This window comes from Janthinobacterium sp. SUN176, assembly GCF_030587335.1.
Classification (GTDB): Bacteria; Pseudomonadota; Gammaproteobacteria; order Burkholderiales; family Burkholderiaceae_D; genus Janthinobacterium; species Janthinobacterium kumbetense.
In genome coordinates this window covers 965,825-1,081,167 of the sequence record NZ_JAPWIA010000001.1, presented here as the reverse complement: position 1 = coordinate 1,081,167, position 115,343 = coordinate 965,825, and the positions used below count along the sequence as shown (strand labels likewise).

The window sequence follows — 115,343 nt, the reverse complement described above, 5'->3', positions numbered from 1 at the left end:
ACCTGCCGCAACAATCCTGGACGGCCGGCATCAGCGCCTACACGACGGTATTCGCGCTGGGCCAGATCGTCGGCCCCATCGTTGTCGGCTGGATCGCCGACGGCCCGGCCGGCCTGGAACGGGGCTTGATCGCCTCGGCCATCGCCCTCTTCATCGGCGCGGCGCTGGCCGCACGGCAAAAGGCGCTGGCGGCGGGTGCGTAAGCGACTGTCTCGCACATGCATTGGCCCCGCTTATTGCGGTTTGGCATACTTTGCGACGCCGGTTACATCGAACAGTACACAACGCTGGTTTCCAACTACCCAGGCGTCGTGCCCTGGTGGCATATAGAAGACGTCACCCGGGCCATATTCCATTTCGGCGCCATCATTCATCCTTACCACCATCCGTCCCTCAAGGACCATGCCGGTATGAGCTGCCTGGCACGAATCGGTTCCTGCAATCGGTTTTACGTGCAGACTCCAACGCCAGCCAGGCTCAAATTCGCCGCGCCCCATGGTCTGTTCGCCAAGCGTAAAGACAGCCATCCGGCCGGCTCCGTCCTTGAATGGGCGGACTTCGTCCGGCTTATCCAAGGATTTCTTTTCTAACATCGCACTCATGACCCGCCCCTCCTTTGGAATTTCTGGAAGTATTAAATTTCCGAATTGGAATAACTGACACAATATAAAAATCACATCATTTTCCAATATAGTTTAATAATGGAAATTTACAAGCAGAGCACCTGCCGCACTTACCTCAAATGCGGAGACGGATCGTACAATTGAAACTTCCGGGCCAATGCTTCAACATCCATTTACACTGCAGGCATAGCCCACCTTCGCGGAAAGAAAACGATGAACACCGATGCACGAAAAATCCCGGCAACGATGGATGCGGAAACGCTGGAATTCATCCAGGGCCTGTTCGCCCTGGTGCGCGAAGGTGATACGCAGCAACTGGGCGCCATGGTGGCTCAGGGCGTGCCAGTGAACTTTCGCAATGAAAAAGGCGACAGCCTGATCATGCTGGCCAGCTACCATGGCCACCTGGAAACGTCGCGCCTGCTGCTCGCAGCGGGCGCCGACGCCAACGTCCCCAACGACCAGGGCCAGACGCCGCTGGCCGGCGTCGCCTACAAGGGTTACCTGGACATCGCCGAACTGCTGCTCCGGCACGGCGCCAAGGTGGAAGGCAGCAGTCCGGATGGCAAGACCCCCTTGATGATGGCCGCCATGTTCAACCGCCTAGCCATTCTCGACCTGCTGCTGCAACACGGCGCCCGCATCGATGCCGTGGACAGCCGGGGCATGACCGCCGCCTCGCTGGCCAAGAGCATGAATGCGCAGGAAACCCTGGGCCGCCTGGCCAGCTTGGGACAGACGGCATAGCCGACGCTGCCGAATGAGTGACTATTCCCATTTGATAGTCAATGAGATGGCTAAGCGCTTGATTTTTCAGTGTCTTCCAAACCATTCAGTTACCGATACCCTCAAAAATACCCTCACCAGCAAAATCCGCTATTGCCGGTTTGTCGCGACAACGCGTTCATCTCAGCACAGCAGCAATCAAAGCGCACGATAAATTTAAGGATACGCCGATCTTCAGCGCCGCGCTGTCACCCTGTCATTAACGCCATATCAAGCCCGCTATAGCGACAGAGACGAGGCAATGGGACGAGCTTATCTGTCTGCCGCTTTTACCCTGTCCCACACTACCGCCGCTTTTCACGTCTCAAGCAAGACAGTCAGTCGGGCCGTATCGGCAATTAATAAAGCGCAACTTGCCGCAAATAGAGATGACTAAAGCGGAGATCATGTACAAATGGCGGACCTGACCCTGGCCCTGTGTGCTTAAAAACCCCATAAATACATGACTTACAAGACAGTTTGAGGACATCTATACTTAACTTGGGTGGATTGGTATCTGATCCCACCCCTTGTACCGATTACGTTTCTAAATATCGCCTTCCCTAATTTTCAAAACAAAAGAATGTAGCAACTCATATTCATCATCCGTTTTTGCATAACGTTCCAAAGCAGGAATTAGGTAATACAACAACAATTCAATATTTTCTCCTTTAATAGGAAGCTTCTCCTCCATGACCTTTATAAAGACCTTAAATGACATAATAGACAAGAAAATATCATAAACTTTCCCATTAGCAAAAGGAATTTTTTTTAGATAATGTTTTGCCAAACGAATCTGATCCCCCCTGCGCCATGACAAATGCGGAATTATTTGCAAGGCCTTCCAATAATCAGGATTCTCCACAGAATAATTCAACAACAACCAATCTACCGCCTCGTCAGTTGGAATTTTTCTAAGATTGGCAATTTCATTTTTCACATCATTACCCATTTTTACCTTCCCCCTTTGGAGTTAAATACATTTTTTGGCAATCCAGCATTATCAATCAACGTAGCTGGAGGTTTATAATGACCAGATCTGTCTGTCCAGTTGCTAATTGCACCTCGATTAGGCCCCATATTATTAAAGAACCGAATGGATCCAGCAAAATTAACCTCACCTCCACCACTTAAACCAAGGTGCGTGGAGAAATCGGGATTGCTATTTGGCCTTGTCACTTTAATTTCACCATTCGGCAAAGTAACAAAATCATACGATCCAGATGGTGTTATTTTTTTACCTTCAGGACTTTTCAACCAATAACGTCCACTTTCGTCTTGCAATAAATTCCTCACAGGAAATTGAGCTACTACTGCATGATCTGGATATAAATTCAACAACGTCCCACGATCTGTTATGTTTTGCCCGCTTGAAATATCTATACTTGGCCGACTCTGCACCACCGATACTGGATGGGCCATTCCTCCATCTGAAATTCCTTTAGCACCAGCATAAGGCTCATCTCCCACTGGAACATGAGGTCGGACTCCAACGGTTGCAGGTTTCGTCTCTAATACAGCTTCGGCCTGAAATACCTCCCTGCCCTGCCCCGGCTTCGGGCCACGATTATTACTCGCAATAGCTTTTCCACCTGCGATTGGTGCAATGACATCAATAATTATTGTTTCCGCAATTGCTCTCTTATCCCCCTCTGCTGCTTTTGCATAACGTTCAAGTTGTGTAGCGACAGCGGCATATTCAGGGCGAGGATCATTAATCAATGCAATTAAAAAAGGTAATTTTACCTCACTCATTTCACGATAACTTGTGGCTTTTATTCTATATGTATCGGAAATATTCTTTCCAAATAATTCTGCCTTCGCATTTTTTTTCTCCTGCAAATATACGCTATCACGATACCCACCACCTAGCCTGTCGATTTCATCAACAGCCAAACGAAGCTCCGTTCTGAGTGCCTGACATTGGGCACTTGTATCTGACTTACAACTCTCCAGCTTCGCATCCCGCTCAGCACTGCTTGCTTGCAACTGCTTTTCTCTTTCTTTATCACAGCCACTCCCTTTCGGATCCTTGGAACATGCTTTTGATATGGCGCTAAGTTCGAGAATTTCTTTGTGTTTCAGATAATTATTCGCCACCTCATTTGCCGCGGTCGCCGCTCCCGTCGCCCCACCAGCAGCGGCGCCCACCGCAGCACCCGCCGCCAGCGTCAACGCATCACGCAGCGTTTCAGGCATATCAAGTTGCTTCAGCTCCTTAGCGATGCTATCAGTCGACAACGCCGCCGCGCCTGCGCCCAAAGCACCATTGGCGCCACCGGCAAGCCCGCCAATTGCCGTGTGCAAGGCAACACGCGCGAGTCCATCCTCTTTCCAATTCTCTGTTAACTCAACACTTTGACGCGTTAACTCTGCGCTTCTTTCAGGATCGGTTTCTCGAAGCTTATATGCTTCATCTGCCAATGCAGTCGCTTCTTTCAGCTTATCGGAAGCATAGGTCCCCAGCTTCTCTGCAGCAGCTGCCGCAAACGCCGCCGTCACCTCCATCGTCGCCTGCAGCGCTGCCTTGTCAAAATTATTGCCAATCTTACCGCTGGAATCCACTCCAGTCGTTACATCGCGGTTCAGATCGGAGATAGCTTCATCCGCTCCCTTGCCCGTCGCTGCACGCTGAGCCGCATCATCGGTGATGACCAGAGTGCCGCCACTGATGCCGCTACGCGTAGTACTACTAGCGTTCTCGCTGAGCGCGACAATGGCAGGCAGGCCTGCGGTGGTGCCGCCTTTACCGCCAACATTGGTCAAATTCTTATTCTCTTCGGTCTCCTTGCCCGCTACCGAAAAACCGCCCGAAACACCCACACTGCTACCCTTCGATATCGCATGGTTGGCAATGTCGCTATGCGTCAGGGTCGCGGTGATCAAACTGCTGTTCAGCTTGCCCGCCTCCGTGGCACTGATGACGGCTCCCTTCAAGTCCGTATTGCCGCCCACCTTGATCTGGAAGCCGCCGTTGCCTGCCCTGATGCCGCTTTGCTCCTGTACGCTGGCATAGTCGTTGTGCATGTTGCTCTGGCTATAGCTGCCGCTGAAGCTGGCACCAATGCCCACCGTACCGCTGGCGGAAATGCTCTGGCTCTTGCTGTCGAACTTGGCCAGGTCTTGCAAGCTTTCCAGGTTCAGATTGCCCTTGATGTCGGCAATCACCTGGTTGGCGCTGGCCACGGCGCCCTTGATGTTGGTATCGCCACCGCTACTGATCACCAGCTTGTCGCCCGCATTCACATGCGTATTGAGTTGCGTCGTGCCGTCACCGTCCTCATGCCCCTTGCTGCCGCTGACGCTGGCCGTGAAGCCGAACGAGGTGCCTTGTGTGCTCACGATCGCCTTCACGCCGACGGAAGCGCTGATACTTGAGCTCTTGCTGTGCTGGCTTTCCGTATCCTGCGCGGCCAGCAGATTGACGTTATTGTCGGCATGCAGGCGGATATCATTCTTCGCGTTCAGGTCGCTGCCCAGGATATTGATGTTGCTATCCTTGCCGCCGCCCAGGGCCGTGATGTTGATATTGTTGCCTGTCAACACGCTGCCGCTATGCGTGGTGCTAGCCGTATTTTGCGTCTGGATGCTTTCCGAATGGCCCGCCGTCAGGCTGATGCTGATGCTTGGACCGCCTTCCTTCATCATGTCCTTGGCAGCGTCCTTGGCGGCCATGGCCGCCGTGGCCGCCGCCATCGCTGTGACACGGCCATCCTTGGCCGTGCTGGCCGCCGTGCTCATGGTTTGCAGGGTCTGGATGGCGCTGATCACGCTGCCGCCCAGAGCCAGGGTCAAACCATCCTGCGTCGTCTTGACTTCAAACTTGCCCTTCTCATTGTCCTGGCCCGGCTTGATGGTGACGCTCTTGCCGATGATATCGAGATCGGTGGCGGCAAGAATATCGCTGCCGCCTATCGTCACGTTATTGCCGGCAACCATCGTCAATGCACCGCCTGTGGCGCCGATCGAACTGCGCGCCTCGCCGCTTTGCAAGGTGGCGTCCCGCTCCTGATCCACCGTCGTGGTCTTGGTGCCATAGCTGAAGCCAATGCCGCCACTGCTCATGAAACCGCTTTTCTTGGTACTCGTGTGATGCAGTTCGTATACCGTATTGGTGGCCGCATCGATCGTGATGTTGTTACCTGCGAGTAATCGCGTCGCATCGTCGCTCAAGATACTCGAACCCGTAACTTGCAGATCATGCCCGGCCTGCACCGTCACGCTGCTGCCGCCAAGCGAAGTGCCGATGGCCGTGGTGGTATCGACCACATCATGTTTGGTGGTGGTAGTCTTGTTCCAGAAACCCTTCTTCGTCGATTTGCTGGCAACATCGGTCACTTCGTTCTGGAAACCATTCACCAGGCTGATGTCATTGCCCGCCACCAATCCCAGCGCCCCGCCCGCCTGCACATCGGCCGCGCGCGCCGTCAGATCATGGCCCGCCTGCAAATTGACGTTGCCGGCACCCATGATCTGGCTGCCCACTTCGCCTGTCTTGCTTTCTTTGCGGTAATTGTCCGCGTTGCGCACTTGGTCGTGCGTCGAGGCGACGGTGACGGTATTGAGAGTCAGGTTATTACCTGCGACCAAGCTGGTCTGGCCATTTGCGCCCGCATTGGCGATGACGCCACCGGTCAGCGTCATATCACGGCCCGCCTGGGCGACCAGCGTATTGCCTTCACCCGTGCCGGTCACATACAGGCCCGCCACCTTGTCGACGACGGTGCTGGTCTCGCTGTTGCCTGCCCATTTAGAACTGGCGTTGCTGACAGTGGTCGTGACGATGTTGATGTCTCGTCCCGCGCTTGCAATGAGCTTGTCTGTCGCGATCACCTGGCCGCCAGTATTATTAATGTCATTGCCGGCCAGCATGACGATCTGCTTGCCGCCCAGCTCGCTGCCTTGGCTAGTGCCTTTGGTCGAGCTGTTGCCATACCAGCTTTGACGCGTTTCTGTATCCCGTGCCGTAGAAATGTCGATATTGCGTTCCGCAGACAGCTGCAGCGTTTCCGCTGCCTGGACATTTGCCGCTTTCAGCTGGATATTGTCACCGGCACTCAGGCGAATATCGCCGGCAGATGCAATCGTGCTGGCGGTTTCTTTGCTGGACGTATCGGTCATATGCCGCTTCCCAGGACCTGCCAACGTGAACTCACTACCGCTGTTCACTGTCGTGACGGCAATATCACGGCCAGCTGCGATGCCAATGCCGCCACCGGCATCCGTATTCACGACGGATGCACCCGCGATAGTCACGTCGCGCCCCGCAGATACCAGCAGATTGCCGCTGCCGGCCGTGCCATTGCCTGTGACATACAGGCCCGCCAGATTATCCAGGGTGGTACGACTGAAGCTGTTTTTGCCATCGCCGCCGCTGGACGTCAGCGTGGACGTCTTCACGTTGATATCCCTTCCCGCACTGACTTGCAGCTCGCTATTGGCAGAAATGGTGCCGCTGATGTTGTTCAGGTCATTCCTGGCATGGGCCGAAATGGCGTCGCCAGTAATGCGCCCGCCCAGGTTGTCGATATTTTCGGCATTCAGCTTGACGATCGTGCGTCCGGCGATCGTACCGCTATTGGTCAAATCGCCTTCGAGATTCAGATTGACTTCCTTGCCGGCCAACAATCCGCCCTGGCCATCGATATCGCCCTCACGCACGCGCACATACACTTGCGGCGCCAGCACTTTTTGCGTACTGCCGTCGGCCAGCACGACGTCCTGCTCCACCAGCCAGACGATATCGCTGGTCAGCCCCGCCATTTGCTCCGCTGTCAGCGCAATACCGGGACGAAGGTCCCATTGCTTGGCAAACGCGACACCTTGATCCATCAGTGCCTTGTACTGCTGTTCGTCACTGGTGTAATCGCCGACGAAACGCTGCCCTGTCAACTCTGCGACTTGCTCGCGCACCAGGCGCTGCTCATAAAAACCGTCGCCCAGGCGCTTTTGCGTCACGGAGGGATCGTTTTTTACCTGGTTGAGCAGATAGTCGGAACCCGTCCATTCGCGGTAGCTGGCAAAGCGGGGGTCGGTTTCCACCAGATAGCGGGACGATGGCGCAGAGCTCACCTTATACAGGCTGGCGTTCGGAATCTGCAGCGATGACCCCGTGGTCCGCACCACTTGGGCACGCGTGGATGGGTTGCCCAGTTTCACCTGGGTAATGCCATTCATGCGCACCTGCCCCACTCCACCGACGGCGCCAGCGTGTGCCGCACTGCCTGTCGAGGCTGCGATAGCCACGTCTTTCAGCGGATTCAATCCGGTTCCGGTGCTTGCTTGCGCGCCGTTGACACCGGCCAGCGCAGTCGGCGCCAGCGTTGCAATTTCGCCGGCCCGGCCAAGCTTGGCGGCATCGGCAATACCGCCCGGTCCGCCCTTGCCCTGCACTTGATCTGCCGCAATGCCGGCCCCGGCGACGGGACCAAGGCCTGTATGCGAGCTGGCGTGGCTGCCGGCAATGCCACTCAACTGGGCAGCATTCACCGCCCCAAGCTCTCCAGCTTGGCCAAGGACGCCACCATGGGCCGCGCCGCCCGGCCCCTTGCCGCTCGACACGGCCGTGACCGCCCCCACAGACGAGCGAGACAGCAAGGCCGCATCAACGCCTGCGCCATGCTGGCCGGCACCGCTGGCCGCAGCAACGTGAGCGCCGGATACCGTGTCAACGGCAACAGTACGGGCCGCATCACCCGTACGCGTGCTGCCCGTCGCACCATGAGCGCCCGACACCGTGGCGGCGCCCTGTGCGGCAACGCTACCTGCCGCGCCTGTCGACACGTGGTTCAGTGACGTCCCTGTATCTGCAGCGATGCCTGTCGCGCCATCAAGCTTGCTGCCTGGCGTGACGCCAACAGCCGCATCGGTGACGGGATTGCCAGCGCGGTCAGTCTTTTGGACAACACTGCCGCCATCGACACGATTAGTTCCTTGACCGCTGACATCGGCTTTCCGGATTTCTGTTGCCTCCGTAGAAAAAGCCGAAGTGCGCACATGCGTTTCCGCACCGCCTATGCGTTCCGCCGCACCACCAACGCCGTTTTTGACGGCACTGCCTGGTTTTGTGCCCTGGCCGCCGGTATTGGCATTTCCTTCATTGCGTGATGTGCTGGCAGAACTGGAGGGCTCAGTTACAGTCCGGTCTATGGGTGTATCAATTTTCGCCGTCACTGTTCTATGCTCAAATCCAATAACCGGTTTGAAAACTGTCATTTTTCCTTTCTCATGTACAGTTTTCTGCCCCTTCGTCGTCTTATTATTGAGAATCGCCCTATCCATATCCAAAGTACCACCTGCAATGATATGACTATTGTCATTCACAATGGCACTTGAGCTAATTTTCAAATTATTGCTTGCAATAATTCTCCCTGGATCAGAACTAACGACAACACTCTCATAGCTTGTGCGAGTCAGTTCACGCTTTGTGAAAACGGAATAGCCCCTGCCATCAGGTGCATTCATAAATAAGCTAGTATCCTTGGGGTCGTCTGGAAGAGCAAAAATATCCAAACCTAACGTGCCCTCTGTATACCAGATATCACTTCCTTTTCCTTGATACTCAGATATCGTCTCCGTCGTCATCCGCCCTTCCTCAAAAACCAGATGGTTATTGAGTACATTCACCTGACTCGCACCCAGGTTCAAGCTCCCCAGCGCCTCGATCGTCGCGCTGGCATTCGTCACCGTTCCCGCCCAGCCCGTGGCGATGCGGTTGCCGTCCAGGTAGCCACCGATGGCCATGTCACCGCCACTGAAGATCAGGCCGTGCTCGCGGTTGTTGAGTGTGGTGACGCCGATATCGAGCCGCTCGCGCGCCGCGATGGTGGCCGCCACGCCGCCTTCCACGTTATTGTTGACGGTGCCGCCTGCTATGCTCAGATGGTCGCCATAGATGCGGCCCGTGCCGACGTTGTTCAGCGTGCCCACGTTCAGTTGCGTGCTGATGCCGTCGATCACGCCCCGGTTGTTCAGCACGCCGCCGACGTTGACGCGCGTCGTGCCCGCATTGATGTCGCCCGTGCTGGCATTGTCGAAATTGGCCGCGCCCAGGGTCAGCATGCTGAGCGCCTGGATTTTCCCGGCATTGGCCAACTGCCCGCCGATGGTGATATCCGCATTGCCGTTGGCCATGATCTCGGCGCCTGCGTTCAGCGTAAAGTTGCCGGCCAGGTCCAGCGCCATATCCTTCTGCGACAGCACCTTGCCATCGCCGCTCAGGCTGCCCGCGCGGATATCGGTGCGCTGGCCGCCGATAATGGTGCCGCCCGAGTTGGTCACGGCCAGTCCCCGGCCAGGGCCCGTGTCCTGCAGCGCCAGCGTGCTGCCGGCGCTGAGCATGCCCAGGGTGTTGTTGATAATGCCTGCACTGTTGATCGCCAGGTTGCCATCGGCGCGCACCGCGCCCTGCACATTGCTGACATTGGCACTGTTCAGGGTCACATGGATGCCTTCGATGCCCTGGTTCGCGCCCAGGGTGCTGGCATTGTCGATCGCGCCGCCCGTCAGCGTGACGGCTGCGCCGGAGCGGATCAAGCCTTGCTGGTTATTAATACTGCCGCCACCCGCGTTCAGGCCGATATTGCCCAGCACCTGGATTTGCCCGCCCTGGTTTTGCAAGCCGCTCAGGGTCAGGTCCAGCGCCGACTTGCCGACGAGCTGGCCGCCACGGTTATCCAGCTGGCCCACGCTGCCCATGATGTTGCCGGCCACGCCCAGATAGCCGCCCGCATTGTTCCAGCTGCCCGTTTGCAGAGTCAATCCTGCGCCGCTGCTGATGCCGCCCGCGCTGCCCGGATGGCGCACGGCGTACGCGCCCGCATTGGTGTTGAGTAAAGCGTTGCCGTGCGTGTCGATGGTCATGGCGCCGCCCGATTGCAGCAAGCCGCCATCGTTGTCCAGGATGCCCGTCTGCAAGTTGACGGTGCCTGCGCCCACCAGGGTGCCCTGCGTATTGTTGAAGACCTGGCCATGCGTGTCGAGCGTGACGTTCGCGCCGGCAATGGTGCCTTGCCCGTTCCACAGGCCGCCATTGCGCAGGATGATATCGCCGCCCGCTTGCAGAGTGCCGCCATTGTTGACGGTGGCGCCCGTGGACGTGACCGCCAACAGGCCTTGTACCGAGGCCAGCTTACCCCCGGCGCTGTTGTCGACGCTAGCCGCGTTCACGGTCATATTGCCCGTGGCGGCCAGCAAGCCGCCCGCATTGTTCAATGCCTGCACCACATTTGCATTCAGCTGCCCGCCCGCCGTGGCGCTGCCGCCCTGGTTTAGCAGATTTCCGGCACCCAGCACGACATTGCCGCCGCCGGCGATGGCGCCGCCATGGCGGTTGTCGAGCACATTGCTTGCAGTCACCGTCAGGTTGGACGTGCCGGCCGCCTGCAGCTTGCCGCCCTGATTGTTGAGGGTCGGTGCAACAATCGTCGTGTTGCCGTTGCTGGCAATCGTGCCGCCGCGATTGTCCAGGCTGGTCGTCAATTGAATGCTGGTGTCGCCCTTGCCCAGCTGCGTCAGGTTGCCGCCCGCATTGTCCAGGGTCGTGCCCGTCACGCTCACTTGTTGCGCGATGGTACTGGCGTTGCGGTGGTCAATGGCGCCGGCCGTGACGACCAGGGCGCCATTGCCCGTGATCTGTCCGCGCAGGTCGTTCAACTGCGCGGCTTGCAGGCTCAAGGTACCGCTGCCCGCGTGTTCGATCTTGCCATCCGTATTCGTCAGCGTACCCGCTTTCAGGCCCAGGTTCGCGCTGTTGACGGCGATGCGCCCGCCCGTGTTGTCCAGCACGCCTGCTGGCGATGTCAAGTCGATGGCCGTATTGCCGGCACCCGTCTGTACGATGCTGCCTTGCTGGTTGTTCAGGTTGCCGGCTGTGACGGCAAGTTGGCCGGCGCTGATGTCGCCGCGCTGGTTGTTCCAGCTTGCCTGTCCAGATGTAATCGTCAAGGCGCCCGGCGTAGTGACCACGGCACCGCTGGTGCTGACATCACCGCTTGTCGCCGTCAGGCTGATATTGCCGGCGCTGCTGCGGCTGCCGCCGAGGTCGACACTGCCGCCGCGCAGGACGGCATTGCCTGCCGCCAACACTTGCCCATGCGCTCCCAATGCCTGTTGTGCCGTGACCTGCAAGTTGCCGCTCGTCTGCAGGCTGCCATCGGCTTTCACGCCCGCGCCGATCAGGCTGGCCGCGCCGCTGTTGACGCTGTTGGCACTGATCGTGTTGTTGCCCTGGGCCAGGATCACGCCGGCATTTTCCAGCGCGCCCGTCACGGTGAGCGTTTGTTCTGTGCCGGCAAACAGGCTGCCGCTGTTGCGCACGCTGCCCGCCGTCGTCGTCAGATTGCCGCTGGCAACGATACTGCCCTGTGCGTTGAGCAGCTCGTCCATCGTCAATTGCGCATTGCCGCCCGCCGCCTGCAGCTGACCCAGTGTATTGTCCACCTTGCCACCGGCCAACGTCAGGTCGCGCCCGGCAATGATCACGCCGCTAGTATTGTCCAGCTTGCCCGTCGCCACCACATTGACATCTTGCGCAGACGCAATACGGCCATGCTCATTGAGCAACTCGCCCGTTTCCACGCGCACATTGCCGTTCGCTTCAATCTTGCCGCCGCTATTGTCCAGGCGCGTGCTGGCCAGCACTGTTGCCGCGCTCGTGCCCAGCTGCGTGATCTGTCCCTGGCGATTGTCGAGGATGCCGGCGGAGACGTTCACCTGCTGCGCCAGCAGGCTGGCGTTGCGGTGATCGATGTAATTGGCCGCCACCTGCAACGCGCCATTGCCCGTCAGCTGGCCCCGCTGGCCGTACAGATTCGTTGCACGGATCTCCAGCACGCCCTTGCCGGCATGCTCGATCTTGCCGTCGATATTCGTCAAGTCGCCCCCCTGCAGGCGCAGGTTGGCGCTGTTGACGGCGATGCGCCCGCCCGTATTGTCCAGCTTGCCTGTTTCGATGAGCGTGTCGCCAGCACCCGTCTGTATCAAGGTGCCTTTGGCGTTGTCCAGGTTGGCAACGCGCAGGGCCAATTGCCCAGCGCTCAAGCTGCCGCCCTGGTTGACCAGTGCCTGCCCGTTGGCGGCATTCGCCGTGATGCTCAATAGACCATTCGTCGACACGACCGCCTTGCTGGTCGTCACATTGCCCGTCAAGGCAGTCAAACCGATATTCGTCGCGCTGGTCTGGCTGCCGCCCGCGTCGACCGATGCGCCCGTCAGCTGCAGCTGACCGGCCGCCATGTTCTGGCCGCCAGCTTGCATGGCACCACGGGCCGTCACGGTCAGGTCACCGGCCGCGGCAAAGCTGCCATCGGCGCGCATGCCGGCCGCCAATAACCCGTTGCCGCCCAGACTGCCCGCCGTGATTGTCGTACTGCCCAGGGCTGCCAGCGAGCCTGTATTGCTGAGCAAGCCGCCGATATCCAGAGTCTGGTTGCGCCCCGCATACAACACGCCAGCGTTAAGCACATCACCGACGACTTTGGCGGTGATATCCGTGGCCGCGCTGAGCGTGCCTTGCGCATTGCGCAGGCTGGCCGCATCCAGGCGCAAGGCGCCGGTCCCCGCCTGCAGCAAGCCGCGCGTATTGTCGATGGCGCCGCCCAAGTGCAAATCGGTCGCCGCCGCGATCACGCCATCGGTATTGACGAGCGCGCCAGTGCTGGCGATGTCGGCGGATGTGGCCGAGGTGATCTTGCCTTTGGTGTTGTCAAGGCTGCCGGTCTGCACCGACAAGGTGCCGTTGCCAGCGATTTCGCCATTTGCGTTGTCCAGTTGGCCGGTCACGGCCACTGTCATACCCCCCGCGCCCGTCTGCAGCAGATGGCCGCCCCGGTTGCTCAGGCTCTCGGCCTGCACGTTCAGGGACCGTCCCGTGGTAGTGGCGTTGGCGTGGTCGAACAAGCCTGCCTTCAGATCGACGGCGCCATTGCCGATGATGCTGCCGCCTGCGCCCTGCAAGGTGGCTGCCGTGATGGCCAAGGTGCCGCTGCCCGCATGCTCGATCTTGCCGCCCGCATTCGTCAAGCTGGCAGTGCCCAGGGTCAGATTCGCGCTATTGACGGCGATGCGACCGGCGCTGTTGTCCAGTTTGCCCGTCTGGATGACGGTATCGCCCGAGCCCGTCTGGATGACGCTGCCCTTGGTGTTGTCCAGGTTGCCCACATGCAAGTCGAGCTGGCCCGCCTGCAATGTGCCTTCCGCGTTGTGCAGGTTGGCGCTCGTTGTGATGTTGAGCGCGCCTGGCGTCATCACCACCGCCTTGTTCGTGCTGACATCGCCCTGGGTTGCCGTCAGGCCGATGTTGGCGGCGCTGGTCTGGCTGCCAGACAGATCCACATTGGCTCCGGTGAGATTGGCATTGCCCGCCGCCAGGTTCTGGCCATGCGCGGCCAGCGTTTGCGCGGTTTTGATGGTCAGGTCGCCAGCCGTGCCCAACTTGCCATCGGCCTGCATACCGGCGCCGATCAGGCTGCTTGCGCCGCTGTCGATAGTCTTTGCAGTGATGCTGTTGTTGCCTTGCGCCGCGATCACGCCCGTGTTGACAATGGCGCCGCTGGCGGTCAAGGTCTGGTTGCCGGCGGCGTACAGGCTGCCGGTGTTGTTCAGGCTCGCCAGGGTGGCGTTCAGGTTGGCGCCGGCAAACACGCTGCCCGCGTTGTTGTTCAGCTTGCCAACGCTCAAGGTCGCATCGCCCGCCACGGCCTGCAACTGGCCCTTGGTATTGTCGATATCGCCACCGGTCAATGCCAGATTGCGCCCCGCCGCCACCGTGCCTTCCGTGTTATCCAGGCTACCGATGTTCAACTTGGCATCCTGTGCCGCCACGATGTGGCCCTTGTTGTTCAACAACGTACCTGCTTTCACCAGAGCATCGCCATTGCCTTCGATATTGCCGCCCGTGTTGTCCAGCAAACCAGTCGCATTGACATTCATCAAACCTGTACCCGTTTGCGCCAGGCTGCCGGCACGGTTGTCCAGGCTGCCCGCGTTCACCGTCAGCTGATTGGCCACGGTGGTGGCATTGCGGTGGTCCAAGGTCGCAGCGGTGAGGTCCACTTTGCCGTTGCCCGTAATCTTGCCGAACTGGTTGTTGAACTGGCCCGCGTTGATAGCCAGCACGCCCACTCCCGCGTGCTCCAGCTTGCCATTGATGTTCGTCAATACCGTGGCGTTCAAAGCCAGGTTAGCGCTGTTGACGGCGATACGACCCGCCGTGTTGTCCAGCTTGGCCGTGGTGATAACGGTATCGCCCGTGCCCGTCTGCACGATCTCCCCGCTGGCGTTGTTCAGGTTGGCCACGCTCAGTTGCAACTGGCCGGCCACCAGCTGGCCCTGCGTATTTACCAGTGACTGCGCGTTATGCGCGTTGGCCGTGATGGCCAGCACGTTGCTGGCGGAAATCACCGCCTTGTTCGTCACGACATCGCCAGTATTTGCCGTGATGGCGATATTCGCTGCGCCCGTCTGGCTATCCGACAAATCGACCGATGTACCTTTCAACTGAGCGCTGCCCGCCGCCAGGTTCTGCCCGCTCGCTTGCAACACGCCATCGGCATGGATGGTCAAGTCGCCTGCCGTACCCAGGCTGCCGTCCGCTTTCACGCCGGCACCCAGCAAGCCGCTGCTGGTCACTTTGCCAGCGGTAATCGTCGTGTTATTCACGGAGGCAATCGACCCGCTATTGTTCAGCAAACCACCCACCGTCAGTTGCTGGTTGCGGCCCGCATACAGCAGGCCAGCGTTATTCAAATCACCACTCACTTTCGCCGTCAGGTCCATGCCAGCGCTGACCGTCCCCTGCTGGTTCAGCAAGGCCGCCACCTCAAGATGTAAATTGTCCGCCTGCAATACGCCGCGCGTGTTGTCCAGTGCAGTGCCGCCAACCTGCAGATTGGTGGTGGCGGCGATCACGCCATCCGTATTGTTCAGCACACCTTCGCTGATGACAGAAGCTGCTGCCGACGACGTGATGCGGCCCTTGTTGTTGTCCAGCACACCCGCCTGCACATTCAGCGTCCCCGTGCCCGCATGCTCGATCTTGCCATCCTGGTTCGTGAGCTTGACGGCATCGACATTCAAGTTCGTGCTGTTGACGGCGATGCGGCCTGCTGTGTTGTCCAGATTGCCGGTGACGATGGCCGTGTCACCCGTGCCCGTCTGCAAGATAGTGCCCTTGGCGTTGTCCAGATTGCCCACTTGCAGGTCGAGTTGGCCCGCCTGCAAGGTACCGTCCATGTTGTGCAAGGTGGCGCTCGTCGTGATGTTGAGCGCGCCTGGCGTCATCACCACCGCCTTGTTCGTGGCAACATCGCCCTGAGTGGCCGTCAGGCCGATGTTCGCCGCGCTGGTCTGGCTGCCGCCGATGTCGATGCTGGCGCCGGTCAGGGTCGCCTTGCCCGCCGCCAGGTTCTGGCCGTGTGCAGCCAACGTTTGCGCGGTGTTGATGGTCAAGTCACCAGCCGTACCCAGCTTGCCATCGGCCTGCATGCCGGCGCCGATGAGGCTGCTTGCGCTGCTGTCGAGGGTCTTTGCCGTGAGGCTGGTGTTGCCTTGTGCCGCGATCACGCCCGTGTTAATGATGGTGCCGCTGGCGGTCAAGGTCTGGTTACCAGCCGCATACAGGCTTCCGCTGTTATTCAAGGTATCGAGCGTAGCGCTGAGGTTACCGCCAGCGAACACGCTGCCTGTCGTATTATTCAAGGTCGCAACATTCAAGGTCGCATCGCCCGCCACGGCCTGTAACTGGCCCTTGGTATTGTCGATGTCAGCACCGCTCAATGCCAGGTTGCGGCCGGCAGCCACCGTACCATCCGTATTGTCCAGGCTACCCACTGCAAGCTCAGCATCCTGCGCCGCCACGATGCGGCCCTTGTTGTTCAGCAAGGTAGTGGCCTTTACCAGCGCATCGCCATTGCCTTCGATCTTGCCGCCCGTATTGTCCAACAAACCAGTCGCATTGACGTTCATCAAACCTGTACCCGTTTGCGCCAGGCTGCCGCTGCGGTTGTCCAGACTGCCCGCCGTCACCGTCAGCTGATTGGCCACGGTCATGGCATTGCGATGGTCCAAGGTCGCAGCGGTGAGATCCACTTTACCGTTGCCCGTGATCTTGCCGAACTGGTTGTTGAACTGGCCTGCGTTGATGGCCAGGATGCCCGCGCCCGCGTGCTCCAGCTTGCCATTGATGTTCGTCAATATCGTGGCGTTCAAAGCCAGGTTCGCGCTGTTGACAGCGATACGGCCGGCCGTGTTGTCCAGCTTGGCCGTGGTGATAACGGTATCGCCCGTGCCCGTCTGCACGATCTCCCCGCTGGCGTTGTTCAGGTTGGCCACGTTCAGCTGCAACTGTCCACCTACCAGCTGGCCCTGGGTATTCACCAGTGACTGGGCGTTATTTGCATTGGCCGTGATGGCCAGCACGCTACTGGCGGAAATCACCGCCTTGTTTGTCACTACATCGCCAGTATTTGCAGTGATGGCGATATTTGCTGCGCCAGTCTGGCTGCCCGACAAATCGGCCGATCCACCTTTCAACTGAGCGCTGCCCACCGCCAGGTTCTGCCCGGTCGCCTGCAAGACGCCATCGGCATGGATGGTCAGATCGCCTGCCGTGCCCAGGCTACCGTCCGCCTTGATGCCAGCGCCCAGCAAGCCGCTGCTGGTCACTTTGCCAGCGGAAATATGGGTGTTGTTGACGGAGGCGATCGACCCCGTGTTATTCAGCACGCCGCCCACCGTCCATTGCTGGTTACGGCCCGCGTACAGCAGGCCAGCGTTGTTCAGGTCACCGCTCACTTTCGCCGTCAAGTCCGTGCCGGCGCTGAGCGTGCCTTGCTGGTTCAGCAAGGTAGCGGCATCCAGACGTAAATTGTCCGCTTGCAATATGCCTCGGGTGTTATCCAGTGCAATACCGCCCACCTGCAAGTCGGCAGTCGCTGCCATCACGCCATCGGTATTGTTCAGTACACCTTTGCTGATGACAGAGGCTGCCGCTGCCGATGTGATGCGGCCCTTGTTGTTGTCCAGCACGCCCGCCTGCACATTCAGCGTCCCCGTGCCCGCATGCTCGATCTTGCCATCCTGGTTCGTGACCTTGGCGGCATCGATATTCAAGTTCGTGCTGTTGACGGCGATGCGGCCAGCCGTGTTGTCCAGATTGCCGGTCTGGATGACGGTGTTACCCGTACCCGTTTGCAGCAACGTCCCCTTGGCGTTGTCCAGGTTTGCCACATACAGGTCGAGCTGGGCCGCCTGCAAAGTACCGTCCGTGTTGTGCAAGGTGGCATTGCTCGTGACATTTAACGTTCCCGCAGTCGTCACCACCGCCTTGCTTGTACTGACGTCACCCGTTATTGCCGTCAAGCCGATGTTCGCCGCGCTGGCCTGACTGCCACTGATGTCGAGCGTGGCGCCTGTCAGATTGGCATTACCGGCCGCCAAAATCTGGCCGCGTGCATTCAGCGCTTGCGCGGTGTCGATCGTCAGGCCGCCAACCGTGCCCAGCTTGCCATCGGCCTGGATACCGGCGCCGATCAGGCTGCTCGCACTGCTGTCGAAGCTATTCGCCGTGATGCTGGTATCGCCCTGCGCCGCGATGACGCCCGTGTTGACGATGGCGCCTGTTGCGGTCAGGGATTGATTTCCGGCCGCATACAGGCTGCCCGTGTTGTTCAAGGTATCGAGCGTGGTGCTCAGATTGCCGCCGGCAAACACGTTGCCTGCCGCATTGTTCAAGTTCGCCACGGTCAAGGTGGCGTTGCCGGCCACGGCCTGCAACTGGCCCTTGGTATTGTCGATGTCAGCACCGCTCAATGCCAGGTTGCGCCCTGCGGCCACGATCCCTTCCGTATTGTCCAGACGATCTACATTCAACGTGGCATCCTGCGCCGCCACGAAGCGGCCCGTGCTGTTCAGCAAGGTTGCTGCCTTCACCAGCGCGTCGCCATTGCCCTCGATCTTGCCGCCCGTGTTGTCCAGCGAGCCGGCGGCATTGAGGCTCATCAAACCTGTACCCGTTTGCGCCAGGCTGCCGGCGCGGTTGTCCAGGCTGCCGGCGTTGACGGTCAGCTGATTGGCCACCGTCGTCGCATTGCGGTGGTCGAAGGCGGCGGCAGTGATGTCAAGCTTGCCATTGCCCGTGATCTTGCCGTACTGGTTGTTGAACTGGCCCGCGTTGATGGCCAGAATGCCGGCGCCTGCGTGCTCCAGCTTGCCATTGATGTTCGTCAATACCGTGGCGTTCAAAGCCAGGTTCGCGCTGTTGACGGCGATACGGCCGGCCGTGTTGTCCAACTTGCCTGTGGTGATGACGGTGTCGCCTGTGCCAGTCTGCACGATCTCGCCGCTGGCGTTGTTCACATTCGCCACGTTCAGCTGCAACTGCCCACCTACCAACTGGCCCTGGCTGTTCACCAAGGCTTGGCCATTGGCCGCATTGACGGTAATAGCCAGCAGATTGCTGGCGGAAATCACGGCCTTGTTCGTCAATACGTCGCCGCTGCGCGCGGTGATGGCGATGTTGCTTGCCCCCGTCTGGCTGCCCGACAAGTCCACATTGTCGCCCATCAGCACAGTACTACCCGCCGCCAGGTTCTGGCCGCTTGCTTGCAAAACACCATCCGCGTTGATGGTGAGATCGCCCGCCGTGCCCAGGCTACCGTCCGCTTTCAAACCGGCGCCGAGCAAGCCGCTGCTGGTGACCTTTGCAGCAGATATAGTGGTGCTACCAACGGAGGCGATGGAACCGCTGTTGTTCAGCACACCGCCTACCGTCAGTTGCTGGTTGCGGCCCGCGTACAGCAGACCGGTGTTGCTCAAGTCTGCGCTGAGGCGCGCCGTCAGGTCCGAACCGGCGCTGACCGTGCCTTGCTGGTTCAGCAAGGTCGCCGCGTCAAGATGTAAATTGTCCGCCTGCAATACGCCACGCGTGTTGTCGAACCCAATACCCGTCAACTGCAGCGCCTGCGTGGCCGCGATCACGCCATCCGTATTGTTCAGCGCCCCTTTGCTGACAATAGTCGCCGAGGCAGCGGACGTGATACGGCCCTTGCTGTTGTCCACCACAGCAGCCTGCACTTGCACGCCGCCATTGCCCGCGATGTTGCCGCGCGTATTGTTCAGGGTCTGCGCCACGTCCACGCGCATCTGTCCTGGCCCCGTCTGCTGCAGGGTACCGTCGCGGTTGTCCAGATTGTCGGCCTGCACGGTGACCTGCTGCCCGGACGTGACGGCATGACGGTGATCGATCGTTTCCGCCTGGATATCAACTAAACCATTGCCCGTCACCCTGCCCCGTTCGTCGTCGAAACGCACCGCGTCGATGCTCAGGCTGCCCGTGCCCGCGTGCTCGATGCTGCCGTCGCGATTAGTCACAGTTTCCGCAGTCAGCGCCAGCTTGGCGCTGTTGACGGCGATGCGTCCGCCCGTGTTGTCCAGGGTGCTGCCTGTTAATACCGTGTCGCCAGTGCCCGTCTGGATCAAGGTGCCGCCGCGGTTGTCGAGCGATCCCGTTGTGATATCCAACTGGCCCGCGCTCAGGGTGCCGCGCACGTTCGACAGCGCCTGGCCGCTGCCGTCCGCCGCCACGGACAGCAAGCCCGTGGTCGTCACCAGCGCGTTATCGGTGACGATATTGCCAGTACCGGCATGCAACTCGATGGCCGCGCCGCCCGTCTGGCTGCCGCTCAGGTCGATGGCGGCAGCATGCATGCTGGTCTTGCCGGCGGCCAGGTTCTGGCCGTGGGCCGCGATCGCTTGCGTGGCCGTCAGTTGCAACTGGCCGCTGCCGGCCAGACTGCCGTCGGCGCGGATGCCGGCGCCCAGCAAGCTGCCGGCGGTGCTGTCGATGCGGTTGGCGTCGATGCGGTTCTCGCCTTGCGCGGCAATGACGCCGCTGTTGCTGACGGCGCCGCTCACCTGCAGCGCCTGGCTACCGGCCGCATACAGGTTGCCGCTATTGAGCACTTCACTGGCCCGGGTGGCAAGGTTGCCACCGGCAAACACGCTGCCGGCCGTATTGTTCAGCTTTGCCACCGTCAAGGCCGCATCGCCCGCCACTGCCTGGATCTGGCCGCGCGTATTGTCGACGTCGCCGCTGTCGAGGCGCAATGTGCGCCCCGCCGCCAGGGTCGCCTCGGTATTGTCCAGCGCGCCTGTCGACAGCGCCACATCCGTGCCCGAGACGATACGGCCCTTCTGATTTTGTACATTGCCCGCCTGCACGCTCAAAGCGCCATTGCTTTCCAGCGCACCACCACGGTTATCCAACCCGCCGCGCACGTGCACACCGGTCGCGCCCTGGCCGCTCTGCGCCAGGCTGCCACCCCGGTTGTCCAGGGTAGCAGCGTCGATGCTGAGCTGCCCCGCCACCGTGCGCGCATCGCGGTGGTCGATGTGCTCGCCCGTCAGCGCCATGGCGCCATTGCTGAGGATGCTGCCGCGCTGCAAGTTGACTTGCGCTGCGCCGATCTCCAGCGCGCCCGTGCCCGCATGCTGGATTTGCCCATCCTGATTACTCAGGCTGGCAGCATGCAGACGCAAGGCCTGGCTATTCGTGGCGATGACGCCGCGCGTATTGTCCAGTGCACCCGGCAAGCGGATGGCCAGATCACTGTTGCCCAGTTGCATGATCTGGCCGCCCACGTTCGACAGGTCGTGCGCGTTCACGCCCAATTGCTGGCCCACCAGTTGCGCCGCATCGCTGCGCACGGTGTGCGCAGCGTCCAGTTGCAGGCGGTCGCGGGCAGTGACCTGCGCGCGGCTGGCATCGAGGTCGCCGGCGCTGGCGCCCAGGCTAACGTTCCCGCCAGAAACCTGCGCCCCAGCAAGGTCCAGCTGGCGCGCCGCCAGGCTGCTGTCGCCGCCAGCCACGGCCGTGCCATGCATGGCAATGGTGTCGCCAGCAGAAACGCTCAGCTTGCCGCTGGCGGCCAAGGTATTGTCCAGATTCAAACCAGCCGCCAGCACCGAGCCGGCAGTGGCATCGATGCGCGCCGCCGCCCCCGTGGCATGCACCTTGGCATTGCCCTGGGCCGCGATCACGCCGCTGTTGGCAATGTTGCCCTGCGCCTGCACCAGGCTGTCGCCACCCGCATACACGGTGCCGCTGTTGGCCACGTCGCCCGTCACGGCAATGCTCGTCTGGCTGCCGCTGCCGGCGGACTGGATATTGCCGCTATTGCTCAGCCAGCCATTCGATTGCAGCACCAGATTACCCGCCGTGGCCGCCAAGACGCCCGCATTGCGCACGCCCAGGCCCGCTTCCGTGCCGATCAGGGTGATCTTGCCCGCGTACATGCCGCCCAGTTGCGCCACGTCCAGCGCGTAGGCAGGTGCCGGCCCCACGCCAGCAATACCGCCCGCCACGCCATGCGCCGCATCGATCTGGTTCGCGCCCGTCACCACTTTCAATTCCTGCGCCCAGATGCCGCCATTGATCTGTGCGGCGCGCGCCAGGATGGCCGTGTAGTCGCTCAGCGACGTGTCCAGTCCACGCCCGTTGATGCTGACCACGCCGCGCTGCACCATGTAGCCATCCAGGTTGCCGCCGTTGAGGATCGGCGTGCCCGTCGTCAGCGTGACCCGGCTGGCATTGATGAAACCGCCGCCGTCGATGGCCACGCCGGCCGGGTTGGCGATGACGACCTCGGCCCGCTGCCCGGCCACCTCGACATAACCGCGCAGCTGGCTCGGGTTGGCCGAGTTGACTTCGTTCAATATCACACGCGCGCTGCCGCCGGCCAGCCATGGATTGCCTTGCACCCAGCCGCCCGTCTGCGTCTGCACGTTGCCGCGGCTGTTGTTGAGGATGGCGCCATTCGCCGTCACGTCGAACTGGCTGTAGGTATTGCGCGACACGCCCGCCGCGCTCGGCGTCTGGATGTTGACCTGTGTCACGCCGTTCGCGCTTTGCACCACGGTCGGACGCTGGCGGCCCGGCGCGTTCGGATCGGCCACGATCTGCCCCATGGCTGGCCCGGCGACAAAACTCACCATGCCCAGCGCGCCAAATATCGCCAAGGCCAGGGGCCGCAATTTGGCATTGACCCCGCCACCGCCATCGCCGTCAAGCACTCCATTCATCAAGCTGCCTTCGCCCTTGGTCGCCTTGCCTTGCGAGGAAGCGTTTTCGGCGACGACCATCAATTGGCCACGGCGTTTGTTGAAGATGATGCGGTACAGGTTCTTGTTCATGAAAGTCCTAATAGCGGCCAAATACAGGGAAAGGAAAACGTCTGGCGGATGGCTGCGTTTAGTGACTTAATTCTTTAAAACTACGTAACTACATTGCTAAATATCAATAACTGGCGTTCAGGCTGAAACCGGCCGTATGACTGGCCGTGCGGAAGAGTTCAGGTTTATGCACGGGCCAGCCGACAAAGGCGTCGTACTGCACGCCCAGCCATTGCCCCCGCAAGCCGACGAAGCCGCCCGTCAGGCGGCGCGCGATCAGCCATTCCGCGGACGGCCCGGATACCTCGCCATGATCGAGTCCCACATACGCTTGCTGGCCGCTGCTGCCCAGCGGCACGCCGACTTCGTTGCGCAGCAGCCAGCCCCGTTCGGCCGACAGGCTGCTTTCGCCGTCATAGCCGCGCACCGTGTAGCGCCCGCCGATGGCGAAGCGGTCTTGCGGCACCAGCGGCGTACGGTTGTGCTGCGTGCGCCAGCTGCCCGTGTAGTGCAGCGGCTGGCCAGCCAGCGTGAACGGCGCCGACACGGCCGCGTCGGCCAGCAGCAAGCGCATGCGCGAGGTACCCTCGCCAAACGCTTCCTCGGGTGCGGCCAGCGCCTCCATCGCGCCCGTGCCGCGCCGGTATTGCAGGTTCACGTCCAGGGTCGCCTGGCCCATGAATTCGCGGTGGCCGATGCCCAGTTCCCAGCCGGCCATGCGGCGGCGCTGCACTTCCACTTCCGTGTCGTCGATGAAGTTTTGCGCGGAACGCTGCCAGCCGCGCAGGGAAAGCGTCGTCTTGCGCGACGCATCCCGGTAGACCAGGCGGGACAGTTTCACTTCGCGATTCTGGCTGGCGCCGCTGTAGTTGTAGTCCTGGCTGATGCCGGCCACGGACTGGTGGTAATGGCTGTCGCTGACCGTGAAGGCCAGCAGCCAGTAGGCGTAGGGAATCGAATAGTGGGCAACCATGCCAGCCGTGCCGCGCGGGCCGTCGCGGTCACCGTCGACGTTCTGGTTCAGGCTCAGGTAAAACAGGTCGTTCAGGGTCAGCCAATGGTCATACGACAGGGTCACGCTGCCCTGCAGCTTGCCCGTCGAGCGCGAACCGCCATCGTCGAGGCCCAGCGCCAGGCGGAACGGCAAGCCCTGCTTCCACTGGATCTGCAGGTCGCTCTCGCCCGGCTTCGCATTGCCGCCCTCGGCCGGCATGATCTGGATATCGGCCTCGGCCGTCGGCACGCGCTTGAAGTTTTCCAGCGCCTGTTCCGTATCGCGCACATTGAGCAAGTCGCCAGGGCGCGCCGGCACGGCATTCCACCAGGTGGCGCGGGGATTCGTGCCGGGCGCAAAGCCGATCTGGCGGATGCGACCCGGTATCAAGGTCAAGGCCAGCGTACCCTTGCTCAAGTCCTGCGGTTCGGCCAGCACGCGCGTGGTGACGTAGCCGCGCGCGATGATGGCGTTCTGCAGCCGGCCCATCAGTACATTGATGGCCTGCGTGCCCAGGCAGCGCCCCAGCGCAGAGTCCGGCGCGCCCAGGTCGTCGCGCCCGGCGGCGGCCAGCGCCCACTGGAATTGCGCGGCGTCCTCGCCTCGCAACACCAGCTGGTCAATCGTAAAGCATGGCGATTCGCCCGCAGGCAGGCGGTTGGCGGACGCGGCGGCGGGCGTCTCGAGCAGGCGCACGTCGGGAGTGCGTTCCTGCTGCTGGCGCAGGAGGCGCTCACGTTCTTGCTGGCGGATAAGTTCTTGGCTGGCATCGTCGCGCTGGCTGGCGCCAGGCAGATTGGGAAGGGGCGGTGCAATTTCAGGACGGGTCTGCGCGGACACGGCGGTACACAAAGTACTGCTAAACAAAAATACACCGCACCATGGCGTCAAGCGCAGGTGCATATGTTGCCTTAGGTAATTATTTACGTAATGAAATTATAAATTAATTATTTCTATAGGGCAACTATATTTATTTCTTGAGAACTTTACCTCTTTGGTAACTACCTTTCAACTATCCAATTACCACTAGTAAGACAGGTGAGCAGGCGATGGTGCATCGACATGAGCCCATAAAAAAACCTGCCAAACAGGGCTTCAGCTAGCTCAGTCATTCCGATACACAAAGTTTCCAAAAAAAACTTACTCCAACTCGATGCTCAATGAGATAGCTAAAGTTCTGCATTTTTCAAACCAATAAACTGCTGCTACCCTCGCAAATACTCTCACCGGATATATCCATCCTGTCCGATTTGTCGCGGACTGGATGGCAGAGGCAAGCCCGTTCACTCATACCGATCACCATACCTTGCGCTTTTCACTGCGCGAGTAAAACAGTCAGTCGAACCGTATACACATTTGAGAAACTGATGCGTACCCTATGGGCTGAGATCGGGTAAGAATACCCCCGGCCTCCCCATCGCCTTGATCGGCAAGCTGCGCACCCTGCGCATGCAGCGGGACGTGGCCAAGGTCGTGTAAGATTTACGAAGCTGACCACGCTCCACTTCCGCCAGTCAGGCCATCCACCTTGCGACCATCCTGATGGGCCCATCGGCATGGGCTATCAACCGGCGACGTATCGCTGGCAGCAAGGATTGCTTAGGCCACGCGCAGGAGTCGGGCGGCACTGTCAGCGTCATGTTAAAACTCGCCGGGATTCTCCCTGGCTTCAACCAAGGTAACAATGCAAGATGATCAGCACCCAACATCAGCCATCCCTGAACGTCAGATCAGGGCCACCTACGACGAATCGACCATCCGTGTCTATCAGGCCTATTCGGATGTGATCGCAGATGACGCATTAACGAACGGCACATTTACTTCGCCCCCATTCAAAATGGAACGCATGACGTGGATTAAACCGTCTTTCTTATGGATGATGTATCGCGCCGGCTGGGGATTCAAAGATGCTGGTCAGCAACGCATACTGGCGATCGATATCAGTCGAGCGGGATTTGAATGGGCACTGGAGCACGGCTGCCTGAGCCACGCGGATACGTCCATGAGCAAGGACGAATGGTCGGCGAAAAAAGAGGCATCGCCCGTGCGCATCCAATGGGATCCAGAACGGGATCTGCTGTTGCGGCCGCAATCTCACAGAGCCATTCAGATCGGCCTCAGCAAAAAGGCGGTAGAACTTTACGTACATCAATGGATAACCAGGGTGGCGGATGTGACGCCGCTGGCCCATGCAATCCATGCGTTGCTCGCCCAAGAGAAATTTGAGGAAGCAAAGCACATGCTCCCGCAAGAAAAACCGTATTCGTCAGTATTTCATCCATCCTGAGCGCTGACATCCAGGACTTGAGAGCGAGGTCAAGCAAGGTAGCTCATGCAACGCAGGCCACCTCTTAGCAAGCTCAACTGCGTCCAGCTCCCTCCCCTGCGCGGAGCGGGGTCAGATCCGGCATCCGTACATGATCTCAACATTGACCATGCCGACCGGAAGAAATACGAAACAAGGGATGCCGCCATGCCGCTCCCGGGCGGTAAAATCATTGCTGTTGACCAAGCTGTGGCTGGCAGAACGCTCTTGCTCCTTTCATCACCGTGGAGACAGCTGCACCACAGCCGGTCATTCACGAACGCTATATATTGAAAGGCAATATGTATGTCTGGCAACACCCATGTTTCTGAGCGCCTCAAAAGCTGCCGCGAGAATCTTCGTATCTCACAAGTGCTGCTTGCCGAACTGGCGGGCATCAATCCCACGCAACTGTATCGCTATGAATCAGGCAAAGCCAAACTGCTTATGGACGCGGCAGAGAAGATTGCCGCTGCCCTCGACGTCAGCACCGCCTGGTTAATGCATGGGACGTTACCCATCGCCAGAGGGACGCAAATCGACCCGCCAGTACCGGCCGGAGGGGCGCTGATCCTGCATTTTCTGGAACTTCCCCCCATGCTTGCCTCCGCCGTGAAGCGCCTGTCCATGCAAAATGGCTGCACCGTAGAAATAGCGCTGCTGGACCTCGCGCATCAAGGCCTCGAAGCCATCCCCAAAAAAACCTTGGATTGCGCCGAGTCCGCAAGCAAGAGCGAGAAATAACCGGATCACTACCTTGCTGAGAAGTCGCGGTAGATGGAGTAGTGCAGCTCACGGGGAAATACGCGCAGCGTGATCCATGCGCTGACCTGTAAAGTCAAAAACTGCCTGATGACTGGCTGGATTCATTGACCTGGGATCGCGGTGGAGACGTCAATGCACGCATTTCCTTGGCGCGACGGATCAACCGCACGCACATCAAAAAAATGGCCGTTGAGAATTCTTTTTGAATTATCAACGGCCATATATTTTTCACTTTAAAATCAAACAGTTAAAGCGAGCTCATCACTCCCATTCGATGGTCGCCGGCGGCTTGCCCGAAATATCGTAGACGACGCGGTTGATGCCGCGCACTTCATTGATGATGCGGTTGGAGACCTTGCCCAGCAAGCTGTGCGGCAGGTGCGCCCAGTGGGCCGTCATGAAGTCTTGCGTTTGCACGGCGCGCAGGGCCACCACGTATTCGTAGGTACGGCCATCGCCCATCACGCCCACCGATTTGACGGGCAGGAAGACGGCAAACGCCTGGCTGGTCGCTTCGTACCAGTTCGCTGGCAGCGCGTCCGGGTCGACGGCCTGGCCAGCGACGAACTCGTACGGCGTATTGCGCAGCTCTTCGATGAAGATGGCATCGGCGCGGCGCAGCAGATCGGCATAGTCTTTCTTGACTTCGCCGAGGATGCGCACGCCCAGGCCCGGGCCCGGGAATGGGTGGCGGTAGACCATGTCATGCGGCAAGCCGAGCGCGACGCCCAGTTTGCGCACTTCATCCTTGAACAGTTCGCGCAGCGGCTCGAGCAGCTTGAGCTTCATGGTGTCCGGCAAGCCGCCCACGTTGTGGTGGCTCTTGATGGTCTGGCCTTTCTTGCCCTTGCCGGCCGATTCGATCACGTCCGGGTAAATCGTGCCTTGCGCCAGCCATTTGGCGTTGACCAGCTTGCCCGATTCGACCTGGAAGACTTCGACGAATTCGCGGCCGATGATCTTGCGCTTTTGCTCGGGATCGGTAACGCCGGCCAAATGGCCCATGAACTGATCTTCCGCATCGACGCGGATGACTTTCACGCCCAGGTTCTTGGCGAACATGTCCATCACCATCTTGCCTTCGTCCAGACGCAACAGGCCGTGGTCGACGAAGACGCAGGTCAGCTGGTCGCCGATGGCGCGGTGGATCAGGGCAGCCGCGACGGACGAATCGACGCCGCCGGACAGGCCCAGGATGACGTCGTCGCTACCGACTTGCGCGCGGATTTTTTCCACCGCTTCGCTGATGTAGTCGGGCATGTTCCAGTCCGACTTGCAGCCGCAGATTTCATGCACGAAGCGGCCGATCATGGCCTTGCCCTGCACCGTGTGCGTCACTTCCGGGTGGAATTGCACGCCGTAGAACTGGCGCTCTTCGTCGGCCATGGCGGCGATCGGGCAGCTCGGAGTGTTGCCCATCAGCTTGAAACCTGGCGGCATTTCCAGCACCTTGTCGCCGTGGCTCATCCACACTTTCAGCATGCCGTGGCCTTCGTCGGTGACGAAGTCGGCAATGCCGTTGAGCAACTTGGTATGGCTGCGGGCGCGCACTTCGGCGTAACCGAATTCGCGCACCAGGCCATTTTCTACCTTGCCGCCCAGCTGGGCCGCCATGGTTTGCATACCGTAGCAGATGCCCAGCACGGGCACGCCCAGCTCGAACACGGCTTGCGGTGCGCGCGGCGAATCGCCGTCCAGCGTGGAATTGTGGCTGCCCGACAGGATCACGCCGGCGGCGCCATAGTTGCGCACGAATTCATCGCTGACGTCATACGGGAAGACTTCGGAAAACACGCCGGAATCGCGCACGCGGCGGGCGATCAACTGGGTGACTTGGGAACCGAAATCGAGAATGAGGATTTTAGAGTGCATGGTCGGAGCTTTATTCAGGGTCAATTGCAAAACCGGCGCACTGGGCGCCGGTCTGGACTTTCGCTACCACAATAGCGTAGCTGGAAAACTGTTCAGGGCAAGGCGCAGTGCCGAAGACAGTACGAACAGTACGGCGAGGCACTGGAACGCAGCCATGGACAGTTTCTCCAGTACGCTTACTCGGAGCGGTAGTTAGGCGCTTCTTTCGTGATCTGCACATCATGGACATGCGACTCGCGCATGCCGGCCGAGGTGATTTCCACGAATTCCGCTTTTTCGCGCAGTTCGTCGATGGTGGCGCAACCGCAGTAACCCATCGATTGACGCACGCCGCCCACCAGTTGGAAGATGATCGCCAGCACGCTGCCCTTGTAGGCCACGCGACCTTCGATACCTTCAGGCACGAACTTGTCGGCCTTCATGGTGGCGTCCTGGAAATAACGGTCAGCCGAACCATCGGACATCGCGCCCAGCGAACCCATGCCGCGGTACGATTTGTAGCTGCGGCCCTGGTACAGGATCACTTCGCCCGGTGCTTCTTCCGTACCAGCAAACATGGACCCCATCATGACGGTCGAAGCGCCAGCGGCCAGCGCTTTCGAGATATCGCCCGAGAAACGGATACCGCCGTCGGCGATACATGGCACGCCCGTGCCTTCCAGCGCTTCGGCCACGTTCGAGATGGCCGTGATTTGCGGCACGCCCACACCGGCGACGATACGCGTGGTGCAGATCGAGCCAGGACCGATGCCGACCTTGACCGCATCGGCGCCGTATTCGACCAGCGCCTTGGCGGCGGCGGCGGTAGCGATATTGCCGCCAATCACTTCGACTTGCGGATACTTGGTCTTGATCCAGCGTACGCGGTCGAGGATGCCCTGCGAGTGGCCGTGGGCCGTATCGACCACCAGCACATCGACGCCGGCAGCGACCAGCAGGTCGATGCGTTCTTCATCCTTGGCGCCCACGCCGACGGCAGCGCCGACCAGCAGCTTGCCCTGGCTGTCTTTCGACGCGAACGGGTGGGAAGTCGACTTCTGGATATCCTTGACGGTGATCAGACCGCGCAGTTCGAATGCGTCGTTGACGACCAGCACGCGCTCCAGGCGGTGCTTGTTCATCAGGCGCTTGGCTTCGGCCGTATCGGCGTCTTCCTTGACGACCACGAGTTTTTCGCGCGGGGTCATCTTGGCGGAAGCTTCCGCGTCGAGTTCCTGCTCAAAGCGCAAATCGCGGTTGGTGATGATGCCGACGACTTCCTTGCCTTTGACAACAGGGAAACCGCTGATGCCGTATTGTTCCGTCAGGGCGATTACGTCGCGGATTTTCATTTCCGGCGGAATCGTGATCGGGTCGCGCAGCACGCCGGCTTCGAAACGCTTCACGCGGGCCACTTCACGTGCCTGGTCTTTCGGATTCAAATTCTTGTGAATGATGCCGATGCCGCCTTCCTGGGCCATCGCGATCGCGAGGCGGGCTTCCGTCACCGTATCCATGGCTGCGGACAGCAAGGGAATATTCAGGGTGATATTGCGGGTCAGGCGAGTTTTGAGGGACGTATCGGCGGGCAGAACGTTGGAGTAGGCTGGGACGAGCAGCACGTCATCGAATGTGAGTGCTTTTTGAAGTAGACGCATAGCATTTCCTATTGGCGCAAAAGCAGATTATACAGAAAAAAGCGCCCTCCGTCCTTGCAGCATAGAAAAGATATTTGGAAATAGCAAAAAAATGTCCCGCCAGGGCCAGCCGCCAGCCGCAGCCCTGCCCTCTCCCAGACCCGTCAGGTCTTGGCGGGCTTGCCGCTGGCACGCCGGCGGCGCGCTTCTTTCGGGTCCGCCTGCAGCGGACGGTACACCTCGATCCGGTCATGTTCGCGCAAAACGGTGTCCAACGGCTTCTTCTTGCCATAGATGCCGACCATATTCACGACCAGGTCGATGCCGGGGACTTCCTGCAGCAAGCCGCTCTGCTCCACCGCCTGCCCGATGGTGGCGCCTGCAGCCACCGTCAATGAGCGCAGAAAGCTGCTATCGGGCAAGGCGTAGCAGACTTGCACCTGGATGCTCACTTCAGCCATACACCGTCTCCGCGCGCTTGCAGAAGGAATCGACCATGCTGTTGGCGATCATGCCGAAGACGGGGCCGATGATCTGCTCGAGCACGCGGCTGGAAAACTCGTAGTGCAGGTCCAGTTCGATCTTGCACGCATCTTCGCGCAGGGCCTTGAAGGTCCACACGCCGTCGAGGGTCTTGAAAGGACCGTCCACCAGCTTCATCTTGATGGAGCTCGGCGGCACGTTCTCGTTGGACGTGGTGAAGCTTTGGCGCACGCCGTGGTAATGTATGCCCACGCTGGCGACGACCGTGTTCTCGCCCCGCTCGCGAATCTCGACCGCACCGCACCAGGGCAGGAATTTGGGATAATCCTCCACCGCCGCCACCAGCGCGAACATTTGTTCGGCGCTATAGCCGAGAAAAACTGATTTATGTACTACTGCCATTGAAGAACCATTTGCTATGATGTTGGATACATTTGATTTTATCGCGCTTGCGCGAGACAGTAGTTTAACCGACCCGCGCACATTTACCATCTCATGACCATAGCAGACAACAGAAAAGCCTTCCACGACTACTTTATCGAGGATCGCTACGAAGCCGGCATCGTGCTGGAAGGCTGGGAAGTCAAAGCCATCCGCGACGCCCGCGTACAAATCAAGGAAGCCTACGTTGTCGTCCGCGGCGATGAACTCTTCCTGTTCGGCGCGCATATCAGCGCCCTGCCGACCGCCTCTACCCACATCCACCCGGAAGCCGTACGCACGCGCAAGCTGCTGCTGCACCGCACGGAAATGGATAAACTGATCGGCAAGGTGGAACGCTCCGGCTATACGCTGGTGCCGCTCAACCTGCACTACAAGGGCGGCCGCGTCAAATGCGAAATCGGCCTGGCAAAAGGCAAGAAACAGCACGACAAGCGGGCAGCGGAACGCGACCGCGACGGCGCGCGCGAAGTGCAGGCGGCAATGAAGTCGCACCGCCGCTGATCCGGCACCACGCGCAGCGATCTGCGCCAATACCACCAAGCCCGGCTATATGCCGGGTTTTATTTTGCCGGTACCTGCGGCAAACGGAAATGCACAGCGCAATGGGATGAAAACAGGAAAAGGAAGAAATACTGCGGGAATAAGACAGATATTATCGAAAATACCATGGAGATAAGCGAATGAATCAGCTTTGCCTGCCTGGCCAAAGACGATTAATCAGGAAAGTTCCGGATGCTTGCATGCTGCCTTGTACTACACCTGTACTACTCCACAGGACAAGCATCCGAATGAACGGTTTGTTAAACCTTCAGGATCAAACCTTCAGCAGATCGCGCGACTTGCCCGAATCGGTCCACTCTTTGACCCATTTCGGTTGACGGCCACGGCCAGTCCATTGCTGCGTCGCATCATCCGGATTGCGATAGCGTACTGCGACCGTGCCGGTTTTAGCGCGGATACCGGTACCAACCAGATCTTTTACGGAAACGCCAACGCTCTGGGCGATTGCCAGGATTTGTTCACGCGCTTTGGACAGATCGTCCTGTTCGCGTTTCTTCATTTGCTTCTTGATGTCGTCCTGCAAGGTGCGCAGTTCGGACAGGGATAAGCTGGACAGATCCATGATATTTCCTTGTGTGAGTTGAAAAATATAACTGAACAGTTAAATTCTATCCAATTGTAACGCGACTGAGGTGATTTTTCTTGAGATTTGATTGTTTTTTACAATTCTCTTACCAAAAACCCGACTTCCCCGACCTTCAGATGATGTAAGTCTTCAATCCAGGGAGCGGACATCGCGCCGGACCGACTGTCTGCGCCGACTTCCCTTCCTTGTGCGATCGCGATTCAATGCAGCACCATCGACAGTATTTATTTTGCAGCACTTTCTACCTCATTGCAATTTATAGTAATCATAAATTGCAATTCAAAATATACATGGGAGCAATACTATCGCCAATGATGCATCGGCTCCCAAACACTACCCAAGTATCCGCCGCGGATATCGGTTGAATCATCGCAATGCATGAGCAGCAGATTCTACTTCAATCAAAAAGATAAGCGTCGCACGGCAGCATATAATCCCGAAAGTGCGCATAGCATAGCATAAAGAAAATATTTTCAACATTGCCATTTAGAACGCAGATACTCGAGCCTTGTTGCCAGCATATATTCCAGCAGCGCAAATGAAAACTGCCCGCGATATGGCGGGCAGTTTTGACGACTAACTTGCTACGAGTTTGCTATTCACCAGGCAATCAGGGAATCGCCACGCCGCTTTTCGGCTTTTGCGTTTTCACCACCTGCATCGCCGTGGCGATCAAACCGCTCATATCGCCCAGATTGGCCGGCACGATAATCGAGTTATTTGTTTTCGCCAATTGCGCGAACGCGCCCACATACTGCTCGGCCACTTTCAGGTTGACGGCATCTTCGCCGCCCGGCTCGCGGATGGCGGCGCCCACCTGGCGCAGCGCCTCGGCACTGGCTTGCGCCAGCGCGACGATGGCCGTGGCCTGGCCTTCGGCACGGTTGATCGACGCCTGCTTTTCGCCTTCCGAGCGGGCAATCGCCGCTTCGCGCTCGCCGCTGGCGATATTGATCTGCTCCTGCTTGCGCCCTTCCGAGGCGGCAATCAGCGCGCGCTTTTCGCGTTCAGCCGTAATCTGCGCCTGCATCGCATGCAGGATTTCCTTGGGCGGCGTCAAATCCTTGATTTCATAGCGCAATACCTTGACGCCCCAATTCGCCGCCGATTCATCGATGGCATTCACGATGGCCGTATTGATATGGTCGCGTTCTTCAAATGTCTTGTCGAGTTCCATTTTACCGATCACCGAACGCAAGGTCGTTTGCGCCAGTTGCGTAATGGCGGCGATATAATTCGACGAGCCATACGAAGCACGCATGGCGTCGGTAATCTGGAAATACAGAATGCCATCGACCTGCAATTGCGTATTGTCGCGCGTAATACATACCTGCGGCGGCACGTCGAGCGGAATTTCCTTGAGCACGTGCTTGTAGGCGATACGGTCGACAAAAGGCACGACGATATTCAAGCCAGGGCCCAATACCGCATGGAACTTGCCCAGGCGCTCCACCACCCAGGCATGCTGCTGCGGTACCACATTGACCGTCTTGAAGACAAATACCAATGCCAGCAATAACAAGATCAACGACATGCTTCCGATGCTTACTTCCATAATCTACTCTCCAGGTTATCCAACAATCAAACGGCTGCCACGCACGGCGCGTATGGTGTAATGGCCGGCTTGCGTATCGCTGCCGGGAATCAGTTCCACATCCCACAAGGCGCCACGGTACATGACGCGCGCCGCGCCATCGACCCAATGCGCGACCGCCACGCTTTGGCCGATATCGAGATTGACATTCGGATCCTGCGCCGCATCGCGCCGCGCCGCCTTGCCAAAACGGCTGCGCCGCAATAACAGGGTGGCCGCCACGCCGACAATGGCGGCCGTCAGGGCTTGCCAGCCGCCATTGCCGCCCGCCAGCGCCACCAGTCCTCCGGCACTGATACCGATGGCGATCATCAGCAAATAAAACGTGCCCGTAAACAGCTCCAGGATCAATACCGCGCCAGCCGCCACAAACCAGCCTACCCATTCAGCCATGATGCCTCCATCTTTGCGAATCCGAAAATAAAAAACCCCGCAGCCTATATAAGCGACGGGGTTTAATGCGTATTACTGCCTGATATTATTCTTGCCAAACACCTATATACAAGCAGTCTAACGCAATTCCTGATGGCGTCAATAGGCAGGGGCGAATTAGCGCCGCAGGCCCGGCAATTACTCTTCCAGCAGGCTGCGCAGCATCCACGCCGTCTTTTCATGCAAATCGAGGCGCTGCGTGATCAGGTCGGCCGTCGGCTGGTCATTGGCTTTTTCCAGCAGCGGGAACAGGCGGCGCGCCGTGCGCGCGGTCGCTTCCTGTGCCGATACCAGGTGGCTGACCATGTCCAGCGCTGGCGGCACACCGTCGATTTCCTTGATCGAGGCCAGCTTGACGAATTCCTTGTAGGTGCCGGGCGCAGGATAGCCGAGGGCACGGATGCGCTCGGCGATCAGGTCCAGCGCAGCCCACTGTTCCGTGTATTGCGTCATGAACATCAGGTGCAGGGTGTTGAACATCGGCCCCTTGACGTTCCAGTGAAAATTATGGGTCATCAGGTACAAGGTGTAGCTGTCGGCCAGCAGGCCGGACAGGCCTTCCGCAATCTTCGCGCGGTCCGCCTCGGAAATGCCGATGTCGATCTTTGCCACTTTGCTCGGTTTCTTGCTTGCCATGAGAACTCCCGTTTCAATGTATTGGTGGAATCATTTTAGCTGATCTGGCGCAATGCCATCGAATACAGGCGTGCGCCGCATGGCAGGCATAAAAAAACCCGCTGCCGGGTGAGCGGCAGCGGGTTTTCAGAGGGCGGACAAGACGCTTACGCTTTCAGCGCAGCGAGCTTTTGCCAGGTGTCGATCACCGAGTCCGGGTTCAGCGACATCGATTCGATGCCCTGCTCCATCAGCCAGACGGCGAAGTCCGGATGGTCGGAAGGACCCTGGCCGCAAATGCCGATGTACTTGCCGCGTGCCAGGCAAGCCTTGATGGCCAGGGCCAGCAGGGCTTTCACGGCAGGATCGCGCTCGTCGAAGTCGGCGGCCAGCAATTCCATGCCGGAATCGCGGTCCAGGCCCAGGGTCAACTGGGTCAGGTCGTTCGAACCGATCGAGAAGCCGTCGAAATGGTCGAGGAACTGGTCGGCCAGGATGGCGTTCGACGGCACTTCGCACATCATGATGACGCGCAAGTCGTTCTCGCCGCGCTTCAAGCCATTCTTCGCCAGCAAGTCGATGACTTTCTCGGCCTGGCCCAGGGTGCGCACGAAGGGCACCATGATTTCCACGTTCGTCAGGCCCATGTCGTTGCGCACGCGCTTCATCGCTTCGCATTCCATGTTGAACGCTTCGGAGAAGTCGGCCGACAGGTAGCGCGCCGCGCCGCGGAAGCCCAGCATCGGGTTTTCCTCGTCCGGCTCGTAGCGCGAACCGCCGATCAGCTTCTTGTACTCGTTCGACTTGAAGTCGGACAGGCGCACGATGACTTTTTTCGGCCAGAACGCGGCGGCGATGGTGGCGATGCCTTCGGCCAGCTTGTCGATATAGAACGCTTTTGGCGAAGCATGGCCGCGCGCCACCGATTCCACGGCCTTTTTCAGGTCGGCATCGATGTTCGGGTATTCCAGGATCGCGCGCGGGTGCACACCAATATTGTTATTGATGATGAATTCCAGGCGCGCCAGGCCCACGCCCGCATTCGGCACGGACTGGAAGTCGAACGCCAGCTGCGGATTGCCCACGTTGAGCATGATCTTGGTGTCGAGCTTCGGCAATTCGCCGCGTGACACTTCCGACACTTCCGTTTCCAGCAAGCCATCGTAGATCTTGCCTTCGTCGCCTTCTGAGCACACCACGGTGACAAAGGTGCCGTCTTTCAGCACGTCGGTGGCGTTGCCGCAGCCGACCACGGCAGGCACGCCCAGCTCACGCGCGATAATTGCCGCGTGGCAAGTACGGCCGCCACGGTTGGTGACGATGGCCGAAGCGCGCTTCATGACCGGTTCCCAGTTCGGGTCCGTCATGTCGGCAACGAGCACGTCGCCTGGCTGCACGCGTTCCATGTCGGCCGGGTCGTGGATCACGCGCACGGGGCCGGCGCCGATCTTCTGGCCAATGGCGCGGCCGGAGGTCAGCACGGTGCCGGTGCTTTTCAGCTTGAAGCGCTCTTGCACGTCGGTCGCCTTTTGCTGCGACTTGACGGTTTCAGGACGCGCCTGCAGGATGTACAGCTTGCCGTCGCGGCCATCCTTGCCCCACTCGATGTCCATCGGACGGCCGTAGTGGTTTTCGATGATGACGGCGTATTTGGCCAGTTCCACCACTTCGCTGTCGTTCAGCGAGTAGCGGTTGCGCATTTCGACGGGCACATCGACGGTTTTCACGGAACGGCCGGCTTTCGCTTCATTCGTGAATTCCATCTTCAGCAGTTTCGAGCCGATATTGCGGCGGATCACAGGCGACTTGCCTTTTTCCAGCATCGGCTTGTGCACATAGAATTCGTCGGGATTGACGGCGCCCTGCACCACGGTTTCGCCCAGGCCATAGCTGGAAGTGACGAAGACCACGTCCTTGAAGCCCGATTCAGTGTCGATGGTAAACATCACGCCGGCCGCGCCCAGGTCGGAGCGTACCATGCGCTGCACGCCGGCCGACAGGGCCACTTCAGCGTGCGTAAAGCCCTTGTGCACGCGGTACGAGATGGCGCGATCGTTGTACAGCGACGCGAACACCTGCTTCATGGCCTCAAGCACGTTGTCGATGCCGACCACGTTCAGGAAGGTTTCTTGCTGACCAGCAAAAGACGCGTCCGGCAAGTCTTCCGCCGTGGCCGAGGAACGCACGGCAAACGACATTTCGGTATCGGAATCGGCCACCAGCTTGGCGTAGAACTGGTCGATTTCGGCGGCCAGGCGGGGCTGGAATGGCGTTTCCACGATCCATTGACGGATCTCGGCGCCGGCTTGCGCCAGCGAGCGCACGTCATCGATGTTCAGCCCTTCGAGGCGCTGAGCGATGCGTTCGGCCAGCGGCAAGCCGCCGTTGGCGCTATATGACAGGAAATCGCGGAATGCCTGCGCCGTGGTGGCAAAGCCACCGGGCACGCGCACGCCGGCTTCCGCCAGTTGGCTGATCATTTCGCCCAGGGAGGCGTTCTTGCCGCCGACGGATTCGACATCCGTCATGCGCAAATGCTCGAACGAGGCAACATACACCGCGTCCTTGTCTTCCTGCTGTTGCGATACTGCGTTGGTCATAATGACACCCTTACTGATGATAGAAATCTTTACGCGCGGCGCACAGACAGTCTTCTTGTTATTCTTGGCGTCGTGCAGCACAATCATACCGTTGCAGCCATTTTACCTTGTGCGGCGCAAATTGACGACGCACAATCTTGATCCGAAAACCCATGACACAAGAACCACGCCCTCCTCTGCCCTCCGCGGCCCGTACCGTCTTCTTCGTTTCCGACGGCACCGGCATCACCGCCGAGACGTTCGGCCACTCGGTGCTGACGCAGTTCGATCTGCGCTTCCGCCAGATCCGCCTGCCCTTCATCGATACCATGGACAAGGCCTACGAGGCGGCGCGCAAGATCAACGAAGCCTTCGCCACCGATGGGCAGCGCCCGATCATTTTCTCGACCCTGGTGAAGAACGACCTGTCGGCCGTGATCCGCAAGTCCAGCGGCATGCACATGGACCTGATCCAGACCTTTGTCGCCCCGCTGGAGCAGGAACTTGGCGTGATGTCGACCCATACCATCGGGCGTTCGCACAACATCGTCGACAGCGAGGAATACAAGAACCGCATCGAGGCGATCAACTATTCGCTGGCGCACGACGATGGCCAGTCGCACAAGAACCTGTCCTCGGCCGATGTCATTCTGGTGGGTGTTTCGCGCTCTGGCAAGACCCCGACCAGCCTGTACCTGGCCATGCAGTACGGCATCAAGGCGGCCAATTATCCGCTCATTCCCGACGATTTCGAGCGCGACAAGCTGCCATCGGCCTTACTGGAATTTAAGAATAAAATTTTCGGATTGAGCATTACGCCCGAACGTTTGTCGGAAATACGCAACGAAAGACGCGCTGGAAGCAAGTATGCGGCCATCGAAAACTGCCGTTACGAGGTCAACGAGGCGGAAAAAATGATGAAACGCGAGGGTATCCGCTGGCTGTCGTCGACCACCAAGTCGATCGAAGAGATCTCCACGACGATCCTGCAAGAGATTAAGCCGAACCGCCGCGAATACTGAGAACACCTGAGCAAACCTGCTGCGCGTCGGTTTTGTCAGGTGTCCGTTTCTCTGGATAGTGCCGTCAGCGCCGCCACCAGCCGGTCCAGTTCACCGGTGGTGGTGGTGATAGCCACCGTGGCGCGCACGACGTCGGTATCCCCGATATTGCGTTCCACCGTGAAGATGCCAAAGCGCTGTAGCAAGGCTTGCTGCAACTGGCGCGCGCTCATGCCGTCGACGGCAAACGCCACCAGTGCCGTGCCCCGTTTCGCATCGAGCGGCGACAACATGCGCACGCCGGGCAGCTGCGCGGCACGGCTGACCCAGTAATTGCGCAGCCAGGCCAGGCGCTCCATCTTGACCGGCGTGCCGCCCAGGCGCGCATGGAAATCCAATGCGGCAGGCGCGGCCAGGATGGCGCCGATCGGCGGCATGCCCATGTGCAGGCGGCTGCGGATATCATCCAACGGATAATCCTCGTCGCCAAAATGCGGCTCGATCTTGTGCAGCTGCGATGCGCGGATATACACGACACCCAGTCCCGCCGGCGCTCCCAGCCATTTGTGCAGATTGAAACCGGCGAAATCGATGCCCAGGGCCTGCACGTCCACGTCGACCTGCCCCAGCGCATGGGCGCTGTCGAGCAGCACGTCGATGCCGTGTTCGCGCGCCAGCGCCATGATCTCCCGCACCGGCAGTTGCTGGCCGTTGGCCGGTGTCACCTGCGACAGCAGCAGCAATTTGGGCTTGACGGCCTGGCGCATGGCTTGCGCGTAACTGGCGACGATCTCGTCATCGCTGATGGGCAAGCGCAATGTGACTTGCGTGCTGGTGACGCCACGGCGCTGCGCCAGCCAGCGCATGGCCGTGCGCATGGCCGGATAGTCGAGATTACTCCACAGCACTGTATCGCCGGGCGCCAGGCCTTGGTATTGCGTGATCAGCACCTGCATGGACTCGGTGCCGCTGCGGGTCAGCAGGATTTCGTGCGGTTCCGCATGGATCAGTTCAGCGACACGCCGGCGCAGGATATCCACATGCGTGCGCGTGAACTCGCCGCGCACGAAAGGACTCAGTTGCTCGTTGGTGTAGCGCACGGCCTGCTCGAAGGCCGCTTGCACGGGCGCGGCCATGGCGCCGAAATAGCCGTGTTCGAGATTGACGATGGCGTCCGGCGGCGCAGGATAAAACGCGGCCACCTGGCGCCACCAGGCTTCGTCCCGGGCCGCATCGTCGGCAAGCAGGGGGAAGGACATGGCTACCCTGTTCAGGCCTGGCCCTGGCGCAGCTGCTCGAAGAAGCAGACGGCGGCGCAGGCGGCCACGTTCAGCGATTCGATCTGGCCCAGGTGGGGAATGACCACCTGGTGCGTGGCCATCGACAATAAATCGTCGGCGACGCCCTGCCCTTCATGGCCGAAGAGCCAGGCGACGGGTTGGCGCAGGTCGACGTCGTACAATCGCTGCGTGGCATAGCCGCTGGTGGCGAGCGTCGCCACCTTGGCACCGGAAACGAGCGCTGCCAGGTCGACGTTTTCAAAGATGTCGAGCACGAAGTGTGCGCCCATCGCCGCGCGCAGCACCTTCGGCGACCAGCAGAAGGCCGTGCCGGCGCTGCAATACACCTGCGTGATGCCGGCGGCCGCCGCGCTGCGCAGGATGGAACCCACGTTGCCCGGATCTTGCAGGTTATCGAGCAGCACGGCCGACACGCTCAGCGGCTGCGTGACGGCCCGTTCCGGCGTCTCGATGAGGAACATCACGCCCACGCCGTGCTCGACCTGGCTCACGGCGTGATACAGCGCGTCGGGCAAGCCCAGCACGTGCGCGCGCTGGCTTTCCAACTGGCCGACGATGTCCGCCACTTCCGGGTTCTGCAAGGCGCTTTCGCTGACGATGCACTGCTCCGGCATGCCGCGCAGCTGCAGGTAGGACTGGCACAGGTGTACACCGTCGAGCAGGGTGCGGCCCGACTTGCGGCGCGCCTGCGAACTGCCCGCCAGTTTCAGCAAATCCTTGTATTGCGCATTGTCGCGCGAAGTAATCGTCTTCATGCCACCACCTCCTGTCCGCCAAACAGGGCGATCACGTTGCGCACGGGCGCGAACGAACGGCGGTGCACGGGCGAGGCGCCGTGCAGGTGCAGGCGCTCCAGGTGCAATTTCGTGCCATAGCCCTTGTGCTGGTCGAAGCAGTATTCGGGATAGGCCGCATGCAGGTGCACCAGCGCCGCGTCGCGCGCCGTCTTGGCCAGGATGGAGGCGGCGGAAATCGAATCGACCTTGTCGTCGCCGCCGATGATGGCCATGCCGCGTATCGGCATCACGGGGCAGCGGTTGCCGTCGATCAAGGCCAGGGTCGGCACGGTGGCCAACGCCTCGACGGCGCGGCGCATGGCCAGCATCGACGCCTGCAAAATGTTCAGGCGGTCGATTTCCTCTTCCGACGCTTCGGCGATGGCCCAGGCGAGGGCCTTGGCCTTGATCTGCGGCGCCAGCAGGTCGCGTTTGGCTTCGGTGAGCCTTTTCGAATCGCGCAAGCCGTCGATGGGCTGGTTCGGGTCGAGGATCACGGCGGCGGCGAACACGGGGCCGGCCAGCGGACCGCGCCCTGCCTCGTCGACGCCGCAGATGATTTCATCGAGCGAGAATGGCAAGTCGTCAAACAGGCCGGGATAGATATTTTTCACGTTGAATCTTTGGTTGGGTACTGCGATTGAAGCGGTGATCGGGAGTTACTTGCGGTTGGCGGCGATGACTTGCATGACGGCGTTGGCGCTTTCGCGCGCGCTGTCGCGCAGCAGGCTGTGGTGCATGTCCGTGAAGCGCTGCACCAGGCGCAGGCGGCCTGGAACGTCGCTCAGCTGCTGCCACATGGCCTCGGCCAGCGCTTCCGGGCTGGCCGCGTTTTGCAGCAGCTCGGGCACCAGGTAATCGCGCGCCAGGATGTTGGGCAAACCGATCCACGGCTGGTAGCCCATGTGGCGCATGATTTCCCACGAGGCGCGCATCATCTTGTAGGCGATGACCATGGGTTTCTTGTACAGCGCCACTTCCAGCGAGGCCGTGCCCGACGCCACCAGCACCGCATCGGCGGCGCAGATGGCCGTGTGCGAGCCGCCATCCGTCAGCAGTATCTCGACGTCCTGCAGGCCCGCTTCGCGGATCAGCTGCAAAAAGTACTGGCGCTGTTTTTCGCCGGCCATGGGCGCGACGAAACGCAAGGAGCGGTCGCGCGCCAGCAGCAGCTTGCAGGCGGCCACGAACGCCACCGTATTGTATTTGAGCTCGCCCATGCGGCTCCCCGGCATCAGGGTCACGACGTTCGCGGCTTCCGGCAAGCCCAGGGTGCGGCGCGCGGCCGCTTCGTCGGGCTGCAACGGGATCATTTCGGCCAGCGGATGGCCGACATAGGTGACGGGCACGCCCGCCTTGCGGTAGATCTCTTCCTCGAACGGGAAGATCACCAGCATGTGCGAGACGGCCTTGATGATTTTCTTGATGCGCCCACCGCGCCAGGCCCATATCTGCGGCCCGATGTAGTGCACGGTGGGGATGCCGCCTTCCTTGAGCTGCTGTTCCAGCCCCAGGTTGAAGCCGGGATAGTCGGCGCCGATGAAGACGGCGGGACGCTCGGCCAGCAACTGGTCGCGCAGCGCGTTCTGGATGCCCTTGATTTCGCGGTAGCGGGGAATGATTTCGAACAGGCCCCGTACCGTCAGCTTGTCGAGCGGCCAGTCGGAAATAAAGCCCTGCCTGGCCATGTGCTCGCCGCCGATACCGTGGAAGCGCGTGCCGGGCAGCTGCGGCACGAGGCCGGACAGCAGCCGGCTGGCCAGCAGGTCGCCCGACACCTCGCCGGCGACGATGGCGACGTTGGCGACGCCGAGGCCGCTGGCCTGGTCAGCGGACGATGCCACGCGAGGCCACGCCAAGGAATTCGCGCATGGCGCGAATGTGTTGCGCCACCTCGGGCGACGACGCCGCTTCTTCTTCGAACAGGGCTGCCTTCGATTCTTCCAGGGTCAGTCCCGAGCGGTAAATGAGTTTGTACGCGGTGCGGATGCCGTTGATCTGCTCGCGCGTAAAGCCGCGGCGTTTCAAGCCCTCGATATTGACGCCATGCGCCTGCGCCGGATTGCCGTTCAACAACACAAAAGGTGGCACGTCCTGCGTCAGGCTGGTGCTCATGCCGACGAAGGCGTGCGCGCCGATCTTGCAGAACTGGTGCACGTTGGCGAAGCCGCTCATGATGACCCAGTCGCCGATCTCCACGTGGCCCGCCAGCTGGGCGTTGTTCGAAAAGATGGTGTTGTTGCCCACCAGGCAATCGTGCGCCAGGTGCACGTATGCCGAAATCCAGTTGTCGTTGCCCAGGCGCGTCACGCCGCCGCCCTGCACGGTACCCGTGTTGAAGGTGCAGAATTCGCGGATGGTGTTGCGGTCGCCGATTTCCAGGCGCGTCGCCTCGCCTGCCCATTTTTTATCCTGCGGCTGCGCGCCGATGGAAGAAAACTGGAACAGGTGGTTGTCGCTGCCGATCGTCGTATGGCCGTCGATGACCACGTGCGGGCCGACCTTGGTGCCGGCGCCGATGCGCACGTGCGGACCGATAATGGTGTACGGACCCACCTCGACCGAGCTGTCGAGCTCGGCCTTCGGATCGATCACTGCCGTGGAGTGGATGGCCGCCATATCACTGCCCCGCTGGCTGGCTCGCAGACTGGCTCGCATCCTGCGCGCTGCGGATGGTGCACATCAGTTCCGCTTCCAGCGCCACTTTGCCGTCGACGGAGCCGACTGCCTTGTATTTCCAGATGCCGCGCGAGACGCGCAGGATTTCCACATCCATCTTCAGCTGGTCGCCCGGTTCGACAGGACGCTTGAAGCGCGCATTGTCGATGCCGACGAAGTAGACCACCGAATTTTCATCCGGTTTCACACCCATCGACAGGAACGACAGCAAGGCCGCCGTTTGCGCCAGCGCTTCGATCATCAGCACGCCGGGCATGACCGGCTTGTGCGGGAAATGGCCCTGGAAGAACTCTTCGTTGACCGTCACGTTCTTGATGGCGGTGATGGTTTTGTTCGCTTCCCAGTCCAGCACGCGGTCAACCAGCAGCAGCGGATAGCGGTGCGGCAGCAGCGATTTGATGGCCAGGATGTCGAGGGTCTTTTTTTCAGTAGTCATTTTTCGTCTTGCGTGGTCAGTGTTTTAATTGTTTTTTCAAGCGCGCGGATCTTCTCGCGCATGCTTGACAGGTTGCGCACGATGGCGGCGCTCTTTTCCCAGTCGGCGTTCTTGGCCAGCGGATAAAAACCCGTGTACTGCCCCGGCTCCGCGATCGAACGCGAGACCATGCTGCCCGAGCCCACGTGGACGCGGTCGGCAATGGTCAGGTGGCCCAGCACCATGGCGGCGCCGCCAAAGGTGCAGTACTTGCCGATGATGGCGCTGCCGGCCACGCCGACGCAGCCGGCCATGGCCGTGTGCGCGCCGATGCGGCAGTTGTGGCCGATCTGGATCTGGTTATCGAGCTTGACGCCATCTTCGATGATGGTGTCGGCCAGTGCGCCGCGGTCGATGGTGGTGTTGGCGCCGATATCGACATCGTCACCGATCACCACCCTGCCCGTCTGCGGAATCTTGATATACACGCCGCCTTCGTTGGCGAAGCCGAATCCGTCGGTGCCGATCACGGCACCCGAATGGATGATGCCGCGCTGGCCGATCACGCAGCGCGCATGGAAGGTCACGTTGGCCAGCAGCTGCGTGCCCGCGCCGATAACGGCGTCGCGCCCCACCACGCAGCCAGGCCCGATGACGCAGCCGGCACCGATCACGGCACCCGCTTCGATCACCGCATGCGCGCCGACGGAGGCGCTGGCGTCAACCTGCGCGCTGGCGTCGACAAAGGCGCCCGGGTGGATGCCGACCGGGGCCTTGATTTCGTGCAAGGCGGCGAAATACTGCGCCGCACGCGCGAAATACACATAGGGATTCGGTGTGACGATGCGCGCGCCCGCGTACTCGTCGCCGATCAGCGCGTCGTCGGCCGGCGTGAGGATCAGCGCCGCAGCGCCGCTCTGGGCCGCCTGTGCGCGGAATTTGGTATTGCTGAGAAAGCTGATGTGCGAAGCGCCGGCGTCGGCCAGCGGTGCGATGCCTGAGACTTCCAGGTTCGGATCGCCCGCCAATTGCCCGCCGAAGCGTTCGACCAATTCTCCTAGTCGAGTGCCCATCTGATTACCTTTATAAATACGCCTGCCAGTGCACGCAGAGCATGCACTGGCAGGCTTGAAACCGTTTCGATTACTTGTCCAGCGCCTTCAAGACCTTGTCGGTGATGTCGATGCGCGGGCTGGCCCACAGGGCTTCCTGCAGCACGATGTCATATCCTTCGATATGCGCCATCTGCTGGATGATGGTGTTGGCTTTTTCCGCGATGGCGCTGCGCTCTTCGTTCGTGCGCTGGCTCAGGTCTTCGCGGAACTCACGCTGGCGGCGCTGCAGCTCCTTGTCCAGCTCGAAAAACTCGCGCTGGCGCTTGGCGCGCTCCGCCTCGCTCAGGGTCGGCATGTCCTTTTCCAGGGCTTCGTTGGCGACCTTGAAGCGGGCCGCCAGTTCCTGCACGGCTTTTTCACGCGAGCGGAACTCTTCGGCCAGCTTGGCGCTGGCCAGCTTGGCCAGCCTCGATTCGTTATAAATACGTTCGCTGCTGATCCAGGCGATCTTCGACTCCTGAGCCTGCGCCTGCACCGGCAACAGCGAACTCCAGCACAATGCAATCATGGCAAGGGACTTGGGCAGGGTGGCGGATGCGGTGTTCATGATACTCCATGGTCAAAAAGTAAAAGCTGTCGCCCCGTTTCAGATGGCCGGTTAGAAACCGGTGCCCATCTGGAACTGGAAGCGCTCCAGGCGGTCCGTCGGCTTGGCGTTCAGCGGCTTGGCATAGCTCAGCTTGAGCGGGCCCACCGGTGAAATCCAGCTGATGCCCAAGCCAGCAGAATAGCGCAATTGCGAAATCCGCATTTTTTCGCCTTCCTGGTAGACCTGGCCGCCGTCAAGGAAACCGAACCAGCGCAGGCTGCGGTCATTGCCCGAACCGGGGAATGGCATTTGCAGTTCCGCGTTACCGATCAAGCGCGAAGCGCCACCCAGGGCATCGTTGGTGCTCGGTTCAACCGCGCCCAGCGAGGAACTCAGATAGCCGCGCACCGAACCGATGCCGCCGCCGTAGAAGTTCTTGAAGACCGGATACACGTGCTTGCCGATACCGTGGCCGTAATCGATCTCGCCCTTCAGCGCCAGGGTGACCTTGCTGAACAGCGGACGGAAGTACTGGTGCTCATAGATGGCACGGAAGTACTTCTGGTCGCCGATCAGGTCAGCCTCCAGGTTGACGCGCTGGTAGCGGCCGATCGATGGCGTCAGGGCGCTGTCGCGGCTGTCGCGCTGCCATGCCGCCGTCAGCGGGATGGAATTGGTGGTGGCCGAACCGATACCGTCGGACGGGCCGCCATTGTCCACCACGTACTGCTTGAAGCGGATCGGGCTGGTGACGTCGGTCTCGATGCGCGAGCGCTCGCCGCCGATACCGAAGAAGACGGTGTCGACTTCCGAGAACGGCACGCCGAAACTGACGCGGCCACCGGTTTGCTTGATCTTGTAGCTGCCGATGTTCAGCGCTGGCGGTTCCGTCGTCCGCAGGTAGACTTCAAAGCTGCGCGAAATGCCGTCGTCCGTGAAGTACGGATTGGTTTGCGAAAACGCAATCGTGCGGCTGTAGTGGCTGGTATTGAGTTCAATGCCGACCGTGTTGCCGCTACCGGCAAAGTTGGCCTGCGAAATCGACGCCGACAGGGTGAATTTCTCCGATTGCGAGAAAGCGCCGCCGATCAGGAAGTTACCCGTTGGTTTTTCCACCACCGTCACGTTGACGTCGACCTGGTCGGTCGTGCCCTGCGCTTCCGGCGTGTCGATGGTCACGTCCTTGAAGTAGCCCAGACGGTCGACACGGTCGCGCGACAGCTTGATCTTGTTGCTGTCATACCAGGACGATTCGAACTGGCGGAATTCGCGGCGGATGACTTCATCGCGCGTGGTGGTATTGCCGGCGATATTCATGTGGCGCACGTAGACGCGCTTGCCCGGATCGATGAAGAAGGTGAAACCGACTTCATGCTTTTCACGGTTGATTTCCGGATTGGCGTTGACGTTGGCAAACGCGTAGCCGAACGTGGCCAGGCGGTCCTGGATGCGCTTGTTCGTCGCCGTCAGGCGCGCGCCCGAATAGATTTCGCCTTCGCGCATCAGGTTCAGGGCTTTCAGCTCTTCTTCGCGACCGAACATCTCGCCTTCGAACTTGGTGCCGGCGATCTTGTATTTTTCACCTTCGGTGATATTGATCGTCAGGTAAATGTCTTTTTTATCGGGCGTGATCGACACTTGCGTCGAGTCGACCTGCATCTCGATATAGCCGCGGTCCAGGTAGTAGGACTTGAGCGACTCGATGTCGCCCGTCAGCTTGGTTTTCGAATATTGATCGGCCTTGGTGTACCAGCTGAACCAGCCGCCCGTGTTCAGGGCCAGCTGCTCGCGCAGTTCCTTGTCGGTGAAGGCCTTGTTGCCGACGATGTTGATCTGCTTGATGCGGGCCACGTCGCCCTCGTCGACGGCGAACACCACGTTGACGCGGTTGCGCTCGATCGGCGTGACGGTGGTGGTGATCTTCACGCCGTACAGGCCATGCGACAGGTACTGGCGCTTGAGTTCCTGTTCCGCGCGGTCAACGGATGCCTTGTCGAAAATCTTGGCTTCGCCCACGCCGATTTCCTTCAATGCCTTGACCAGCACATCCTTTTCAAATTCCTTGGTACCCGTAAATGCCACGGAAGCGATGGCCGGACGTTCCTCGACCAGCACCACCAGCACGTCGCCCTCGGCTTCCAGGCGCACATCCTTGAACATGCCCGTCGCATACAGGGCCTTGATGGCGGCAACGCTCTTCTCGTCGGAGAACGTTTCGCCGACCCGCACCGGCAGGTAGGCAAAGACGGTGCCCGCTTCGGTACGCTGGATCCCTTCGACCCGGATGTCCTTGACAGTAAATGGCTGGACGGCCAGCGCGTGGCCGGAACAGATGGCCATGACGGCGGCGCCGATCAGGCTGCGACGAAAGGAAGGCAAGGCAAAACGAGCAGAATGTAATTTCATTGGGGTTATTCAATGGTAAATCAATGGACAACATACACAAAAGATTGCTTGTGCGACTCACGCAATGGCATCAACCACCGCCCTAATTCAGCAATCGCAACACGTCATTAAAGACGGCAAGCACCATCAAGGTCAGCAACAAACCGATCCCCAGGCGCTGGGCAATCTCGCCTACGCGCTCCGGCAAGGGGCGTCCGGTCAAAACTTCCAGCGAATAATACAGCAAATGCCCGCCATCCAGAACAGGAATGGGTAGCAAATTCATCACGCCCAGACTGATACTGATGAAGGCAATGAAGCTCAGGTAGCTTACCAGGCCGATGCGCGCCGTCTGGCCCGCGTAATCGGCGATGGTAATGGGACCCGTCACATTCTTCAGCGAGACCTGGCCGGTGATCATTTTGCCCAGCATTTTCAGGCTCATGACACTGGTATCCCAGACCTTGGCGGACGCCTTGCCCACGGCAGAGAACGGTCCAGAGGCCACGGTGATCATATCCGGCACCTGTCCCAGCTTTGCCTGTATCTTACCAACTGTTACAGCTCCCTCTGCCCCGGCGCCCGGCACGGCGTCCGGCGTAATGGACAGGGTCAGGTCCTGGCCCTGGCGCAAGAGCTGTAATTGCAAGGTCCGGCCCGGCGCCTGGCTCAGGGTGGCGATGACGGCCGCCACATCGTGCACGGGCTGTTCGTCGATGGCCAGGATCTGGTCGTTTTTCTGCAGGCCGGCGCGCGCGGCGGCGCCATCGGGCATGATTTCCATCAAGGTGGGCGCGGAACGGGCCAGGGTCAGGCCCAGCTTGCCCAGCACGTCGCCTTCCAGGTCCGCTTCCGTCAGGCTGGCTGTCGGCAAGGTCGCTTCCTGCTGGCCACGGTCGGGACGGCGCACTTCGATGCGCGCCGGCTGCTTGTCGAGGGTGGCCTGGATCAGTTCCCAGCGCAGCTCGGACCAGCTGGCCACGGCCTTGCCATTCACCGCTTCGACCGTATCGCCGCTGCGCAAGCCGGCCGCATAGGCGGCGGTCTGCTCGGCCACGGGACCGAGCTTGCTCGACGGCTCTTCGATACCATGCATGAACAGGCCCGCGTACAGCACAATGGCGACGAGGAAATTGGCCAGCGGGCCGGCGGCCACGATGGCGATGCGGCGCCACACGCTCTGGCGCGTGAATTCGCGGCGCAATTCGTTTTCCGGCAAGTCGCTGAGGTCTTGCGCGCGGCTGTCGAGCATGCTGACATAGCCGCCCAGCGGCAGCGCGGAAATCGCCCACTCCGTCTGGTCTTTGCCAAACTTGCGCGAATACACCACTTTTCCCATGCCGATCGAGAAACGCAGCACTTTTACGCCGCACCAGCGCGCCACCAGGTAGTGGCCCAGCTCGTGCAGGGTGATCAGCGAGCCCAGCGCGACGATGAACGCCAGCAAGGTAGTAATCAAGGTCATGCGGCCAGCCTGTGGGCGATGTACGCGTGCGCGGCCGCTCTGGCGAGGCGGTCCTGCTCCATCACGGCCTCGATGCTCGAAGCGGCGCCGTGCGGCACCGTCTCGATCACGTGCGCGATGACGCGGTCGATCTGGCGGAAGCCGATCTGTTCATCGAGGAAGGCTTGCACCGCCACTTCATTGGCCGCGTTCAGCAAGGCCGGCGCCGTGCCGCCCGCGCGCAGGGCGTCGAAGGCCAGCGCCAGGCAGGGGAAGCGGCGGAAATCGGGACGTTCGAACTGCAAGGTGGCCACTTGCGCCAGGTCAAGCTGCGCCACGCCAGAGTTGATACGCTGTGGATACGCCAGCGCATGCGCGATCGGCGTGCGCATGTCCGGATTGCCCAGCTGGGCCAGCACGGAACCGTCGATGTACGAGACCATCGAATGGATCACGCTTTGCGGGTGGATCAGCACTTCGATCTGCTCCGCCGGCGCGCCGAACAGCCAGTGCGCCTCGATCACTTCCAGGCCCTTGTTCATCATGGTGGCCGAATCGACGGAAATCTTGCGCCCCATGGCCCAGGTCGGATGCTTGCAAGCCTGGTCCGGCGTGACCGTGTCGAGCGTTTCGACGTCGCGCGTGAGGAAGGGGCCGCCCGACGCCGTCAGCACGATTTTCGCCACGCCCGCAGCGCCCGGCGCGCGGCCATGGGCATGGGCATGCGGCATGCATTGGAAGATGGCGTTATGTTCGCTGTCGATCGGCAACAGTACGGCGCCGTTGTCATGCACGGCATCGATGAACAGCTGGCCGGACATGACCAGCGCTTCCTTGTTGGCCAGCAATACTTTCTTGCCAGCACGGGCCGCCGCCAGGGTCGGCGCCAGGCCGGCCGCGCCGACGATGGCCGCCATCACGCCCGTCACTTGCGGCGCGCTGGCGATGGCGCACAGGGCCTCCACGCCATACTCGACTTGCGTATCGACGCCCTGCCCGCGCAGCAAACGCGTCAGCTCAAGGGCGGCGTCAGCCGTGCCGACGACGGCGCGCTGGGGACGGAATTGCAGGCACTGGGCGGCCAGTTCGGCGACACGGCTGTGCGCGCTCAACGCGTACACGCTGTATTGCTCCGGGTGACGCGCGAGCACGTCCAGGGTGGACACGCCGATCGAACCGGTCGCGCCTAGGATGGTGATGTATTGCATGAGTTTCCTTAAAGCCAGCTGGCCACGAGGGCGGCAAATGGCAGGACCGGGATCAACGCGTCGATACGGTCGAGTACACCGCCATGGCCGGGCAGCAGGTTGCTGCTGTCCTTGATGCCGGCGCGGCGCTTCAATTGGGATTCGAACAGGTCGCCGACGATGCTGGCGGCGACGATCAGCAGCAGCACCAGCAAGGCCACCAGCCAGCCGCGGCGCAATTGCAGCTGCACGGCAAAGGTGTCTTGCAAGACCGGCAGTGCTGGCGCGGCGAAAATCGTGATGGCGGCGATGACGAGCACGGCGATGCCGCCGCCGATGGCGCCTTCCCAGGATTTACCTGGGGAAATACTTGGCGCCAGCTTGCGCTTGCCGAAAGCCTTGCCCGAGAAATAGGCGCCGATATCGGCGATCCACACGAGGGCCATCACGGACAGCAGGTACAAGGGGCTATGCAGGAACAAGGCGATGATGGCGACGAAGCAGCCGACGATGGTCACCGGATACACCAGACTGAGCAAGGTATTGCCCAGGCCTTCGGTGGGCGGCAAGCCCGTCGCCAGCGAAGGCACGAAGCGGATCAGCCAGATGGCCACGCACAGGGCGAACCAGAAATTGAGCTGCACCATGCCGTTGCCGCCAAAAAACGTATAAGCGAAGGCGGCAGTCCAGATGGCGGCAATCAGGAGCGCCTGGCGATTTTTGAAAATGCGGAAGCTTTCCCAGATGGCGGCGCCGAAGAACGCCGTGGCGATCACGGCGAAGGCGGGGAAGTAATTCAGATACAGAACCGGCAGCAAGACCGCCAACAAGACCAGGGCGGTGATTATCCGTGTTTTCAGCATCAGTTTGTCTTTTCAGTTAATTGCGCGCTGGTACGGCCAAAGCGCCGTTCGCGCTGCTGGTAAGACGCGATTGCCGCGTCGAGGCACTCGTCATTGAAGTCGGGCCAGAAAGTCTCGGTGAAAAACAACTCAGTGTACGCCAGTTGCCACAGGAGGAAATTGGAAATGCGCTGCTCGCCGCCCGTGCGGATGAACAGGTCGGGCTCGGGCGCGTAAGCCATGGCCAGGTGCGGCGCCAGTTGCTCTTCCGTGTAGGCGTGCCCGGCGCTCTGGCCGTTGGCTGCCGCCTCGGCCGTCATTTTGTTGACTGCCTGCATGATATCCCAGCGGCCGCCGTAATTGGCGCAGATGGACACCGTCAGGCGCGTGTTGTTCGCCGTCTTGCGTTCCGCATTGGCGATCAGGGTTTGCAACTGCTCATTGAAGCGCGACAGGTCGCCCACGACCTTCAGGCGGATATCATTGGCGTGCATCTTGACCACTTCGCGTTCCAGCATGGTAACGAACAGGCGCATCAGCATCGACACCTCTTCTTCCGGGCGGCGCCAGTTTTCCGAACTGAAGGCAAACAGGGTCAGGTACTCGACACCGCGATCGAGGCAAGTCTCGACGATGCCGCGCACGGCGTCGGCGCCCTTGACGTGGCCAGCCACGCGGGGCAGGAAGCGCTTGGTTGCCCAGCGGCCATTGCCATCCATAATGATTGCCACATGGCGCGGCACCGTGCCCACCTCAGGTACTGCCGTTGTCGAACTCGAATAGATCATGAAAACACGAATACCAAAAATAAAAGATAGCTATTATGCGCCAAATAGCACTGCCCGGAAAAGCCATGCTTTTCCGGGCAGCGTCAAAAGAACTGAAAACTAGACCGTCAGCACTTCTTTTTCTTTGTCGACCACCATCTTGTCGATGTCGGCAATAAACTTGTCCGTCAGCTTCTGCACTTCTTCCGACGAGCGGCGCTCATCGTCCTCGGAGCAGGCTTTTTCCTTGACCAGTTTCTTCAGCGACTCGTTCGCATCGCGGCGAATGTTACGCACGGCAATCTTCGCGTCTTCCGCTTCGCTCTTGACCAGCTTGACCATTTCCTTGCGGCGCTCTTCCGTCAGCGGCGGCGTCGGAACGCGGATCAGGTCGCCCTGTGCCGACGGGTTCAGGCCCAGGTCGGCGTCGCGGATGGCTTTTTCGATGGTGTTGGCCATCTTCTTTTCGTACGGCTGCACACCGATGGTGCGCGCGTCGATCAGGGTCACGTTGGCAACCTGGGTCAGCGCCGTCGGCGAACCGTAGTAATCGACCATCACGTGGTCCAGGATACCCGTATGGGCGCGGCCGGTACGCACTTTGGCCAGGTCGGCCCGCAGTGTTTCCAGCGACTTCGTCATGCGTTCCTGGGTGTTCTTTTTAACGTCAGCTAAGGACATGCTGCTCTCCAATCTTGATAACAATGAATATTCTACTTTGCCGGATTCAGCAAACAAACCCGCGCAGTCGGGAGTGCCGAAAACCGTTCAGGGCGAGGCGCAGCGCCGAAGACAGTACTTAATGTACGGCGAGGCGCTGCAACGCAGCCATGAGCGGTTTCTCGGCGCTCCGCTTTCCTTATACGTGAACCAGCGTGCCTTCATCTTCACCCATGATGACGCGCATCAGCGCGCCCGGCTTGGTGATCGAAAACACCTTGATTGGCAGTTTCTGGTCGCGGCACAGGGCGAATGCGGTGGCATCCATCACTTGCAGGTGCTTGGCGATGGCGTCGTCGAACGTAATCGTGTGGAACAGGGTGGCGTTCGGATCCTTCTTCGGATCGGCCGTGTAGACGCCGTCGACCTTGGTGGCCTTCAGGACGATCTCGGCGCTGATCTCGGAACCGCGCAGGGCGGCTGCCGTGTCGGTGGTGAAGAACGGATTGCCGGTACCGGCGGCGAAGACGACCACTTTACCTTCTTCCAGGTATTGCAGGGCTTTCGGGCGGACGTACGGCTCGACCACTTGTTCGATGCCGATGGCCGACATGACGCGCGCGGTGATGCCCACGTGGCGCATGGCATCGGCCAGGGCCAGTGCATTCATCACCGTGGCAAGCATGCCCATATAGTCGGCGGTGGCGCGGTCCATGCCTTGCGCACCAGGCGCGACGCCGCGGAAGATATTGCCGCCGCCAATCACGATTGCCAGTTCCACACCCAACTTTGCCACCTCGGCCACATCGGCCACCATGCGCTCGATCGTGGCGCGGTTGATGCCGTAGGGATCATCACCCATCAGGGCTTCGCCGGACAACTTGAGGAGGACGCGCTTGTAGGCTGGTTTTGACATGAGCTGGGGCTCCATAAATGAGGTTATTCGAGTATGACATGGCACAGCGCCTTGCAGCGCCGGATAGGCGGGAGGAAGCTGCCCATGCCGCCGCCCGGCACGACAGGTGCGGGCGGGCCAAAAAAACGGGCCTCTCGGCCCGCTTTACTTACGCTCCCTGGGAGGCAGCCATCTGTGCTGCGACTTCTGCTGCGAAGTCGTCTTGCTTCTTCTCGATGCCCTCGCCCACTACGTACATGGCGAAACCTTTGACGCTGGTGTTAGCCGCCTTCAGCATTTGCTCAACCGACAGCTTGTCGTTTTTCACGAAAGCTTGGTTCAGCAGGGAAACTTCTTTCAAGAACTTCTGTACGGAACCTTCCAGGCGCTTGGCCAGGATTTCCGGCGATTGCGCTGGCTTGCCTTCGGCGGCCGCTTTGGCTGCGTCTTCTTCGGCTTTCAGTTGTGCAACCGAACGCTCTTTTTCGATCAGTTCCGCAGGAACTTCGTTCGACGACAGCGACACTGGCTTCATGGCAGCGATGTGCATGGCCACGTCTTTGCCGACTTGCTCATCGGCGCCGTCGAATTCGACGATCACGCCAATACGCGAACCGTGCAGGTACGAAGCCAGCTTGGCGCTGGTTTCGAAACGCTGGAAGCGGCGGATGGTCATGTTTTCGCCGATTTTGCCGATCAGGGCAGCGCGCACGTCTTCCAGGGTCTTGCCATCGAGTGGCAGGGCCAGCAGAGCAGCGACGTCAGCCGGGTTGTGTTCCGCTACCAGACGGGCAGCGTTGTTGGCCAGTGCCAGGAAATCGTCGTTTTTCGCAACGAAGTCGGTTTCCGAGTTCACTTCGACCAGGGCGCCTACGCCATTGGCGATGTAAGTTGCCACGACGCCTTCAGCGGTGATGCGTGCCGATGCTTTCGATGCCTTGCCGCCCAGTTTGACGCGCAGGATCTCTTCCGCACGCGCCATGTCGCCTTCGGCTTCGGTCAGTGCTTTTTTGCATTCCATCATTGGTGCGTCGGTTTTGCCGCGCAATTCGCCTACCATCGCTGCTGTAATCGCTGCCATGTGTTTCTCCTGATTCGGTGAGTCGATAGTCGCGGCCGGGCATGCATGCCTCGCCAGCGGTCACTATCGTTTTTTTGTTAAAAAAAAGGGGGAGCTGCTGCCACCCCTTTTCCCTTACTGCTGTGCTTACAAACGGCTATCCTGCGATAGCCTGGCCATTAAGCCTGTTCGTTTACTTCGACGAATTCGTCGCCAGCGGCTGCTTTAACCATTTCAACAACTTCGTTACCGGCAGCTGCACGGCCTTCGATGATTGCATCAGCAACACCGCGAGCGTACAACATGATGGCTTTCGAGGAGTCATCGTTACCTGGGATCACGAAGTTCACGCCTTCTGGGGAGTGGTTGGTATCGACAACGCCGATGACCGGGATACCCAGTTTAGCTGCTTCGGTGATCGCACCTTTGTGGTAGCCGACGTCGACGACGAAGATTGCGTCAGGAATGCCGCCCATGTCCTTGATGCCGCCGATCGATTTTTGCAGCTTGATCATTTCGCGGGAGAACATCAGCGCTTCTTTTTTCGACAGCTTCTCGATCGAACCGTCTTCGATCATCACTTCCATGTCTTTCAGACGCTTGATCGAGGTTTTGATCGTTTTGAAGTTGGTCAGCATGCCGCCCAACCAACGTTGATCAACGAAAGGCACGCCAGCGCGTTGTGCTTCAGCAGCGATGATTTCGCGAGCTTGACGCTTGGTGCCGACCATCAGGATGGTGCCACGGTTTGCAGCCAGTTGACGCACGTGCTTCATTGCGTCCTGGTACATCGCCATGGTTTTTTCCAGGTTGATGATGTGGATCTTGTTGCGATGGCCGAAGATGAACGGTGCCATTTTTGGATTCCAAAAACGGGTTTGGTGACCAAAGTGGACACCGGCTTCCAGCATTTCGCGCATTGTTACGGACATTATTAACTCCAGGGTTGGGTCTGGAATCCGATCAGTCACCATACAGGCACCCTTGTCGACCGGATTCGCGTGTTTATATAAATTAAAGACACTGTTTTACTACATTGCTTAAAAGAGAATTCAAGCAACCCGGGATTCTACACCGAAATGCCCATTTCATCAAGCCCACGGCGCAAATCGCGCGCGCAGCGACGGCAAGCGTTGCACCACGCTGGTGCAACGCGTATCCGCCATGGCCATTCCCGCAAAAAACGCCTGCCCGCCCTAGGATGGAGGCGGCGGATACAGGGCGCCTCGTTTATAATTTCGACATATTTGCAGACTTTTCCTCCTACGCTGAGATTCGTCTGTGCTTTTCACCCGAACAACTTGCAGATTGCGAATTACATCATGTCCACCATCCGTATCAATACCGCCGCCGACATCGAAGGCATGCGCGTTGCCGGCAAACTCGGCGCCGAAGTGCTCGACTACATCACTCCCTTCGTCAAGGTCGGCGTCACGACCGGCGAACTGGACCGCCTGTGCCACGAATACATGGTCAACGTGCAAGGCACCATCCCTGCCCCGCTGAACTATTGCCCGCCCGGCTACACGCCCTACCCGAAAGCCATCTGCACCTCCGTCAACGACGTCATCTGCCACGGCATCCCCGGCGACAAGGTCTTGAAAAGCGGCGACTCCGTCAACCTCGACATCACCGTCATCAAGGATGGCTACCACGGCGACAACAGCCGCATGTTCCTCGTCGGCACGCCCACCATCCTGGCCAAGCGCCTGTCGGAAATCACCTATGAATGCATGTGGCTGGGCATAGCCCAGATCAAGCCGGGCGCCCACCTGGGCGATATCGGCCACGCCATCCAGCAGCACGCGGAAAAGGCCGGCTACAGCGTGGTGCGCGAATTCTGCGGCCACGGCATCGGCAAGGTCTTCCATGAAGAACCGCAAGTGTTGCATTACGGCAAACCAGGCACCCTGGAACGCCTGGAAGCGGGCATGATCTTCACCGTCGAACCGATGATCAACTCGGGCCGCCGCGAAATCCGCGAAATGAACGATGGCTGGACCATCAAAACCAAGGACCGCAGCCTGTCGGCGCAATGGGAACACACGGTGCTGGTGACGGAAACGGGCTATGAAGTGCTGACCGTCTCGCCCGGCATGCCGCCGCCACCGACCTTGATCCTGAACAAAGCCTGATTCTCCACCCCACGCACCGCCACCCAGGGCCCAGATGAAAAAGCAAGTTCGGGAACAGCTGAAACAGCAACTGAAAGCCGACCGCCAGGTCGTCATTGCGGCCTTCCAGGCCGACGGCAAGCCTGAAAAACTACTGCGCAGCCTGCGCCACAGCGTCGACGGCGTGCTGGCGCGCGCCTGGCAGGAAGCGGGCTTGCCACCAGGCACTTCCCTGGTGGGCGTGGGCGGCTATGGCCGCGGCGAACTGTTTCCGTATTCCGACGTCGACCTGCTGATCCTGCTGCAACAACCGCCCGATGGGGCCACGCAGGAAAAGCTCGAGGAACTGGTGCAACTGCTGTGGGACCTGGGCCTGGAAATCGGCCACAGCATCCGCACGGTCGATGAATGCCTGGTCGAATCGAAGGCCGACATCACCGTGCAAACGAGCTTGCTCGAAGCGCGCCTCGTGTGCGGCAACGCGGACTTGTTCGCGCAATTGCAGCAACGCTATGACGCGGCCATGGACCCGCAGGCGTTTTTCCAGGCGAAAACGGCGGAAATGCGCCAGCGCCATGCCAAATATGAAGACACGGCCTTCAGCCTAGAGCCGAATTGCAAGGAAAGCCCGGGCGGCTTGCGCGACTTGCAAGTCATCCTGTGGGTAGCCAAGGCGGCCGGCCTGGCAAACTCGTGGCGCACCCTGGCCACAGGCGGCCTGATCACCCTGACGGAAGCGCGCCAGCTGATGGAAAAGGAGCGCGCCTTCAAGGATATCCGCGTGCGCCTGCACCTGCATGCGGGGCGGCGCGAAGACCGCCTCGTGTTCGACGTGCAGACGGCGATCGCCGAATCGCTGGGCTTGCAGGCGACTGGCAGCGGGCCGCACATGCGCCGCGCCAGCGAATTCCTCATGCAGCGCTACTACTGGGCCGCCAAGACGGTGACCCAGCTCAACACGATTTTGCTGCAAAACATCGAAGCGCGATTGTTTCCACAAGACAATGTGGCCGTGCCCATCAACGCACGCTTCAATGAAGTCAACAGCCTGATCGACATCAGCGCCGACGATACGTTCGAGCAATACCCATCGGCCATGCTGGAAGTCTTTGTGCTGATGACGGAACGCCCGGCCCTGAAGGGCATGACCTCGCGCGCCACGCGGGCCCTGTGGCACGCGCGCTTCAAGATCGACGCCGCCTTCCGCCAGGACCCCGTCAACCGCGCCCTCTTCCTGCGCATCATGCAAGCGCCGGTCGGTATCATCCATGCGCTGCGGCGCATGAACGAAATGAGCATCCTGGGGCGCTACCTGCCGAATTTCCGCCGCATCGTGGGCCAGATGCAGCACGACCTGTTCCACGTGTACACGGTCGACCAGCACATTTTGATGGTAGTGCGCAACATGCGCCGCTTCACCATGAGCGAACACGCGCACGAATACCCGTTCTGCAGCCAGCTGATGGCCGATTTCTCGCAATCGTGGCTGCTGTACGTGGCGGCCCTGTTCCACGACATCGCCAAGGGCCGCGGCGGCGACCATTCGAAGCTGGGCGTGGCCGACGCCACCCAGTTCTGCCAGGAGCACGGCCTGTCGGAAGAAGACACGGAACTGGTGGCTTTCTTGGTGGAAAATCACCTGACCATGTCGCAAGTGGCGCAAAAGCAGGATTTGTCCGATCCCGACGTCATCGCCGCCTTTGCAAAGGTGGTCAAGGACGAGCGCCACCTGACGGGCCTGTACCTGCTGACGGTGGCCGACATCCGCGGCACCAGCCCGAAAGTGTGGAATGCCTGGAAGGGCAAGCTGCTGGAAGACCTGTACAAGATCACCTTGCGCGTGCTGGGCGGCGAGCCGCACACGGCCGACCGCGAGCTGAAAAACCGCCAGCAGGAAGCGCTGGCCACCCTGCGCCTGTACGGCTTGCCGCCGGACGCCCATCTGAAACTGTGGCAGCAGCTGGACGTGGCGTATTTCCTGCGCCACGACGCGTCCGACATCGCCTGGCAAACGCGCTCGCTGTATGACAAGCTCGACAGCAAGTTGCCGGTGGTAAAATGCCGGCTGGCGCCCATCGGCGAAGGCTTGCAGGTGGCCGTGTACATTCCCGACCAGCCCGACCTGTTCGCGCGCATCTGCAGCTATTTCGACCGCAAGAACTTCAGCATTCTCGACGCGAAGATCCACACGACCAAGAATGGCTATGCGCTCGACACGTTCCTTGTCACGGAGCAAAATTTCGCCAAGAGCTACCGCGACATCATCAGCCTGATCGAGCATGAGCTGGGCGAGCTGCTGCAGTCGCAAACGCCGCTGCCGCCGCCGGGCAAGGGACGGCTGTCGCGCCTGTCGCGCACCTTCCCCTTCCAGCCGACCGTGGATTTGCGGCCCGATGAAAAGGGCCAATACTATTTGCTGTCGGTGGCGGCCAACGACCGCACGGGGCTGCTGTATGCGATCGCCAACGTGCTGACCAAGTACCGCATCAACTTGCACACGGCCAAGATCATGACCCTGGGCGAGCGGGTCGAAGACGTTTTCCTCGTCGACGGTCCCGCGCTCAACAATGCCCGCAACCAGATATTGCTGGAAACCGATTTACTCGATGCGCTGAAAGTGTAGACTTTCCGCGCAGCGCCTACCTTACTGAAACTGAAACAACATGACCGAAGAATTATTACGCTTGTCCAAACGCATGTCCGAACTGGGCCTGTGCTCCCGCCGTGAAGCCGATGAATGGATCGCACGCGGCTGGGTCCGTGTGGATGGCAAGGTGGTGTCCGAGCTGGGCAGCAAGGTCTACCCCAGCCAGCGGGTCACCGTGGAACGCCAGGCGGCGGCCGAGCAATCGAAGCGGGTCACCGTGCTGATCAACAAACCCGTCGGCTATGTCAGCGGCCAGGCCGAAGACGGCTACACGCCAGCCGTGGCCCTGATCAAGGCGGAAAACCGCTGGGCGGAAGACCGCAGCCCGGAACAATTCCACCCCACCCAGCTGCGCAGCCTGGTGGCGGCCGGCCGCCTGGACATCGATTCCGTCGGCTTGCTCGTCCTGACGCAGGACGGCCGCGTGGCCAAGCAGCTGATCGGCCACGATACCGATATCGACAAGGAATACCTGGTGCGCGTGAGCTACACCAAGGGCGGCACCCTGCCCGACAGCGAACTGAAAAAGCTCAACCACGGCCTGTGGCTCGACGGCAAGCCGCTGCTGCCGGCCAAGGTGCGCTGGCAAAATGAAGATCAGCTGAGCTTTACCTTGCGCGAAGGCAAGAAACGCCAGATCCGCCGCATGTGCGAAGCCGTCGGCCTGAAAGTGCTGGGCTTGAAACGCGTGCGCATCGGCAAGGTCAAGCTGGGCGACTTGCCGACGGGCCAATGGCGTTACCTGAGCGCGGACGAACAGTTTTAAGCGACGGCATCAAGGTGGCATGCCGCGGGGCATGCCAAGCCATATAAGCAACAGGAATATAGTGATATAAAAACAATTATTGTGATTTACTTAGTAAATATTGCTTTAAACCTATACACTATTCCCCATCAGAACAAAAGAGATACGCTGTCGTGAACGATCCCATCCCCAATCCCCTGCGCAAAGGCGCGCCCAGCCTGGCTGACGTGGCCGAGCCGATGGCGCCAGGCACCAAGCCGCACCATATGAGCGATCCGTGGGATATCGGCGAAACCCTGTGCAGCCTGGCAGACAACGGCGACGCCATTTCCATCTACCCGGCGGGCGGCGAAGACGTCATCATGGCGCGCATCCTGTCCGTCGACGACGACTTGCCGCAATTCGTGCTGGAGCTGAATGAAGGCGCCACCCTGCCCGAAGGCGGCGCCACGTTTGTGTCGTGGGTGCAAAGCGCCAAGTTGCAATTTACCATCAATGGCGAATGGGAAGCGTATCCCGAGCGGCCGAACGTGTACCTGACGAACTTCCCCAGCCATTGCCTGGTGCTGGAACGGCGCGAATCGGCACGCCTGGAAACGCCGCTGGGCGTGTACTACCTGGCCGCCTTCGTGCTCGAGGGCCGTCCGTATGAATTGCAGCTGTATGATTTCTCGGCCGGCGGCATCGGCATGCGCGCCCATCCGCGCGACACGGTAGGCCTGTACGTGGGGCGCAAGCTGTCGCGCGTGCGCCTGGAGCTGGGACCGAACAAGGTCATGATCGCCGACCTGGAAATCCGCCTGTCGCGCACCTTCCGCTCCTTCCTGCTGGGCGAGCAGGTGCAGATCGGCTGCCGCTTCCTGAACCTGACGGAAGCCATGGAGGATGAATTGAAAGTGCTGCTCGATAATCTGGGCAGCAGCCGCAAGGTGCGCTAGTTTCGCTTCACGCATGAAAAATGGCCGCCCAGCTCATGCTGCGCGGCCATTTTTTGTTTAACAGCCAAAGTCACGAGGCGCCTGAAAAACGTTCAGGGCAAGACGCATTGCCGAAGACAGTACGAATAGTACGGCGAGGCAATGCAACGCCGCCATCGGCGTTTTCTCAGCCGCCGATCAGTCGTCGTCGTTTGGATCTAAATCCGGGAACATGACTTCCGTATAACCGAATTGCGTAAAATCAACGATACGCATCGGATACAAAATGCCGTGCAAGTGGTCCACTTCATGCTGCACCACGCGCGCATGGAAACCGTCGCAGTCGCGGCTGATGGGCTGGCCGAACTGGTCCACGCCTTCGTAGTGCAGCTCGCTCCAGCGCGGCACGCTGCCGCGCAGGCCGGGCACGGACAGGCAGCCCTCGAAACCCTCTTCCTTGCGTTCCGACAAAGGCGTCAGCACAGGGTTGATCAGCACGGTTTCCGGCACTTGCGGCGCATCGGGGTAGCGCAAGTTCTGCTTGAAGCCGTAGATCACCAGCTGCAGGTTGACGCCGATCTGCGGCGCCGCCAGGCCCGCGCCATTGGCCGCATGCATGGTGTCGAACATGTCGGCGATCAAGGCATGCAGTTCGGGCGTATCGAATTCACGCACGGGCTCGGCCATGCGCAGCAGGCGCGGATCGCCCATCTTGAGGATGTCACGTACCGTCATTTTGTTTCCAGTGTCGCTTGCAGTTGTTGCAGATAACTACGGAAGGCGGCGCCCGTTTCCGGATGTTTCATACCCATCGCCGTCGTTGCCTTCAGGTAACCAAGCTTGGAGCCGCAATCATAACGCTGCCCCTGGTAGCGGTAAGCCAGCACGCGCTCTTCGCGCATCAGGGCGGCGATGCCGTCCGTCAACTGGATTTCGCCGCCGGCGCCCGTGCCGATATTTTCCAGATGGTTAAAGATACGGCTGGTCAGCACATAACGGCCCACCACGGCCAGGGTTGACGGCGCCTCTTCGGGCGCGGGCTTTTCCACGATGGCCGAGACCAGCTCCAGGTCGGGCTGATAATTCTTTGCCGACACAATACCGTACTGCTTGGTTTCCGCGCGCGGCACGTCCTGCACGGCCAGCAGCGAGCAATTTTCATACTGGAAGACATCGGTCATCTGCGCCAGCACGGGGCGCACGCCCTCTTGCACATCCATAAAATCGTCGGCCAGCAAGACGGCAAACGGCTCGTCGCCGATCACGGGACGGGCGCACAGCACGGCATGCCCCAGGCCCAGCGGCGCGGACTGGCGGATGTAAATGCAATTGATATGCTTGGGAATGACGTTTTGCACCATGTCGAGCAACTGGCGCTTGCCGGCCGCTTCCAGCTCCGATTCCAGCTCGTAAGCCGTATCGAAATGGTCTTCGATGGCGCGCTTGTTGCGTCCCGTGATGAAGATCATTTCCGTGATACCGGCCGCCACCGCTTCTTCCACCGCGTACTGGATCAATGGTTTATCGACGATGGGCAACATTTCCTTCGGTTGTGCCTTGGTCGCTGGCAAGAAGCGGCTGCCCAGGCCGGCGACGGGAAAGACTGCTTTTCTGATTTTTTTCATGGGTCTTCTGTAATATTTTAAGAATTAATCCTGCGCGAGCAAGGCCAGCAAACCAGCCTCGTCGAGGATGGCCACGCCCAGTTCCTGGGCCTTGGCCAGCTTGCTGCCGGCGTCCGAGCCGGCCACGACATATCCTGTCTTCTTCGAAACAGAACCGCTGACCTTGCCACCGGCCGCTTCGATCAGTTCCGCCGCCTCGTCGCGGCTCATGTTGGGCAAGGTGCCCGTCAGGACGAAAGTCTTGCCGTCCAGCTTGCCGCCAGCGGCTGGCATTTCAGGCAATTGTGACAGTAATTCATGGCGCAGGGCGTCCAGTTGACCAAGCAGCTTGACATTGCCCTCATCGGCCAGCCACTGCGCCAGCGACTCGGCCACGGCGGCAGGCAAGCCTGCATGGAAGCTGGCGCCTTGCGCGGCCAGGCTGGCCAGGGTCACGCCCCGCTCCACCAGTTGCTTGCTGCGCGGCTCCGTCAGCTTCGGGATGCCGATGGCGGCCAGCAAGGTGGTTTGTTCGAGCTGCGTGCGCAGCTTGGCGCTGGGCGCATGTTCACCCTGCGGCGCGACGCCCGCGTCCAGCAACGCCTGCAACGCCTGCTGGTTCTTTTCTTCGGCAAAGAAATCGGCAATCGACTCGGCGACCGTGCCGCCGATGTCGGGCAGCACGCGCAGCAAGGCTGCTGGCGCTTGCCGCACATACGCCAGGCTGCCGAGCCACTCGGCCAGGGTCTTGGCCGTCGATTCGCCCACGTGGCGGATGCCCAGCGCGAACAGGAAACGCTCAAGCGGCGGGCGCTTGCTCGCTTCTATACCGGCCAGCAAGTTTTCCGCCCACTTGGTGGGAATCTTGCCTTGTTGCACTGTTTCTGGCGTCGAACCGTCGCGCTCGTCGGCGCGCACTTTCATTTCCAGCAATTTATCCAGGGTCAGGCTGTACAAGTCGGCCAGGCCATGCACGTATTCCAGTTCGACCAGGGTATCGATATAACGTTCGCCCAGGCCTTCGATATCCATCATGCGCCGGCCCGCGAAATGACGGAACGCTTCCTTGCGCTGCGCCGAGCAGAACAGACCGCCCGAGCAGCGGGCAATCGCCTCGCCCTCTTCGCGCACCACGTGCGAGCCGCACACGGGGCACGTTTCCCGCATCTTGAACGGCGGCGGCGCCGGTTCCGGCCGTTTTTCCAGCACCACGGACAGCACTTCCGGAATCACGTCGCCCGCGCGGCGCACGACGACCGTATCGCCCACGCGCACATCCTTGCGCCGCACTTCATCTTCATTGTGCAAGGTGGCGTTGGTGACCGTCACGCCGCCCACGGACACGGGCGCCAGGCGCGCCACGGGCGTCATGGCGCCAGTGCGGCCCACCTGGATATCGATATCCAGCACCTGCGTCAGCGCCTCTTCGGCGGGAAACTTGTGCGCCAGCGCAAAACGCGGCGCGCGCGAGACAAAGCCCAGCTCCTGCTGGTCTTCCGTCGCGTTCACCTTGTAGACGACGCCGTCGATTTCATACGGCAAGGCGGGACGGCGCGCGCCGATGTCCGCGTAGTAATCGAGCAAGCCTTGCGCGCCCTGCACCACACGGCGCTCCTTCGATACGGGAATGCCCAGGGTGTCGTACCAGTCCAGCAAGGCAGAATGCGACGCCGGCATGGCGGCGCCATCGAGGGCGCCGATGCCATACGCATAGAAACGCAGCTTGCGCTGGGCCGTGATGCGCGAATCGAGCTGGCGCAGGCTGCCGGCCGCCGCATTGCGGGGGTTGGCGAATTCCTTCTGCCCCGCTTCGCGCTGGCGTTCGTTCAGGCGGGCAAAATCGGCCTTGAACATCATGACTTCGCCACGCACGTCGAGCACGGCAGGAATCCGGTCGCCATGCAGGCGCAGCGGGATGCCGGAAATGGTGCGGATATTCGCCGTCACGTCCTCGCCCGTGGCGCCATCGCCGCGCGTGGCCGCCTGCACGAACAGGCCGTTTTCATAGCGCAGGTTGATGGCCAGGCCGTCGAATTTCACTTCGGCAGCGTAATCGACTTCGGCACCGTCAAGGTCCAGGCCTTCGCGCACGCGGCGGTCGAAGTTGACGATATCGTCATCGGTGAAACCATTGTTCAACGACAACATCGGCACTGTGTGCGTGACTTGCTCGAATTGCGGCAAGGGCGCCGCGCCCACGCGCAAGGTGGGCGAATCGGGCGTGCGCAAGTCGGGATGGGCCGCTTCCAGCGCCTGCAGTTCGACGAACAGCTTGTCGTACTCGGCGTCGGGGATGGTGGGATTGTCGAGCACGTGGTAGGCGTGCAGATGCCGATTGAGTTCGGCCGTGAGTGCCAGGACGCGCTGAGCGGCATTCCGCTGGGCGGCGTCCTGGTTGATCGGATCAGTCATTGTTGCGGGATTCTTCAGCTAAATAAACGCAGGGCGCGGGTGGAACCGGCCGGAATGTCGGCCGCGTCCATTTCCTGGTAAAACTCTTGCACCTGGCCCGCGATCTCGGCCAGCGCCGCATCGGACAAGGCCTGGTTGTAATCGTCGACGATGGTGGCGTCCAGGCGGCCCACCAGTGCCTTGGCGCAAGCGACCATGGCGCCGAAGCCGTCGCGCGCGGGCGCCACGCATGGCACGTCCAGCAGCAGGGTCAGGCGCGGCGTCGTTTCCTCGGCCAGGGTGACATTCGTCGACAGCGAGAACAGATAGCCGCCTTCGCCGTCGGGCATGACGAAACGGCCGTCCGGACGCACGTCGAAGCCCTGCTTTTCCAGCGCGAACAGCAAGGTGGAAATGGCCCATGGCGCGCCATTCGTGTGCAGGTTGACGCCCAGCTGGGCATCGTGACCGGCCACGAAGCGGTGCAGATTGCGCGCTTCGGCCATCACTTCCATCATGTCCGGCACTTCCGGCTCGGCGCCGATCTCGTCGGCCACGCCGCGCAGGCGCGTGACCAGTTCCGAGTATTCCAGTTCATTCAGGGCCGTGCTGCGGCTGGCCAGCTGCACGCCGCCCTGCATCTTGGTGTAGACACCGCCATGCGTGATCGGTTCCCAGTCGCCATTCACGTGCAAACCGATGAAGTGGACGGGCTTGTTGCCCACCAGGCGCAGGGTTTGCAGCACGGGCAGGATCTTGTCGCCGCGCACGGGCGCTTCCAGCGACAAAGGCAGCAGGCAATCGATCAGCGGGTCGACCAGGCTGGTCGCCTGTTCGCTGGCGGCGCTGACTTCCGGCTGCGCCGGCGCGGCTGGAACGGCTGGTGCAGGGTCGGCATCGGCCAGCGACGGTTCCGCATGCACGGGCGCGTCCGGCACCACGGCCGCCGGCGGCGCACCGAACGACGGTTCGGCCTTGGCGACGGGCGCCGCGTCGAAGCGCGGTTCCTGGCGCAGCACGGGTTCCTGGGCTTCCACGGCAGGGGCGTCGCCCTCGCGCATCAGCACGTCGTCGTGGTCGGTGGAAAAGGCCCGTTCCACGCTTTTCTTGGCCTTGTATTCCTGCCATTTGTTGTACGAGAAAACACCGACGATAAAGACGCCGCCGGCGCCGAACAAGGTAATTTGAAGGTCTGTCATGCTGCTTGTGCCTCGGTTGCAAAATTTGCGGCGGACTCCATGTCCACCGCCACGATGCGCGATACGCCCTGCTCCTGCATCGTCACACCGATCAATTGATGGGCCATTTCCATCGCAATCTTGTTATGCGAAATGAAAAGGAATTGGGTCTGGTCGGACATGCGCTTGACCATGCGGCAGAAGCGTTCCGTGTTCGAATCGTCCAGCGGTGCATCGACTTCGTCGAGCAGGCAGAACGGCGCCGGATTCAGGCGGAACATGGAAAACACCAATGCGGTCGCGGTCAGCGCCTTCTCTCCACCGGACAACAGGTGGATGGTGGCATTTTTCTTGCCGGGAGGCTGCGCCATGACTTGTACACCGGAATCGAGAATCTCGTCGCCCGTCATGGTCAGCTTGGCCTGGCCGCCGCCGAACAGAATCGGGAACAGCTCGGAAAAGTGGTGGTTGACCTTGTCGAACGTGTCTTGCAGCAAGTCGCGCGTTTCCTTGTCGATCTTGTGGATCGCGTCTTCCAGCGTGTTGATCGCTTCCGTCAGGTCGGCATTCTGGGCGTCGAGGAAATTCTTGCGCTCGGAGGCCTGCGCCAGTTCGTCCAGCGCGGCCAGGTTGACGGCGCCCAGGCCCGTGATGGCATTCGTCAGGCGCGTGACTTCGCCCTGCAGATACGATGGGCGCATGTCCGGGTGCAATTTTTCCGTCAGGACGGCTTCGTCGGCGCCTGATTCCAGCAATTGCTGGGCAAATTGCTCCTGGTTCAGGCGCGCGGCCTGTTCCTTGAGCTGCATTTCCATGATCTTGTCGCGTTGCGGCTGCAAGCTGCGCTCCGATTGCGTGCGCGCATCTTCGGACAGGCGCAGCTGCTGCGTAATCTGATCGAGTTCATGGCGCGCATCCGCCAGCGCCCGCTCTTGCGTCGTGCGGCGCTCGAGCAGATCCTGCAAGCCGTCGGCGGCCGCGCCGCTTTCCAGGTTGGCCAGCTCCTGCTGGCCCGCTTCCAGGCTTTCCGACACCTGCTGGGCCTGCGTACTGGCCGTGGCGATGTTGCGGCGCAATTCCTCGATCTTCGCGCGGTGGGCTTTTTCCGCGTATTCCGTATCCTTGGCGGCGCGTTCCAGGTCGCGCAAGGCTTCGCGCGCCTCGGCCAGGCGCTGCTCCTTCTGCAGGAAGTCCGTATGGCCGTCTTCGTGTGCTTCCTGCAAGTTGCCCAGTTCCATGTCCAGCTGTTCGAATTTCTCTTCCGATTCCAGCTTGGTCTGCATCTGCTCCGCTTCCTGCGCGGCGATCTCGGCCAGGTCGGCACCGATCTGCGTGCTGCGCTGGTTGAAGCGCGCTTCCACTTCCGACAGTTTCACCACGTCCAGTTGCAGAGTATGCACGGAAGACGTCAGTTGCTGTATGCGCAAGCGCAAGTCGGACAGATTGCGCGTCAGGGTGGCAACGGCCGCATCGGCCCGCACGGAACGGGCGCGCGCCTCTTCGGCCAGCAATTGCTGGGCACGCAACTGCTTGCCGATATTGTCGATTTCCTGCTGGCGGCCCAGCATGCCTTCCTGCTCCGAATCGGCCGCATAGAAGCGCACGCTGGTGGCCGTCACGACGTGACCGGCGCGCGTGACGAAATAGCCGCCCGGCGGCAATTTACTGCGTTCGGCCAGGGCTTCGGCCGCGTCTTCCACGGCATAGGCGTTGTACAGCCAATCCTGCAGCAAGCCGCGCAAGCCCGGATCGTTGAGTTTCAACAAGTTCAGGAACGGTTTCAGGCCGGCGATTTCCGGCAGCGGCAGGGGCGCCACCGTGGATGGCGCGTACAGGGCCAGCTTGGCCGGCGGCGCGTCGGCAAAGAAAGCCTTGGCCCAGTCGATATTCGACAGTTGCAAGGCCGATGTGCGCTCGCGCAAGATCGATTCCATGGCCGCTTCCCAGCCCGCTTCGATCTGCAGCTTTTGCCACAGACGCGGCAAGGTGTCGAGCTCGTGCTTTTTCAGCCAGGGCTGGACCTTGCCCTGCGTCTGCACCCGTTCCTGCAATTGTTTCAAAGCGGAAAGACGCGCTTCCAGCTGGGCATTCGCCGCCGTCTCGGCATTGACTTGCGCCTGCGCCTCGGCCCGTTCCTGCTCCAGCTTGGGCTGCTGCTCCAGCGCCTCTTCCAGGTAGAAACCCTGCTCTTCCAGGGTTTGCTGCTTTTCTTCCAATTGGAGCTTCAGGTTTTCCAGGTGGCTGCTGTCGGGCAGACTGAGGCTGTTCTTTTCCTGCTGCAGGCGCTCGCGGCGGCTCAAGAGGCTGGCCAGGATGTTCGAGGCGTTGCGCTGGTGCGCCGATTCCAGTTCCAGCTGCTGCTGGGCCTGCATGATGCGGGCGCGCGATTCCGTGCTCTTGTTTTGCGCGGCGCGCCAGGCGGCGTCCAGCTCGGGCAATTGCTCGCCCTTCTGTTCCGCCATCATTTGCGACTGTTCCACCTTCGCAGCCAGCTCTTCGAGGTGGAATTCCGCCTCCTCGATCTGTTCCTGGTATTCGCCGCCCTGGCTCGTCCACTGGTCGCGCTGGGCCGTCAGGGTGGCCAGCTGCGCCTGCAGGCGGGCGCGCGATTCGATGACGAACTTGATCTGCGCTTCCAGGCTGCCGATTTCCGCATTCGTCTGGTACAGATGGCCTTGCGCCGTATGCAGGCGGTCGCCCACGGCAAAGTGCGCCTGGCGCATCTGCTCGAGGGTCAGTTCCACGTTGCGCAGCTTGGCCGTCTGCTCTTCCAGGTCCGTCTGCGCCTGTTCCACTTCGCGGAAATAGCGCGTCTGCTCGTTTTGCGCCTCGTTCTTGCGCAGCAGCCACAACAGCTTCTGCTTTTCTTCCTGGTCCGCCTGCAAGGCGTGGAAACGGGTGGCGACAGCGGCCTGCGCTTCCAGCTTTTCCAGGTTGGCATTGAGTTCGCGCAAGATGTCTTCCACGCGCAACAGGTTTTCGCGCGTGTCCTGCAAGCGGTTTTCCGTCTCGCGGCGGCGTTCCTTGTATTTCGACACGCCGGCAGCTTCTTCGAGGAAGACGCGCAATTCTTCCGGGCGCGATTCGATGATGCGCGAAATCATGCCCTGGCCGATGATGGCGTAGGCGCGCGGGCCGAGACCGGTGCCAAGGAAAATATCCTGGATGTCGCGCCGGCGCACGGGCTGGCCATTGATGTAATAGGTGGAGGTGCCGTCGCGCGTCAGGGTGCGCTTAACGGCGATCTCGGCGTACTGGCCCCACTGGCCGGACGCCTTGCCATCGTTATTGTCGAACACCAGTTCCACGGAAGCGCGCCCGGCCGGTTTGCGGTGGGTGGAGCCATTGAAAATGACGTCCTGCATCGATTCGCCGCGCAATTCCGACGCTTTCGATTCGCCCAGCACCCAGCGCACGGCGTCGATGATGTTCGACTTGCCGCAGCCATTCGGCCCGACCACGCCCACGAGCTGGCCTGGCACCTGGAAATTGGTGGGATCGACGAAAGACTTAAATCCCGACAACTTGATGGAAGAGAGACGCACGTGTTTTAGAGTTCCTGGCCTATGCTGGCGGTTATATTTGGGTGAACCCGGTTCATATTCAGTTCATGGCCACCTTGGCCACCCTTGCGGCAACAGTCCGGCCACTCACCGCAGGGAGTGGTTCATCATACCATTTCCTGATGCTTTTCTGGCCAAAAAACCGCAGCGCCAGGCGCCGGCGTGCCCCGCCTTACGGGGCTGGGCGGCCATCCTGCGCCAGTTTCCAGTCTTCGCGGGAAAAAACACGCTCATGACCGGACAGCGCCAGGGCCAGTTTTTGCAGCCATTGCTCGGTCGGCATGGGCTCCGCCTTGAAGCTGAGCCCCACCATCAGCACGAGGCTGGCCAGGGCCAGCGCATGGCTGACGGCGATATTCACGGCGCCGCGGGCGCTCCACATGAAGCCCAGGGCCAGCGCCAGGCCCAGCACGCAGCCGCTGACGGCTTCCGACACGCTGTGCGCATGCACGACCACGCGCGAAATGGCCACCAGCACGGCAAAGGCCACGCCGACGAGCACGCCGGCGTGGCGCCAGCGCGGCGCAGCCCGCTGCAGCAGCACATACATCAGCACGGGAAACACGGCGCCGGCGCGCATGGCATGGCCGCTGAAGCCCGTAAAATCGAGCGCACTGCTGCCCACGCCCCAGCTCATGAAAGCCAGCTTCGACAGCACCACGAGGGCCAGGCCGCCGCCGTACCACAGGCTCCAGCTGAGCACCAGGCGCCATTGGCGCGAGACGAGCAGCCACAGGGCGATCGCCACGCCAGCCGGCCCCATCACGGACATATCGGCCGCAAAAGAAATCCCATTCCACCAAGTCATCGCGCCTGCACTTATTTCATGATCAGCTTGCACTATGCCACGACTCTGCCCTGTTCCGCGCGGCTTTTGCTGTGCTGCAGCGAAGAATTACATTCGATTACAAACTTTCCACGCTGAAACCATCTGCCCCGCATGGCGCGGCAGGCGTCAGATATTCGTCAGGCGCTTGCCCTTGGGCGGCGCAAAGTCGCGGATCGATTCGATCATGCCCACTTCCAGCGCCTGGTCGGCCGTCAGGTGCAGGTCGGAATACGCGTGCACCTGCCACTGCTCTTCCGTCAGGCTGACGTGGCCGCGCAGGATGCGCTCGGTACGCATGTCGTCGGCGCGCAAGCCCTCGACGATAATGCTGAGCGCGTCGGGGCGGGAACCGGGCGAGGCTGTCGCATGCGACTTGTGCACCATGAAGCGGGCCGTGTCGCTGGCATGGCGGTGCCGCCCCGCCAGGAACAGGGTGACGGCGATGGAGGCCACGGCGCCCCCGTTATAGGTGATGATGTCGAGCGGCAACTTGCTGAGGAAGTTGTACAGACAGATGCCGTCGCTGACATAGCCGCCGTTCGACTGGATCAGGATGTGCGCGGTGGTGAGCTTGTCTTCCGTGATGTCGGCCGCGGCGTTGAAGACGCGCCGCACCATATCGCTGTTGACGTCGCCCGAGAGGGTAAAGTAACCGTGCTGCTCGGTGTTGTTTTGCGTCTCGCTTTGTGTAGTGTTCATGGCAGGCACCCGCAAGAAAGCCAGAATTTCATCATAGCGCATTCCCGCGCGGCCGGGCGTCCTTTTGCGGCGTCTCCAGCCCCCTGACAGCCCCGCAAACCGGGGCTTCTGCTGCAATTTGACAATGTCTTTTCAGATTGACAGAAACACCCTGCTGGCATATATTCCTCCCACTTGATCGGGAGAGGGCAAACCAGCGTTGCCGCCGAAGGGGCACTACCCAAAAACTCTCAGGCAAAAGGACCGATCAGGCGGACTGCAGCTGTTGCTTTGGCGACACGTTTCAGCTCAACTCTGGAGAGCGGCCGCGGCTATTGCCGGCGGCCCACCGAAGGGGCGCACGGGGCAAGCCCCCGTAATCTCTCAGGTACAAAGGACAGGGGGGTCAGTGATCACGCTGGAAAGCCGTGTTTGGCTATTCTATGTTTTGTTAACTCCCCTTTTACCTTCGTCCCGAGGAATCCATGACGCTCAAAGCGACCCCACTCAATAACGCCCACCGTGCCCTCGGCGCCCGCATGGTCGATTTCGGCGGCTGGGACATGCCCGTCAACTACGGCTCGCAAATCGAAGAACACAACGCCGTGCGCGGCGATGCCGGCATGTTCGACGTGTCCCATATGTGCGTGGTCGATATCGAAGGTCCGAACGTGCGCGCCTTTTTGCGCGGCTTGCTGGCCAACAACGTTGACAAGCTGCAAGTGTCGGGCAAGGCGCTGTACTCGTGCATGCTCAATGCCGAAGGCACCGTCATCGATGACCTGATCGTCTACTTCTTCAACGAAAATTGGTTCCGCCTGGTCGTCAACGCGGGCACGGCTGAAAAAGACGTGGCGTGGATGCAGCAGCAAAACACCAACACCAACAGCGGCCTGACGATCACCGAGCGCCGCAATGCCAACAATCCGATGGCCCTGGTCGCCGTGCAAGGCCCGAACGCGCGCGCCAAGGTGTGGCAAGTGCTGCCGGAAACGCAAGCCGCGTCCGAAGCCATCAAGCCGTTCAATGTCGTCATCGTCAAGGACACGGCCTTCGGCGAAGTCATGCTGGCGCGCACCGGCTACACGGGCGAAGACGGCTTTGAAATCGGCGTGGCCGCGACCCAGGTGGAAGCGCTGTGGAACGCCCTGGCGGCGGCCGGCGTCAAGCCTGCCGGCCTGGGCGCGCGCGACACCCTGCGCCTGGAAGCGGGCATGAATCTGTACGGCCAGGACATGGATGAAACCGTCAACCCGCTCGACGCGGGCCTGGCGTGGACCATCGACCTCGTCAGCGAACGCGATTTCATCGGCAAGGCGGCCCTGCTGGCCAAGGGCCAGAACGCGCAATTCGTGGGCCTGATCCTGCGCGAAAAAGGCGGCGTGCTGCGCGCCCACCAGAAAGTCATCATCGCCGGCAGCGAAGCCACGGGCGAAATCACCAGCGGCACCTTCAGCCCGACGATGCAGGAAGCGATCGCGCTGGCGCGCGTGCCGAACGGCGTCGCCGTGGGCGACACCGTGCACGTGGAAATCCGCGGCAAGCAGCTGGCCGCTTCCGTCGTCAAGCTGCCTTTCGTGCGTAACGGTAAAATCCTGGCTGCGTAAGGTTTTATAGAGCCGCCCGCAAGACCGTACAACCATAATCAATAACGAACACTTACCATCTGGAGCCACACATGAACATTCCTGCAGACCTGAAGTACACCGCTTCCCACGAATGGGTACGCCTTGAAGGCGACGGCACGATCACCGTCGGCATCACCGAGTACGCGCAGGACGCCCTGGGCGACATCGTCTTCGTCGAACTGCCAACCGTGGGCAACACCTACGGCGCCGGCGACGACGCCGCCGTGGTGGAATCGGTCAAGGCAGCGAGCGACATCTACGCGCCGATCGCCGGCGAAGTCGTGGCCGTCAACGACGACGTGGTCAACTCGCCCGAGTCGATCAACGCCGACGCCTACGCCAACTGGCTGTTCAAGATCAAGCCAGCCGACGTGTCGGCCCTGGACGGCTTGCTCGACGCTGCCGCCTATGGCGCCACCACCGGCGCGTAATCGCGTTTGACTCACGGGCCGCAATCGCGGCCCGTTTGCATTTTTTCTGCGCTGCGCCCGCGCGCCGCATCCCGGTTTTTCAGTCTTTTTTGGCCTCTATATCATGACCCGCACCAGCCTGACCCAACTCGAAGCACGCGATGCCTTCATCGCCCGCCACATCGGCCCTTCCCACACCGAACAAGCAGCCATGCTGGCGACCCTCGGCTATCCATCGCGCGCCGCGCTGATCGATGCCCTGGTACCGGCCAACATCCGCAACAAGGGCGCCCTGCCCCTGGGCGCCTATTCGCAGCCGATGCCGGAACAGGAAGCCCTGTCGCGCCTGAAAGCCATCGCCGGCAAGAACCAGGTACTCAAATCCCTGATCGGCCAAGGCTACTACAACACGTTCACGCCCGGTGTCGTTTTGCGCAACATCTTTGAAAATCCGGCCTGGTATACGGCGTACACGCCTTACCAGCCTGAGATTTCGCAAGGCCGCCTGGAAGCGATCCTGAATTTCCAGCAAGTGATCACGGACCTCACCGGCATGGGCATCTCGAACGCCTCGATGCTGGACGAAGGCACGGCCGCCGCCGAAGCGATGACCCTGATCCAGCGCGTGGGCAAGTCGAAGTCGAACGTGCTGTATGTCGCCAATGACGTGCTGCCGCAAACCCTGGAAGTGGTGCAGACGCGCGCCCAGCCGATCGGCATCGAAGTGCGCACGTTCGATCCGGCTGAAATCGAATCGCTGGACGCCTGCTTCGGCGTGCTGCTGCAATACCCTGGCGTGAACGGCGTCGTGCGCGACTACCGCGCCGGCGTGGAAAAACTGCACGCGAACGGCGCCATGGTCATCGTCGCGGCCGACCTGCTGGCCCTGACCATGCTCACGCCTCCGGGCGAATGGGGCGCCGACGTCGTCGTCGGCAACAGCCAGCGCTTCGGCGTGCCGCTCGGCTTCGGCGGCCCGCACGCGGGCTATCTGTCCACGCGCGATGAATTCAAGCGCAATATGTCGGGCCGCCTGGTGGGCGTGACCGTCGATGCGCAAGGCAACAAGGCGTACCGCCTGGCCCTGCAAACGCGCGAACAGCATATCCGCCGCGAAAAAGCGACCTCCAACATCTGCACGGCGCAAGTGCTGCTGGCCGTGATGGCCTCGATGTACGCCGTCTACCACGGCCCGGCCGGCCTGCTGCAGATCGCCCGCCGCGTGCACCGCTTTACGGGCGTGCTGGCGGCCAACCTGAAGACCCTGGGCTATGGCGTCGTCAATGCGAGCTACTTCGACACCCTGACCATCAACGTCGCCGATGCGGCGCAGCTGCACGCGACGGCCATGCACCACGGCGTCAACCTGCGCAAGATCGACAATACCCACGTGGGCGTGTCGCTCGATGAAACCACCACGCGCGACGATATCGCGCTGCTGTGGAAAGTGTTCGCGCACGGCCTGGCCAACGCGCCTGCCGCCCCGGACCTGGACAGCGTGGAAGCAAATGTGACCAGCGCGCTGCCGGCGCAACTGGCGCGCGAGAGTGCCTACCTGACCCACCCCGTCTTCAACAGCTACCATTCGGAACACGAGATGCTGCGCTACCTGCGCAGCCTGGCCGACAAGGACCTGGCGCTGGACCGCACCATGATCCCGCTCGGTTCGTGCACCATGAAACTGAACGCGACGAGCGAAATGATCCCCGTCACCTGGCCGGAATTTTCGAACATCCACCCGTTCGCGCCGGATGCGCAAACGGTCGGCTACCGCGAGATGATTTCGCAGCTGGAAGAGATGCTGTGCGCCTTGACGGGCTACGCGGCCGTGTCGCTGCAGCCGAACGCCGGCTCGCAGGGCGAATACGCGGGTCTGCTGGTGATCAAGGCCTACCATGAATCGCGCGGCGAAGGCCATCGCAACATCTGCCTGATCCCGTCGTCGGCGCATGGCACCAACCCCGCCTCGGCCAACATGGTCGGCATGCAGGTGGTCGTCACCAGCTGCGACGCCAACGGCAACGTGGACCTGGCCGACCTGAAGGCGAAGGCGGAAAAGCACAGCGCCAACCTGGCTTGCGTGATGGTCACCTACCCGTCCACCCACGGCGTGTTTGAAGAAGGCATCCAGGAACTGTGCGAAATCATCCATGCGCACGGCGGCCAGGTCTACATCGACGGCGCCAACATGAACGCGCTGGTCGGCGTGGCTGCTCCCGGCTCGTTTGGCGGCGACGTGTCGCACCTGAACCTGCATAAAACCTTCTGCATCCCGCACGGCGGCGGCGGACCAGGCGTCGGCCCGATCGGCGTGGGCGCCCACCTGGCGAAATTCCTGCCGAACCAGCGTTCCTCGGGCTACCAGCGCGATGCTGCCGGCATCGGCGCCGTCAGCGCCGCGCCATTCGGCTCGGCCAGCATCCTGCCGATTTCGTGGATGTACATCGCCATGATGGGCGCGGAAGGCTTGACGGCCGCCACCGAGACGGCGATCCTGGCGGCGAACTACATCGCGCGCCGCCTGGCGCCGCACTACCCCGTGCTGTACTCGGGCCACGACGGTCTGGTCGCGCACGAGTGCATCCTGGACCTGCGCCCGATCACGGACGCCACCGGCATCAGCAACGAAGACGTGGCCAAGCGTTTGATGGACTTCGGCTTCCATGCGCCGACCATGAGCTTCCCCGTGCCGGGCACCCTGATGATCGAGCCGACGGAAAGCGAATCGAAAGTGGAGATCGACCGCTTCATCGACGCCATGATCGCCATCCGCGCGGAAATCGCCAAGGTCGCCAGCGGTGAATTCGACCACGACGACAACCCGCTGAAAAATGCGCCGCACACGGCACAGGTATTGATGTCGGACAACTGGGAACGCAAGTACAGCCGCGAAATCGCCGCCTACCCCGTCGCTTCCCTGCGCCAGCGCAAATACTGGCCGCCGGTCGGCCGCGCCGACAACGTGTACGGCGACCGCAACCTGTTCTGCGGTTGCGCACCCATCAGCTCCTACGAAGAGGAATAACGCCAGACCAAACCTACTGCGCGTCGCGCTTTGCGGCCGGCGATGCTCACCGTACTGAAGTACGGTTGCGCTTCTCGACCACAAATCGCTGACGCTCGCTACGGTTTTGTCAGGCGTCGATACTCAGTAATCAGGAATTAAAATCCCGGCGAAAACCGGGAACATTAAACCAGAACGGCAGGCCGCAAGGTCTGCCGTTTTTTTTATGCGCCGCGTTACAGCGCCAGCAAGGCCGCGCCCGGCAATCCCAGGGCGGTGCCCAGCATCGTCAGCAGCACGACATCGCGCCGCTCGCAGCGGGCGCGGTGCGAACTCCAGGCGGCGAACAGCAAGGCCACGGCCACGCCGCTGAGCGAAATACCCACTTCCGTCATGTCCGCTCTCCCCGCAGATGCGGCGCAGCCGCCATTGTTACGTTCATCATCGTCGTCATCCTTTGCCTTTATTGAGTTAACTACCTATCGGTAGGTAGTCAGTGTACAATAAAAAAGACGGCAGTGTCCATGCCGTGTTTTTTGACGATACAAAGGAAGCGCAATGCAGCAGCAAACCCCTCTCCCCGCCGCCAGTCTCGGGCTGGCGGCTTCTCTGGCCCTGGTGGCCGTGCTCGGCCCGGCCGGCATCGACATGTATCTGGCTTCGATGCCCGCCATGGCGCGCGAGCTGCACACCTCATATGCGAACGTGCAGCTGAGCCTGACGGTTTTCCTGCTCGCCCTGGGCGGCGGGCAATTGCTGTGCGGGCCGCTCACCGACATGCTGGGCCGGCGCCGTCCGCTGCTGGCCGGCATCGCCGTGTACATTCTTGCCGCCGTGTGGGCGTCGCAGGCGGATCAATTGAGCACCCTGCTGCTGGCGCGCTTGCTGCAAGGCATGGGCGCCGCGCTGACCCTGGTCGTGGTGATGAGCATGGTGCGCGACGTGGCCGATGGCGTCAAAGCGGCGCAGCTGTTTGCCCTCTTGATGACCATCGTCGGCCTGGCGCCCGTGCTGGCGCCCGCCGTGGGCGGCTTGCTCGACGCCCACTACGGCTGGCGCGCCGTGATGCTGGCCCTGGCCGCGCTGGGTGTCTTGACCTTGCTCAATAGCGCGCTGTTCCTGCCCGAAACCCTGCCAGCGGCCCGGCGCGTCGCGCCGCGCGGCATGCACCGCACGTATGCGCGCATCGCGCTGGACCGCGCCTTCCTGCTGCCCGCGCTGGCCCTGTCGGCCACTTTCTTTTTCCTGTTTGCCTATATCGGCGGCGCATCGCTCGTGTACCAGCGCGATTTCGGCCTGTCCGCCGGTAGCTTCGGCCTCGTGTTCGGCGCCACGGGCGTGGCCGTGCTGCTCGGTGCCATGGCCAGCGGCCGCCTGGTGGAAAAGCACGGCGTGGCGCGCCTTTGCGTGGCGGGCAGCGTGGCCATGCTGGGCGGCGCGGGGCTGGCCCTGCTCGGCGCCTGGGCGGGCGCGGGCATCGCCGCTGTCGTGCCGGGCATGTTCGTGGCCCTGTTTGGCCTGGGCATCGCGGAAGCGGCGCTGATGGCCATGGCCATGGGGTCGCAGCAGCGCGCGCTCGGTTCCACGGCCGCCCTGCTGGGCGCCATCCAGATGACCTTGTCGTCGCTGGCCACGCCGCTGGCGGCCAGCCTGTCCGAATGGGGGCCGCTGCCGTGGCTGCTGTTCTTGACCGTGGCCGGCCTGCTGGTATCATGGCTGACCCTGGCCACTGCGCGCGTCCATCCGGTCCATGCCAGCAGCCTGGGAGCGCACTGACGCCTCACCCCATATCACCCCCATGATGAAAAAACGCTCGGCCTCGGCCGATAATATCTGCGCCGTCGCCGTCGTCCACTTTTCGGAACACGGCTACGACGCTTCGTCCCTCAGCGACATCGCCGCGCAGGCGGGCATGCGCAAGGCTTCGCTGTATTCGCACTTCGCCGGCAAGGACGCCCTCTTCCTCGACGTGTTTGCCGACGCCCTGGCCGAAGAGCAAGCCTTCATGGACAGCTGCTTCGCCGACGAAGCGGCGCTGGCGGCGCCCGGCGGCCGGCAAGCCGGCGCCCTGTACTGCGACCGCATGGCGCAGCGCTATGCGGACTCGGCCCATTTGCGCTTTCTGCTGCGCACGGCGTATTTGCCGCCCGCGCCCCTGCGCGTGGAAGTGGGCACGGGCTACGAAGCCTTGCTGGCGCAGCTGCAGCGGTATTACGTGCAGAGCCTGGCCAGTCTCGCGCCCACGTTATCGCCGCAGCGCATCGACCTGTATGCGCAAGCCTACCTGGGCATCGTCGACAGCCTGCACGTGGAACTGATCTACGCGGGCGGCGCCGCGCTGCAGCAGCGCCACGCGGCGCTGTGGCAGATATTGTCCGATTCGCTGGCGATGGCCACGCAACATGGCTGAGCATGCGGCCTGCCACAGTCACATTACACTTTGGAAACCTAAGATTTCTTCAGTTGACACTCTTGCAGCATGTGCATAAGATGCCCCCATTATTCATTTACGGAGTCCCACGTGGGTACTTGTTCTAGTGACAGTAGCCGATCTTGTATCGGCGATTGCCTCGGCAACTAAACAGCAAGCAACGCGGAATTCCGTTTCCTCCGTGCCTTGCTGAGCAAGGTGCGGTGTCTCGCGCGGCCAGTACGGCCGCACGCCTCTCCCCCCTCTTTCCGATCGCGACCGGCTACTGACCCGGATTGCCCGCCAGCACTATCGTGCTTTGGCGGCACGCAAGTCTTGCCTGCGGCTGCGCCGCCCGTCAACACCTCGTCGTGAAAGGAAGAGCAATGAATCTCTTCACCCGCTTATTCGAATCGTTCCTGCGCAAGCGCCATACGGCAGGCAACTTCCGCCGCCGCGCCATGCCGCTGGAAAACAGCACGGCCCGCCCCGTGCCCGACCACCTGGCGCGCCAGTTGCTGGCTGCCGCCCATGAAGACCTCGATAGCGCCTTGAACCGCCTGCACACGCGCCTGGAAGGCTTGCGCGATGCCGAAGCGCAAGTGATCGGTGCGCAAACGGGTCCGAACGAGGTCGAGCATGAAAAGCCGCTGGCCTGGTACCAGCACCTGTGGCTGTGCTACAAGAATCCGTTCAACCTGCTGCTCACCGTGCTGGCCATCGTTTCCTACCTGACGGAAGACCCGAAGGCAACCATCGTCATCGGCACCATGGTGATCTTGTCGACCCTGCTGCGTTTCGTGCAGGAAGGCCGCTCGAACCGGGCCGCCGAGCGCCTGAAAGCCATGGTCAGCAATACCGCCACCGTGCTGCGCAATGGCCAGCAAGTCGAGCTGCCGATCCGCCAGCTGGTGCAGGGCGACCTCATCGTGCTGTCGGCAGGCGACATGATCCCCGCCGATTGCCGCCTGCTGTCCGCGAAAGACCTGTTCGTCAGCCAGGCTGCCATGACGGGCGAATCCTTGCCGGTGGAAAAGATGGCCGAGCTGGCCGACGCCCATGGCAAAGATCCCATGGAACTGGCCAATCTGCTGTTCATGGGTACGAACGTGATCTCGGGCGCCGCCACGGCGCTGGTATTGGCTACGGGCAACCGCACCTATTTCGGCACCATCGCCACGCGCGTGACGGCCACCGAACGCACGCCCACGGCGTTCGAAGCGGGCGTGAACAGCGTCAGCTGGCTCTTGATCCGCTTCGCCCTCGTGATGGCGCCGCTCGTCTTCCTGATCAACGGCTGGACCAAGGGCGACTGGATGGAAGCGTTCCTGTTCGCCCTGTCCGTGGCCGTCGGCCTGACGCCGGAAATGCTGCCCATGATCGTCACCAGCACCCTGGCCAAGGGCGCCGTGAAACTGTCGAAAAAGAAAGTCGTCGTCAAGCGCCTGGACGCCATCCAGAACTTCGGCGCCATGGACGTGTTGTGCACGGACAAGACGGGTACCTTGACGCAGGACAAGATCGTGCTCGAGCGCCATACCGACGTGTTCGGCCAGCAATCCGATGAAGTGCTGCAATTCGCCTATTTGAACAGCCACTACCAGACGGGCCTCAAAAACCTGCTGGACCGCGCCGTGCTCGACCACGTGGAATTGCAGACGGAAATGCAGCTGGCGCGCGACTATGTCAAAGTCGATGAAATCCCCTTCGATTTCGTGCGCCGCCGCATGTCCGTCGTCGTTTCCGAAAAGAATGATCACCATGAACTGATCTGCAAGGGCGCCGTCGAGGAAATCCTCGCCGCCTGCAGCCACCTGCGCCTGGGCGGCGTGAATATCCCCCTCGATGCGGCCCTGCTGGCCAAGGTGCTGGAAACCACGCATGGCCTGAATGCGGAAGGTTTGCGCGTGGTGGCCGTGGCCGTCAAGGAAGTGCCGCCCCATAAAACCGTGTACGGCGTGGCCGATGAAACGGCGCTCACGCTGATCGGTTATGTCGCTTTCCTCGATCCGCCGAAGGAATCGACGGCGCCCGCCCTGCGCGCGCTGGCGGAACACGGCGTCACCGTGAAAGTATTGACGGGCGACAACCACCTCGTGACGGCGAAGATTTGCCGCGAAGTGGGCCTGGCCGTGCATGGCGTGCTGCAAGGTCCGCAACTGGACGACATGGATGACGCCACCCTGGCCAGGGCAGCCGAAGAGAATACCGTGTTTGCCAAGCTCAGCCCGCTGCACAAGGAGCGCCTCGTGCGCGCCCTGCGCGGCAATGGCCACATCGTCGGCTTCATGGGCGACGGCATCAACGACGCGCCCGCCCTGCGCGCGGCCGACATCGGCATTTCCGTCGATTCCGCCGTCGATATCGCCAAGGAAGCGGCCGATATCATCCTGCTGGAAAAGAGCCTGATGGTGCTGGAAGAAGGCGTGCTGGAAGGCCGCCGCACCTTCAGCAACATGCTGAAATATATCCGCATGACGGCCAGCTCGAACTTCGGCAATGTGTTTTCCGTGCTGGTGGCCAGCGCCTTCCTGCCGTTCCTGCCCATGCTGCCGCTGCACTTGCTGGTGCAAAACCTGCTGTATGACGTGTCGCAGATCGCCATTCCCTTCGACAATGTCGACGCCGAGCTGATCCAGCAGCCGCTGAGCTGGAACCCGCGCGACATCGGCCGCTTCATGGTGTTTTTCGGCCCCATCAGCTCGATCTTCGACATCAGCACGTTTATCCTGATGTGGCATGTGTTTGGCGCGAATACCCCGGAACAGCAAACCCTGTTCCAGTCCGGCTGGTTCGTCGTGGGGCTGTTGACGCAAACCCTGATCGTGCACCTGATCCGCACGCCCAAGCTGCCCTTCATCGACAGTATCGCTTCCGTGCCCCTGCTGGTGGCCACGACCCTGATCATGGCCGTGGGCGTATTCCTGCCGATGGGACCGCTGGCGACCTACTTCAAGCTGCAAGCCTTGCCATTGGGCTACTTCCCCTGGCTGCTGGGCATCCTCATCTGCTACACCCTGCTGACGACGTTCATGAAACGCGTGTACCTGCGCAAATTCGGCTGGCAATAGTATGATGGGCCGCTCTTACCCCTACACAAGGCACGCATGAGCGGCTCCCCCTCACCTTCATCCCTATCCAAACGCACGCAGGCCCTGCTGCTGTCGGGCCTCGTGTTTCCCGGCAGCGGGCATTTCTTATTAAAACGCAAGGCGCGCGGCTGCCTGTTCCTCGTGCCCGCCCTCGTCGCGCTGGTGCTCGTATTACGCCAGATCATGGCACGATTGGATCAAGTTATGGCACAGATCGACAGCGGCGCCCTGCCCCTCGACGTGCAGCTGATCGTGGAAAAAGTCGATGCGCTGTCGGCCCATGACGGCCCCGCCATGACGGTGGCCGTGGGTGTGCTGGTGGCGTGCTGGATCGGCAGCCTCGTCGATACCATGCTATTGAAGCCGTAAGATCGCTGGCGTCAGACGGCATCGCCCTTGACGCGGCGCGGCTTCGGTCCGCGCACGGCGGCGATGCGCGCTTCGCTGCGCACCTGCACGCGGCCGCTGAACCAGCCCTGCAAATCCTCGCCAAAGCCGGCCGGCGCCGCACTGCCCACGCCTTGGGCCAGGTCGGCCAGGGTCGTCCTGGCCAGCTCGGCGCGCATACTTTTCTCGGCGCGCAGCATCAAGGCATGGATGCCGCACACGCCGCTGGTCATCCAGCCGGGCGGCTCGCCTTCGTACAGGGTGCAGCGGCTGCGGATCTGCTGGCAATCGAACAGCGGTTTCGGCCCCTCGATGGCGTCCACCACGTCGAGTACGCTGATCTCGGCAGCCGGACGCGCCAGCTGGTAGCCGCCGCGTATGCCTTCCGACGCCGTCACGATGCCCGCCTTTTCCAGCTTGGGGAAGATTTTTGCCAGGAAAGAGACGGAAATGCCCTGCAATTCCGCCAGGTCGCGGCTGCTGGCAGGCTCGGCAAGCGGCTGCGCCAGATACAGCAGGCAATGCAAGCCATACTCGGTGCCGCTTCCATAATGTGCCATGATGCCATTCCTCCGTTGCAAAACGGGGACTGTAGCACTCCCCGTTTGCAGCCGCAAGACTACAGCGCCAGCTCGAACGCGGGATCGGCGGCCGCCAGCGCCGCCGCGCTGTCGGCGGGCGGATAAATCACGCGGCCATTGATGGCCACCTTCAATGCCTTGCCTTCGCTGCCCGTCATCCACACCTTGCGCTCCCAGCCCTGCGTGACGACCGCGCCCCACGCCCCCAGGTCCAGGCACGTCACATAATACGGCTGGCGGTAGGGCCGCGTGGCCAGGCCCAGCAGGTCGGCCACGGCATTATCGCCCGAGGAACGTCCAAGGAACATGGCGTGCTGGCAACTCATCAGCGTGTGATTGCCAGCGTCGTCCGTGGCCGCGACGGCCGCGTCGCCCGTGGCAAAGACCTTGCCCGCGCCAGGCACGCGCAAGTCGTTCGCCACCCGCAGGCGGCCCGCCGCATCCTTGTCGCCGGGAATCTGCGCCGTCAGCGCGCTGGCCCGCACGCCCGCCGTCCACACCACGGTGGCCGCCTCGATGCGCTCGCCATCGGCCGTCGTCAAGCCGTCCCCGTCGATGGCGGCGACGGCCGAACCGAGCCGGCATTCCACGCCCAGCTCCGCCAGCGCCTGCTCGATCACGGGACGCGGTCCCGGTCCCAGGTCGGGGCCGATGTCGGGCGCCCGCTCGACGATGATCACCTTGATATCGGCATCTTCGCCCAGGATGGCGCGCAAGCGGGCCGGCAGTTCGGCCGCCAGCTCGATGCCCGTGAAACCGCCACCGGCCACGATGACCGTATTGCGCGCGGCCGATGCGGGCCGGGCAGCCAGACCATGCAGGTGCGCATCGAGCGCCACCGCGTCGTCGCGCTGGTCGGTGCTGAAGGCAAATTCTTGCAAACCCGGAATATCCGGACGGAACAAGCTGCTGCCCGCCGCCAGCACCAGGCGGTCATAGGCCAGGGTCGAACGGCTGCCGTCGGCGGCCACGATATCGACCTCGTCGCTGGCGCTGCGGATGGCCTCGACCTTGCCCGCGATGAAGCGCACGCCCGTGTCGTCGAACAGTTGCTGCAACGGCGCCACCATGCCGGCAGGCGCCGGCTCGTACAGGCGCGGGCGCATCGTCAGCACGGCTTCCGGCGCCACCAGCGCCACTTCGATGTCGCCTGCCGCAACGTTTTCCAGCCGCAGGCGGCGCACGGCAGCCAGGGCGCTCCACAAGCCGGCAAAGCCGGCACCAATGATCAATACGCGCTGTGTCATGTTTTTTCTCCTTGATTTGATAACGCAGACTATATCACTCCGTGTTATGCGGCGCAAGCGGACATGCCGAAAAAGGCGCAGCCTGTCTTGCGGTCCGCGCCGCACTCGCGTAGATTCGCGGCACAACGAACAGGGAAAGTCCCATGCAAGAGGAATTGGAAACATTGCTGGCAGCAGCGTTCAAGAGCGAGCGGATACAGGCGCGCCGGCTGGCGGCGCTGGAAGGCATCGCCGGCGACGCGGCGCTGCAGCGCATACTGGAACAGGCGGCCGGCACGCAGGGCCTTGCCGCCCTGCTGGCGGCGCGGACGCAGGCGCGCGCGGCCGACGCGCAGCGCAAGGCGCAAAAGATCAGCGACCGCCAGCAGGCGCAAGCGGCCAAGCGCCTGCCGGCTGGCCCCGCTTCGGCGTGGCGCGGCTGGTTCGACGGCTCCGCCCACCCGAATCCGGGCAAGCTGGGCATCGGCGCCCTGCTGCTGGGGCCGAACGGCGAACGTATCGAAGTGAGCGAGGCGGCCGGTTATGGCAGCAGCAGCGACGCGGAATATGCGGCCCTGACGGCCGTGCTGCAGGCGGCACTCGGCGTGCGCCCGCCGCCCGCGCAACTGCTGCTGTACGGCGACAGCCAGGTGGTGATCAACGATGTATTGGGAACGGCGGCGGCTGGCGCCAAGGGACTGGAAATACACAGGGCCACCGTAGTGGCCCTGCTGGAACAATTACACGATGTAACGCTGCGCTGGCTGCCGCGCCACCGCAATGGCGAGGCGGACCGGCTGTCGCAGCTGGCGATCGCCGGCTGGGTGGAGGAAGACCCTCCACCCCTTGCCGTTTAGGCGGCGCGGCCGATCTGCAATGCCTCTTGCGGCGCCTTGGCCGCCGGGCGCTTGCCGCCGCCCACGGCCTTCAAGCCGCCGGCGCCGGCCTGCTGGCCATTCAATTTGAACACGCTGACCACTTGCGCCAGGTTGTGCGCCTGGTGCTGCATCGATTCGGCGGCAGCCGCCGACTCTTCCACCAGGGCCGCATTTTGTTGCGTCACGGCATCCATCTGGCCGATGGCGCGGTTGATTTCATCGATACCCACGCTTTGCTCGCTGCTGGCCGCCGTGATTTCCGTGATGATGTCGCTCACGCGCTGCACGCTGTCGACGATATCGTTCATGGTCGAACCGGCTTGCGCCACCAGCATGCTGCCCGCGTTGACTTGCTCCACGGAAGCGCCGATCAGGGTCTTGATCTCTTTCGCCGCCGACGCCGAGCGCTGGGCCAGGTTGCGCACTTCGGACGCCACGACGGCAAAACCGCGGCCCTGCTCGCCTGCGCGCGCCGCTTCCACGGCCGCGTTCAGGGCCAAAATGTTCGTCTGGAAGGCGATGCCATCGATCACGCTAATGATATCGACGATCTTGTTCGAGGAAGCGTTGATCGATTCCATCGTGCCCACCACTTGCGCCACCACTGCGCCGCCCTTGACGGCCACTTGCGCCGCCGAGGCCGCCAACTGGTTCGCCTGGCGCGCATTGTCCGCATTCTGTTTCACGGTGGAAGTCAGCTCTTCCATCGACGACGCCGTTTCTTCCAGGGAACCGGCCTGCTCTTCCGTGCGGGAAGACAGGTCCTGGTTACCGGCGGCAATTTCCGTCGATGACGTCGCGATGCTGTCCGTACCTGCGCGCACTTCGCTGACGATGTTGAGCAAGCTTGTGTTCATGTCCTTCAAGGCCAGCAAAAGTTGCCCAGTTTCATCTTTGGCGCTGGCGTCGATCTGCGCCGTCAAGTCGCCATCGGCCACCTTGCGGGCGATGTCCACGGCCGTGCGCAGGGGGCGCACGATGCCCGTCGTCAGCAGCCAGGCGCAGACGACGCCAAAGCCCAGCGCCAGCACGGCCAGGGTCAGCAGCAAGTTGCGGCTCGTCTTGGCGACCTCGTCGATCTCGCGCGCCGTCGTGTCGATGCTGGCGCGCTGGTGCTGCAGCATGTCGTTGACCACTTTCAGGTATTTCGTCGAACCGGGCACGAAGATGCCCTGGAACGCCTTTTCTGCCTCGGCTTCCTGCCCATCCGCCTTCAGCTTCGACACTTGCGCGCGCGAATCGAGGTAGACCTTGCGCTGTTCGCTCACCAGGCGGAACAGTTCCTTTTCTTCCGGGCTGGAAATCAAGGCTTCGATTTTCTTTTGCAATTCGCCCGACACGACGGACGATTGCTTGGCCTCTTCCGCAAAATACGCGCCCAGTGACGTGTCGCTGCTGCGCGCGATGGCCGTGGTGCGGCGCACGCCGCTATCGATCTTTGCATACCAGTCGGAAATATAGCGTTCCTTCGCCAGCGGCAGCTCCATCATGGTGCGCGTGGCCATGGCCACGTCGTGCAAACGCCACACGCTGATGCCCGTAATGAGCATGGAAAACAGCAAAATCACGGCAAAACCCAGGCCGAGGCGCACACCAATACTGACGTTTCTTAACAAATTCATGTGAATATCCTAAAAAAGCGGAACCAGACTATATAAAAGGGGTTGCGGCTGCCCGGGGCAGCCGCGGCGGCATCAGCGCGTGCCGATGCGCAAAGTGGTTTGCGGCGCTGCCGGGCGTTTCTGCGCGTGTTGCACACCCTTCACGCCGCCGGCGCCGGCCTGCTGGCCATTGAGTTTAAAGACGCTGACGACTTGCGCCAGATTGTGCGCCTGGTGCTGCATCGATTCGGCGGCCGCCGCCGACTCTTCCACCAGGGCCGCGTTTTGTTGCGTCACAGCATCCATCTGGCCGATGGCGCGGTTGATTTCGTCGATGCCCACGCTTTGCTCGCTGCTGGCCGCCGTGATTTCCGTGATGATGTCGCTCACGCGCTGCACGCTGTCGACGATATCGTTCATGGTGGAACCGGCTTGCGCCACCAGCATGCTGCCCGCGTTGACTTGCTCCACGGAAGCACCGATCAGGGTCTTGATCTCTTTCGCCGCCGATGCCGAACGCTGCGCCAGGTTGCGCACTTCGGACGCCACGACGGCAAAACCGCGGCCTTGCTCGCCCGCGCGCGCCGCTTCCACGGCCGCATTCAGCGCCAGGATATTCGTCTGGAAGGCGATGCCGTCGATGACGGAAATAATGTCGACAATCTTGTTCGACGAAGCATTGATCGATTCCATCGTGCCCACCACTTGCGCCACGACTGCGCCGCCCTTGACGGCCACTTGCGCAGCCGAGGCCGCCAACTGGTTCGCCTGGCGCGCATTGTCCGCATTCTGTTTCACGGTGCTGGTCAGCTCTTCCATCGACGAGGCTGTTTCTTCCAGGGAACCGGCCTGCTCTTCCGTGCGGGAAGACAGGTCCTGGTTGCCGGCGGCAATTTGCGTCGACGACGTCGCGATGCTGTCCGTGCCGCTGCGCACTTCGCCCACGATATTGAGCAAGCTCGTGTTCATGTCCTTCAGGGCCAGCAAAAGTTGCCCAGTTTCATCTTTGGCGCTGGCGTCGATCTGCGCCGTCAAGTCGCCATCGGCCACCTTGCGGGCGATTTCCACGGCCGTGCGCAGGGGGCGCACGATGCCCATCGTCAAGACCCAGGCGCACACGACGCCGAAAGCCAGCGCCAGCGCGGCCAGCACCAGCATCAGGTTGCGGCTGGTATTGGCAACGGCGTCGATCTCGCGCGCGGTGGCGTCGATCGTGGCGCGCTGGTGTTCCAGCAAGTCCGACACCATTTTCTGGTATTTGGCAGCAGCCGGCACGAACGTCTTTTCAAACACGTCGTTGGCGGCATCGACCTGCGCTTCGCCCTTCAGCTTGTAGACCTGGTCGCGCGAACCGATGTACACCTTGCGCTGTTCCAGCAAGCCCGCGAACATGGCTTTTTCCTCCGGCTTGTCGATCAGCGCCTCGATTTTCTTTTGCAGCTCGGCCGAACTGGACGACGAGACTTTCGATTCTTCGGCGAAATAGCCGCTCAGCGAGGTATCGCTGCTGCGGGCAATGGCGATGGTGCGGCGCACGGCGCTGTCGATGCGGCCATACCAGTCGGAAATATAGCGTTCCTTCGCCAGCGGCTGCTCCATCATGACGCGCGTGGCGCTGGCCACGTCGTGCAAGCGCCAGACGCTGATGCCCGTAATGAGCATGGAAAACAGCAAAATCACGGCAAAACCGAGTCCCAGGCGGACACCGATGCTGACGTTGCGTAATAAATTCATGTGACTATCCTAAAGAGCCCTGATGCCATGGCTGGCAGTTTCGCGCTGCTGCGGGCTGGCTGCCATGGCGAAACGGGCGTAAAAAGTGAAACTCAAGTGAAACTGGCGCACGGTTCGGCTGAACCGTGCGCCAGGAAATGCGCTAGCGTGCGCCTTGCAGAAAAAGCAAACAATGCTTGGGGTCAATTGTTTCTAAAAAACCCTCTCGCACTAGGGTGTCAGGAAATGTTCAGGGCAAGGCGCGTTGCCGAAGACAGTACGAATGTACGGCGAGGCAATGCAACGCCGTCCTGGACTTTTCCTGGCGGCCTAGGCTGCCAATTTTTCGATCAAGCCCATATCGGCGCTGGACATCAGCTGGTCGATATCGACCAGGATCAGCATGCGCTCGTCGATGGTGCCCAGGCCGATCACGTATTCCGTGTTGATCGAACGGCCCATGTCCGGCGCCGGCTTGATCTGTTCCGGCATCAGGGTGGTGACGTCGGAAACGCGGTCGACGACCATGCCGACGACGCGGTTGCCGATATTGAGGATGATGACGACGGTGAACTGGTCATAGCTGGGCGTGCCCAGGTTGAACTTGATGCGCATGTCGACGATGGGCACGATGATGCCGCGCAGGTTGACCACGCCTTTGACGAACTCGGGCGCGTTGGCGATGCGGGTCGGCGTTTCATAGCTGCGGATTTCGCTGACTTTCTGGATGTCGATGCCATATTCTTCCTGGCCCAGGGTAAAGGCCAGGTATTCGGCAGCCTTGGCAACGGTTGCGCCAGTGTCGCTGGAAATGGTGTTCATGATATTCCTTTCGTTAACTCGCCTGGGGCGCAGGCCAAGGCACGCTGCAAGCAAGCCTTGGACGTGGCAGAGTCACCCAACAGGGGATGGCCGCCACTTGTGTGTTTTTGCAAATATTTTCTAGCAATTAGCTTATGCCTCTAATTTCCGTGCGGCAATGTTACCCCATGTAAATTTTACATGCACTAAAAAAGAGCGACCGTCTGATTTTTGATTTTCAAAAATGCAATTTATGTGGCGATTACGGCACGCCGGCCCCCGCCACGCACTGCGCCGTTTTATGCCACACTGGCGGCCCCTGCTTTTTACGACTGTGAACATGCATTCTTTGCTTTCCCAATGGCAACCACGCCTGCTGGCGCTGGCTACGGCCGGCCTGGGCGATGACGGCGCCCACGACCTCAACCACCTGCACCGCGTCTGGCGCAATGCCAGTGTCCTGCTGCAAGAACATGCGGACGCGGACGCCCTCACCGTGATGGCCGCCTGCTACCTGCACGACCTGGTCAACCTGCCCAAGAACCACCCCGAGCGCCACCTGGCCTCGCGCCAGGCCGCAACGCTGGCTTGCCGCCAGCTGGCGGAACTGGATTTCCCATCAGAAAAATTGGCCGGCGTGGCTCACGCCATCGAGACGCACAGTTTTTCCGCCGACTTGCCGCCGCACACGCTCGAAGCGCAAATCGTGCAGGATGCCGACCGCATCGATGCGTTGGGCGCCGTGGGACTGGCGCGGTTGTTCTATACGGCGGCGCGCATGGATAGCGCGTTGGCGCATGGCACGGACCCGCTGGCGCAGCAGCGTCCGCTCGACGACAAGGCTTACGCGCTCGACCATATCGTCACCAAGCTCGACAAGCTGCCCGGCAAGATGCAGACGGCGGCGGGCCGCGCGCTGGCCGAACAGCGGCTGGCCGTGCTGACGGATTTCCGCGCCGCCTTCGCCGACGAATGGGGAATTGCCATCTAGCATGGGTGGCGATAGCCAGCATGGCCCACGCTGTCTATAATGCAAGGCTCAGCTATCGCGCCGCGCGCCAGCAGGAAGCTGCCACGCGCCGGCGCCACGCCAACAACTGAACTCCGCACGCCGCACAGCGGCGCGGGGTGCGCGCCGAAAGCATGCATGTCCGATAAAACCAGCCCCGACAGCCATTCACCGTCATCGCCCGCCGCGCCCGCGCGCGCCGGCAACCTCAATTTCATCCTCGTCTGCGTCTTCATCGACATGCTGGGCATCGGCCTGGTGGTGCCCGTGCTGCCCATCCTGATCGGCGACTTTGTCAACGGCAAGGATGAGCAGGCATTCTGGTACGGCATCATGGCGGCCGTCTTCGGCTTGCTGCAATTCATCTTCATGCCCATGCTGGGCGCCATCAGCGACCGCGTGGGACGCCGTCCCGTGCTGCTGTATTCGATGGCCGGCATGGGCATCAACTTTCTCGCCACGGGCTGGGCGCCGAACCTGGCCTGCCTGTTCATCGGCCGCATCATCGGCGGCGTCTCGTCGGCCAGCATGTCGGTCGCGTCCGCCTATGCGTCCGACGTCTCCACGCACGACAACCGCGCCAAGAGCTTCGGCAAGATCGGCGCCGCCTTCGGCCTGGGCTTCATTTGCGGCCCCATGCTGGGCGGCCTGCTGGGCGAAATCAACCTGCACCTGCCGTTTTACGTGGCGGCGGGCCTGTCGGCGGCCAATTTCATCTACGGCTATTTCTGCGTGCCCGAATCGCTGCAGCCGGGTCCGCGCGCACCGTTCACCCTGGCGCGCATCAACCCGTTTGCCGCCCTGCTCAAGCTGGTGCGCCGCGTGGAGATCCGCGGCCTGGTGCTGGCCTTCGGCCTGATGACGTTTGCGCAAATGATGCTCAACACCACCTGGGTGCTGTACACGCACTTCCGCTTCGACTGGACGCCGCGCCAGAACGGCATCGCCCTGTTCTGCGTGGGCCTGTGTGCGGCTGTCGTGCAGGCGGGCTTGCTGGGCATCCTCATCAAGCGTTTCGGCGAAGTGCGCCTGTCCCTGCTGGGCATGGCCTCGGGCGCCCTCACCTATCTGCTGTACGGCCTGGCGACGCAGGGCTGGATGATGTATGCGTTGATCCTGTGCAACCTGCTGGCCTTTGCCGCCGGACCGGCGCTGCAAGGCATCATCTCGAAATCGTCCAACGCCAGCGAACAGGGAGAGCTGATGGGCTCCTTGCAATCGATCAGCAGCCTGGGCATCATCTTCATGCCTTTGCTCGGCAGTATGATTCTCGGCGAAGTGAGCCACTTGCCGCCGCAAGACTGGCGCATCGGCAGCACCTTCTACCTGTGCGCCATCATGCAAACCCTGGGCATCCTGGTAGCCTGGCGCTACTTCAAGGCGCAACGCCAGGCAAGACTTATGGTTTCCACCACAAAGTAGTCGGCGGGATAATATTGTATTTGGGAAATAAATAGGCGAGAATGGGATAATCAAGCGGGCGTTGCCGACGCCGGCGATACGATGGTGAGCAAGGATGGGTATGACTGACTTTTATTCCAGCGCCTGGCGCCGAACCGTGGCCATGCTGGCGCTGGCGCTGCCATCGCTGGCGGGCGCACAATGCTCGCGCGACATCCAGGTGCCCGTCTCGGCCATCGGCGCCAGCGTCGTGGTGAATGGCGCCACCATCAGCGGCATCTATCCCGACTTGCTGCGCGGCATGGGTGCCAAGCTCGGCTGCAATTTCATCTTCACGGCCGTGCCCCGCGCGCGCCTGGAAGCAATGTTCGAGGCGGGCAAGGCCGACTTGCTGATCCCGGCCAGCAGCACCTTGCGGCGCGACCAGCATGGCCTGTTCATCCCCATGCTGGGCAGCCGGCCCCTGCTGATTTCGCTCCAGGGCGCGCGACCGCCCATCAACACCATGCAGGAATTGATCGAGCGGCGCGAATTGCGCGTGGCGCTCGTGCGCGGCTACGACTATGGCGCACCGTACCAGGCGCTGGCGAAGGAGCTGAGCAGCCAGGGCCGCCTGTTCTACGAAGTCGACGCCCTGTCCGTGGCGCGCCTGATGCAAAGCGGCTTCATCGATGCCACCATCATGGCGCCCACCATCCTCGCCGGCGTGGCGCAAAACGATGCGCGCGTGTATGGCCTGGCCGACCGCCTGCGCCTGGAAGCGCTGCCGGAATTGCCGTGGGGCATGAGCGGCGTCTACCTGTCGCGCAAGTCGCTGACGGCGGAAGACCAGGCGACCCTGCGCGAACTGCTCGACAGGGCGGGCCGCTCCGGCGCCGTGATGGACGGCTTCCAGCGCCATCACCGCCAGGAACTGTTGTCGCTGAGCATACGCCCCCGCTAAGGCCTGCATGTCCGGTCTGGTCGTCGCCGTCGTCCTGTTTGCCGCCCTGCTGCACGCCAGCTGGAACGCCATCGTCAAGTCGGGCAAGGATACCTTCCTCAGCACGGTGCTCGTTTCCGTGGGCGCGGCCCTGATTTCGCTGGCCGCGTTACCCTTCGTCAACACTCCCGCGCCCGCCAGCTGGCCCTACCTGGCCGCCTCGGCCGTGGCACAGCTGGCGTATTACTCGCTGCTGGCGGCTGCCTACAGGGCGGGCGACATGAGCCATGCCTACCCCTTGATGCGCGGCAGCGCGCCATTGCTCGTGGCGCTGGCCAGCTGGCCGCTGATCGGCGAACGCCTGTCTCCCATGCAAATGGGCGCCGTCGCCTGCATCTGCGCGGGCATCCTCGGCCTGTACGTTGCCGCGCGCACGGGCGCCATCGGCAGGATGCCGAAAAACACGGGCCGCGCCACCGCCTTTGCGCTCGGCAACGCCTGCGTCATCGCCAGCTATACCTTGATCGACGGCATCGGCGTGCGCCTGTCCGGCGCGCCGGCCGCCTACACCATGTGGATTTTTGTCTTGAACGGCGCAGGACTGCTGCTGTGGACGGCGTTGCGCCGCCCCGCCGACTTGCTTGCGTATGCGCAAACGCAATGGCGCCTGGCCGCCGTTGGCGGCTTCGGCACCCTCGCATCGTATGGCCTGGCCCTGTGGGCCATGACGCAGGCGCCCGTGGCCGCCATCGCGGCCCTGCGCGAAACGTCGATCCTGTTCGCCATCGCCATCGCGGCCCTGTTCCTGCGCGAAAAGATCAGCCCCCGCCGCTACCTGGCCATCGGCCTGATCGCGGCGGGCGCCATCCTCATGCGAATCGCTTAGCGGGCGTCGAGCGGCGCAATCGGCAACTCGATCGCGCTGGCCGCCCCTGTCGCGTGGTACACGCGCTGCGTCGCCTTTCTATAATGGCCCGGGTCGGCCAGGAAGATGTTCGGCACGTAGTTTTGCGGGTTGCGGTCGTACAGGGGGAACCAGCTCGACTGCACTTGCACGGCGATGCGGTGGCCGGGCAGGAAGACGTGATTCGCGTTCGGCAAGGCGAAGCGGTAGCGCTCCACTTTACCTGCCGGTATCGGCGTCGGGTGCTCGAAGCTGTCGCGGTAGCGGCCGCGGAAGATATCCATCGCCACGCCCAGCTGGTAGCCGCCCATGGCCGGCTGCGACGGCACTTCGTCCGGATACACATCGATCAGTTTCACCACCCAATCGGCATCCGTGCCGCTGGTGGCGGCAAACAGGTTCACCATCGGCGCGCCGGCGATGCGCACGGCCGTCTTCAACGGTTCGGACACATAGCTGAGCACGTCCGTGCGGTCGGCATAGCCGCGCTGGTCGCTGACCAGCCATGGTTTCCACACATCGGGGTCCATGAGGCGCACGGGACGGGGCACGAAAGGCACGGGCTTGGCGGGATCGGCCACGTATTCATCGAAGGCGCCTTCAGCCGCATCCGCAGCGCCCGATGGCGCCGCAAAACCCAGCCTGGAACCGTCCTGCAGGTAGATCGGCGTCAGTTTGGTGTCGCAGGTCTCGCAGGCCAGCGGCCACTGCTGCAGGCGCTGCCACTGGTTGGTGCCGGTCTGGTACGACACCACGGGCGCCGTGTTCGCTTCCGGCGCGCCATCCTTCAGGTATTGATTGAGGAACGGCTGCATGACTTTTTCGCGGAACTGGCGCGCCGTATCGCCGTCAAACTTCAGGGCGCCCAGGCTGGAGCCGTCATAGTTGACGCCGCTATGGCGCCACGGGCCGATGGCCAGGTAATTGAGGTTGTTGCGCTTGTCGCGCCCCTCCATCGCCGTGTAGGTGGCATACGGGCCATAGATGTCTTCCTGGTCCCACTGCCCCACCACGTGCATGGTGGGCACGATCAGCGGGCGCTTGGCGAGGATTTTGTCGAGCGCCTGTTCCTGCCAGTAACTGTCGTAGGCCGGGTGCTCGAACAGCTTTTTCGTGTAGGTCAGCTTGTCGATGCCGAACTTCTTCGCGTAATCGCCGGCCGAGCCGATGCGCAGATACGCATCGTATTCGTCATACACGCCCAACGCCGGCGCCTCGCTACTGCCGCGCGCGCTCGTCTGCCACGCCAGGTAGGACAGGCTCGGCATGCGGAAGGCGCCGTTGTGGAACCAGTCGTCGCCGCGCCAGCCATCGACCATGGCGCTCATGGGAATGGCCACCTTCAGGGCCGGATGCGGGTCGACCAGGGCCATCAGCACCGTATGACCCTCGTACGAGGAGCCCAGCATGCCCACCTTGCCATTCGTTTCCGGCACGTTTTTCACGAGCCAGTCGATGGTGTCCCACGCATCGGTCACGTTATCGACCTTGGTATGGTTCAGCGGCCCGCGCACGGGGCGGGTCATGACGTAATCGCCTTCCGAGCCATGCTTGCCGCGCACGTCCTGGAACACGCGGATGTAGCCGTTTTCCACCAGGGTATCGTCACCCTGCGGCAAGGCGGCCAGCATGCTGGGGCTGGCGGCGCGCTGGGCGCGGCGGGCCGCATTGTACGGCGTGCGCGTGAGCATGATCGGCGCTTTCTGGGCGCCTTTCGGCACGACGATCACCGTGTACAGCTTGACGCCGTCGCGCATGGGGATCATCACCACGCGCTTGACGTAGTCATTCACATCGGGCATGACCAGCTTGGCGCCGATATCGGGCGTCATGGGCGGCGTTTGCGCCATCGCGGGTGCTGCAAACAAGGAACTGATAACAAAAGCCAGGCCGGTGAGCCGGACGGGGGACGACATGGGCATACTGTTCTCCAATGATTCATGCCACGCAAAAGTGGCCGAACGGCAATAGTACTCGGAAAGCAAGTTTTACATAAGGCAAGCCTCTGACGCGGCGCAGCAGATAAATCCGGGCGCAAACTTGACAGAACGCGCCCGAACTGCAACCATAACGCCATGAAATTTATCCCTTCACAACACGCCTGCTTGAATTGGTGGTCCCGCTCACTTTCGCGCGGCCACTGCATAGTGATGTGAATTTGATCCACGCCGCCTCGATCGGTGGCGTAACAGGCTCAGCCTGGATCATCCCCGATGCAGGCGGCTCAAAAGGAAACTTGATGAGCTTGCCTAATACGCCCGATACCCCCGACACCCAGGACCAGAACGACGCCGCGCCGCTGTCCGCTGCCGCCATCGCTTCGCAATCCGTGATCCTGACGGGCGACCGCCCCACCGGCCCCTTGCACCTGGGCCACTACGTGGGCAGCCTGCGCGACCGCGTGCGCTACCAGAACAGCTACAAGCAATTCATCATGCTGGCCGACGCGCAGGCGCTGACGGACAATATGGACGACATCGACAAGGTGCACCGCAATGTCGTCGAAGTGGCGCTCGATTACCTGGCCGTCGGCATCGACCCGACGAAAACCACCGTGTTCATCCAGTCGCAGATTCCGGAACTGGCCGAACTGACCTTTTACTACCTGAACATCGTCACCGTGGCGCGCCTCGAGCGCAACCCCACCGTCAAGGAAGAAATCCGCCTGCGCGGCTTCGAGCGCGACATTCCGGCCGGCTTCTTGACCTACCCGGCCAGCCAGGCGGCCGACATCACGGCCTTCAAGGCGGGCGTGGTGCCCGTGGGCGAAGACCAGATTCCGATGATCGAGCAAACGAATGAAATCGTGCGCCGCTTCAACCGCATGTATAACCGCGAAGTATTGATGGAATGCAAGGCGCTGGTGCCGGACATCGGCCGCCTGCCCGGCATCGACGGCAAGGCGAAGATGAGCAAATCGCTGGGCAACACCATCAACCTGGGCGCCACCCCGGCCGAAATCACGGCCGCCGTGAAAAAAGTCTACACCGACCCGCTGCACCTGCGCGTGGAAGATCCGGGCCACCTGGAAGGCAACATCGCGTTTACGTACCTGGATGCGTTTGACCCGGAAAAAGCGGCGCTGGCCGAAATGAAAGCCCATTACGTGCGCGGCGGCCTGGGCGACAGCATCGTCAAGAAGCGCCTGGACCTGGTCTTGCAGGAAATGCTGGCGCCGATCCGCGCCCGCCGCGAAGAGTTCGCCAAGGACAAGGGACAAGTCATCCAGATGCTGAAAGAAGGCACCTTCAAGGCACGCGAAGTGGCGGCCCGCACGGCCGATGAAGTCAAGTCGGCGCTGGGCTTGAACTATTTCTGATCAGCAGCAATAGCAAACTGATATAGCAAACTGATGCGCTCAGGCGGAGTCGGGTAAAATCCCGCTTCCGCCTGGGCGCAATTCGTTTGTCACCGTGGCACCAGCAATCCGTAGAGAAAACAACGCGCCATGACCGATACCCCTGTCGAACAGCTGCTGCAGCAGCATTTTTCCATCGATGCATTGCAGCAAGCGCCCGCGCCCCTGCAGCAGGCGCTGGGCATGCTGGGCGGCTGGCTGGCCGCCGAGCGCGACACGGCCTATCCGCACACGCCGTATGCGGAGCTGCTGACGCAGCTGTCCGACACCAGCCTGCCCGCGCACGGCATGCCCGTGGCGGATTTCCTGCAAGAACTCGACACCACCGTGCTGGCCAATACGGCCCAGCTGAACCACCCGCAATACATCGGCCACATGACCCAGGCCTTGCCGTGGATCAGCGTGCTGGCCGAAGCGTTTACGGCCACCCTGAACCAGAACCAGGTCAAGATCGAGACGGCGTATGTGTCGACCCTGATCGAAAAGCAGATCCTCGGCTGGCTGCACCGCCAGGTGTACCAGCAAGCCGATAGCGTCTACACGCAGGCGATGGCCGCCACCAGCGGCGCGCTGGGCAATGTCGTCAATGGCGGCACCATGGGCAATTTGACGGCCCTGGCCGTCGCACTGGAACAGCAATTGCCCGGCACGCGCAAGCGGGGCCTGTTTGCCGCCATGCAAGAATCCGGCTATGCGGGGCTGGCCGTGATCGGCTCGGCCCGCAGCCATTATTCCGTCAAGAAGGCGCTGGCGACCCTGGGCCTCGGTGAAAACGCCTTGCACCTGGTGGCCGTCGACCGCGACAACCGCATCGACGTCCAGGCGCTGGAAGCGACGATTGCCGACTTGAAATTGCGCAATATCAAGGTCGTCGCCATGATCGGCATCGCCGGCACGACGGAAACGGGCGCCATCGACCCGCTGGCCGCCATGGCAGCCATTGCCGCGCGGGAAAGCATCTGGTTCCATGTGGATGCGGCCTGGGGCGGAGCGCTCTTGATCGCGGAACAGTACCGCGGGCTGTACGACGGCATCGCGCTGGCCGACTCCGTCGTCATCGACGGGCATAAATTGCTGTGGGTGCCGATGGCGCAAAGCATGGTGCTGTTCAAGGATAGCGCCAGCCTGAACCTGCTGAAGCACAACGCCAACTACATCTTGCGCGACAACTCGGGCGACCTGGGCCAGACTTCGCTGGAAGGCTCGCGCCGCTTCGATGCATTGAAACTGTGGACCTCGTTCAAGGTGCTCGGTGTATCCGGCTACACGACCTTGCTGCAGCAGGCGGCCACCTTGTCCGGCCAGTTGCAGGACTTGTTGGCCGACCAGCAGGATTTCGAACTCGTCACGCGCTCCGACACCTTCATCCTGACCTACCGCTACGTGCCCGCGCATTTGCGCCAGCGTATGGACAGCTTGCTGGCCGGCGGCCAGGTGGACGCGGCGACCGAACTGAACAAGCAACTGAACACCTTGAACGCCAAGCTGCAAAACCGGCAAAAGGCGCAAGGCCACAGCTTTGTGTCGCGCACGGTACTCGAGTCGACGCGCTACCCCGGCCCGACCAATGTGCTGCGCGTGGTCATGACGAATGTCAAGACGCGCCCCCACCACTTGCGCGCCATCCTGGCCGAACAGCGGGCCATCGGCCAGGCGCTGACGGCGGAACTGGGATTGTAAGAGCGTTCCACCCATCAACCTTGACTGGATGCCCGATGCACCGCCTCAGCGCCCTCACCGATCTGTTAAAGCATCTGTTGAAATGGTTGCTGCTGGCGAGCGTCGTGGCCGTGCTGGCGGGCTCGGCCTCGGCCGCTTTCCTGTTCGCCCTGGACTGGGCCACGCGCACGCGCCTGGCGCACGCCTGGCTGATCTGGCTGCTGCCCGTGGCGGGCTTTGCCGTCGGCTGGCTGTATTTGCGCTATGGCAGCAGCGTCGAAGGCGGCGCGAATCTGCTCATCGATGAAATCCACGACCCGAAAAAAATCATCCCCTTGCGCATGGCGCCGCTGGTGCTGGGCGGCACCGTCGTCTCGCATTTGTTCGGCGCCTCCGTCGGACGCGAAGGCACGGCCGTGCAGATGGGCGGCGCGCTGGCCGACCAGCTGACCCGCATGTTTCGTTTGAACAATGAAGACCGCCGCATCATCCTGATGGCCGGCATCAGTGCCGGCTTTGCCTCCGTCTTCGGCACGCCGCTGGCGGGCGCCCTCTTCGGCCTGGAAGTGCTGGCCATCGGCCGCCTGCGCTACGAAGCCATGCTGCCCTGCCTGGCCGCCGCCGTCATCGCCGACCAGGTGGTCCTGCTGTGGGGTCCGCTTTTGCACATTGCTCACACGCATTACGCCGTACCTTTGACCCCCGCCATTTCCGCCTGGACCTTGTCCGCGATGGTCATCGCGGGCGTGCTGTTCGGCGTGACAGGCAAAGTGTTTGCGCAAGCCACGCACGGCTTGAGTGCCTTGATGAAACGCAAGATTACCTACGCTCCGCTGCGCCCGCTGATAGGCGGCCTCGTCGTCGCGCTCGCCGTGTGGCTGCTGGGTACGGATCGCTACATCGGCCTGGGCATTCCCACCATCGTCGATGCGCTCAAGGAACCGCTGCCCGCCTGGGATTTCCTCGGCAAGATGGCGTTTACCATCGTCTCGCTGGGCACGGGTTTCAAGGGCGGCGAAGTGACGCCATTGTTCTTCATCGGCGCCACCCTGGGCAATGCGCTGGGACCGCTGCTGCACCAGCCCGTCACCCTGCTGGCCGCCATCGGCTTCGTCGCCGTGTTTGCGGGCGCGGCCAACACGCCCATCGCCTCGACCCTGATGGCGATGGAACTGTTCGGCGCAGAGATCGGCGTATACGCGGCCATCGCCTGCGTCGTGGCCTACCTGTTTTCCGGCCACGCGGGCATTTACCGGGCGCAGCGGGGCGGCCACGCCAAGCGCACGCCCCACAAGGATCCAGCGGACACATGACACAGAATATCTACGACAACGACGCCTTCTTCACGGCCTACAGCCAGCTGCCCCGCTCCGTCGGCGGACTCGACAGCGCCCCCGAGTGGCCAGCCCTGCGCGCCATGCTGCCGGAGATGCAAGGAAAAAGCGTGCTGGACCTGGGTTGCGGCTACGGCTGGTTTTGCCGCTGGGCAGCCGAGGCGGGCGCGGCATCAGTGCTGGGCGTGGACGTGTCGGAAAAGATGCTGGCGCAGGCAGCCGGCATGGGAGACCATGCGTCCGTCAGCTATGCCCGGCTTGATCTGGAGCAACTGGCCTTGCCGCCGGCCAGCTACGACCTCGTCTACAGTTCGCTGGCCTTCCACTACGTCGAAGGCTACGCCACCCTGCTGGCCGCCATCCGCCAGGGTTTACAAGCAGGCGGCAAGCTGGTGTTTTCCATCGAGCATCCGATCTTCATGGCGCCGCGCCAGCCCGGCTGGCTGACGGATGCGCAAGGCCGCAAGCGCTGGCCCGTCGACAGTTACCAGCAGCAAGGCCCGCGCGTCTCCGACTGGCTGGCGCCGGGCGTGATCAAACAGCACCGCACGCTGGGCACGACCATCAATGCGCTGCTGCAAGCGGGTTTCCAACTGGAACACGTGGAAGAATGGGGTCCCAGCGATGAGCAGGTCGCCCTGCAGCCGGCCCTGGCGGAAGAGCGCGAGCGGCCCATGCTGCTCCTCATCGGCTGCGGCCTGGCGTAGTCTCCCCTCAGCTGGCCACGTTGCGCGTAAACCGCAAGGTGGATGTGCCAGCGTTGACATAGCTATACGCTTGCGCGCTGCTGAACACGAAGAAATCGCCCGTGACCAGCGTTCTCGTCCCGGCCGCCAGCTCCAGCTGCAGCTCGCCTTCCAGCACATACAACATTTCGCTGAAGCCGGCCGGATCAGGCTCGGCATCGTAGCGCTCGCCCGGCGCCAGTATCCACGACCATAGCTCCACCTGGCGGCTGGCGGGCGCCGCCCCCAGCAACACGGCCTGGCTCGCTTGCGATGCGCTTTGCCACATCAGCACGCGCAAGCTGTCGTGCGGCTGCCGCGGCGGCTGGACCAGGTCGACGAAGGCCACGTTCAAGGCGGCGGCCACGTGGTCCAGGTTGGCCAGGCTGATGTTGGTGCCGCCCGCCTCGACGCCGTTGACCATGCGCCGGCTCAGGCCCGACTGGCGCGCCAGCTCGTCCTGGCTGAGGCCGGCGGCCAGGCGCAAGCGCCGCAGATTTTTGGCCAGGTGTTCCAGCACGCCACCGGCCTCGACTTGACTGCGCAATATATTGCTCCTATCATGATGGGAAATATTTTGCTCATAGCATAGCTCCCCATGAAAACACACGCAAGTCCCCCGCCCGCCCTCGGCATGCCCGAACTGGCCCTGATCGCCATCACCTTCATCTGGGGTGGCACTTTTCTCGTGGTGCAACATGCCATGACGGTCAGCGGGCCGCTGGCCTTTGTCGCCGCCCGCTTTGCCGTGGCCGCCAGCATCGGCGCCCTGATTTGCCGGGGCCAGCTGCGCCAGCTGACGAAGGCGGAGTTGCTGACGGGCATGGCCATCGGCGTGAGCATCTTTGGCGGCTATGCGCTGCAAACCTATGGCTTGATGTATATCACGAGCAGCAAGTCCGCTTTCATCACGGCTTTTTATGTGCCCATCGTGCCGCTGGTGCAATGGCTGGCCTTCAAGCAGCGGCCCCACCCTGCCGTGTGGGCGGCCGTCGTGCTGGCGTTCATCGGCTTGCTGTTATTGACGGGCACGGATGGCTTGAGCATGGGTTTTGGCACGGGTGAGCTGATCACGGCCGTGGGCGCCATCGCGATCGCCCTGGAAATCATCCTCATCAGCCGCGTCTCGCCGCAATTGAACATCCTGCGCGTGACCATCGTGCAACTGGCGACGGCGTCCCTGATCGCCCTGCTGTTGATGCCCGTCATGGGCGAAGCGCCGCCCGTCCTCAGCAAGACCTTCATCTTCAGCGTGCTGGCACTGGGCTGCGCCAGCGCGCTGATCCAGTACGTGATGAACTGGGCGCAAAAGCGCATTTCCGCCACCAAGGCCACCTTGATCTATGCGGGCGAACCGGTCTGGGCCGGCGTGATCGGACGCATCGCCGGCGAGCGCCTGCCGGCCCTGGCCATCGTGGGCGCGATTCTGATCATTTGTGCGGGCATCCTCAGCGAATGGCGGCCGAAGCGGGGCCGCAGCGCGGCCAAGGCCGTGCAGCCATAAGTTCAGTCCCCGCCCCGCCGCAGCGCCGCATCGCCATGCAAGGCCAGCGGCACGGCCCTGGCCCAGCGGTTCGAGGACAGGGAAAACGTCAGCGCCCGCACCTGGTGGTACCAGCCGGCGGGTACGTACAGCATGTCGCCCGGCTCGACGAGGCATTCGATCATGGCAGCCTGGCGCGCGAGGGGAAAACGCTCGAAATCGGGCGCTTCCGGGTCGAAGGGCGAGCCGAACAGAATGGCGTTCGCCTCGCTCGGATACAGGAAGACATCGTGGTGCGGCGGCGATAACATGATGCGCTTGCGGCCCCACACTTGCGCGAAGATATTGTCGTCGTAATCGCAATGCAGGGGCGTGACCGTGCCGGCCGGCCCCACCCAGAAGCGCGGCGGACCCATCTTGTCGAAATACGTGGGCCAGTGGCACAAACGGTTCAGTTCGCGCAATTCCAGGTTGCCCAGGTAAGGCGGCAGCGCGTGCCTGCCCTCTGCCACCAGGTCCAGGTATTGCCCCATCGACATATCCTGCATGGCGCGGTCGGCCGCAAAAGCCGTGTTGATGTAATCGCCCACGCGCGCCCGCACGGGCACGTGGCTGAACTGTTCGCGCAAGACGTCGGGCCCCAGGGCCGACAGGGGCCAGCGCTGCACCAGCCCGCGCATCAGGAAAGGCAGGCCCAGCGCGGCCCGCGCGCGGAAGGCGGCGGCGTCCAGCATGGCCAGGCGCGGCACCTCGGTGATGCTGGGCAAGTCGCGCGCCGCCTGCTTGATGGCCTCGCGCATGGCGTCGATCGAGGTGACGCCGCGCACCTGGGCATCCTTGGCTTCGCGCGCTTGCTTGTGCGCAAGGGCTGTTGCGGCAGAACTGAATTCTGCCGGCGGCCTGGGCGGCAGTGCGCGCGTCGAGATGGGGGCTGCCGCAAGCGGGAGCGGCTCTTTTTTTTCTGCAGACATAAATCTTCTTTGCGATCAGGCGTCGCGCGGCATGGCGCGACAGTGCGCTATTTTAAGCCAGCAAGGTCTGTTTCAGCACATCGGCCTGCTCGCCCGCCTGGCGCGCCTTGGCGGCATATTCGCTGGCCGTGCCCGGATGCAGCCAGGCCTGGGCCTTGGCGGCCAGGTTCAGGTACAGCCGTTCTTTTTCCTGCAGTGCCCTGACGGCCGCCCAGATGGCGTCTTCCGCCTTGTCATGCTGCAACTCGCCCAGCATTTGCGCCGTGAAACTGTGGCCCGTATGGCAGCGAAAACGCTGCGGCTGCTGGCCGTGCAGCTCCCACAGCGTGCCCTGGCATTCGGGACAGGTGAAAGTCGATGGCGTGGCAATTTTTTCCAGTTGGTCCATATTTCCCACTCCCCGGGCAAAACGGTTTTCCACGGCGATCCATGGGGGCGCGGGCGGCAAGGGTTGCGCGACGCGGGCCGGCGTGCCGCTGGCCAGCGCCAGCAGCGCCGAACCGATCTCGGCGGCCGGCAAGCGCCAGTCCACCGCCGCATGCTCGATCGCGCTTTGCGGCATCGACGGCGCCACCGCGTCCTGCGGCTCCTGCACCAGCGCCTTGCCGCCGCAAGCCTTGATGGCTTGCAAGCCTGCCGTGCCATCGTCGAGATAGCCGCTGAGGATCACGCCCACCACCTTCGGCCCGAAAGCGGCGGCGGCACTGCGGAACAGCGGGTCGATGGCGGGACGCGTATGGTTTTCCTTGGGGCCCCGGCTCAGCCCGACCGTCGCCTGGCCAGCCAGGTTGGCAACGAGCATATGCCGGTCCGGCGGCGCCAGCAGGATGCGCCCCGCGCGCACGGGTTCGCGCTCTTCGGCAAAGCGCACGGGCAAGGCGGAGGTTTTAGCGAGAATCTCGGGCAGCACGCTGCTGCGCCGCCCCACATGCGCGACCACCAGCACGGGCGCCGGCATATTGGCAGGCAAGGCAGCAAAGATGGCGGACAGCGCTTCCACGCCGCCCACCGAGGCGCCCATGACGATCAGCGTTTCCATGCCGGCCCCTTTCGCGCGCAGGTCCAGCGGTTATTCTGCTGCGCCTTGCATCGCGATTCCGTGCGCCGCCTAACACAGGGCCGCATGACGCCATGTCACCCTGGGACGCATCGGGGCCAGGCGTCCTCAGACGGGCGTCTTGAAAATCGGATCGACGATGAATTGCTGGGCCTTGATGCGCAAGGTGCGCTCTTCATCGAGCTCGGCGCGCGTTTCGCCCAGCTCTTCGCGTTCCGCTTCCAGTTCCAGGCGCGCGGCCGCCAGTTCCGTTTCCACGCGCGTCAGGCTTTCCAGCTTCAGCTGGGCCTGGATCAGTTCGGCGCGTGCCGCTTCGGCAGCCTCTTCTAGGCGCGGGATGCCTTCGAGCTTGAATTGCGCCTTGGCCAGGTCCATGCGCGCCTGCTCGGCCGCTTCTTCCAGGCGCGGCAAGCCTTCCAGGCGCAGCTGCGCCTTGGCCAGGTCCGTGCGGGCCTGGTTCGCCACTTGCCGCTCCCGTTCCAGCTCCTCGCGCAAGGTTTCCAGCTCGCCGGCCTGCAAGTCGAGCAACTCTTGCTGGCGCTCGTTCTCGCTGGCCAGGTCCATCAATTCCTGTTGATTGTCGTTCATCTCGGCTTCATGCGCGCTGTGGCTGGCGCTTAATTCCTGTCCTACATAATCGAGGATGGCTTGCTGCAGCACGGGCGACAGTTCGGCGGCGGCAGCGATCTGGCGCTGCGCACCCGCCTTGCGGCGCTGCAAGAGCTTGCTGATGGTGCCCAGGCAGGCGCCGTTGCCCAGCCGTTCGCGCAAGGCGCGCACCGTGATGGCCTGGCCTTCGCCCGCCATCGCTTCCATTGCCGCATTGATCTGTTCCGCGCTTACTTTTGCCATGTCGTTTACTCTTGAATATTGCTCAGGGCAATCTTGCCCAGGGGCATTATCTTATGCCAGCGGCGGCAAAGCGTAAAGTATTTCTCAATAGAAATTGCAATTGCACAACGGAAGCGTGTGCAAACATGCGGCTTCGGCTGATTTATTCTTCCAGCAAGCCATTCTCCGTCAACATATCCTGCACCAGTTCCAGGCGCAGCACGGGATTGTCCTGGCTAAGCAGAAGCTGCTTCTGCATGGCGTTCAGCGACAGCAGCTCGCACCAGCGGTTCGCCACCCAGCCGCATTCGTCGAGCCGGTATGGCGGCTGCAGGGGCATTTGCTCAGGCGGGATCTTTTGCTCCTGCAAGGTGCGGATCAGGGCGCCGAGCGCGTCGGCCACGTTTTGCTGCTCTTGCGGGATGGGAATGGTCTTGTCGGGTGCCAGAGTTTCGATCCGCGCCACCCACAAGCCGTGCTTCAGCTGCTCGCTGGACACGATGTGAAAGCGCTGCATGCCCATGCATTTGATTTGCAGCAAGCCCGACAGGGGCGCGGCCCAGTCGACGATGCGCGCCAAGGTGCCCACGGGCGCCAGGGTTTCCTGCTGGCCCGGCTTGCGCACTTCCGCGCCGTCCAGCAGCTGCACCACGCCGAACGGCTGCTCGCCCATGATGCACTGACGTATCATGTCCAGGTAGCGTACCTCGAAGATCTGCAGGGGCAGATAGCCATCGGGATACAGCACCGTATTGAGCGGGAACAAAGGTATCGAGGTCATAGGCGCATGATGGCACGAATGGCATATCCGTGCTGCGCGCCTTGCCCTGCCCGGCCAACTTCCCCGCTTACTTGTAGAAGCGGCGTTTTTTCGCCCGCTCCGCCGCCTTCGGCGCCAGCACCTTGACGGCTTTCTTCTGTATCGTGCCGCCGGCGGACGTGCCCGGCACGCGGTGCTCGGCCTCGAAACCCGGTTCTTCGCCGCGCTTGAGGGTTTGCCGGGTCAGCGCTTCCACGGCCGACAGCAATTCCACCTCGTCGGCGCAAACGAGCGAGACCGCTTCGCCCGAGGCGCCCGCGCGGCCCGTGCGGCCGATGCGGTGAATATAATCTTCCGCCACGGTGGGCAAGTCGAAATTGACGACGACGGGCAATTGGTCGATATCGAGGCCACGAGCGGCCACGTCGGTGGCTACCAGCACCTGCACTTCGGCAGATTTGAAGCGGGCCAGCGCGCGCAGGCGGTTCGGCTGCGTCTTGTCGCCGTGAATCGAATCGGCGCGCACGCCCTGCTCCAGCAAGGTGTTCACCAGCAGCTCGACACCCTTGCGCGTCTTGACGAAGACCAATACCTGGCCCCAGCGCTTTTTCTTCAGCAAGTGCAAAAACAGTTCCGGCTTGCGTTTCTTGTCGCACACGATCACCGACTGTTTCACGGCCTTGACCGTGCTGTTGCGCGCGCTGACCTCCACCGAGACGGGATCCTTCAGCATGGTTTTCGCCATGGCGCGGATGGCGTCCGAGAAGGTGGCCGAGAACAGCAGGGTCTGGCGCTGCTTGGGCATGGTCATCAGCAATATATCGAGTTCGCGCTCGAAGCCCAGGTCCAGCATGCGGTCCGCTTCGTCCAGCACCAGGGTTTGCACCTGCTCGAACTTGACGGCGCCCTGCGTCTGCAAGTCGAGCAAACGGCCCGGCGTGGCCACCAGCACGTCGAGGCCCTTGCGCAGCTTGCTGATCTGCGGCTCGATGGGCACGCCGCCATACGCGACAAAGCTGCGCAGCGGCAAGTTGCCGCCATAGCTGCGGAAGCTCGCATACACTTGCTCGGCCAGTTCGCGCGTGGGCACCAGCACCAGCACGCGCACGCACTGGGGCGCCACCACGCCTTCCAGGGTCAGGCGCTGCAGCAGCGGCACGGCAAAGCCGGCCGTCTTGCCCGTGCCCGTCTGGGCGGCGGCCATCAGGTCGCGCCCGGCCAGCACGGCAGGAATCGCTTGCGCCTGCACGGGCGTGGGCTTGGCATAGCCGAGCTCGTCAAGTTTGCGGACCAGGGGATCGATCAGGCCGAGGGAGGAAAACGTCATGGGAAAAGCAATCTTGGCAAAGGAAAAGGTGGCGCGCACGGACGGGCCGTGCGCGCGATTGCCGAGATTATAGGCCAGCGGGGATGCCGGCCGGGATTTCGCAACTAAAACATCGCCATCAGAACTTCATTTCCATGGTCGCGCGCGCCTGCGGCGAACTCGGCGAAATGTTGTTGCGCACGATCGTGCCGCTGGCATCCGCATACGTGGTGGTACTTTCAAAATCCTGCGCCAGCAAATTCGACACGGCCAGGCGCAACTGGTTCTTCGCATCGAATTTCCACAGCGCATAAATGTCGAGATCGCGCCGCGGCGACGTGTAGGCGCTCTGGCGCTCCGTGATGCGCACGGGGCCGCCATTGCGGAAATTGAAACTGCCGCCCGTGGTCAGCATGCCATCGGGCGTCTTGTAGTCGAGGCCAACGTTGCCGCTGACGGGGGTTTGCTGGTCAAGCCGGTTGTCCGGTCCCGGCACGTGCTCCACCTGCGACCAGTTGCGGCTGACGCTGGCGCGCAAATCGATGGCCGGCACGGGCGCGGCCAGCACGGCACGCAGCGGGAACTTCGCCTCCAGTTCCAGTGTCTGCGTATTCGCGCGACCGTCGTTGACGGGCGTCGATACCCAGCGTTCATTGATATATAACAAACCCTGGCGCGTGTAGCCATCGATGCGGCGGGCCGAGGCGCGCGCGCTGAGCAAGGCGCCTTCGGCCCAGTAATGTTCGTAGGAAGCGTCGATGCCCAGCGCCAGCTCCGGCTTCAGGTTCGGATTGCCTTCGCGGTCAGGCTCGGTCTGGCTATTGTTCGTCGACATCATACGGCGTGGAATCAGGCTGGAAGTGGCCGGCGCCTTGTAGGTGCGCGTCAAGGCCAGGCGCACCTGGTCGCCCTTGGTATCAGGCAATTTCCACAAGGTTTGCAGCAGCGGGCTCCAGACGCTGCTGCGCTGCTGCACCTCGTCATAGGTATTGCCGATACTGCGCGTATCGATGCCTTCCCAGCGCACGCCCGCATACATGGACCAGCGCGGCGTGATCTCCCACTCGTCCTGCGCATACAGCGCCAGGCGCTTGATGTCGGCATTGAAGTCTTCATCGACGTTGAACGGAGGGCGCCCGCCCGGCAAGGCCAGCTCGCGCTGCCAGCGCTCTTCGTCCCGCTTGCCGTAGCTGCCATCCCAGCCCATCGACAAGGCATGGCCCGGGATGAGCGGCGAAGAATACTTGCCGGTGGATGACACGCTCTTTTCCGACGCATCCACGCGCGCGCTGCGGTCCAGCGCCAGTCCCACGCCATCGATATAGCCGAGCGGATGGTTATCGGAGGAATTATTGCTCAGGCCTACGCGCAGTCCCAGCTCCAGCCTGGCGCCGCCATCGAGCTTGCGCACCCAGGTCAGGTCCGTACGGCCAAAGACATAGTGGTTGCCGCCGTCGCTGTCATTCGTATCGTAGTCCGGCCGCAAGCCCATGAGCGTGTCGGTACGGCTGTGAGTACGGCTTTCGTTGCGTCCCACATTCAGGAAGAATTGCGCCGTCAGATTGTCGCCGCCGGGAAAAGCCCAGTTCAGGCGCGGCGACATATTGATGCCTTCCGAACGGCCATCGCCCGTGCCTTTGCTGCTGCGCAGCAGATTTTGCTGGCCTTCCGGCGCATAGCCCAGGTCCCGTGCCGGGTTTGCATAGTGATAGTCATAGCGATAAAAGGAGGCCGCCAGCGAATAGGAAAAAATGCCATCCTTGTCCGACAATTGCAGGTTGCCATTGCTGGAAAACGCATCGCGCCCGCCCCCCACGCCCAGCTTGACGTCGCGCTGCGCCGTCTTGACGGCCTTTTTCAGCACCACGTTGATGGTGCCGGCGATCGACTGCGTGCTGTATTCGGCGCTGGCCGCATGCAAGATCTCGATGCGCTCGATCACGTCGGGCGACAGGGTGTCGAGCGAAAAACCGGCCGGCGCACGCTCGCCGTTAAGCAATATCTGCGTGTAGCCGCTGCCCAGTCCGCGCATGCGGATTTCGCCGCCCGAACGCCCGGCCGCACCGGAAACGGTAATGCCGGGCAAGCGCTTGAGCACGTCGGTGACATTCGTGTCGCCATACTTGAGGATTTCCTCGCTGCCCACGATCATCTTGCTGGCCGTATCGTCGCGGCGCGGATCGTAGCCGCTGCCCTTCACTTCGACGGTCTGCATGGCGGGAGCGGCGGATTTCTCGGCCTTCTCGGCCTTCAGCGGTGCAGCGGCGGCATCCGCGGCTGGCGTTTCGGATTGCTGGGCCTGGACATTCCAGGCAAGTAACACGGAGGAACAAAGGACGGTAAGGCGAAGGCAACGGCGTGGCATCATGACCTGGCTAAAAAAGTTGGCTGAATAAAAATGGCTAAAAGCTAAAAAACAGGCCGCTGTATTGTGCTGTAATTTTTTCCGCGTGGCACAGTTTCCTGAAAATATTTCCTATGGCAAATTAAATTCGGCGGCCGGCTGCGCTACACCCCCTTGCATACGGTACATATCATTGCGCGCCACATCGCCGCTATAATGCGTTTTCATCATTGTTCCCATCACCCCGTCAAAGGCTTCCCATCGTGTCTGACCGTCTTGCCGTTTTGCCTCAATATCTGCTGCCCAAGGGAGCGTTGACCAATTTTGCCGGCCGGATCGCCGGCGCCAAGGGCGGCGCCATGACGACGCGCCTGATCCGCTGGTTCGTCGGCCGCTACAACGTCAACATGGATGAGGCGCTGGACCCGGACATCACGCACTACGCGAGCTTCAACGACTTTTTCACGCGCGCGCTGCGCCCGGACGCGCGTCCGCTGGCGCAAGCCGACTACGTCTGCCCCGTCGATGGCCGCATCAGCCAGTTCGGCACGATCAACAAGGACCAGATCTTCCAGGCCAAGGGCCACCATTTCAGCACGACGGCCCTGGTCGGCGGCGATGCGGCCCTGGCGGCCCAGTTCGAACACGGCAGCTTTGCCAATCTGTACCTGAGCCCGCGCGACTACCACCGCATCCACATGCCCTGCGATGGCCGCTTGACGCGCATGATTTATGTTCCCGGTGAACTGTTTTCCGTCAACCCGACGACGGCGCGCGGCATTCCCGGCCTGTTCGCCCGCAACGAGCGCGTCGTCTGCGTGTTCGACACGGCCAACGGCCCCTTCGTCATGACCCTGGTGGGCGCCACCATCGTCGGCAGCATGGCCACCGTCTGGCACGGCGTCGTCAACCCGCCCCGCACGGGCCAGGTGCGCGACTGGAGCTATGCGAACGACAATGTCGTGCTGAAACAAGGCGACGAGCTGGGCCGCTTCCTGCTCGGTTCCACCGTCGTCATGCTGTTCCCGAAAAACACGGTCGATTTCAATGCCAGCTGGCAGCCGGCCGGCCCCGTGCAGCTGGGCGAAGTCATGGGCAAGCTGCCCAAGTAAGGCAGCAAGACGCGCGCCTAGACGGGCGCGTCGGTCCGGTACATTTCCTCCATCAAGTCCAGAAACGCGCGCGTCTTGGCCGGCATCAAGCGCCGGCCGGGAAACACGGCCCAGCCCGTGACGAGCGGAAAGCTCCATTCCGGCAAGACCCGCACCAGTTCCCCCGTCGCCACATACGCCTTGGCAAAGCGGTCCGTGCTGGCCGCGATGCCCACGCCCGTACACGCCATGCGCACCAGCAATTCCGGCGAGTTCGCCAGCAGGCGCACGGGCAAGTCCCGCTCCCACGTCGTCTTGCCGCGGATCAAAGTCCAGTGCACGAGGCCATGCACGGCGCGTGGCAAGCTCAATAAATCGTGGCCATACAGATCGTCGGGATGCTCGGGCAAGCCGTGCACGCTCGTGTATTGCGGCGAGGCATACAGCGCCAGGGTGCTGAAGGCCACGCGGCGCGCGGCCAGGCTGGCATCGTCGGGCAAGTTGCCCATGCGGATGGCCAGGTCGAAATTCTCTTCCAGTAAATCCACGCGGCGCGCCGACAAGTCCAGTTCCAGCGAAATGGCCGGATAGCGGCGCACGAACTCGGCCAGCACCTGGCGCATCAGCGTGTCGCCAAAGTCGGCCGGCATGGAAATGCGCAGCAAGCCGCTGGGGCCTGCCTGGCGATGCTGGGCCAACGCGCCGGCCGCCTCCGTTTCTTCCACCACCTTGCGCGCATGCTCGAGCAGGCTGGCGCCGAATTCCGTCAGCGCCAGCTTGCGCGTGGTGCGCAACAGCAGCCGTTCGCCCAATTTCGCTTCCAGCAGCGAGATGCGCCGCGACAGGGTCGACTTGGGCAAGTCCACGCGCACGGCGGCGCGCGAGAAACTGCCGCATTCGACGACGCGGGCGAACAGCAACAAATCTCCGGGATCGATATCCATCACTGACCTTTACGTTCAATTGTTCCACTAGTGGATTAATGTTATCCATTTTAACGGCTTCCGCATCAATTTTGGAATTGCTATAGTTCATCCATCGCAAGACACCTCACAACGGAGAAACAAGATGAACATCCTGCAAATCAATTCCAGCGCCCGCAGCACCGGTTCCGCCTCGACCCGCCTGGCTGACGCCATCGTTACCCGCGTACAAGCGGCCAACCCCGGCGCCGCCCTGGTGCGCCGCGACCTGGCCGCCGCACCGCACCCCGTGCTCGACGAACCGACCCTGCAAGCGCTGTTCACGCCAGCGGACAAGCGTACGCCGGAGCAAGCGGCCCGCATCGCCCTGGACGACGCGCTGATTGCGCAAGTGCAAGCGGCTGACGTGATCGTCATCGGCGCGCCCATGTACAACTTCGGCATCACCGTGCAACTGAAAAGCTGGTTCGACGCGATTGCCCGCGCCAACGTCACCTTCAAGTACACGGAAAACGGCCCCGTGGGCTTGCTGACCGGCAAGAAAGTTTACGTGGGCCTGTCCCGCGGCGGCTTGCACCGCGACAGCGCCAACGATAGCCAGGTGCCTTACCTGAACACCATGTTCGGCTTCCTGGGCCTGACCGACGTGCAATACGTGTATTCGGAAGGCATGGGCATGGGCCCGGAAGCCGTGGCCAAGGCGCAAGCCCAGGCGGACGCCGAGATCAACGCCATCCTGGTGTAATCCCCAGCAGTGAAAGGGGCGGCGCACTGGCGCCGTCCTGGCCTAGAGGAGAGAACAATGAGCGATACCACCACCGTCAACAAGCCACGCGCCGTCGAGCGCGTGATCGCCGGCCAGGCCGTCATGGATGGCGCCGGCGTGAAGATCAACCGCGTGCTGACGCAGCAGCTGCAGCGCCGCCTCGACCCGTTCTTGATGCTCGACAACTTTGCCAGCGACAAGCCGAACGACTATATCGCCGGCTTCCCCGAGCATCCGCACCGCGGCTTCGAAACCGTGTCGTACATGATCACGGGACGCATGCGCCACAAGGACAGCGCGGGCCACGAAGGCTTGCTGACCTCGGGCGGCGTGCAATGGATGACGGCCGGTAGCGGCGTGATCCACTCGGAAATGCCAGAACAGGAAGAAGGCGTGATGGAAGGTTTTCAGCTGTGGCTGAACCTGCCCGCGCGCGACAAGATGCGCACGCCGTGGTACCGCGATTTCACCAGCAGCGAAATCCCCCGCTACACGACGGACGCGGGCGTGGCCGTGCAAGTGATCGCCGGCGAGAGCCGTGGCGTGACTGGCGCCGTGCAGCGCGAGCTGACGGAACCGCTGTACCTCGACATCGACTTGCCGGCCGGCGCCAGCTTCGAGCAGCCCTTGCCGCCAGGCCATAATGCCTTCCTGTACACGTTCCGTGGCGAAGTGCAAGTCGATGGCAAGGCCGTGCCCGCCCTGCGCATGGCGATCTTCGCCAACACGCCAGGCAGCGACGGCGTGCGCATCGAGGCGCCGCAAGGCGGCCGCGTGATCCTCGTCGCCGGCCAGCCCTTGAACGAACCGATCGCGCAGTATGGCCCGTTTGTCATGAATACCCAGGCAGAAGTGTTCCAGGCCGTACAGGATTTCCGTGAAGGGAAGTTTGGCGAGTAACAAGGAGAAACCCCAAGAATTTTTGGGGCTATTCTTTGGGGCTATTCAATAGTGAATAAATCGAAAGAGAGAACCAACGTGTACATGCGGGTCCTCTCTTTCAACGACGACGCTTAACAATACCATACGCTTCACTAGACGAACTACGCTGGAAAGTAAGTTCGTTTAAGTGGTACAAGGCGCTTAGTCTCGGAATCAGTTTGTTCGTAATTTTCGACCAGTGCGCGTACTAAATTATCCAACGTCCATAAAGTCAACGGCACATTCGCACGCTCTGCTTCGTAATAGGCCTCTTTTGAAAATCCGCCGGTACTAACATACAGGCCACGATCATCTTTGTGACGACCGCCCAGAAAGCTACGAATCTGCTGCGTGCCCATTTGTCCCTTCCGATGTTTTACCTCAACAATTATTCGAGGATTTTCAAAACCAAAACCATCCGGTGAGGCAATAATATCCTTTCCCCTATCTGGGCCAGCAGGCGAGACTTGCGTTTTGTAACCCATTGCTCGCAGCAAACCTGCGACCAAATCTTGCATCTCTTCCCAATCGAGTCGACTTATTAGGTCTTTAATACGTTCAATCGCGAGAATTTCCAATCCGGCAAGCGGATCTGCTTCCGGCTCCAGCTCTTCAGTGTCTGCAATCATGGACGAAGTCCCAAAGCCGCTCGATGCCTTGGAATCAGATAGCAACTCTTGCATGACCGTGTCAGGCAGCAAAAAGACCGTTAACGTAGCACCCAAGGTATTTTTGCTGCGCACGCTCAACATGTCTCGTTCAACTTCAATGGTTTTCCATTGAACTGGCCGGATCAGTGGCATATCATCTTCTGTCCATTCTGGGCGATATTGATATGGACCCGTCACCTTGCCGACCAAATAAGTACGATTTGCTGGCGAGTAAGTGACGACCCAATCCCCCTCCTGAATCTCGTTTATGAAACGCCATACTTGGGAGGCACCAGAAATGGCAGTACCGAGCTTTACATTCGGTTCTACTTGTTGATAGATTGCCGTTAACTCTTTCCTGCTCATTCCGGGCTTTGCTTTAGGAGCAAGTTCCGCCCAACCGATTGCAGCGGCCTTCCTTTCCCGAAAATCATCATACAAACGCCCGCCTTCACCTCGAATCATCCACATCTTTGCCATCGACGCTACCCTTTATTAAATATCTGCGCGGAAAGATAACATAAATGTCATTTACCCTGGCGATGTGCGTCGTATTGCCAACCAGCAAAGCCTGCCGCTTAGCCTATTAAGCAATTGATAAAATAGCCCTTCAAGCAACTTCGCGACATCTTGGCATCCGAACACCAGGATGCGCGTTAGCCGCCTTGTTACTTTTCAATTACACTGGCGGCAACATCATTCCACAAAGCATTCCATGCATCCGACGCACACCGAACACGACGCCACCCATTTGCACGCCCACCTGAAGGGCGACGCCAAACACACCCACTCGTTCGAGGGCCGCAGCCAGAGTATCCTCGCGTGGGCGCTGGGCTTGACCCTGTCATTTGCCGGCATCGAGGTGGCGGCCGGCTTCCTGTCCAATTCGCTGGCCCTGATTTCCGACGCGGGCCACATGGTCACGGATGCGGCCGCGCTGGGCCTGGCACTGCTGGCGCAACTGATCGCGCGCCGCCCTCCTTCGCCGCGCCACTCGTTCGGCTTTGGCCGCGCCGAAGCGCTGGCCGCCTTCGTCAACGGCCTGGCCATGCTGTGCGTGGTGGGCTGGATCTGCTACGAAGCGGCGCTGCGCTTTTCCTCCCCGCAACCCGTGAAGGGCGGCATGGTCTTCATCGTCGCCTTCATCGGCCTGGCGATCAATATCGTCGTGGCGTGGGTATTGTCGAAAGATAAGCAAAGCGTGAACACGCGCGCCGCCCTCGTGCACGTGATGGGCGATTTGCTGGGCTCGGTCGCCGCCATCGTCGCGGGCGCCGTGATTTACTTTACGGGCTGGATGCAGATCGACCCGCTGCTGTCCGTGCTGGTGTCGCTGCTGATTTTAAAGTCGACATTCGGCGTGCTGCGCGAGTCCTACCATTTCCTGATGGAAGGCGTGCCCATGCACATCGACTACATCCAGGTGGGCGCTGACGTGGAAGAAGTGGATGGCGTGATTGCCGTGCACGATTTACACGTGTGGGATATGTCGCCGGGCCAGCCGGCCCTGATCGGCCACGTGGAAATCGAGCACCTCGACCATTGGCCGAAGGTATTGCGGGCGATCAAGAAGATGTTACTCAGCAAGCATGGCATCGACCACATTACCCTGCAGCCGGAGACGGCCACGATGGCGGGGCTGCATGCGAGCGACAAGACGCATTAACACCAGGTTCAACAAGCGTCACAACGCCTGACAAAACCGTAGCGAGCGGAAGGTAGAGGTAGTCGAGAAGCGCAACCGTACTCTAGTACGGTGAGCATCGCAGGCCGCCTATACCGATGCGCAGTAGGTTTGGTCAGGCGTCAGCTACGACGTGCCTCAAGCACGCCACTGACATCCTTGATCACATTCAGCGCTTTTAATAACTGCGCCGTCGAACTGATCTCGGCCGTAAACGTCATGCGGGCTTGGCCCTTGGCGCTTTGGGTGTTGACGCCGATCACGTTGATCTTTTCGCGCGAAAAGATTTCGGAGATGTCGCGCAGCAAGCCCTGGCGGTCGCCGGCCAGGATGAAAATGTCCACCGGATACACGGTATCGTGCCCGCCCGTGCTGCCCCACTCCGTGAA

At 61.6% G+C, this 115,343-nt stretch carries 85 protein-coding genes and 2 riboswitches (2 of these 87 running past the window's edge); of the genes, 31 read left to right on the top strand and 54 right to left on the bottom strand.

Annotation, left to right across the window (positions count from 1 at the left end; translation table 11 throughout):
• Nucleotides 1-203: the end of a YbfB/YjiJ family MFS transporter gene (locus O3299_RS04910; RefSeq protein WP_305051668.1), read on the top strand. Its footprint begins 997 nt before the window's first position; the window shows 203 of its 1,200 coding nt (coding positions 998-1,200); its start codon lies beyond the left edge, outside the window; it ends in the stop codon at nucleotides 201-203.
• A gap of 30 nt (nucleotides 204-233) precedes the next feature.
• Here the strand turns inward: O3299_RS04910 and O3299_RS04905 are convergent, their stop codons facing one another.
• The gene (locus tag O3299_RS04905; RefSeq protein WP_215409092.1) at nucleotides 234-602 is read right to left on the bottom strand and encodes a cupin domain-containing protein; all 369 of its coding nucleotides are present in this window, start codon (nucleotides 600-602) and stop codon (nucleotides 234-236) included.
• Nucleotides 603-836: 234 nt separating this feature from the next.
• On the opposite strand from O3299_RS04905, the gene O3299_RS04900 reads away from it, so the two are divergent.
• Entirely contained in the window at nucleotides 837-1,370 is a 534-nt protein-coding gene (locus O3299_RS04900; protein WP_305051667.1) for an ankyrin repeat domain-containing protein, read from the top strand.
• A gap of 565 nt (nucleotides 1,371-1,935) precedes the next feature.
• Here the strand turns inward: O3299_RS04900 and O3299_RS04895 are convergent.
• The 3 genes from O3299_RS04895 to O3299_RS04885 form a co-directional block, all read right to left on the bottom strand.
• A complete protein-coding gene (locus O3299_RS04895) occupies nucleotides 1,936-2,340 on the bottom strand; it encodes a hypothetical protein (RefSeq protein ID WP_251349107.1) in 405 nt (134 codons plus the stop codon).
• A gap of 2 nt (nucleotides 2,341-2,342) precedes the next feature.
• Nucleotides 2,343-22,577, bottom strand: coding sequence for a hemagglutinin repeat-containing protein (locus tag O3299_RS04890; protein ID WP_305061620.1), 20,235 nt, complete (start codon nucleotides 22,575-22,577; stop codon nucleotides 2,343-2,345).
• Nucleotides 22,578-22,680: 103 nt separating this feature from the next.
• Nucleotides 22,681-24,453: a ShlB/FhaC/HecB family hemolysin secretion/activation protein gene (locus tag O3299_RS04885; RefSeq protein WP_305051665.1), complete on the bottom strand. Its 1,773-nt coding sequence runs from the start codon at nucleotides 24,451-24,453 to the stop codon at nucleotides 22,681-22,683.
• Nucleotides 24,454-25,234: 781 nt separating this feature from the next.
• Here O3299_RS04885 and O3299_RS04880 point away from each other — a divergent pair.
• Nucleotides 25,235-25,837 carry a DUF4291 domain-containing protein gene (locus O3299_RS04880; RefSeq protein ID WP_305051664.1) on the top strand — a complete coding sequence of 201 codons (603 nt, stop codon included), beginning with the start codon at nucleotides 25,235-25,237 and terminating at the stop codon, nucleotides 25,835-25,837.
• Nucleotides 25,838-26,161: 324 nt separating this feature from the next.
• Nucleotides 26,162-26,599, top strand: a complete 438-nt coding sequence (locus tag O3299_RS04875) for a helix-turn-helix domain-containing protein (RefSeq protein ID WP_305051663.1) — start codon at nucleotides 26,162-26,164, stop codon at nucleotides 26,597-26,599.
• A gap of 282 nt (nucleotides 26,600-26,881) precedes the next feature.
• On the opposite strand, the gene guaA is transcribed toward O3299_RS04875, so the two are convergent.
• The 4 genes from guaA to O3299_RS04855 form a co-directional block, all read right to left on the bottom strand.
• Entirely contained in the window at nucleotides 26,882-28,492 is a 1,611-nt protein-coding gene (gene guaA, locus O3299_RS04870) for a glutamine-hydrolyzing GMP synthase (protein ID WP_034777714.1), read from the bottom strand.
• A 176-nt stretch (nucleotides 28,493-28,668) separates the two neighbouring features.
• Nucleotides 28,669-30,129: an IMP dehydrogenase gene (gene guaB / locus O3299_RS04865; RefSeq protein ID WP_034752206.1), complete on the bottom strand. Its 1,461-nt coding sequence runs from the start codon at nucleotides 30,127-30,129 to the stop codon at nucleotides 28,669-28,671.
• A 143-nt stretch (nucleotides 30,130-30,272) separates the two neighbouring features.
• Nucleotides 30,273-30,569, bottom strand: a complete 297-nt coding sequence (locus tag O3299_RS04860; protein WP_305051662.1) for an RnfH family protein — start codon at nucleotides 30,567-30,569, stop codon at nucleotides 30,273-30,275.
• Nucleotides 30,562-30,993, bottom strand: coding sequence for a type II toxin-antitoxin system RatA family toxin (locus tag O3299_RS04855; protein ID WP_034752216.1), 432 nt, complete (start codon nucleotides 30,991-30,993; stop codon nucleotides 30,562-30,564). Before O3299_RS04855 ends, O3299_RS04860 begins: the two co-directional genes overlap by 8 nt.
• Before the next feature lie 93 nt (nucleotides 30,994-31,086).
• Here O3299_RS04855 and smpB point away from each other — a divergent pair, with 93 nt between their 5' ends.
• A complete protein-coding gene (gene smpB / locus O3299_RS04850) occupies nucleotides 31,087-31,536 on the top strand; it encodes an SsrA-binding protein SmpB (protein WP_034752217.1) in 450 nt (149 codons plus the stop codon).
• A gap of 313 nt (nucleotides 31,537-31,849) precedes the next feature.
• Here the strand turns inward: smpB and O3299_RS04845 are convergent, their stop codons facing one another.
• From O3299_RS04845 to ppsA, 5 genes are all read right to left on the bottom strand, one after another.
• Nucleotides 31,850-32,158, bottom strand: a complete 309-nt coding sequence (locus tag O3299_RS04845; protein WP_010397665.1) for an H-NS family nucleoid-associated regulatory protein — start codon at nucleotides 32,156-32,158, stop codon at nucleotides 31,850-31,852.
• Nucleotides 32,159-32,792: 634 nt separating this feature from the next.
• Nucleotides 32,793-33,737: an SPFH domain-containing protein gene (locus O3299_RS04840; protein WP_099664320.1), complete on the bottom strand. Its 945-nt coding sequence runs from the start codon at nucleotides 33,735-33,737 to the stop codon at nucleotides 32,793-32,795.
• Nucleotides 33,738-33,752: 15 nt separating this feature from the next.
• Nucleotides 33,753-34,169: an NfeD family protein gene (locus O3299_RS04835; RefSeq protein WP_099664321.1), complete on the bottom strand. Its 417-nt coding sequence runs from the start codon at nucleotides 34,167-34,169 to the stop codon at nucleotides 33,753-33,755.
• A gap of 177 nt (nucleotides 34,170-34,346) precedes the next feature.
• Nucleotides 34,347-34,844 carry a Dps family protein gene (locus O3299_RS04830; protein WP_034752224.1) on the bottom strand — a complete coding sequence of 166 codons (498 nt, stop codon included), beginning with the start codon at nucleotides 34,842-34,844 and terminating at the stop codon, nucleotides 34,347-34,349.
• 146 nt (nucleotides 34,845-34,990) lie between these two features.
• Nucleotides 34,991-37,423, bottom strand: coding sequence for a phosphoenolpyruvate synthase (gene ppsA / locus O3299_RS04825; protein WP_077409088.1), 2,433 nt, complete (start codon nucleotides 37,421-37,423; stop codon nucleotides 34,991-34,993).
• Nucleotides 37,424-37,575: 152 nt separating this feature from the next.
• Between ppsA and O3299_RS04820 the strand changes: the two genes are divergently transcribed.
• The gene (locus tag O3299_RS04820) at nucleotides 37,576-38,424 is read left to right on the top strand and encodes a pyruvate, water dikinase regulatory protein (protein ID WP_035818186.1); all 849 of its coding nucleotides are present in this window, start codon (nucleotides 37,576-37,578) and stop codon (nucleotides 38,422-38,424) included.
• A gap of 35 nt (nucleotides 38,425-38,459) precedes the next feature.
• Here the strand turns inward: O3299_RS04820 and O3299_RS04815 are convergent, their stop codons facing one another.
• The 17 genes from O3299_RS04815 to rpsB form a co-directional block, all read right to left on the bottom strand.
• On the bottom strand, nucleotides 38,460-39,662 hold the full coding sequence (locus O3299_RS04815) for an aminotransferase class V-fold PLP-dependent enzyme (protein ID WP_305061619.1): 1,203 nt from the start codon (nucleotides 39,660-39,662) through the stop codon (nucleotides 38,460-38,462).
• An 11-nt stretch (nucleotides 39,663-39,673) separates the two neighbouring features.
• Entirely contained in the window at nucleotides 39,674-40,459 is a 786-nt protein-coding gene (locus O3299_RS04810; protein WP_251349116.1) for an RNA methyltransferase, read from the bottom strand.
• Nucleotides 40,456-41,094, bottom strand: a complete 639-nt coding sequence (gene rnhB / locus O3299_RS04805) for a ribonuclease HII (protein ID WP_305061618.1) — start codon at nucleotides 41,092-41,094, stop codon at nucleotides 40,456-40,458. The genes O3299_RS04810 and rnhB overlap by 4 nt, the downstream gene beginning before the upstream one ends.
• Nucleotides 41,095-41,139: 45 nt before the next feature.
• On the bottom strand, nucleotides 41,140-42,324 hold the full coding sequence (gene lpxB, locus O3299_RS04800) for a lipid-A-disaccharide synthase (protein ID WP_305061617.1): 1,185 nt from the start codon (nucleotides 42,322-42,324) through the stop codon (nucleotides 41,140-41,142).
• The gene (lpxA, locus tag O3299_RS04795; RefSeq protein WP_034784140.1) at nucleotides 42,308-43,099 is read right to left on the bottom strand and encodes an acyl-ACP--UDP-N-acetylglucosamine O-acyltransferase; all 792 of its coding nucleotides are present in this window, start codon (nucleotides 43,097-43,099) and stop codon (nucleotides 42,308-42,310) included. The genes lpxB and lpxA overlap by 17 nt, the downstream gene beginning before the upstream one ends.
• A gap of 1 nt (nucleotide 43,100) precedes the next feature.
• Nucleotides 43,101-43,595, bottom strand: a complete 495-nt coding sequence (fabZ, locus tag O3299_RS04790) for a 3-hydroxyacyl-ACP dehydratase FabZ (RefSeq protein ID WP_071077748.1) — start codon at nucleotides 43,593-43,595, stop codon at nucleotides 43,101-43,103.
• Nucleotides 43,592-44,647, bottom strand: a complete 1,056-nt coding sequence (gene lpxD, locus O3299_RS04785) for a UDP-3-O-(3-hydroxymyristoyl)glucosamine N-acyltransferase (protein ID WP_289898329.1) — start codon at nucleotides 44,645-44,647, stop codon at nucleotides 43,592-43,594. The genes fabZ and lpxD overlap by 4 nt, the downstream gene beginning before the upstream one ends.
• A gap of 70 nt (nucleotides 44,648-44,717) precedes the next feature.
• Nucleotides 44,718-45,236 carry an OmpH family outer membrane protein gene (locus O3299_RS04780; RefSeq protein ID WP_077403376.1) on the bottom strand — a complete coding sequence of 173 codons (519 nt, stop codon included), beginning with the start codon at nucleotides 45,234-45,236 and terminating at the stop codon, nucleotides 44,718-44,720.
• Nucleotides 45,237-45,287: 51 nt separating this feature from the next.
• Nucleotides 45,288-47,624 (bottom strand): outer membrane protein assembly factor BamA, encoded by a 2,337-nt coding sequence (gene bamA, locus O3299_RS04775; RefSeq protein ID WP_099664327.1) that lies wholly within the window; start codon nucleotides 47,622-47,624, stop codon nucleotides 45,288-45,290.
• Nucleotides 47,625-47,706: 82 nt separating this feature from the next.
• On the bottom strand, nucleotides 47,707-49,068 hold the full coding sequence (gene rseP, locus O3299_RS04770) for an RIP metalloprotease RseP (RefSeq protein ID WP_251349121.1): 1,362 nt from the start codon (nucleotides 49,066-49,068) through the stop codon (nucleotides 47,707-47,709).
• Nucleotides 49,065-50,255, bottom strand: coding sequence for a 1-deoxy-D-xylulose-5-phosphate reductoisomerase (gene ispC, locus O3299_RS04765; RefSeq protein ID WP_305061616.1), 1,191 nt, complete (start codon nucleotides 50,253-50,255; stop codon nucleotides 49,065-49,067). Before ispC ends, rseP begins: the two co-directional genes overlap by 4 nt.
• A gap of 8 nt (nucleotides 50,256-50,263) precedes the next feature.
• Complete coding sequence (locus O3299_RS04760; protein WP_305061615.1) at nucleotides 50,264-51,097, bottom strand: phosphatidate cytidylyltransferase; 834 nt, start codon at nucleotides 51,095-51,097, stop codon at nucleotides 50,264-50,266.
• A complete protein-coding gene (uppS, locus tag O3299_RS04755; protein WP_099664331.1) occupies nucleotides 51,097-51,864 on the bottom strand; it encodes a polyprenyl diphosphate synthase in 768 nt (255 codons plus the stop codon). Before uppS ends, O3299_RS04760 begins: the two co-directional genes overlap by 1 nt.
• A gap of 99 nt (nucleotides 51,865-51,963) precedes the next feature.
• Complete coding sequence (gene frr, locus O3299_RS04750) at nucleotides 51,964-52,524, bottom strand: ribosome recycling factor (protein WP_034784152.1); 561 nt, start codon at nucleotides 52,522-52,524, stop codon at nucleotides 51,964-51,966.
• Between the two features lie 178 nt (nucleotides 52,525-52,702).
• Nucleotides 52,703-53,419 carry a UMP kinase gene (gene pyrH / locus O3299_RS04745; RefSeq protein WP_034752258.1) on the bottom strand — a complete coding sequence of 239 codons (717 nt, stop codon included), beginning with the start codon at nucleotides 53,417-53,419 and terminating at the stop codon, nucleotides 52,703-52,705.
• Between the two features lie 148 nt (nucleotides 53,420-53,567).
• Nucleotides 53,568-54,479 carry a translation elongation factor Ts gene (gene tsf / locus O3299_RS04740; protein WP_034752260.1) on the bottom strand — a complete coding sequence of 304 codons (912 nt, stop codon included), beginning with the start codon at nucleotides 54,477-54,479 and terminating at the stop codon, nucleotides 53,568-53,570.
• Between the two features lie 158 nt (nucleotides 54,480-54,637).
• Nucleotides 54,638-55,390: a 30S ribosomal protein S2 gene (gene rpsB / locus O3299_RS04735; RefSeq protein ID WP_010397614.1), complete on the bottom strand. Its 753-nt coding sequence runs from the start codon at nucleotides 55,388-55,390 to the stop codon at nucleotides 54,638-54,640.
• Between the two features lie 390 nt (nucleotides 55,391-55,780).
• Between rpsB and map the strand changes: the two genes are divergently transcribed.
• From map to O3299_RS04715, 4 genes are all read left to right on the top strand, one after another.
• Entirely contained in the window at nucleotides 55,781-56,593 is an 813-nt protein-coding gene (map, locus tag O3299_RS04730) for a type I methionyl aminopeptidase (protein WP_305051656.1), read from the top strand.
• A gap of 34 nt (nucleotides 56,594-56,627) precedes the next feature.
• Nucleotides 56,628-59,195, top strand: a complete 2,568-nt coding sequence (locus tag O3299_RS04725; protein ID WP_251349123.1) for a [protein-PII] uridylyltransferase — start codon at nucleotides 56,628-56,630, stop codon at nucleotides 59,193-59,195.
• A gap of 40 nt (nucleotides 59,196-59,235) precedes the next feature.
• Complete coding sequence (locus O3299_RS04720) at nucleotides 59,236-59,985, top strand: pseudouridine synthase (RefSeq protein WP_034752263.1); 750 nt, start codon at nucleotides 59,236-59,238, stop codon at nucleotides 59,983-59,985.
• A 152-nt stretch (nucleotides 59,986-60,137) separates the two neighbouring features.
• On the top strand, nucleotides 60,138-60,902 hold the full coding sequence (locus O3299_RS04715) for a flagellar brake protein (protein WP_099664334.1): 765 nt from the start codon (nucleotides 60,138-60,140) through the stop codon (nucleotides 60,900-60,902).
• 177 nt (nucleotides 60,903-61,079) lie between these two features.
• Here O3299_RS04715 and def read toward each other — a convergent pair whose 3' ends face one another.
• From def to O3299_RS04680, 7 genes are all read right to left on the bottom strand, one after another.
• The gene (def, locus tag O3299_RS04710) at nucleotides 61,080-61,616 is read right to left on the bottom strand and encodes a peptide deformylase (RefSeq protein WP_076569759.1); all 537 of its coding nucleotides are present in this window, start codon (nucleotides 61,614-61,616) and stop codon (nucleotides 61,080-61,082) included.
• Nucleotides 61,613-62,506 carry a UTP--glucose-1-phosphate uridylyltransferase GalU gene (gene galU / locus O3299_RS04705; RefSeq protein ID WP_077403348.1) on the bottom strand — a complete coding sequence of 298 codons (894 nt, stop codon included), beginning with the start codon at nucleotides 62,504-62,506 and terminating at the stop codon, nucleotides 61,613-61,615. The genes def and galU overlap by 4 nt, the downstream gene beginning before the upstream one ends.
• A gap of 24 nt (nucleotides 62,507-62,530) precedes the next feature.
• Nucleotides 62,531-64,897 (bottom strand): NAD-dependent DNA ligase LigA, encoded by a 2,367-nt coding sequence (ligA, locus tag O3299_RS04700; protein WP_305061614.1) that lies wholly within the window; start codon nucleotides 64,895-64,897, stop codon nucleotides 62,531-62,533.
• 14 nt (nucleotides 64,898-64,911) lie between these two features.
• The gene (locus O3299_RS04695) at nucleotides 64,912-66,075 is read right to left on the bottom strand and encodes a cell division protein ZipA C-terminal FtsZ-binding domain-containing protein (RefSeq protein WP_305061613.1); all 1,164 of its coding nucleotides are present in this window, start codon (nucleotides 66,073-66,075) and stop codon (nucleotides 64,912-64,914) included.
• Entirely contained in the window at nucleotides 66,072-69,599 is a 3,528-nt protein-coding gene (gene smc / locus O3299_RS04690; protein ID WP_305061612.1) for a chromosome segregation protein SMC, read from the bottom strand. Before smc ends, O3299_RS04695 begins: the two co-directional genes overlap by 4 nt.
• A 190-nt stretch (nucleotides 69,600-69,789) precedes the next feature.
• Nucleotides 69,790-70,425 carry a phosphatase PAP2 family protein gene (locus tag O3299_RS04685; protein WP_257218642.1) on the bottom strand — a complete coding sequence of 212 codons (636 nt, stop codon included), beginning with the start codon at nucleotides 70,423-70,425 and terminating at the stop codon, nucleotides 69,790-69,792.
• Between the two features lie 147 nt (nucleotides 70,426-70,572).
• Nucleotides 70,573-71,145, bottom strand: a complete 573-nt coding sequence (locus O3299_RS04680; protein WP_257218643.1) for an ATP-dependent Clp protease proteolytic subunit — start codon at nucleotides 71,143-71,145, stop codon at nucleotides 70,573-70,575.
• Between the two features lie 169 nt (nucleotides 71,146-71,314).
• Nucleotides 71,315-71,401: riboswitch (glycine riboswitch) on the top strand.
• Nucleotides 71,402-71,429: 28 nt separating this feature from the next.
• Nucleotides 71,430-71,535, top strand: a riboswitch (glycine riboswitch).
• Nucleotides 71,536-71,609: 74 nt separating this feature from the next.
• On the opposite strand from O3299_RS04680, the gene gcvT reads away from it, so the two are divergent.
• From gcvT to gcvP, 3 genes are all read left to right on the top strand, one after another.
• Complete coding sequence (gene gcvT / locus O3299_RS04675) at nucleotides 71,610-72,731, top strand: glycine cleavage system aminomethyltransferase GcvT (RefSeq protein WP_251349130.1); 1,122 nt, start codon at nucleotides 71,610-71,612, stop codon at nucleotides 72,729-72,731.
• Nucleotides 72,732-72,802: 71 nt separating this feature from the next.
• Nucleotides 72,803-73,183: a glycine cleavage system protein GcvH gene (gene gcvH, locus O3299_RS04670; protein WP_077403327.1), complete on the top strand. Its 381-nt coding sequence runs from the start codon at nucleotides 72,803-72,805 to the stop codon at nucleotides 73,181-73,183.
• 103 nt (nucleotides 73,184-73,286) lie between these two features.
• The gene (gene gcvP, locus O3299_RS04665; protein WP_289905344.1) at nucleotides 73,287-76,187 is read left to right on the top strand and encodes an aminomethyl-transferring glycine dehydrogenase; all 2,901 of its coding nucleotides are present in this window, start codon (nucleotides 73,287-73,289) and stop codon (nucleotides 76,185-76,187) included.
• A 215-nt stretch (nucleotides 76,188-76,402) separates the two neighbouring features.
• On the opposite strand, the gene O3299_RS04660 is transcribed toward gcvP, so the two are convergent.
• Complete coding sequence (locus O3299_RS04660; RefSeq protein WP_171985004.1) at nucleotides 76,403-76,561, bottom strand: hypothetical protein; 159 nt, start codon at nucleotides 76,559-76,561, stop codon at nucleotides 76,403-76,405.
• A 163-nt stretch (nucleotides 76,562-76,724) separates the two neighbouring features.
• Here O3299_RS04660 and O3299_RS04655 point away from each other — a divergent pair, with 163 nt between their 5' ends.
• From O3299_RS04655 to O3299_RS04640, 4 genes are all read left to right on the top strand, one after another.
• A complete protein-coding gene (locus O3299_RS04655; protein WP_305061611.1) occupies nucleotides 76,725-77,942 on the top strand; it encodes a Bcr/CflA family efflux MFS transporter in 1,218 nt (405 codons plus the stop codon).
• A 22-nt stretch (nucleotides 77,943-77,964) separates the two neighbouring features.
• Nucleotides 77,965-78,576 (top strand): TetR/AcrR family transcriptional regulator, encoded by a 612-nt coding sequence (locus O3299_RS04650; RefSeq protein WP_305051651.1) that lies wholly within the window; start codon nucleotides 77,965-77,967, stop codon nucleotides 78,574-78,576.
• Between the two features lie 386 nt (nucleotides 78,577-78,962).
• A complete protein-coding gene (gene mgtA, locus O3299_RS04645) occupies nucleotides 78,963-81,647 on the top strand; it encodes a magnesium-translocating P-type ATPase (protein ID WP_305061610.1) in 2,685 nt (894 codons plus the stop codon).
• Nucleotides 81,648-81,683: 36 nt separating this feature from the next.
• Complete coding sequence (locus O3299_RS04640) at nucleotides 81,684-82,037, top strand: DUF6677 family protein (RefSeq protein WP_305051649.1); 354 nt, start codon at nucleotides 81,684-81,686, stop codon at nucleotides 82,035-82,037.
• Nucleotides 82,038-82,048: 11 nt separating this feature from the next.
• On the opposite strand, the gene O3299_RS04635 is transcribed toward O3299_RS04640, so the two are convergent.
• Together O3299_RS04635 and O3299_RS04630 are read right to left on the bottom strand one after the other, a co-directional pair.
• On the bottom strand, nucleotides 82,049-82,615 hold the full coding sequence (locus O3299_RS04635) for an Rrf2 family transcriptional regulator (RefSeq protein WP_289913835.1): 567 nt from the start codon (nucleotides 82,613-82,615) through the stop codon (nucleotides 82,049-82,051).
• A 59-nt stretch (nucleotides 82,616-82,674) separates the two neighbouring features.
• On the bottom strand, nucleotides 82,675-83,883 hold the full coding sequence (locus O3299_RS04630; RefSeq protein WP_305061609.1) for an NAD(P)/FAD-dependent oxidoreductase: 1,209 nt from the start codon (nucleotides 83,881-83,883) through the stop codon (nucleotides 82,675-82,677).
• A gap of 143 nt (nucleotides 83,884-84,026) precedes the next feature.
• Between O3299_RS04630 and O3299_RS04625 the strand changes: the two genes are divergently transcribed.
• Nucleotides 84,027-84,719, top strand: coding sequence for a ribonuclease HI family protein (locus O3299_RS04625; protein ID WP_305061608.1), 693 nt, complete (start codon nucleotides 84,027-84,029; stop codon nucleotides 84,717-84,719).
• Here the strand turns inward: O3299_RS04625 and O3299_RS04620 are convergent.
• From O3299_RS04620 to O3299_RS04610, 3 genes are all read right to left on the bottom strand, one after another.
• Nucleotides 84,716-86,362 carry a methyl-accepting chemotaxis protein gene (locus O3299_RS04620; RefSeq protein ID WP_305061607.1) on the bottom strand — a complete coding sequence of 549 codons (1,647 nt, stop codon included), beginning with the start codon at nucleotides 86,360-86,362 and terminating at the stop codon, nucleotides 84,716-84,718. The genes O3299_RS04625 and O3299_RS04620 overlap by 4 nt on opposite strands.
• A gap of 72 nt (nucleotides 86,363-86,434) precedes the next feature.
• Entirely contained in the window at nucleotides 86,435-88,075 is a 1,641-nt protein-coding gene (locus O3299_RS04615) for a methyl-accepting chemotaxis protein (protein ID WP_305061606.1), read from the bottom strand.
• 309 nt (nucleotides 88,076-88,384) lie between these two features.
• Nucleotides 88,385-88,876, bottom strand: a complete 492-nt coding sequence (locus O3299_RS04610; RefSeq protein ID WP_035818113.1) for a chemotaxis protein CheW — start codon at nucleotides 88,874-88,876, stop codon at nucleotides 88,385-88,387.
• 319 nt (nucleotides 88,877-89,195) lie between these two features.
• Here O3299_RS04610 and O3299_RS04605 point away from each other — a divergent pair, with 319 nt between their 5' ends.
• The 4 genes from O3299_RS04605 (at nucleotide 89,196) to O3299_RS04590 (ending at nucleotide 93,073) form a co-directional block, all read left to right on the top strand.
• The gene (locus tag O3299_RS04605; protein WP_305061605.1) at nucleotides 89,196-89,846 is read left to right on the top strand and encodes an HD domain-containing protein; all 651 of its coding nucleotides are present in this window, start codon (nucleotides 89,196-89,198) and stop codon (nucleotides 89,844-89,846) included.
• 156 nt (nucleotides 89,847-90,002) lie between these two features.
• Nucleotides 90,003-91,286, top strand: coding sequence for a TCR/Tet family MFS transporter (locus O3299_RS04600; RefSeq protein ID WP_099664352.1), 1,284 nt, complete (start codon nucleotides 90,003-90,005; stop codon nucleotides 91,284-91,286).
• Nucleotides 91,287-91,386: 100 nt separating this feature from the next.
• Entirely contained in the window at nucleotides 91,387-92,208 is an 822-nt protein-coding gene (locus O3299_RS04595; protein WP_099664353.1) for an ABC transporter substrate-binding protein, read from the top strand.
• A gap of 7 nt (nucleotides 92,209-92,215) precedes the next feature.
• Nucleotides 92,216-93,073, top strand: coding sequence for a DMT family transporter (locus tag O3299_RS04590; protein WP_305051643.1), 858 nt, complete (start codon nucleotides 92,216-92,218; stop codon nucleotides 93,071-93,073).
• Here O3299_RS04590 and O3299_RS04585 read toward each other — a convergent pair.
• The gene (locus O3299_RS04585; RefSeq protein WP_305061604.1) at nucleotides 93,070-95,013 is read right to left on the bottom strand and encodes a CocE/NonD family hydrolase; all 1,944 of its coding nucleotides are present in this window, start codon (nucleotides 95,011-95,013) and stop codon (nucleotides 93,070-93,072) included. The genes O3299_RS04590 and O3299_RS04585 overlap by 4 nt on opposite strands.
• Before the next feature lie 317 nt (nucleotides 95,014-95,330).
• On the opposite strand from O3299_RS04585, the gene trpS reads away from it, so the two are divergent.
• The 4 genes from trpS to O3299_RS04565 all read left to right on the top strand — a co-directional run bounded on the left by trpS (nucleotide 95,331) and on the right by O3299_RS04565 (nucleotide 100,149).
• Nucleotides 95,331-96,410 carry a tryptophan--tRNA ligase gene (gene trpS, locus O3299_RS04580; protein WP_305051641.1) on the top strand — a complete coding sequence of 360 codons (1,080 nt, stop codon included), beginning with the start codon at nucleotides 95,331-95,333 and terminating at the stop codon, nucleotides 96,408-96,410.
• Between the two features lie 129 nt (nucleotides 96,411-96,539).
• The gene (locus O3299_RS04575) at nucleotides 96,540-98,129 is read left to right on the top strand and encodes a pyridoxal-dependent decarboxylase (protein ID WP_305061603.1); all 1,590 of its coding nucleotides are present in this window, start codon (nucleotides 96,540-96,542) and stop codon (nucleotides 98,127-98,129) included.
• Nucleotides 98,130-98,164: 35 nt separating this feature from the next.
• Nucleotides 98,165-99,421, top strand: coding sequence for a voltage-gated chloride channel family protein (locus tag O3299_RS04570; RefSeq protein ID WP_305061602.1), 1,257 nt, complete (start codon nucleotides 98,165-98,167; stop codon nucleotides 99,419-99,421).
• Entirely contained in the window at nucleotides 99,418-100,149 is a 732-nt protein-coding gene (locus O3299_RS04565) for a bifunctional 2-polyprenyl-6-hydroxyphenol methylase/3-demethylubiquinol 3-O-methyltransferase UbiG (RefSeq protein WP_305061601.1), read from the top strand. The genes O3299_RS04570 and O3299_RS04565 overlap by 4 nt, the downstream gene beginning before the upstream one ends.
• A gap of 7 nt (nucleotides 100,150-100,156) precedes the next feature.
• On the opposite strand, the gene O3299_RS04560 is transcribed toward O3299_RS04565, so the two are convergent.
• Nucleotides 100,157-100,714, bottom strand: coding sequence for a helix-turn-helix domain-containing protein (locus O3299_RS04560; RefSeq protein WP_305061600.1), 558 nt, complete (start codon nucleotides 100,712-100,714; stop codon nucleotides 100,157-100,159).
• A 51-nt stretch (nucleotides 100,715-100,765) separates the two neighbouring features.
• Here O3299_RS04560 and O3299_RS04555 point away from each other — a divergent pair, with 51 nt between their 5' ends.
• Nucleotides 100,766-101,671 (top strand): DMT family transporter, encoded by a 906-nt coding sequence (locus tag O3299_RS04555; protein ID WP_305061599.1) that lies wholly within the window; start codon nucleotides 100,766-100,768, stop codon nucleotides 101,669-101,671.
• 2 nt (nucleotides 101,672-101,673) lie between these two features.
• On the opposite strand, the gene O3299_RS04550 is transcribed toward O3299_RS04555, so the two are convergent.
• From O3299_RS04550 to O3299_RS04525, 6 genes are all read right to left on the bottom strand, one after another.
• Nucleotides 101,674-102,621 carry a cupin-like domain-containing protein gene (locus tag O3299_RS04550; RefSeq protein WP_305061598.1) on the bottom strand — a complete coding sequence of 316 codons (948 nt, stop codon included), beginning with the start codon at nucleotides 102,619-102,621 and terminating at the stop codon, nucleotides 101,674-101,676.
• A 52-nt stretch (nucleotides 102,622-102,673) separates the two neighbouring features.
• Entirely contained in the window at nucleotides 102,674-103,660 is a 987-nt protein-coding gene (locus O3299_RS04545; RefSeq protein WP_305061597.1) for a chemotaxis protein CheB, read from the bottom strand.
• 126 nt (nucleotides 103,661-103,786) lie between these two features.
• Nucleotides 103,787-104,530 (bottom strand): DNA-binding protein, encoded by a 744-nt coding sequence (locus O3299_RS04540; RefSeq protein WP_046684938.1) that lies wholly within the window; start codon nucleotides 104,528-104,530, stop codon nucleotides 103,787-103,789.
• A 142-nt stretch (nucleotides 104,531-104,672) separates the two neighbouring features.
• Nucleotides 104,673-105,290 (bottom strand): LON peptidase substrate-binding domain-containing protein, encoded by a 618-nt coding sequence (locus O3299_RS04535; RefSeq protein WP_289913864.1) that lies wholly within the window; start codon nucleotides 105,288-105,290, stop codon nucleotides 104,673-104,675.
• 67 nt (nucleotides 105,291-105,357) lie between these two features.
• The gene (locus tag O3299_RS04530) at nucleotides 105,358-106,596 is read right to left on the bottom strand and encodes a DEAD/DEAH box helicase (protein ID WP_289898355.1); all 1,239 of its coding nucleotides are present in this window, start codon (nucleotides 106,594-106,596) and stop codon (nucleotides 105,358-105,360) included.
• A gap of 118 nt (nucleotides 106,597-106,714) precedes the next feature.
• Nucleotides 106,715-108,898 carry a TonB-dependent siderophore receptor gene (locus tag O3299_RS04525; protein WP_305061596.1) on the bottom strand — a complete coding sequence of 728 codons (2,184 nt, stop codon included), beginning with the start codon at nucleotides 108,896-108,898 and terminating at the stop codon, nucleotides 106,715-106,717.
• Nucleotides 108,899-109,182: 284 nt separating this feature from the next.
• Here O3299_RS04525 and asd point away from each other — a divergent pair, with 284 nt between their 5' ends.
• Entirely contained in the window at nucleotides 109,183-110,031 is an 849-nt protein-coding gene (gene asd / locus O3299_RS04520; RefSeq protein ID WP_305061595.1) for an archaetidylserine decarboxylase, read from the top strand.
• A 17-nt stretch (nucleotides 110,032-110,048) separates the two neighbouring features.
• On the opposite strand, the gene O3299_RS04515 is transcribed toward asd, so the two are convergent.
• A complete protein-coding gene (locus tag O3299_RS04515) occupies nucleotides 110,049-110,954 on the bottom strand; it encodes a LysR family transcriptional regulator (RefSeq protein ID WP_077403254.1) in 906 nt (301 codons plus the stop codon).
• 124 nt (nucleotides 110,955-111,078) lie between these two features.
• Here O3299_RS04515 and O3299_RS04510 point away from each other — a divergent pair, with 124 nt between their 5' ends.
• On the top strand, nucleotides 111,079-111,678 hold the full coding sequence (locus O3299_RS04510; RefSeq protein ID WP_099664366.1) for an FMN-dependent NADH-azoreductase: 600 nt from the start codon (nucleotides 111,079-111,081) through the stop codon (nucleotides 111,676-111,678).
• A 57-nt stretch (nucleotides 111,679-111,735) separates the two neighbouring features.
• On the top strand, nucleotides 111,736-112,599 hold the full coding sequence (locus O3299_RS04505; RefSeq protein WP_305061594.1) for a pirin family protein: 864 nt from the start codon (nucleotides 111,736-111,738) through the stop codon (nucleotides 112,597-112,599).
• A 143-nt stretch (nucleotides 112,600-112,742) separates the two neighbouring features.
• On the opposite strand, the gene O3299_RS04500 is transcribed toward O3299_RS04505, so the two are convergent.
• The gene (locus O3299_RS04500) at nucleotides 112,743-113,750 is read right to left on the bottom strand and encodes a restriction endonuclease (RefSeq protein WP_305051629.1); all 1,008 of its coding nucleotides are present in this window, start codon (nucleotides 113,748-113,750) and stop codon (nucleotides 112,743-112,745) included.
• A gap of 235 nt (nucleotides 113,751-113,985) precedes the next feature.
• Here O3299_RS04500 and O3299_RS04495 point away from each other — a divergent pair, with 235 nt between their 5' ends.
• Nucleotides 113,986-114,936, top strand: coding sequence for a cation diffusion facilitator family transporter (locus tag O3299_RS04495; protein WP_305051628.1), 951 nt, complete (start codon nucleotides 113,986-113,988; stop codon nucleotides 114,934-114,936).
• A 140-nt stretch (nucleotides 114,937-115,076) separates the two neighbouring features.
• Here the strand turns inward: O3299_RS04495 and O3299_RS04490 are convergent, their stop codons facing one another.
• Nucleotides 115,077-115,343: the end of a bifunctional (p)ppGpp synthetase/guanosine-3',5'-bis(diphosphate) 3'-pyrophosphohydrolase gene (locus tag O3299_RS04490; RefSeq protein WP_077403237.1), read on the bottom strand. 1,986 nt of this gene lie beyond the right edge of the window; 267 of the gene's 2,253 nt are visible here — the last part of the coding sequence; the start codon falls outside the window, past its right edge — the gene reads right to left on this strand; it ends in the stop codon at nucleotides 115,077-115,079.

Excerpts from the sequence above, each read along its gene's own strand:
- O3299_RS04905 (WP_215409092.1), bottom strand. The coding sequence starts at position 602 with ATGAGTGCGATGTTAGAAAAGAAATCCTTGGATAAGCCGGACGAAGTC.
- O3299_RS04900 (WP_305051667.1), top strand. The coding sequence starts at position 837 with ATGAACACCGATGCACGAAAAATCCCGGCAACGATGGATGCGGAAACG.
- O3299_RS04895 (WP_251349107.1), bottom strand. The coding sequence starts at position 2,340 with ATGGGTAATGATGTGAAAAATGAAATTGCCAATCTTAGAAAAATTCCA.
- O3299_RS04890 (WP_305061620.1), bottom strand. The coding sequence starts at position 22,577 with ATGAACAAGAACCTGTACCGCATCATCTTCAACAAACGCCGTGGCCAA.
- O3299_RS04885 (WP_305051665.1), bottom strand. The coding sequence starts at position 24,453 with ATGCACCTGCGCTTGACGCCATGGTGCGGTGTATTTTTGTTTAGCAGT.
- O3299_RS04880 (WP_305051664.1), top strand. The coding sequence starts at position 25,235 with ATGCAAGATGATCAGCACCCAACATCAGCCATCCCTGAACGTCAGATC.
- O3299_RS04875 (WP_305051663.1), top strand. The coding sequence starts at position 26,162 with ATGTCTGGCAACACCCATGTTTCTGAGCGCCTCAAAAGCTGCCGCGAG.
- guaA (WP_034777714.1), bottom strand. The coding sequence starts at position 28,492 with ATGCACTCTAAAATCCTCATTCTCGATTTCGGTTCCCAAGTCACCCAG.
- guaB (WP_034752206.1), bottom strand. The coding sequence starts at position 30,129 with ATGCGTCTACTTCAAAAAGCACTCACATTCGATGACGTGCTGCTCGTC.
- O3299_RS04860 (WP_305051662.1), bottom strand. The coding sequence starts at position 30,569 with ATGGCTGAAGTGAGCATCCAGGTGCAAGTCTGCTACGCCTTGCCCGAT.
- O3299_RS04855 (WP_034752216.1), bottom strand. The coding sequence starts at position 30,993 with ATGGCAGTAGTACATAAATCAGTTTTTCTCGGCTATAGCGCCGAACAA.
- smpB (WP_034752217.1), top strand. The coding sequence starts at position 31,087 with ATGACCATAGCAGACAACAGAAAAGCCTTCCACGACTACTTTATCGAG.
- O3299_RS04845 (WP_010397665.1), bottom strand. The coding sequence starts at position 32,158 with ATGGATCTGTCCAGCTTATCCCTGTCCGAACTGCGCACCTTGCAGGAC.
- O3299_RS04840 (WP_099664320.1), bottom strand. The coding sequence starts at position 33,737 with ATGGAAGTAAGCATCGGAAGCATGTCGTTGATCTTGTTATTGCTGGCA.
- O3299_RS04835 (WP_099664321.1), bottom strand. The coding sequence starts at position 34,169 with ATGGCTGAATGGGTAGGCTGGTTTGTGGCGGCTGGCGCGGTATTGATC.
- O3299_RS04830 (WP_034752224.1), bottom strand. The coding sequence starts at position 34,844 with ATGGCAAGCAAGAAACCGAGCAAAGTGGCAAAGATCGACATCGGCATT.
- ppsA (WP_077409088.1), bottom strand. The coding sequence starts at position 37,423 with ATGACCAACGCAGTATCGCAACAGCAGGAAGACAAGGACGCGGTGTAT.
- O3299_RS04820 (WP_035818186.1), top strand. The coding sequence starts at position 37,576 with ATGACACAAGAACCACGCCCTCCTCTGCCCTCCGCGGCCCGTACCGTC.
- O3299_RS04815 (WP_305061619.1), bottom strand. The coding sequence starts at position 39,662 with ATGTCCTTCCCCCTGCTTGCCGACGATGCGGCCCGGGACGAAGCCTGG.
- O3299_RS04810 (WP_251349116.1), bottom strand. The coding sequence starts at position 40,459 with ATGAAGACGATTACTTCGCGCGACAATGCGCAATACAAGGATTTGCTG.
- lpxA (WP_034784140.1), bottom strand. The coding sequence starts at position 43,099 with ATGGCGGCCATCCACTCCACGGCAGTGATCGATCCGAAGGCCGAGCTC.
- fabZ (WP_071077748.1), bottom strand. The coding sequence starts at position 43,595 with ATGACTACTGAAAAAAAGACCCTCGACATCCTGGCCATCAAATCGCTG.
- lpxD (WP_289898329.1), bottom strand. The coding sequence starts at position 44,647 with ATGGGCACTCGACTAGGAGAATTGGTCGAACGCTTCGGCGGGCAATTG.
- O3299_RS04780 (WP_077403376.1), bottom strand. The coding sequence starts at position 45,236 with ATGAACACCGCATCCGCCACCCTGCCCAAGTCCCTTGCCATGATTGCA.
- bamA (WP_099664327.1), bottom strand. The coding sequence starts at position 47,624 with ATGAAATTACATTCTGCTCGTTTTGCCTTGCCTTCCTTTCGTCGCAGC.
- rseP (WP_251349121.1), bottom strand. The coding sequence starts at position 49,068 with ATGACCTTGATTACTACCTTGCTGGCGTTCATCGTCGCGCTGGGCTCG.
- ispC (WP_305061616.1), bottom strand. The coding sequence starts at position 50,255 with ATGCAATACATCACCATCCTAGGCGCGACCGGTTCGATCGGCGTGTCC.
- O3299_RS04760 (WP_305061615.1), bottom strand. The coding sequence starts at position 51,097 with ATGCTGAAAACACGGATAATCACCGCCCTGGTCTTGTTGGCGGTCTTG.
- uppS (WP_099664331.1), bottom strand. The coding sequence starts at position 51,864 with ATGATCTATTCGAGTTCGACAACGGCAGTACCTGAGGTGGGCACGGTG.
- frr (WP_034784152.1), bottom strand. The coding sequence starts at position 52,524 with ATGTCCTTAGCTGACGTTAAAAAGAACACCCAGGAACGCATGACGAAG.
- pyrH (WP_034752258.1), bottom strand. The coding sequence starts at position 53,419 with ATGTCAAAACCAGCCTACAAGCGCGTCCTCCTCAAGTTGTCCGGCGAA.
- tsf (WP_034752260.1), bottom strand. The coding sequence starts at position 54,479 with ATGGCAGCGATTACAGCAGCGATGGTAGGCGAATTGCGCGGCAAAACC.
- rpsB (WP_010397614.1), bottom strand. The coding sequence starts at position 55,390 with ATGTCCGTAACAATGCGCGAAATGCTGGAAGCCGGTGTCCACTTTGGT.
- map (WP_305051656.1), top strand. The coding sequence starts at position 55,781 with ATGTCCACCATCCGTATCAATACCGCCGCCGACATCGAAGGCATGCGC.
- O3299_RS04725 (WP_251349123.1), top strand. The coding sequence starts at position 56,628 with ATGAAAAAGCAAGTTCGGGAACAGCTGAAACAGCAACTGAAAGCCGAC.
- O3299_RS04720 (WP_034752263.1), top strand. The coding sequence starts at position 59,236 with ATGACCGAAGAATTATTACGCTTGTCCAAACGCATGTCCGAACTGGGC.
- def (WP_076569759.1), bottom strand. The coding sequence starts at position 61,616 with ATGACGGTACGTGACATCCTCAAGATGGGCGATCCGCGCCTGCTGCGC.
- galU (WP_077403348.1), bottom strand. The coding sequence starts at position 62,506 with ATGAAAAAAATCAGAAAAGCAGTCTTTCCCGTCGCCGGCCTGGGCAGC.
- ligA (WP_305061614.1), bottom strand. The coding sequence starts at position 64,897 with ATGACTGATCCGATCAACCAGGACGCCGCCCAGCGGAATGCCGCTCAG.
- O3299_RS04695 (WP_305061613.1), bottom strand. The coding sequence starts at position 66,075 with ATGACAGACCTTCAAATTACCTTGTTCGGCGCCGGCGGCGTCTTTATC.
- O3299_RS04685 (WP_257218642.1), bottom strand. The coding sequence starts at position 70,425 with ATGACTTGGTGGAATGGGATTTCTTTTGCGGCCGATATGTCCGTGATG.
- O3299_RS04680 (WP_257218643.1), bottom strand. The coding sequence starts at position 71,145 with ATGAACACTACACAAAGCGAGACGCAAAACAACACCGAGCAGCACGGT.
- gcvT (WP_251349130.1), top strand. The coding sequence starts at position 71,610 with ATGACGCTCAAAGCGACCCCACTCAATAACGCCCACCGTGCCCTCGGC.
- gcvH (WP_077403327.1), top strand. The coding sequence starts at position 72,803 with ATGAACATTCCTGCAGACCTGAAGTACACCGCTTCCCACGAATGGGTA.
- gcvP (WP_289905344.1), top strand. The coding sequence starts at position 73,287 with ATGACCCGCACCAGCCTGACCCAACTCGAAGCACGCGATGCCTTCATC.
- O3299_RS04660 (WP_171985004.1), bottom strand. The coding sequence starts at position 76,561 with ATGACGGAAGTGGGTATTTCGCTCAGCGGCGTGGCCGTGGCCTTGCTG.
- O3299_RS04655 (WP_305061611.1), top strand. The coding sequence starts at position 76,725 with ATGCAGCAGCAAACCCCTCTCCCCGCCGCCAGTCTCGGGCTGGCGGCT.
- O3299_RS04650 (WP_305051651.1), top strand. The coding sequence starts at position 77,965 with ATGATGAAAAAACGCTCGGCCTCGGCCGATAATATCTGCGCCGTCGCC.
- mgtA (WP_305061610.1), top strand. The coding sequence starts at position 78,963 with ATGAATCTCTTCACCCGCTTATTCGAATCGTTCCTGCGCAAGCGCCAT.
- O3299_RS04640 (WP_305051649.1), top strand. The coding sequence starts at position 81,684 with ATGAGCGGCTCCCCCTCACCTTCATCCCTATCCAAACGCACGCAGGCC.
- O3299_RS04635 (WP_289913835.1), bottom strand. The coding sequence starts at position 82,615 with ATGGCACATTATGGAAGCGGCACCGAGTATGGCTTGCATTGCCTGCTG.
- O3299_RS04630 (WP_305061609.1), bottom strand. The coding sequence starts at position 83,883 with ATGACACAGCGCGTATTGATCATTGGTGCCGGCTTTGCCGGCTTGTGG.
- O3299_RS04625 (WP_305061608.1), top strand. The coding sequence starts at position 84,027 with ATGCAAGAGGAATTGGAAACATTGCTGGCAGCAGCGTTCAAGAGCGAG.
- O3299_RS04620 (WP_305061607.1), bottom strand. The coding sequence starts at position 86,362 with ATGAATTTGTTAAGAAACGTCAGTATTGGTGTGCGCCTCGGCCTGGGT.
- O3299_RS04615 (WP_305061606.1), bottom strand. The coding sequence starts at position 88,075 with ATGAATTTATTACGCAACGTCAGCATCGGTGTCCGCCTGGGACTCGGT.
- O3299_RS04610 (WP_035818113.1), bottom strand. The coding sequence starts at position 88,876 with ATGAACACCATTTCCAGCGACACTGGCGCAACCGTTGCCAAGGCTGCC.
- O3299_RS04605 (WP_305061605.1), top strand. The coding sequence starts at position 89,196 with ATGCATTCTTTGCTTTCCCAATGGCAACCACGCCTGCTGGCGCTGGCT.
- O3299_RS04600 (WP_099664352.1), top strand. The coding sequence starts at position 90,003 with ATGTCCGATAAAACCAGCCCCGACAGCCATTCACCGTCATCGCCCGCC.
- O3299_RS04595 (WP_099664353.1), top strand. The coding sequence starts at position 91,387 with ATGACTGACTTTTATTCCAGCGCCTGGCGCCGAACCGTGGCCATGCTG.
- O3299_RS04590 (WP_305051643.1), top strand. The coding sequence starts at position 92,216 with ATGTCCGGTCTGGTCGTCGCCGTCGTCCTGTTTGCCGCCCTGCTGCAC.
- O3299_RS04585 (WP_305061604.1), bottom strand. The coding sequence starts at position 95,013 with ATGCCCATGTCGTCCCCCGTCCGGCTCACCGGCCTGGCTTTTGTTATC.
- trpS (WP_305051641.1), top strand. The coding sequence starts at position 95,331 with ATGAGCTTGCCTAATACGCCCGATACCCCCGACACCCAGGACCAGAAC.
- O3299_RS04575 (WP_305061603.1), top strand. The coding sequence starts at position 96,540 with ATGACCGATACCCCTGTCGAACAGCTGCTGCAGCAGCATTTTTCCATC.
- O3299_RS04570 (WP_305061602.1), top strand. The coding sequence starts at position 98,165 with ATGCACCGCCTCAGCGCCCTCACCGATCTGTTAAAGCATCTGTTGAAA.
- O3299_RS04565 (WP_305061601.1), top strand. The coding sequence starts at position 99,418 with ATGACACAGAATATCTACGACAACGACGCCTTCTTCACGGCCTACAGC.
- O3299_RS04555 (WP_305061599.1), top strand. The coding sequence starts at position 100,766 with ATGAAAACACACGCAAGTCCCCCGCCCGCCCTCGGCATGCCCGAACTG.
- O3299_RS04550 (WP_305061598.1), bottom strand. The coding sequence starts at position 102,621 with ATGTCTGCAGAAAAAAAAGAGCCGCTCCCGCTTGCGGCAGCCCCCATC.
- O3299_RS04545 (WP_305061597.1), bottom strand. The coding sequence starts at position 103,660 with ATGGAAACGCTGATCGTCATGGGCGCCTCGGTGGGCGGCGTGGAAGCG.
- O3299_RS04540 (WP_046684938.1), bottom strand. The coding sequence starts at position 104,530 with ATGGCAAAAGTAAGCGCGGAACAGATCAATGCGGCAATGGAAGCGATG.
- O3299_RS04535 (WP_289913864.1), bottom strand. The coding sequence starts at position 105,290 with ATGACCTCGATACCTTTGTTCCCGCTCAATACGGTGCTGTATCCCGAT.
- O3299_RS04530 (WP_289898355.1), bottom strand. The coding sequence starts at position 106,596 with ATGACGTTTTCCTCCCTCGGCCTGATCGATCCCCTGGTCCGCAAACTT.
- O3299_RS04515 (WP_077403254.1), bottom strand. The coding sequence starts at position 110,954 with ATGGATATCGATCCCGGAGATTTGTTGCTGTTCGCCCGCGTCGTCGAA.
- O3299_RS04510 (WP_099664366.1), top strand. The coding sequence starts at position 111,079 with ATGAACATCCTGCAAATCAATTCCAGCGCCCGCAGCACCGGTTCCGCC.
- O3299_RS04505 (WP_305061594.1), top strand. The coding sequence starts at position 111,736 with ATGAGCGATACCACCACCGTCAACAAGCCACGCGCCGTCGAGCGCGTG.
- O3299_RS04500 (WP_305051629.1), bottom strand. The coding sequence starts at position 113,750 with ATGGCAAAGATGTGGATGATTCGAGGTGAAGGCGGGCGTTTGTATGAT.
- O3299_RS04495 (WP_305051628.1), top strand. The coding sequence starts at position 113,986 with ATGCATCCGACGCACACCGAACACGACGCCACCCATTTGCACGCCCAC.